Genomic DNA, 114,493 nt, shown 5'->3' on the forward strand with positions numbered 1-114,493 from the left:
GCGGGCGGTGTTGCCATGGTGCGGTAACCCGTACGTGGTGCCCAATGGTGAGCCCACCCGATGGGGTGCTGACAGCAAACATGGACCGTGCTCTCAGCTACTACTCAGGCATTCGTGACACTTTCGACTCACGGCGAGGAATCCCCGACACGTCTCATCTGTTGTGTAGGTGTCAGCACCGATGGGCACAGCAGAAGTTACCAGGGGCTGACAGGCGTGGGAAATGGCAAGGAACCGGGCAACCGGCGCGAGCGAGGGGACCGTGGGCAACGTGGACAAGAACATCGGCATGCGAACCGACGAGGTTGCCGAGGAGCGCGACCTGGTCGGCGTCTACCTGCACGAGATCTCCCGGACGCCACTGCTGGACGCCGCCAAGGAGGTCGATCTCTCCAAGGCGATCGAGGCCGGCCTCTACGCCGAGCACCTGCTCGGTGAGGAAGCCGTTCCCGCCGGTGTCGACCGGGCCGACCTGGAGTGGCTGGTCGTCGAGGGGGAGCGGGCGAAGGACCTCTTCATCCGCGCCAACCTCCGGCTGGTCGTGTCGATCGCCCGGCGCTACGTACGCTCCGGGATGCCCATGCTGGACCTGATCCAGGAGGGCAACACCGGCCTCGTCCGGGCGGTCGAGAAGTTCGACTACGAGCGTGGATACAAGTTCTCCACCTACGCCACCTGGTGGATTCGGCAGGCGATCAGCCGGGCGATCGCCCAGCAGGAGCGCACCGTCCGACTCCCGGTGCACCTGGTGGAGGACGTCAACCGGATGCGCAACGTGGCGCGGCAGCTGACCCGCGAGTTGGGCAGCGACCCGGAGCCGGAGCAGATCGCCGCCTCCCTCGGCGTCACCGTCGAGCGGGTGAACGAGTTGCGCCGCTGGTCGCAGGACACCGTTTCGTTGGACACCCCGGTGGGTGACGACGGTGACACGAACCTCGGCGACCTGGTCGCCGACAGTGACGCGCCGTCGCCCGAGGACATCGTGCTCAGCGGCCTGGAGCGGCAGCGCATCGAGGGGCTGCTCAACCACCTCGACGACCGGTCCGCCGGCATCATGCGGGCCCGCTACGGGCTGGAGGACGGCCGGGAGCACTCGCTCACCGAGGTCGCGTCCCGGTTCTCGCTGTCCCGCGAGCGGATCCGGCAGTTGGAGATCCAGGCCCTCGGCCGGCTCCGTGAGCTGGCCCGGGCAGAGGGGCTGCAGGCAGCCTGACCTGGTAGTAATGACGGCGAACGGCCGGCGTCCGATAGGGGGACGCCGGCCGTTCGCCGTTTGCCGAGCGTGGTCAGCGAACCCGACCGTAGCCCTGGATGGGCATCATGTTCATGCCGCGCTTGAGCACGTTGCGACCGGCGCTGGGCGCGTCGATCACCTGGCCGCCGCCCACGTAGAGGGCGACGTGCCCGAGCCCGCTGTAGAAGACCAGGTCGCCGGGGCTCAGGTCGCTTCGCCCGATGTGGGTGACCGCGCTCCACTGCATCCGGGTGTTGTGCGGCAGGGACTTCCCGGCCGCCCGCCAGGCCGCCGAGGTCAGCCCGGAACAGTCGTACCCGTTCGGCCCGTCGCCTGCCCACACGTACGGCTTGCCGATCGCGCCGAACGCGTAGCGCACCGCTGTGCCGGCGGCACCGGACACGGCGGGCACGTTCTTCGCCTCGTTCTTCGCCGCCGTGGGCTCGGGTCGCTCGGTGGCGGCCCCGTACGCCTGCCGGCGCAGCTCGTACAGCCTGGCCAGGTCCTGCTCGATCTGCTTCTTACCCGCGGCGAGCTGGCGAGCCTGCGCGGCCTGCCGGGCCAGCGTGGCGTCCAGGCTGGCCTTCTCGTCGAGCAGTCGCTGCTGACTGGCGGTGAAGCCGGAGATGCTCGCCTGCCGTTGGCGGGTCAACTGTTCGACGGTGCCGAGCCGGTCCAGCAGCGTGGCCGAACCCCCGGGACGCAGCAGCGCGTCAGCGGTGCGCAGGCTGCCGCTCTTGTACGCGGTGGAGGCGATCTTGGCGACGTCGGCCCGGCTCTGCTCGACCTGCTGTTCGAGCGGGCCGATGCGGGCCTGTAATCGGGCCACTGCGGCCTCGTTCGTCTTGATCTCCTCACGCAGCTTGTTGTACGACTCGACGACCCGCTCCAGCTCCGCCGAGGACGTCTCGATCCGGCGGGTCAGCTCGGCGGGGGACGGCTCGGCCTGGGCCACCGCCGTCGGGGCGATCAGCGCGGCGGACATGCCGACCAGCGCCACGGTGCGCAGCAGATTTCTCAGGGATGACAAGAGCGAAAGGCCCCTCTCCCACGGCCGCCGGGGCTGCTGATGCCCGCGACGACACCGGCCGGGGCCATCCGGGCGGACGGCACTGGGCCGGACCGGCTCGCCCAACCTAACCCGGGACGGATGTCACTCGCAGTTGAAGCAGTGGCGAAAGTTGGCGGAGTTGCCGGTCGTGGCCGGTGTGTTGGGTGGCGTCATCGTGGCTGATGACGACTCAGAAGGGGCAGATATAGCCCTTTCCGAGGGCCACTGACGGATATGCGACTTTCGTCGTTCCCGGCGCATGCCGCCGGTTTCCTGGTCGCCATAACCGATATAACCCGAAATGGATGCTGTTTCTCGGCGATGTCACCCGTCGGGGCGAGCTGTCGGGAGCCCGCAAATGCCCAGGTCGACTGGCAATGCCGAAACACAATGAAGTCCGGAGCCGGGAATCCCGTCGGCAGGTGGCGATGACTGTCACCGGCGGTCCACCCGGCCCACCGTCCCCTGCGGGAGGAACCGTGAATCGTGAAGGCGCAAAGACGCGACCGCCGCGAACGGTGCCGGGCGCCCGGTCGACCCTGCTGTACGCACGGCCCGGCATCATCGTGACCGTCGACCGGTTCACCGTCGGTCGCAACAGCTACCGGGTCGCCGACCTGACCCATCTGCGTACCACCCGAGGCCCGCACGACCGGATCGCCGTCCGTGCCGTCGTCCTCACCGCCAGCATGCTCGGCGGGGTGGGGGTGCTCCTCGGCTTCACCGGCGGTCTGCAACGTCTCACCGCCGAGGCGTACCTGATCCTCGGTGCGGTGTTCCTGCTCCCGGCCGCGCTCGCAGTGGTCGGTGACCGCTGGCGGCCGCCGCCCCACGAGCTGTGGGGGTGGTACCGGGGGACGGAGGTGCTGCTGTTCAGCGCCGACGACGAACGGCAGTTCGGCCAGGTCACCCGGTCGCTGCTGCGGGCCCGGGAGGTCAACCGCTACGGCGGCTGGGTCGATCCGCTCGCCGCGGCGGACCCGTGGCGGCCCAGCCGCTGACGCGCCCCGATCCGCCCAGATGATCCTCCGCCGGCTGACCAGTCTGGGCGGTGCGGACCCTTACGCCCCAGCAGGCCGTGTTTCGGCGCTTGACGCATCAGGCGTGAACTCACTGATCTTGAATATTGAAAACTGAAGATCCCCTCAGTATGTTGAGCGCGCCGCAGCGGCGGATCGATCAACACGGGGGCTGTTCATGGTCGTTCATGGTGGGCGTCGCACGCCCTTTTGGGGCATTCGTCGTCGTGGTTCCGCTCTGTTGGTCATGGCGCTCCTGCCGGCCTCGGTGCTCGTCCCACCTGCGGCTCCGGCCCGCGCGGCCGCGCCCACGCCCGCCGCTGCCTGCGTCGACGTCCAACCGGACGCCAAGAGCGCACGCGCGATGCTCGCCACCTGCGACCGGCAGGTGGAGATCCTGTCGGAGCGCACCGAATACGCGCAGACATTCCTCAACCCCGACGGATCGCTCACCCTGGAGCAGAGCATCGAGCCCGTACGGGTGCGCAAGGGCGACTCGTGGGTGCCGGTGGACACCGCCCTCAAGGCGACCCCGGAGGGGCTCACCCCCAGGGCGTCGGTGCTCCCGATGGTCTTCTCCCCAGGGGGCGAGAACGCACCGCTGGCTCGCCTGCGTGACGGTGCGCGCGAGTTGACGATGTCCTGGCCCGGTCGACTGCCCGCGCCGGTGCTCGACGGTTCCACCGCCGTCTACCGCAACGTGCTGCCCGAGGTCGACCTGCGCGTGACGGCCGGCGCTCTCGGCTTCTCCGAGGTGTTGGTGGTGCACACCCGCAAGGCGGCGGCCAACCCGAAGCTCCGGTCCCTGCGCTTCGGCCTGGCCGGCAAGGGGGTGACTGTCAGTCCGGCGGCCGGCGGTGGTCTGGCGGCCCGCGACGGGAGCGGCCGGGACGTCTTCAGTGCGCCCGCCCCGCTGATGTGGGACGCCACCGTCGCCGGCGCGGAGCCGGACCTCGCCGGCCAGGGCGCCCGATCGAGCGACGCACCCGCCGGCACCGCCGGGGTGACCCGGCGCGCGGTGATGCCGGTGACGGTCGGCCGCGACTCCCTGACCATCGTGCCGGACCGGGCGATGCTGGACGACCCGCGCACCAAGCTGCCCATCTACATCGACCCGTCGTGGACCGGGGGGATTGCCAGCAACGCCTGGACGTCGGTGTGGAGCAAGCACAAGTCCAGCTCGTTCTGGCAGAACACCACCGCCCTTCAGCGGGCGTCGACCTACGGCGCCGCCGGAGCGGGTCGGACCGAGGACTGCGACGGCTGCGCGGACCACATCATCCGATCCCTGTTCCGGATGAACACCAGCGCGGTCAAGGGCAAGATCATTAGCAAGGCGCAGTTCAGGATCGAGCAGCTCCACTCCTGGACCTGCAACCCGAAGTCCAACGCGAAGCTCTGGCTCACCGGGAAGATCTCATCCTCCACGACCTGGAACAACCAGCCGAGCTGGGACAGCAGCTACACCGCTCAGACGGCGGCCAACCGCAAGCTTGGCGGCGCACACGGCTGTCTGGGCAGCGGGACGATCGAGTTCGACGTCACCCGCATGGTCGACCGGGCGGCAAAGAGCGGCTGGGCGGACCTGACAGTCGGGCTGCGGGCGGTCGACGAGGGCACCAAGAACCAGTGGAAGCGGTTCAAGCACTCGACGCCGAAGCTGGCGATCACCTACAACACCAAGCCCAGCCCGCCGTCGGGACACAAGTCGGACGGTAAGCCGTGCGCCGTCGGCAGCTCCCGACCGTACGTGTTGAGCGCCACCCCGTACCTGTCCGTCAAGCAGGCCGACCCGGACAGCTCGCAGCAGTCCCTGACGACGTGGTTCTACTGGTGGCCGCTCGGCGGCTCGCGCAACGAGACCAACAAGATCTCCCAGGCGTCGGGCAACCCGTCCGCGGTGTCGAAGCAGATCCCGTCCGGCAGGTTGGTGGACGGCACCACCTACGTGTGGCAGGCGATCACGTCGGACGGCTCGGTCAACAGCGACTGGTCCGGCACCTGCGAGTTCACAGTGGACGCCACACCGCCGAAGGAACCCGGGGGCCTCAGCTCCACCACCTACAGCAACGACGGTACGCCGCGCGGCGGGGTCGGCGTGACGGGCGTGTTCACCGTGGCGCCGCCGACGCAGCGCGCGTACGAGGTGAAGGAGTACGCCTGGACCCTCGACTCGGGCGTGCTCACCGATGCGGTGAACGTGCCGGCCCAGTCGAATTTCGGTGCCTCGATCAGCGTCATTCCGTTGCACGACGGGGTGAACACCCTGCGCGTCTGGTCCCGGGACCACTCCGGTCGGTACTCGCTCGTCCCGGCGACCTACACGTTCAGCGTGCGGGCCGGGTCCGGTCCGGCCGCCCGTTGGACATTCGACGAGACCGGGAACACGGCTGTCGACGCCACCGGCCACGGCAACACTCTCACCCTGACGCCGTCGGGAACCCGGACGCCGGGTCGGGCCGGTGTCGGCACCGCGCTCAGCCTCAACGGCAGCACGACGGGTTCACTGACCGGAACGGTGATGACCCCGAACCCGGACACCGGCGCGGCCACCCCGGTCCGTACCGACGGAAGTTTCACCGTGGCTGCCTGGGTTCGGCTGCCGACCGTGCCGACCAGCGGCTACCAGGCCGTGCTCAGTGCCAACGGCACCCAGTCGCACGCCTACAGTCTGGGCTACTCCGGCGCGAGCCAGCGGTGGCGGTTCACCATGTCCGCCTCGGACACCATCAACACCACGCTGTACCACGTGCTGTCCAACTCGGCGGCCACCGCCGGCAAGTGGACTCACATCGCGGCGACCTACGACGGTGCCACGAAGAAGATGACTCTCTACGTGAACGGGGTGGCTCAGACCGCGACGACGACGCTGGTCGGCGGCTTCCACGCGACCGGCTCGATAACAGTCGGCAAGCGCAGGTGGGACGGCGCCGACGACGGGCTCTTCTCCGGTGCCGTCGATGACATCCGGGTCTACAACCTCGTCGAGACCGCGGCCAAGCTCGCCGCGTTGGCAGTGCCCCTGCAGCCGGCGGTCTCCTTCCCCAACGGCGCCGAGGTGACCGCCGGAGGGCAGCTCCGAGTCACCTTCAACGCCGGCGGCGACACCAACATCACGAAGTTCCGGTACAGCGTGGGCGACACCGCGCTGGGCAGCACGGCGAACGCGACAGCTGCCGGTGGGACCGCCACCGTCGACGTCGGCGTTGGTACCGTCACGGGAGAACGCCTGATCTACGTGGCGGCCCAGGACGACGGTGGCCGAACCGGCGCAATGACCCAGGCGTCGTTCACCGTCAAGGTGACGGCATTCGTCTACGGCACCGTCTACGACGACAACTGGCTGCCGCTGGCCGGTGCCACGGTGCGACTGGAACCAGGTGGCCCGCAGACGACCACCGGCCCCGAAGGGGCGTTCAACCTCGGCAACTTCGCGCCCGGGGCCTACACCCTCGTCGGGTCCTTCGGCGGCCGTTGCGGGCTGACCGGCACCAGCGGCCCGTGGGAGATCGACGGCCAGGGGCTCGGTGTCGACATCTTCATGCAGCGGTATCGCGACGACGAGGGGCACACCTGCGCCACCTCGGCGAAGCAGTTCATCGCCGCCGACACCGCGCTCGCGCTGACCGGTGACGACGCGGTCGGCGAGGTGGCTCTGCCCTTCGCGTTCCCGTTCTACGGCCACGCGTACCGCAGCGCCTGGGTGGACACCAACGGTCTCGTCTCCTTCACCGACCCGGGTGGATCCCACCCGTACACCGGTGGCGCGCTGCCCGCCCCGGCCGATCCGAACGGCCTGCTCGCCCCGTTCTGGGACGACCTGGTTGTCGACGCCTCGGCGAGCGTGCGTACGGGGACGGTGGGAACCGGCGCCGACGAACAGTTCGTCATCGAATGGCGAAACGTGCATCGCAAGTCGTCGACCGCGCAGCGGCTCTCCTTCCAGGTCCTGCTGGCCGCCGACGGCACCGTCACCACCAACTACGACCAGCTCGACAACGACGCTGAGCGTGGGGCCAACGCGGTGGTGGGGATGGAGGCACCCGGCGGCGACGACGGTCTGGTGTATTCGGCGGCGACTCCGGCACTGGCCACCGGTCAGGCGATCACCTTCGCGGTTCCGGTGACGGCCGAGCCGTTGGAGAAGCACGATCTCTCCGGCACCCTCGTCGACCCGGCGGGCAACCCGGTGGTCGGCGCGACCGTCACCCTCGACCCGACCGGTCTGGCCACCACCACCGGCGCCGGCGGGGCCTGGAGCTTCGCCGACGTGGTCGCCGACAGTTACACCATCTCGTCGTCGCAACACAACAGGTGTGGCCCGTCCGCGGAGAGCCAGGTCGACCTGACCGAGGACACGGTGCGGGCGCTGCAACTCGCCGTCGACTACGGCAGCCTCGGCTACAGCTGCGTCGTCGGCGCGTCCGGCTATGTCACCGCTGACACGCCGCTGACCCTGACCAACGGCACCGCGCAGGTGAACCTGCCGTTCCCCTTCACACTGCACGGCAAGACCTACACCACGGGCTGGGTGGACACGAACGGACTGATCAGCTTCGACGCCGCTCCGATCACGGTCATCAACCCCGACATGCCGCGGGTCGACGCGCCGAACTCCGTCATCGCCCCGTTCTGGGACGACCAGCTCGGTATCGGATCCGGCAGCGTGATCCGTACCAAGACCATCGGCACCGCGCCGAACCGCACCTACGTGGTCGAGTGGTCCAACATGTCGCTGCAGACGTTCACCGCGAGCTACAACGTCAGCTTCGAGGCGACGCTGCACGAGGACGGACGGATCGGCTTCCACTACGGCACTCTCACCAACATCGTCCAGAAGGGCTCGAGCGCCACCATCGGCATCGAGAGCGCCTCCGGCTCGGTCGCGGAGGTCTACTCCTTCATGGAGCCGGCGGCCGTCAGCAACGGGTCCATCACCTTCACCCCGGCGCCGCCGGGTTCGATCAGCGGCACCCTGACGACGGCCGGAACGGGGGAGCCGATCGCCGGCGCCACCGTCACCCTCGACCCGGGCGGGCGCACGACGGTCACCGCGGCCGACGGTGGTTACCAGTTCGCCAACGTGCCCATCGGCGAGCAGGTGGTGGCCGCGGTCGGCACCGACAACCGGTGCGTCGGGCAGTACGCCCGTCAGTTCGTCAACCATCCCGGTGGTGGCACCCAGGACCTCGATCTCTCGGTGATGTCCAACGGTGACGAGTTCGGCTACTCCTGCACCACCGGACCGGTCACCTTCATCCCGGGCGACGTGGTGGAGACGTGGCGCGGTGACGACAAGGTCTGGCAGAAGACCGCGCCCTTCCCGATCGCCCTCTACGGGGAGACGCACACCTCCGCCTGGATCAGCGCCAACGGCCTGATCAGTTTCAGCAGCCTCGACGGCATCGACACCGACAAGCCGATGCCAACCCCCCTGCCGTACGACGAGCCGGGCGGGACGATCGACAACGCCGTGTACGCGTTCTACGACGACTGGGGAGTCGACGCATCCAGCGCGATCGCCACGAAGGTCAGCGGCACGGCCCCCAACCGGCAGTGGGTGGTCGAATGGCGCAACGTGTACCGCTCCGGCAACAAGGCGTACCGCGCGTCGTTCGAGGTCATCTTCAACGAGAACGGTGACATCTCGCTGGCCTACGCGGACATCGACCCCGCTGACGCCCGGGAGCGCGGCGGTCAGGCGACCATCGGCATCGAGAACGCCGCCGGCAACACGGCCTTCCAGTACCTGCACCGGGAGGCCCGGCTCACCAGCGGCCAGGGCGTCACCTTCCGGCCCAGCCCACCCGGGCAGGGCACGGTGTCCGGCACGGTCAGCTGTCAGGGAACTCCGGTGGCCGGCGTGACAGTGGCGGTCGCCGGAAAGACCGCCGTCACCTCGGCGACGGGCAGCTACCAGGTCACGAGCGTCCCCAGCGGCTCGTACGCGGTGATCGCCACCAGCGCCACCGGTACCTGCAACGGTTCCTCGGTGCAGCACGCCACGGTGAGCGCCGGTGCCGATCGGGTCGTCAACTTCCCGACGGCGGCGACTCCGGCCGGCGCCGGCTACACCATCGCCGAACAACCGATCACCTACACCCCCGCGGACGGCACGGTCCTGTCCCTGAGCGGTGACGACCGGGACACCCGGGTCGACCTGCCCTTCCCCGTCACGCTGTACGGGCAGTCGGTCAGCTCGGCCTGGGTGGACACCAACGGGCTGGTCAGCTTCGCCAACCCGGAGGAGCCGTTCCCGTACCCCTATCCGATCCCGTCGGCGGGTAGCCCAGCAAGCGGCATCTACCCGTTCTGGCATGACTGGGTGGTCGACTCCTCGGCCAGCGTCCGGACCGCGCTGCGCGGTGCGGCACCCAACCGGCAGTTCGTCATCGAGTGGCGCAACGTGCACTCCTACGAGGACCCCAACAGTCGGGTCACCTTCCAGCTGATCTTCGACGAGGCAGGCGGATACAGCTTCGCGTACGCCGACCTCGACGGGACGTTCCTGGAGCGCGGTGGCGCGGCGACGATCGGCATCGAGGGTGCCGACGGCACAGCAGCTCTTCAGTACACACACCGGCAACCGGTACTCCGTGCCGGCCTTGGCCTACGGATCAACCCACCCGCTTCCTGACCACAGCCGGTTCCCGCAACTGCCGTAGCTCCTCGGACCCTTCCGGAGGTAACCCGGTGCAGTCGAGCCTGCCCACACACGGGCCCGTGTCGTCGTCCACAACCAGCCGAACCTGGGCATTCTTCGTGATGCTTCTGGTGGCGGCGCTAACTGCCACGACGTTGTTCGTCCCACCGGCTCGGGCAGCGGCACCGGAAACCTTCGCCGCCCCGAAGGCGGCGAAGGTCAAGGCGGTACCGGTGCGTAGCGCACCCGCCGGCAAGGCGCCGGCCACGGCGGCGGTGCCTGAGGCGTCCGCGCAACCGGCCCCCCGGTGGCCGTCGGCGGGCACCGCCGAGGTCGACCTGCCCGCGGCACCGGCGCAGGGCCGGATGGCCTCGCCAGCCCGAGCCGGCACGCTGCCGGTGCGGGTGAACCGTCCCGAGGCCACCGCGCGCGGTGCCAGCTCGGTGCCGAGCCGGGTCCGGGTCAGCGTGCTCGACCAGCGGGCCGCCGAGCAGGCCCGGATCCGCGGCGTCCTGATCCGGGTCGCCCGGGCCGACGGCGCCACCGGTCGGGGCACCGTCGAACTCGGCGTCGACTACCGGGCGTTCGCCACCGCGTACGGTGCCGACTGGGCGAGCAGACTTCGCCTGGTCTCCCTGCCCGCCTGTGCGCTCGGCAGCCCGGAGCGCCCGGAGTGCGCCGGCACAGTTCTGCCGACTCGCAACGACCTCGCCGCGCGGACAGCGACGGCCGCCGTGCCGGTCGAGCCTCGGCTGACCGAGAAGGGCGGCCTCGACCTGGCCGCGCAGGGAAGTCTGTTCGCCCTGACCGCAGGTCCCTCCGGTGCGGCCGGCGACTACGGTGCCACGAGTCTGTCCCCGTCGGCGACCTGGTCGGCAGGTAGCAGTTCCGGTGACTTCACCTGGTCGTACCCGATGCGCAACCCCCCGGGCCTGAACGGCCCGACGCCGGAGATGAAGCTGTCCTACTCCGCGCAGAGCGTCGACGGCCGGCACGCCGCCTCCAACAACCAGCCGTCCTGGGTGGGCGAGGGGTTCGAGTTCGTCCCCGGTGACTTCATCGAACGGCGCTACCGTTCCTGCGGTCAGGACATGGACGGCGACAGCAACAACAACGCCACCAAGACCGGTGACCTGTGCTGGGAGACCAACAACGCGACGCTGTCGTTGGGCGGCTCCGGCGGTGAGCTGATCTACAACGCCACCGACGGGTACTGGCACCCGCGCCGCGACGACGGCACCCGGGCCGAGCGCATCGTCGGTGGAACGTCGTACGGCAACGGTGACAACGACGGTGAGTACTGGAAGGTCACCACCACCAACGGCACCCAGTACTGGTTCGGTCGGCACAAGCTGGCCGGCTGGACCAGCGACAAGGCGGTGACCAACTCCACCTGGACGGTCCCGGTCTTCGGTAACGACCCCAACGAGCCCTGCCGGGGCTCCAGCTTCGCCGCCTCGGACTGCATGCAGGCGTGGCGGTGGAACCTCGACTACGTCGTCGATCCGCACGGCAACAGCATGTCGCTCTGGTACGCGAAGGAGTCCAACGGCTACGCCCGCAACAACAGCGCTGACGACGTCGCCTCCTACACCCGGGGCGGCTACCTGACCCGGATCGAGTACGGCACCGACAACCGCACCGAGGTCGGCGGTGTCCGCACCGATTCGCTCTACCGTGGCGTGGCCGCGCCGATGCGGGTGGAGTTCACCACGGCGGACCGCTGCCTGAACGACTGCTCCCAGCACGACGCCGCCCACTGGCCCGACACTCCCTGGGACCAGGAGTGCACCGGCGACTCCTGCCTGATCGGCGCGCCCACCTTCTGGTCGAAGAAGCGACTGTCGGCGGTGACCACCCAGGTCCGCGATGGCAGCGCCTACCGCAACGTGGAGCGATGGACGCTCACCCACACCTTCCCGGACCCCGGTGACGGCACCAGGGCGGGCCTGTTCCTGAAGAAGATCTCCCATCAGGGACTGGTCGGCACCACCACCTCAATACCGGACATCGAATTCACCGAGACGCAGCTCAGCAACCGGGTGGACACCATCGACCACTCGGCCGCGATGAACTGGATGCGTCTCGCGGCGATCCGCAGTGAGAGCGGTGGCACTGTGAACGTCACGTACTCCGATCCGGACTGCGTCATCGGATCCCGGATGCCCAGTGCCGCGCACAACAACACGTTGCGCTGCTACCCGGTCCGCTGGACACCGGAGGGGTACCCCAACCCGGTCACCGACTGGTTCCACAAGTACGTGGTGACCACCATCTACGAGATCGACCACACCGGTGGCGTACCACCGAACGGCAGCCCGCGAACCGCCTACAAGTACAGCTACCTCGGCGATCCGGCGTGGCACTACGCCGACGACGACGGACTGATCGGGAAGAAGGACAAGACCTGGTCGGTGTGGCGGGGCTACGAGAAGGTCGGTGTCACCGTCGGTGACCCGGGCGAGCAGACCTATGTCGAGACGAAGTACTTCCGCGGCATGCACGGCGACAAGCAGCCGTCCGGGACCCGCAACGTGCCGGTGACCGGAACGGGCGTGCCGACGGTGAACGACGAGGACGCCTACGCCGGCATGGAGCGGGAGAAGACCACGCACAACGGTCCCGGCGGCCCGGTGATCTCCCGGGAGGTCAGCGAGCCGTGGCAGTCCGCCGCCACCGCCTCCCGAACCATCAACGGCGACCTTGTCGAGGCACGATTCGTCGACGTCTCCGGGAAGCACAACCGGGTGACCCTGGACGCCGGACGCGGCGAGCGGGTCACCTCGCAGTACACCACCTTCGACGGCGACGGCCTGCCCACCCGGGTGGACGACCGGGGTGACACCGCCAAGACCGGCGACGAGCAGTGTGTGAAGACCGAGTACGCGAACAACACCACGAACTGGCTGATCGGTCAGCCGCACACCCGGTCCACCTACGCGGTCAGCTGCGCCGACGCCACCAACCCGACCACCCTCACCGCGGACAAGGTCATCTCGGTTGATCGGATCTCGTACGACGGCAACGCCCACGGAGTCGCGCCGACGCGGGGTGAGGTCAGCCGGAACGAGGAGATGTCGGCCTGGACCGCTGGCGTCCCGTCATTCGTGACGGTGTCCCGGGCGGCGTTCGACGCGTACGGCCGGGTCACCGAGACCTGGGACGCGATGGACTTCCGGTCCACCACCACCTACACCCCGGCGAGCGGTGGTCCGCTGACCAAGACGGTGGTGACCAACCCGCTCAGTCACACCACGACCAGCGAACAGGAGCCGGGGTGGGGGCTGGCCACCAGAATCACCGACGCGAACGGCAAGGTGACCCAACTCGCTTACGACGGACTCGGTCGTCTCACCGGCGTCTGGAAGCCGGGCCGGGACAAGGCGACGCAGTCGGCGAACACCAGCTACGAGTACCTGATCCGGGCCGATGCCCCGTCCGTGATCACGACCCGTGCGCTCAACCCCGCCGGTAACCAGGTCACCGCCTACGAGCTGTACGACGGGCTGTTGCGCAAACGACAGACCCAGGCGGCCTCGCCGTCTGGGGGGCGGCTGCTGACCGACACGTTCTACGACACCGCCGGCAGGGAGGCGACGTCGTACAGCGCCTACCACGCGTCGGGCACACCGGGCACCACCCTGGTCACCGCCACCGAGAAGGCGTTCGTGCCGAGTCAGATGCGCACCGAGTACGACGGCGCCGGCCGACCTACCGCATCGATCTTCCAGCCGTACGGTGTCGAGCGCTACCGCACCCGCACCTACTACGCCGGTGACCGCGTCGACGTCACCCCGCCGTCCGGCGGGACGGTCACCTCCAAGGTCGGCGACGCGTTGGGCCGCACCGTGGAGCTGCGGCAGTTCCACGGCGCCACGCCCACCGGCAGTTACGAGTCGACGTGGTACCGGTACGACGCCAAGGGTCAGTTGGACCGGGTGACCGACCCGGCCGGCAACCACTGGACGTTCGGGTACGACGCACGCGGTCGCCAGGTGAGTCGGAACGACCCGGACAAGGGCTCGACGACCATGACCTACGACAACGCCGACCGGGTCACCTCCAGCACCGACGCCCGCAGCAAGAAGCTCGTGCACGTCTACGACCCGCTGGGTCGTAAGCGGGCCACCTACGAGAACCAGGTCGGTGGGCCGCAGCGGGCGGCGTGGGTCTACGACACCCTCGCCAAGGGGCAGCTCTCCCAGAGCACGCGGATGGTCGGTTCCGCGCCGTACCAGGTGAAGATCACCGGTTACACGGACGCGTACCAACCCACCGGAACGCAAGTGATCATCCCCAGTTCGGAGACGGGGCTCGACGGCACCTACAACTTCGCCTACACCTACAACGTGGACGGCAGCGTCGCGTCCTCGGCCTACCCGCAGACCGGCGACCTTCCAATCGAGACGGTGTTCAACCACTACGACCCGGTCAACGGTCTGCCGAAGCAGATGACCACGCTCTACGGCGCGCAACCGCAGTCCAGCTACGTGGCGGACACGGACTACAACGCTCTCGGCAAGGTCGACCAGTACGAGATGTACACCGGCCTCTACTCGGAGACCGGGTCGCGGTTCTTCCGTTCCTTCTCCTACGAACTCGAGACCGGCCGGCTGACCGGTAGTCGCACTGATCGGGACTCGGTCGCGCCGCACACCATCACCGACGTCCGTTACAGCTACGACGAGGTCGGCAACATCAAGAAGATGTCCGACCTCGCCGCGGTCGGCGGGGCGGACAACCAGTGCTTCAGCCACGACTTCCGGGGGCAGTTGACTGAGGCGTGGACCCCGTCGAACGGCGACTGCGACGCGGCACCGACAGTGGCCACGCTGGGTGGCCCCGCGAAGTACTGGCTGAAGTGGGACATCGACCCGGCGGGGCGTCGCATGACGGAGATCGACCGTGCCGCGCCCTCCGGTGAGCGGACGACCAGCTACACGTACGGGTATCCGGCGGGCGGATCGTCGCTGCCGCACGCGCTGAACGGCACCAGCACCACTGTCAACGGTGTCGTCACCGAGACGGCCGCGTACACGTACGACGAGGCGGGCAACACCCTGACGCGGCCGACGCCGACCGCGGGAAAACAGACCCTGACCTGGGACCCGGAGGGGATGCTCGCCACCAGCACCGACAGCACCGGAACCACCAGCTACATCTACGACGCGGACGGCAACAGACTGATCCGCAAGGACCCGACCGGCAAGACGTTGTACCTCGCCGGCCAGGAGTTGCGGTACCGGAACTCCGACCAGAGCAAGACCTGCACCCGCTACTACACCTTCGCCGGCCAGGCGGTCGCCTCACGTACCACTGCCGGCCTGGTGTGGCTGGCGAGCGACCACCAGGGCACCGCCCAGGTCTCGGTGCGAGAGAGCGACCAGCAGGTCACCGTACGCCGGCAGACCCCCTACGGCACTCCGCGCGGCGGCCAACCGGCCTGGCCGAACAGCAAGGGTTTCGTGGGTGGGACGGTCGACAACACCGGCCTCGTCCACCTGGGCGCGCGCGAGTACGACCCGGTGATCGGCCGCTTCGTCAGCATCGACCCGGTGTTCAACGAGGACGCTCCGGAGCAGATGAACGGCTACGCCTATTCGGGCAACAGCCCCATCACCCACTCCGACCCGAGCGGACGGGAGCCCGGCGGCAGTTGGATGTACGTCGGCAGTGACCGGTGGACCAGCACCAAGGGTGGCTACCGCTACCACTTCCGTGCCGACTACTACCTGTTCTGCCGATATGGCGGGTCGCAGTGCCTGGGCGGGGTCGGCGGCACGGCGTACTGGATCCCGATGCAGTACGCCGGCCTGCCCGGCGTATGGCTGGTGGCCCGCGTGGTGGTGCACGTCTGGCGAGTGGCGCTCAACTTCTCCGGACCGGTGGCTGGCCCGGCCAGCAGCCCGAAACCCCGGGTGCAGATCCCGACGACGCCGGCCTGCCCGACAGTGCCGGTGCCGGCGAAGCCCGAGGGTGAGCTGGACGGCCCGACGTGCAAGTTCCGCGACTTCAAGTGCCTGTTCAGCGGCGGTGAGGGCGCCAAGAAGTGGTGGCGCGGTAACCGCGACTGGGTCACCGGCACCGTCGGAACGCTCGGCGTGGGTATCTGCATCGTCGCCACCGCCGGGGTCTGCGCGGTCGCCGGTGCCGTCGGCCTCGGGGTCGCCCTCGGCGGCCGGATGCTCGACGTCCAGTCCTCGAAGAGCGGTTGGACCCAGGACAACGTCGAACGGATGTTCACCGGTATGGCGATCGACTATGCCTCGTCCAAGATCCCAGGCGTGCGGCTGTTCAAGACAACCCGTTCCGGGGCGACAGTCCATGCTCCACGCAGCGCCCGCAACCCGACCCAGGACTACAGCCTGACCTGGCGGCAGCAGTTCAAACCGGGCGGCACCTGGGACGGCGGAGCGATGCTGGCGGGCGGAGGCCGCACTGCCGGACAACTCGGTTGGTGGGGGGTGTCGGCACCCGGCGGCATCGCACCCTGGCAACAGGACATTCCGTTCACCGATCCGCTGAAATGGTGAACCGCGGTCAGTAGCTGGCAACCGGTCGGGGTCGTGGCGGCCCCGACCGGGCTATCGTGAGTCCCTCGATGGGGAGGCGTGGATGGGAAAGCAGCGGGTCGGCGTTGGCGCGCGCGGCAGCGGCGCCGGGCGCGTCCGATTCAAGGTCGGCCTGATGGCCGCCGCCTTCTTGCTGGCAGGCGTCGCCCTGCTCGGCGGTTCGCTCGGTTATCGGTGGCACGTCTCGGCCGAGGCTGACCGGTTGCAGAGCGATGGCGTGCCGATCACTGCCACCATCTCTGACCGCTCCGGTGGCGGCGGCCGAGGCAGCGGCATCGACCGCATCGAGATCAACTATCTGTTCGACGGGGTGCAGTACGAGAAGTGGATCCCGTGCGCCGGTCTGACGGGTTGTCACAGCACGCCGGGGCCGCAGGTGACGATCCGGGTCGACCCCGCCGATCCGGAACTGTTCGTGGCCGAGAACGGCCACACGAACGGTTCGCTGTCGTTCCTGATGTCGTGGACGCTGATCCCGATCGGCGCGGTGCTGACCATCATCGGCGCCGGTCTGCTGTTCGTGGTGGTGAAGGACAAGGACAGCTGGGCCTGAGCCAGGTTCGGGGATCGCCGAGAGAGGACACACCAATGGCGCGAAAGACCAGGCAGGGCGGCTGGCGACCGCCAGCCGCCCGCAACCCCGCGGCGTTCGCCGTGTCTGTCGGCGGGGCGGTGCTGATCCTGGTGGGTCTGCTGACCGACGCGATCGCCCTGGCCGTCATCGGCGCTGCCCTGGCGGTGGCGGGGTGGCTGATCGCCCGGCGCGCCCGCTGACCGACGGTGCGTCAGTCGCCGACCGTCTGCGTCAGCTGGCGACCGTCTCCGGGGTGCGCTGCACCGGTCGGGCCAGCCACCCGCTGACCCGGCGCTCGGCGTAGAACGAGACGAACGGCACGGTGCCGGCCAGCATCACCAGGAGCATCCGCTTCAACGGCCAGTCGGCCCGCCGGCTCAGGTCGAACGCGGCCACCAGGTAGATCATGTAGAGGAAGCCGTGCGCCGGCCCCACCGTCTCCACGACGACCGGGTTGTCGAACGCGTACTTCAGCGGCATGCCGATCACGACCAGCAGGATCAGCACCACGCCCACGATCCAGGCGATCACGCGGTACCGGGTAAGGGCAGCGCCCACCTTTGTCCGTCCTTCCGAGCCCGGCTCAGCCGGGATAGTCACCGGGCCGGGCGCCCGGATTGGCGTTCAACCATGACAGGTAGTGGTTGTAGGCGGCCAGGTCGGTGTCCTCGCCGACGTCACCGGTGGCCGGCACCCGGGACACCCGCACCGGTCGGCGTACCGCCGGTCGGGACCCGGTGGTGACCGCCGGCGCCGGCTCGACGGCCGGGTCCGCGGGCGGTGCGTCGGCCTCCGCCATCCTGCGGCGGGCCAACTTCACCTCACGCCACCAGACGTAGACCACGAAACCGGCGAAGATCGGCCACTCGACCGCGTACCCCCAGCTCAGGCTGTTGCCGGCGGCGGCCCGGCTGATCTGCCACCAACCCAGCCCGAGGAAGCCCACGACCAGCACGACCATGGCCACGTGGCGCGCGATCCACGCCGGAGTCCAGAGCCGCCTCATGGCATCGAGGGTACCGGGGACGCCGCCGGTCTCCGACACCGTGTCGTAGTTGTCGCCTCGTCGGCGTGGTTTGGCATCACCACGCCTGGGCAATCGTCTAGACGCCAGCCCAAACGAGATCAAGGGGGGCGATCATGACCGGATCGGTACGTGAGGACGGCTTCGCGTCCAGTGATGGCGCGGATGTGAGCCCGGAGCAGCGGGTGCCCGAGTGGGGCGGCGATGAGCTGGCCGACCCGGCCGGCGCTCCCGGTCTCGACGGCGAGCTGCTCGGCATCGACCCGACGGAGCTGACCGACGAGGACCTGATCCGCGAGATGCACAGTCTGCACCGCACCCGCCTGGACACCCTGCGGCACGCTGCCGACTCCGCACTCGCCAACCACCTGCGACGCACGGCGGAGCTGGAGACCGAGTACCTGGCCCGCCACCCGGGTCGCGAGGTCGATCCCAGCCGCCTGCGGGACGCCTGATGCCGGCGCGCGCCGTACGCGGCATGTCCGCGCCACCCGAGGTGGTCTTCAGCACGGCCACCGACCCCGACCGTGCCTCGGCCTGGCTGCCGGAGCCACTGCGCGGCGACGGCAGCCCGGCCGCGGAAATCAACGGCGACGAGCTGCGTGCCCGGTGGGGCGACACCGACGACTGGTCCGCCGAGATCCGGGTCGAGCCGGCGGATTCCGGTGGCGCCCGGATCGAGCTGGACCTGGCCGACGGGTCGGGCGGGCCCGGGCCGGACCAACTGGCCGACCAGGCGCTCACCAACCTGGCACGCGAGGTCGCCGACAACCTCCAGGCCGGCTGAGCCGGCCACAGCGGGACGCCGCTCCCGCCACCACCACGACACGTGAGGAGATCGGGTGAGCGACACTGGCCTGCGACAGAAGGCGGCCCGGCTGCGCCGGGCGTACGCGCCGCACGAACACCGGCCGCTCGGCGGCTACCTGGTGGCGATGGGCGCCTACGCCGGGGTGACCGGTGCGCTCGCCGGCCTGGTCAAGGCGACCGGTCGGCCGGTGCCGGAACGCCCCGCGCCGTCCGACGTGGTGCTGCTCTCCATCGCCACGCACAAGCTGAGCCGGCTGCTGTCCAAGGACGCGGTGACGAGCCCGCTGCGGGCGCCGTTCACCCGCTATGACCGCCCGATCGGCAGCGGCGAGGTGATGGAACAGGTCCGCGACTCGGGCAGCCCGACCCGGCACGCCATCGGCGAGTTGCTGAGCTGCCCGTTCTGCCTGGCCGTGTGGGTGGCCACCGGGCTGACCGGTGGCCTGGTCCTCGCGCCCCGGCTCACCCGCCTGGTGGCCACCGCGCTGACCGCGGTCGCCGCGTCCGACTTCCTCCAGATGGCGTACGCGACGGCCCAGCAGGCCGCCGAGGGCGGGCACGACGACGACTGATCAGCACGCACGAGAAAGGGGGCCGGCGGAAATCGGCCCCCTTTCTCGTACCCCTCAGCGCTGCATGCCGGACCAACCGTGCGGCGACTCCGGCTCCCGTTCGTGCTCGTCCGCCCCGGTGATGATGTCCCGGTCCACCGCCGTGCGGTCGTGCTCGTTGGCGAAGTCCGGCTCGGGCGTGGTGTCAGTGCCCTTCGGCGGCTGACCCAGCGCCGGCACCTTCTCGTCGTGGTCCTCGTCGTGGTGCGTCATGTGGTGTCCCTTCTGCTGTCGCTCACGCGGCGGAGCTGGCACAGGCGCTCAGCCGATGGAACCACCCAGCAGGTCGCTGGCCTCGTCCACCGCGTACTCGCCCTCGGGCAGCGCGTCGATCCGGGCGAGCAGGTCCGGCGGGAGTTCGGCGGCCACCGCCTTGCGGTAGATGTCCGCCTGGGTGACCCGTTCCTGCCCCCGGTAGAGGTCGTCGAGCAGGTCGTCGAGGGCCCGGGTGTCCGGCTCGCCGGCCACTGATGCGTCGTCGGTCACGTCGATCAGCTACCCCGGGCGGAATCGGTCAAACGTCACGCCAGCGGGCCGGCCGTCGCCCCCGGACGGGTTCGAGGGGCAATCGACAGCGCCGCCCCCGGCCTTGTGGGCCGGGGGCGGCGCTGGTGTCGGTGTGCAGGTCGCCTCTCGGCGAGTGGCGCTACGCGGCTCCAGCCGGACGGTATTCCGCGAAGGCTATTTAGGTGAGGCCCGGGGACACTGGGCACACCGACACCCCAGTCAACGAGCCGACCCCCGCTCGTGTTCCGTGCGGCCCGGTGTCGGCGGTCACACCGTCGTCGGCACTGTGGCCCGCCGGGCCCGCACGGCCGAGGCGAGGTGGTCGAGCACCTCGGCGGTGTCGTCCCAGCCGAGGCAGGCGTCGGTGACCGACCGGCCGTACTCCAGCTGCCGGGTCGGGTCGAGCTCCTGTCGGCCGGGCAGCAGGAACGACTCCAGCATCACGCCGGTGATCCCACGCTGGCCGGCGGTGAGTTGCGCTGCCACGTCCGCGGCCACCAGCGGCTGGTTGCGGTGATCCTTGCCGCTGTTGGCGTGACTGGCGTCGATCACCAGCCGCTCCGGCAGGTCGGCGGCGCGGAGCAGATCGAGCGCCCCGGCGACCGACGCGGCGTCGTAGTTCGGCCGGCCGCCCCCGCCGCGCAGCACCAGGTGCCCGTCGGTGTTGCCCCGGGTGTGCATGATCGCCGGGGTGCCGGAGAAGTCGATGCCGGGGAAGACGTGCGGAACCCCGGCGGCGCGGATCGCGTCCACCGCCGTGCCGATGCTGCCGTCCGGGCGGTTCTTCATGCCGATCGGCATGGACAGACCGGAAGCCAGCTGCCGGTGCACCTGGCTCTCCACGGTACGGGCGCCGATAGCGCCCCAGGCCACCGTGTCCGCGATGTACTGCGGAGTGATCGGGTCGAGGAACTCGCAACCCACCGGCAGGCCGAGACGCAGCACGTCGAGCAGGAGCGCCCGCGCCAACCGCAGCCCGGTGTTGACGTCCCCGCTGCCGTCCAGCCCCGGGTCGTTGATCAGGCCCTTCCAGCCGACCGTGGAGCGTGGCTTCTCGAAGTAGACCCGCATGACAATCAGCAGGTCGTCGGCCAGCCGGTCGGCCGCCGTCCGCAGCCGCTGCGCGTAGTCGAGGGCGGCGGCCGGGTCATGCACCGAGCAGGGACCGACCACCACCAGCAGGCGGTCGTCCTCGCGGTCCAGCACGCGCCCCACCGCACGGCGGCCGTTCAGTACGGCCGACGCGAGCGGGGGATCAAGGGGTAACTCGTGGTGCAGCAGGGCGGGCGTGGTCAGCGGCACGACACGGTCGATCCGCTGATCGCTGACCCGATCGGTCTCCGGGGTCGTCACGGTGGGCATCCTTCCGCCGACCGTGCCCGGGGCCGGTGCCCGGGACGAGCCGGCTGCTCGTACGCAAAAGGGCAGGAACGACAGCTCCTGCCCAGCCGGCTCGGTCCGTGGTGACGTCAGTTCATGGTGAAGTCACCGGCGTGCGAGCCGGCTGCCTAAACCATCGATAGGAACGCGTCACCGGGCCAGCGTACCCGACCGGACGCGGTCACCCGGCCCGTCGTCCCAAGATGCGGAGCGAACATCGCGTGCCAGGGATGCGGTCGGGGTAACAGGGGTCCCATGACACACGAACAGAGCGATCAGGACCGGGTGGAGTCCCGGGCACACCACCTCCTGCCCGAGGAGACGGCGGTGGGCAGCGACGACCCGGAGGCGCAGGCGGAAGCCATCCTCACCGAGTCGGACATCCGCACGGCGGACCAGAACGCCGCCCCGGACACGGTGCTGGAACGTCGTACGTCGGATCAGACCGTTGTCGCTGTCGAACCGCCGGACTGAGCGGTCGCCCCGCGCGCCCGGCGCGACCCCCGGTAGGTCTGGTCGCGCAGCCAGGCCAGCGGACCTGCCAGCCGCAGTTCGGCTGGCAGGTTGCGCGTCGGGTCGAACGCGAGCGCCGCGTCCTGCTCGGCGCTGAGCTGGGCACCGAGGCTGACCTGCCCGACCAGCCGCCACGGCCCCACCGCCGACGCGACCGCGAGCACCAGGCGCGGGGTGTCCGTCCGCGTCGCGGCGGCCACCGTGGCCAGGCTGCGGCCCAGGTCGGCCGCGTCCGGGTCGGCCAACGCGGCCAGCCAGAGGCGTCGCCGACCTGCGCGGAACCACGTGATCGTGCTGTACGTGCCGGTGAAGCGGCGGCGGGGCAGCGGCAGGTTCCGCAGCACCGGGGCCGCGCCGCTGGAGCTGACCAACAGGTCGAACGGCCGGCCGTCGTCGCGGTGCAGGCGCACCGCGAGGCCCAGCACGTCCGGCCAACTGCCCGGCGTGGGTGTGCCCTTGGAGAGCCGGACGGTGGTCCGGTACCGGCCGGGGTCGTCGAGCAGAGCGACCCCGGTGGGGGGTCCCGGCGTACCCCAGATCACCGTCTCGCCGACGAACGAGCGACCGGCCGGATGCAGCAGCCGGCCGCGGCGCAGCCGGCCGAGTGCGGTGCTGGCGCGTTCGACGGCGGTGGCGGCCCGGGACGGGAGCGGGGTGACGGTCATTCCCCTCCGGTACCCCGCGCGGCCGCACCGATGCCGCCCGGGTCGGCTCGCCGACCGACAGCGCGTCACCTTTCCGCCCCCGAGATCAGATAGCGTCGGGGCATGCCCGACAGCGGTTACCCCTGGCCCATTCAGACGTCCCGACTGGACAACGGCCTGCGCGTGGTGGTGAGTGAGGATCGCACCGCGCCCGCCGTGGCCGTCAACCTCTGGTACGACGTCGGCTCCCGGCACGAGCCGGCCGGGCAGACCGGTTTCGCCCACCTCTTCGAGCACCTGATGTTCGAAGGCTCGGTGAACGTGGCGAAGACCGAGCACATGAAGCTGATCCAGGGCTCCGGCGGCTCACTCAACGCCACCACCAACCCGGACCGGACCAACTACTTCGAGACGGTCCCGGCCGAGCACCTGGAGCTGGCGCTCTGGTTGGAAGCCGACCGGATGGGCGGGCTGGTCCCCGCCCTCACCCAGGAGACGCTGGACAACCAGCGGGACGTGGTGAAGAACGAGCGCCGGCAGCGCTACGAGAACGTGCCGTACGGGGACGCCTGGTTGCGACTGCTGCCGATGCTCTACCCGCCGGGGCACCCCTACCACCACGCCACGATCGGCTCGATGGCCGACCTGAACGCCGCCGACCTCGCCACCTTCCAGGCGTTCCATCAGACCTACTACGCGCCGAACAACGCGGTGCTCACCGTGGTCGGCGACGCCACCGCCACCGACGTGTTCGCGCTCGCCGACAAGTACTTCGGCGCGCTGCCCGCCCGCGACGACATCCCGCCCGCACCGGACGGCCGCAGCGTCCCCGCCACCGGGCAGACGGCCGTCGAGTCGGTCAGCGCCGACGTGCCGGCGCCGCGGGTGTACATCGCCCACCGCAGCTACCCGTTCGGCAGCCCGGGGTACGACGTGATCACCGTGCTCGCCACGGTCCTCGGCAGCGGCCGGGGCAGCCGGCTCTACCAGCGCCTCGCCGACGGCGAGCGGATCGCGCAGCCGGACCTGGTCGGGGCGTACGGGGTGGACCTCGCGCACGGCCCGGCACCACTGATCGCCACCGCCACCGCCCGTCCCGGAGTGAGCGCCGAGCGGCTGGCCGAAGGGCTGGCCGAGGTCGTCGACGAGCTGGCCACCGTGCCGGTCACCGCCGCCGAACTGGACCGGGCCAAGGCGTTGCTCAGCACCGGCTGGTGGCGTCAGCTGTCCACCGTCGACGGCCGCGCCGACCTGCTCGGCCGGTACGCCACGCAGTTCGGTGACCCGGCCCGCGTCGCCGACCACCTGCCGGCGCTGCTCGCGGTCACCGCCGAGCAGATCGCCGAGGCCGCCGCCGACGTGCTCGCCACCGACCGGGTGACCTTGACCTACCTGCCCGAGGAGACCTCATGACGCTGATCGCCGACCGTCCCGGCCCGGGTGCCGCCCGCCCGTACCGGTTCCCGCCGGTGGTCCGCCGCGCCGTGGCCGGTGGTCAGGTCGTCGCCGCGCACCTGCCGGGGCAGAACCTCGCCGTGGCCCTGCTGCTGCTCGACGTGGGCGCGGGCCAGGAGCCGGTCGGCAAGGAGGGCCTGTCCGGTGTGCTGGCCAAGGCGTTGGAGGAGGGGACCGCGCAGCGGGACGCCGCCGCGTACGCCCTCGCCGTCGAAGGGCTCGGCACCGCCTTGTCGACCGGCCTGGACTGGGACTCGTTCCAGGCCAGCGTGGTGATCCCGGTGGACCGGCTGAACGCGGCAGTGGAGTTGCTGGCCGAGGCGGTCCGCACGCCCAGGCTGGACCCCGCCGACGTACGCCGGGTCCGCGACGACGAGGCGACAGCGCTCCGCATGGACTGGGCCAACCCCGGCCCGCGCGCCGACGCCGCGCTGCGGGCCGACCTGTTCGGCGCGCAGAACCGCTGGGGGCGGCCGATGCACGGCGACCCGGAGTCGGTCGCCGGGTTGGACGTGGAGGACGTCACTGTCTTCCACTCCGAGTGGTTCCTGCGCCCCGGCACCCTGATCGTCGCCGGTGACCTGGACCGGATCGACCTCGACGCGCTGGCCGCCGCGGCGTTCGCCGGCACCGGTGGTGGCCCCGCCGAGCGCGGCGGCCCCCTTGAGGTGCCGACGCACAACGGTCGGCGGATCATCCTGGTGGACCGACCCGGGTCGGTGCAGTCGACGCTGCGGCTGGGCCACCCGGCACCACACCGGGCGCACCCCGATCACGTGCCGATGACGCTCGCCGGCACGGTGCTCGGCGGTGCGTTCACGTCCCGGCTCAACCACCTGCTGCGTGAGGTCCGCGGCTACACCTACGGCATCCGGGCTGACTTCGCCGCGTCGCGCCGGTTCGGTCGGTTCGCGGTCAGCTCCGGGGTGCAGACGGCGGTCACCGCGCCGGCAGTGGTCGAGGCGGTGGGCGAGATCACCCGTACCCAGGCCAGCGGGGTGACCGAGGACGAGCTGGAGGTGGCCCGCTCGTGGCGGGCCGGGCAGCTCTCGGTCGAGTTGCAGAGCCCTCGGGCGATCGCCTCCGCGCTGACCACCCTGGTGGTGCACGACCTGCCGGACGACTACCACGCGCGGTTGCGGGAGGCGCTGCTCTCCGCCGACGTGGAGCAGGTCTCCGCGGCGGCGGCCACCCACCTGCACCCGGAGGCCCTGACCCTGGTCATCGAGGGCGACGCCGCAGCCATCCGCGACGACCTCCAGGCCACCGCCCTGGGCGACCTCCTCCCCTAACCCCACCCACCCCTGCTCCCGGCCTCCCGGCCCTCCGCTTCGTTGATCATGAAGTTGTTGCCACCTCCGACGGCGTGTCGCGGCAACAGCTTCATGGTCGACGGGGGTGAGGGTGGGGGTTGGGGGAGTGGGTGGGTGGGTGTGATGCGGGACCCGGGGGGTGGGAAAGGGGTCCCGGTTCCGGGGGTCGGGTCGGTAGCCTCGCGGGCATGAGGATCGGCATTGTGGGAGCCACCGGCCAGGTCGGTGGCGTGATGCGGCAGGTGCTGGCGGAGCGGGAGTTCCCGGCGGAGCAGGTGCGGTTGTTCGCCTCGGCGCGGTCAGCCGGGCGTACGCTGCCGTGGCGCGACGGCGAGGTGATCGTCGAGGACGCGGCCAGCGCCGACTACTCCGGGCTGGACATCGTGCTCTTCTCGGCCGGTAAGGGCACCGCCCGGGAGTTGGCCCCCCGGGTCGCCGAGGCCGGCGCCGTCGTGATCGACAACTCCTCGGCGTTCCGGATGGACCCGCAGGTGCCGCTGGTGGTCGCCGAGGTCAACCCGCACGCCGCCCTGGACCGGCCGAAGGGCATCATCGCCAACCCCAACTGCACCACGATGGCCGCGATGCCGGTGCTGCGCCCGCTGCACGCCGAAGCCGGCCTGGTCGGCCTGGTCGTGTCGACGTACCAGGCGGTCTCCGGTGCCGGGCTGGCCGGCGTCGCCGAGCTGGACGAGCAGGTCCGCAAGGTGGCCGAGCACGCCACCGGGCTGGCCTTCGACGGGTCGGCCGTGGAGTTCCCCGCGCCGCGTTCGTTCGCCCAGCCGATCGCCTTCAACGTGCTCCCGCTCGCCGGCTCGATCGTCGACGACGGCTCGTTCGAGACCGACGAGGAGCAGAAGCTCCGCAACGAGAGCCGCAAGATCCTGGAGATCCCCGACCTGAGGGTCTCCGGCACCTGCGTCCGGGTCCCCGTCTTCACCGGGCACTCGCTCCAGATCAACGCCCGGTTCGCCCGGCCGCTCACCCCGCAGCGCGCCCACGAGCTGCTGGCCGACGCGCCGGGGGTGGCGTTGACCGACGTCCCGACGCCGTTGCAGGCCGCCGGCCAGGACCCGACCTACGTGGGCCGGATCCGCGCCGACGAGACGGTGGAGCACGGGCTGGCCCTGTTCTGCTCCAACGACAACCTGCGCAAGGGCGCCGCGCTCAACGCGGTGCAGCTCGCCGAGCTGGTCGCCGCCGAGCGCCGCTGACCGGCACCGGTCGCCACACCACAGGCCCTCGACATCCAACAAGCACCGAGCCCTCGCCGCCCGTCGGCGAGGGCTCGCTGCCGTTCCGGGTGGTCGCACTGTCGGTGCGTGCGCTCGACCTCGGTCGCTCTGGACGAGGGCCAGCACCGGGTGGTCGCCCGCGAGGGCCGGCGGGTCGTGCTTGGATGGGTCGGAGACGATCGTCCAACCTGGAGGACACCATGCCCGACGACCGCACCCAGCAGGCGTTGACCGACCTGGTGGCCGGCCACTCGATGGGCGTGCTCGCCACCATCAAGCGGGACGGTCGCCCGCAGCTGTCCACGGTGCTCTACTCCTTCGACCGGGACGCCGGCCTGATCCGGGTCTCGGTCACCGACTCTCGGGCGAAGACCGCCAACCTGCGCCGCGACCCCCGGGCCAGCCTCCACGTCAGCAGTCAGGACGGCTGGGCGTACGCGGTGGTCGAGGGTCGCGCCGAGCTGACCCCGCCGTCCGCCGAGCTTGGCGACGACACGGTCGAGGAGTTGGTGGTGCTCTACCGGGCGCTGAGCGGCGAACACCCCGATTGGGACGAATACCGCCAGGCCATGGTCGACGAGGGGCGGATCGTGCTGCGGCTGCACGTGGAGCGGCTCTACGGGATGCCGCCGAGGGGCTGACCCCGACCGGTCAGCCCGGTTCGATCACGGTCACGCCGGGCCAACGCTGCGCCGGTCGGTGCCGGGCCAGCCGTCGCCGGGACAATGCCACACCCACCCGGGCCGGGTTGTGTCGCCACACCCCACGCAAGAGGTCCGCGAGGCCGTACGGCGCACAGACCTTCAGCCGGTCGGCCGAGTCCAGGCGGACGGCCACCGCTGTCGCGTACTCCGGCCAGGTGGCGACCGCCTCGGTGACATCGCGGTACGGGGTGATCGGTTCGCCGCCGAACTTCGCCGCGTACCAGGTGTGCACCGCCGCCTGGTTGCGCGCCTCCCACGGCGGTTGCGGCCACGCCGCCGTCAGCCGGGCGGTGGCCCGGTCGTCGTCCTCGCGGGTCAGCCGGGTCGGGTCGAAGAAGACCACGTCCACGTCCCGGACCGTCGCCGGGTCGAACCCGTGTCCGTACCGCTCGCCCCAGACCAGGTCGCGCAGGACGCCCGCGCCGATCCAGGCGTCCGGCAGCCCCGAGTCGCGCACCACTGTCAGCGCCCGGGTCAACCACCGGTTGCCGGCTACCAGCTCCCGCAGCTCCGACTCGTCCGCCGCCATCAGCCCACCGTAGGCGGCCACCCCGGGGTGCGCTGCCCCCGGGCGGGTCGGCGGGTGGCGGGTCCGAGGTGCGGCGTGTGCGGAAGCGCCGGTAGCCACCGGCGGCCGGGCGTTACCCGGTGCCGGACGGCGGGTAGACGGGCCGTGCCGACACCGAGAGGGGAGCACCATGACAACGGTCGGAGAGTTCATGACGACCCGGTTGGTGACGATGGACGGCAACGACACGCTCATCGCGGCCGCGCAGGAGATGCGTGACAGCGCGATCGGAGACGTGGTGGTGACCGACGGCGACAGTGTGGTCGGCATCGTCACGGACCGGGACATCACGGTCCGAGGTGTCGCGGAGAACATGGATCCGGGCTCGACCCGGTTGAATCAGATCACCACTCGCGACGTGATCACGGTGAGTCAGTACGACGATGCCGTGGCCGCCGCTGACCTGATGCGGACGTACGCCGTACGCCGGTTGCCGGTGATTGACGACGGACGCCTGGTTGGCCTGGTCTCGATGGGTGACCTCGCGGTCGAGCGTGAACCGCAGTCGGTCCTGGCCGACATCAGCGCCGACGACCCGAACAACTGACCGTCCGCCGCGGCAGACGCGCGCCGGCCCTCCCCCCACGGGGAGAGCCGGCGCGCGCTCTGTCCCCCACCCCTCCCCGCGTGATCAAGAAGTTTGCGTCACGACACGCCCACGGTGGTGACGCAAACCTCTTGATCACCGGAGCAAGGGGTGGGGGTCACCTGAATTGGGTGAGGTTGGGCGTGGGGGAGGGCGGGGACCCGTGCGGGGACGTGCAACGCCGGCCGTCCGCGCGACGCGAGCGCGGTGGGTGGGATCCCCGGCCCGGCAACTGGGAGGAGTGGACCCGATGGTGGACGCGACCACGAGGTTCTTCGAGGACCTGGACCGGCGGGGGTACGAACCCCTGCTGGCCAAGACCTCCGGGACGCTGCGGATCGACCTGCACGAGGGGGCGCAGACCCGGCACTGGCTGCTGAGGATCGATCACGGCCGGCTGAACGTCAGCCAGGAGGACCAGGAGGCCGACACGGTGATCGGCGCTAGCCCGATCCTCTTCGACGACATCGCCTCGGGGCGCGAGCACGGCCTGGCCGCGCTGCTGCGCGGCGACATGACGGCGTCGGGCGACCTTCGGCTGGTCGTACAGGTGGAGCGGATCTTCCCGGGGTCACCGGACGCGCGTGGGCCACGTCGACGTTTCGCCGGGGAGGTGCACTGATGGGGCAGAGCAACACGATCCGGATCCTGGACGGCAACACGTTCGTCGTCTGCGAGGACACCGGTGACATCGAGGCGACGCCGAGCGAGCCCACCGGGCTGTTCTCCATCGACACCCGGTTCCTGTCGACCTGGGTGCTGACCGTCAACGGTGAGCGACTCAACTCGCTCTCCTTCGACGACCTGCAGTATTTCGAGTCGCGCTTCTTCCTGGTCCCCGGGATGGCCACGCACTACGTGGACGCGAAGTTGTCGATCATCCGGGAGCGGGCGGTGGGCGGCAGCTTCCGGGAGCAACTGACCATTCTCAACCACGACGAGAAGCCGGTCGACCTGGAAGTCCGGATGGATGCGGCGTCGGACTTCGCCGACCTGTTCCAGGTCAAGGACGAGATCCTGAACAAGAAGGGCGAGATCTACACCGAGGTGGAGCCGGATCGGCTGCGGCTGGGCTACCGGCGGGGGAACTTCCGGCGGGAGACGGTGATCTCGTCGTCGATGTCGGCCCGGTACGACAGCAAGGGTTTCGCGTACACCGTGCACCTGGAGCCGAACGAGCAGTGGGAAGCCTCGATCGACGTCGAGACCAACGCGGTCGGGCCCACCGGCCGGGACCTTCGTCTGGGGCTGCGCAAGCATGGCACCGAGCGGCTCGCCCTCCAGCACGACCTGGAGCAGTGGATCGCCGACGCGCCCAAGGTCAACAGTGAGCACGGCCGGGTGGCCAGCACGTACCGGCGCAGCCTGATCGACCTGGCCGCGCTGCGTTTCCCGCCGTTGTCACTGGGCGGCGCCACCCTGCCGGCCGCCGGTCTGCCCTGGTTCATGACCATGTTCGGCCGGGACAGCATCCTCACCTGCCTGCAGACGCTGCCGTTCACCCCGCAGCTGTCGAAGACGACGCTACGCATCCTGGCGTCCCTGCAGGGCAGCCGGTTCGACGACTTCCGGGACGAGGACCCGGGGCGCATCCTGCACGAGATGCGCTACGGCGAAACCGCCGCCTTCGAGGAGCAGCCCCACTCGCCGTACTACGGCTCGGTGGACGCGACGCCGCTGTTCATCGTGCTGCTCGACGAGTACGAGCGGTGGAGCGGGGACGTCGAGCTGGTCAGGGAGCTGGAGCAGGAGTCCCGGGCGGCGCTGAGGTGGATCGACAACTACGCCGACCTCGTCGGCAACGGCTACATCTGGTACGAGCGCCGCAACACCGACACCGGCCTGGAGAACCAGTGCTGGAAGGACTCCTGGGACTCGATCTCCTACTCCGACGGCACGCTGCCGCCGTTCCCACGGGCCACCTGCGAGGTGCAGGGGTACGCGTACGACGCGAAGGTCAGGGCGGCCCGGTTGGCTCGCGCATTCTGGGGTGACCCGGAGTTCGCCGACCAGTTGGAGCGGGAGGCGGCGCAGCTCAAGGAGCGGTTCAACCGGGACTGGTGGGTGGACGACGGCGAGTACTACGCCCTGGCCCTGGACCCGGACGGCCGCCAGTGCGACATCCTCAGCTCCAACATCGGCCACCTGCTGTGGAGTGGGATCGTCGAGCCCGAGCGGGCGGAGAAGCTGGCCGCACACCTGGTCGGGCCGCGGCTGTTCTCCGGCTGGGGGGTGCGGACGCTCGCCGACGGGGAGGCGCGGTACAACCCCATCGGCTACCACAACGGCACGATCTGGCCGTTCGACAACTCGTTCATCGCCTGGGGTCTGCGCCGCTACGGCTTCGCCGAGGAGGCCGCGACCATCGCCAACGGCATCCTGGACGCCGCAACGTACTTCGACGGCCGGTTGCCGGAGGCGTTCGGCGGCTACCCGCGGGAGCTGACCAAGTTCCCGGTGGAGTACCCGACGGCGTGCAGCCCGCAGGCGTGGTCGACGGGCACCCCGCTGTTGTTGCTGCGCACCATGCTCGGTCTGGAGCCGCACGAGGGTCACCTGGCGGTCGAGCCACGGCTGCCGGTCGGGATGGGCCGCATCGAGGTGTTGGACATCCCGGGCCGGTGGGGTCGGGTGGACGCGTTCGCCCGGGGTCGACTGGACCTGAACGCCCTCACCGACTGACCGGATCGACCGCCGAGCCGGCGGTGGCGCGTACCACCCCGCGCCGCCGCCGGTTCGCCACCCAGCCGATCTCCAGCCGGTCAGGGTAGATTCTGCGAATGCCGGAGCTCGTGTACCCGCCCGTTATCGCCGCCGCCAAGACGCTGTTCCGGGTCCTCGACCTGAAGATCACCATCGAGGGCGCCCACCACGTACCACGCACTGGTGGGGCGGTGCTGGCCAGCAACCACGTGAGCTACCTCGACTTCATCTTCGCCGGCCTGGGAGCGAACCCCTCGGGTCGGCTGGTCCGGTTCATGGCGAAGCAGTCGGTCTTCGCCGACCGGATCGGCGGTCCGTTGATGCGTGGGATGAAGCACATCCCGGTCGACCGGCAGGCCGGCGCGGCTTCGTTCCGCGCCGCCGTGGACGCACTCAAGCGCGGCGAGGTCGTCGGCGTCTTCCCTGAGGCGACGATCAGCCGGTCGTTCACCGTCAAGGAGCTCAAGAGCGGCACGGTCCGGATGGCCCGCTCGGCGAAGGTGCCGGTGCTGCCGGTCGCTGTGTGGGGGACCCAGCGGCTCTGGACGAAGGGCCGCCCGCGCACGCTCACCCGCCGCCACACGCCGATCACCATCCTCGTCGGCGAGCCGATCCACCCGGCGGACTATCCGGACGTGAACGTGCTGGCCGCCGAACTGACCACCCGGCTCACCGCCCTGGTCGACAGGGCCCAGCGGGACTATCCGGAGAAGCCGGCCAGCCCGGAGGAAGCCTGGTGGCAGCCGGCGCACCTGGGCGGCACCGCGCCGACGCCGGAGGAGGCCGCCGCGCTGGACGCCGCCGCCGAAGAGCGCGCCCCCAGCGCCTGACGCCGGGTTGGCCGGATCGTTCCGCACCCGGTCAGAATGGTGTCTGCCGGTGTGCACGTCGTCGGACCAGTATCGAGGTCATGAGCAGAGCAGCACTCGTCGTGATCGACGTACAGGAATCCTTCCGTCAGCGCCCGATCTGGGCGTACGGCTCCAACCCCGACATGATCCGCCAGGTCGACCGGCTGGTGGCTGCCGCCCGGCAGCGCGGCGACCTGGTGGTCTGGGTCCTGCACTCGGAGCCCGGCACGGGCGGGTTGTTCGACCCCGCCCTCGGGTACGTGCGGCTGATCGACGGGCTGGTCCCCGCCGAGGGTGAGCCGACAATGGTCAAGACGGCGCACAACGCGTTCACCACCACGAACCTCCAGCAGTTGCTCACCCAGGCGGGCATCACCGACATCACCGTCTGCGGTATCCGCACCGAGCAGTGCGTGGAGACCACCACCCGGGTCGGCGCCGACCTCGGCTACCGGATGACCTTCGTCACCGACGCCACGCTGACCTTCCCCATCCCGCACCGGGACCTGCCGGAAACCGCCACCGTCGCGGAGATCCTCGCCGACCCGCGCACGCTGACCAACGAGGAGATCGTGACCCGCACCGAGTACGCGCTCGCCGGCCGCTTCGCGACCATCCGGACCGTGGACGACCTGGTCGGCGCGACAGTCGTCGGCAGCGAGGGCTGACGTCGTGACCCGGGTCGTCTTCCTGCTGGTCCCACAGCTGCACCTGCTGGACCTCGCCGGGCCGGCCCAGGTCTTCTCCAGTGCCGCCGACCTGGGGTACGACTACCAGCTGCACTACGTCGCGGAACGCGAACAGGTGCCGACAGTGCAGGGCGTACCGCTGGTCGCCGACACCCGGTGGCCCGAACTGGCCCCGGACGACCTGGTGATAGTGCCCGGGTGGCGGCCTGCGGCGCACGGGCCGCAGGGGCCGGTGTCCCCGGGCGACCTGCGGCGCCTCGCCGCGCACCACGCGGCCGGCGGCACGGTGGCCAGCGTCTGCGCCGGGGCGTACGCGCTCGGCCGGGCCGGGCTGCTCGACGGTCGCCGCTGCACCACGCACCACGAGGTGCAGGACGACCTGGCGCGCCGGCACCCGGCGGCCCAGGTCGTCCGCGACGTGCTGTACGTGGTGGACGACCGGGTGGTCACCTCGGCGGGCATCGCCAGCGGCATCGACGTGGCGCTGCACCTGGTGGCGACGCGGCACGGCCCGGCGACCGCCGCGAAGATCGCCCGCACGCTCGTCGTCTACGCCCGCCGCAACGGGCACGAGCCGCAGGCCAGCGCCCTGATGCGGCACCGCTCACACCTGTCCGACTCGGTGCACCGGGTGCAGGATCTCATCGACAGTCGGTACGCCGAGCCGCTGCCGCTGGCCGAGTTGGCCGCCGCCGGCGGCGTTGCCGAACGAACGCTGACCCGGCTGTTCCGGGCGAGCACCGGCCTCACCCCGCTGGGCTATCAGCAGCTGCTCCGGGTCGAACGCGCCGAGCACCTGATCGGGCACGGCAGCACCGTGGAGGCCGCCGCGCGGGCCGTCGGCTTCACCGATGCCCGGATGCTGCGCCGCCTGCGATCCCGCCCCACGAGGTCGGCTCCGGTCTTGACCGGTAGTAGTCGTCCCGGGAGTGGAACTCCACCGGCAACGAGCCGGGCAGCGTGATCCGGGTGTCGCCGGCGAGCAGACCCGGGCCGGCCCGCAGCAGCAGCACGTCGCGTTCCTGGGCCGAGAGGTCGACCAGCTGCGGACGGTTGAGCCGGAACAGGGCCACCGCCCGGCGAACCTGACGGGCCAGGGCCACGACCTCGGCGGCGGCTCCGCTGAGCGCCAACGCCGGTTGCTGGATGGTGCGCAGCGCGTCGCACACGATCAGCAGTTGCAGCGGCGCGTCAGGGGTGGTCGCCGACAACTCCAACCGGGACGGCCACTGCCAACGGATCTGCCCGCTCATCAGGCCGTTGAGCCGAGCGGGCGGCCGGGCGCGGTGCGTGCCGTCGGCGACGAGCGACAGCTGCGAGCCGCTGCCCACCCAGCAGATCCGCTGGTCGGTGACGGTCACCTCGACCGGCTCGGGAAGCTCCCAGCGGCGTCGCGCCTCGCTCGGCCCGAGCAGGTAGCCCGCGACCAGCAGCCGATGTCGCCCGAGCAATCGTTCACCGGGCCTCGGTCGCAGGTGGTAACGGCGGTCCAGGGTCGGGCCCACGTCGTCGTCCGGGGCGTCGAACCGGTGGGGACCGATGAAGAACGGGGACGCATCGGAGTGCATCGTCACGACCTTCCGGTCAGCTGGCTGTGAAGAGAAGCCTCGCGGACCGGAGCGCCCCTGTCATGACGCCTGTTAGGGGGTCGGCCGGTCGTGTGTCGCCTGTGACCGGTAGATGCCGATCTCCTCCGGGCGGACGAGACCGTCCTCGATCGCACGGGCGAGTAGTGCCGCCTTTGTGGCGGCTGGCCGCCCCGCCCGGGTGTACTTGATGCGCGCACGGTCGACGTACTGCTTCACGGTGTGCTCGCTGATCTGCATCCGCCGAGCCACCGACGCCTTGGACATCGACTGGAACCAGAGCAGCAGCGCCTCACGCTCCTTGTCGGACAGCATCGGCCGGTCCGGTCGCGGGTCGCCGACCATCGCGCCGGCCAGCGCCGGCGGCACGTACGGGCGGTCGCTCGCGGCGGCCAGCACCGTCTCCACGCAGTGTTCCCGGCCCTCGTGCTTGGCCAGGAACGCCACCGCCCCGGCGTCCAGCGCGGCCAGCATCGTCTGCGGGTCGGTGTGCTCCGAATAGACCACCACCCGCCGCCCGGCGGCGCTCAGCTCGGCCAACTTGTCCAACGCCATCCGCCCGTGCAACCGCAGGTCGAGCAGGACGACGGCGGCGTGCGGGGCGGCCCGCAGCACCTCGTCCGGGTCGTCGCCGGTGGCGAGCACCGTGAGGCGCGGCTCGGTGGCGAGCCAGGCGCGGACTCCCTCGACCACCACCGGGTGGTCGTCGACGATCGCCACCCCGACCGGCTGATCGCCGCTCACCGCCGCCATCGGGTCTGCGCCCATCTGATGTTCCCGTCCCGTTCGTAGAGGTACTGCACCGGCCCGTCGTCGCGCTCACCGGGCGGTGGGCCGGTCGCCTCCGGGCCTTCCCGGTCCGGCGTGACCAGGCTGACCACCACCTCGTCCGGGCCGGAGACCACTGTCAGCCGCGCCCATTCCCCGGCGTCAGCGAGGGTGCCGGTGAGCGGGTCGGCCAGCCGGCGGCGGACCTCCACCGGCAGCGGCGGTGGGGTGCCGATGGTGACCAGGTCGATCGGCAGGCCGCTGCGTTCCGCCAGGTCGGCGGCGGCGCGCAACTCGTGCAGCAACGGGTCGGGCACATCGTCGGACTCGGCGATCAGCCGGCGTAGCCGGGCGGCGGCCAGCATGCACCGGCGCTGCACCTCCGGGTCGCCCGGGTCGGCCTGCCCGGCGGCGAGGTCACCGAGGACCCGCCCGGCCGCCGAGCTGACCAGGGTGAGCCGGTCGCGGCGTTCCTGGCGGCCACGCTCGGCGGCATCCCGCTCGGCGGCCATCGCGTGACCGGCGGCCGAGACGCCGGCCCGCTCCCGAGCCAGGCCGACGATGACGGCGCTGCCCACGAAGACCGCCACCGGCAGCGAGAACGTGCCGTAGACGTACATCACGTAGCGGGCCACGTCGGCAGGGTCGGCGCCGTGCCCCAGCACGGCCACCAGGGCGATCAGGGCGTGCGTGCTCAGCAGCGCGATCAGCCCCACCACGCGCTGGCCCCACACCGCCAGCACGAAGAACCAGCCGAGCGTGCCCCACACCCAGTTGGCGGCCGTGAACAACTGCCGATCCCCGGCCGCGGCGAAGACGGCCGCGTCGACGACCAGCAGCAACACGGCCAGCGGCCACGGCGGCAGCGGCGAGCCCAGCAGCAGCCGTACCCCGGCGACCGCGCCGGTCACGGCGACCAGTATCCAGGCGCCGAGCACCACTGCTGGCGCGGCGAACTCCGCGCGGGCGGCCAGCACCGCCGGCAGCGCGATCGCGACGTGCCAGGCCAGTGCGATGACGACGGCGGCGATCCGGGCGCCCCGGTCGGAGGCGTGCGCGACGGCGGCCGGCGCGGCGAGCGCCTCGGGGGAGACCGGCTCCCGGGGCGTCGGAACGCCGGCCCAGATCGGTGCCTCGGGAGCGTCGGTGAGGTGCGCAGGGGCGTTCAGGTCAGCCGACACCGGGCCACTCCAGTCGAATCCGGGTGCCCATCCCGACCGCCGAGTGCACCTCGGCACGCCCACCGACGGTGGCCATCCGGCCGCGGATGGACTCGCGCAGCCCGTACCGGTGCGGTGGGACGGTGGCCAGGTCGAAGCCGGGACCGTCGTCGGCGACCTCGACCACGACGCCGATCGCGTCGCGGACCAGACGCAGCGTGGCCTCGGCGCCGGGGGCGTGGCGGACCACGTTGGACAGCGCCGCGTAGGCGCTCTCGCTGATCGCGTCGGCCACCCCGACCGGGACGGCGCAGGACGTCAGGTCCAGCCGTACCGCGAGCTCGGGCAGCCGTTCGACCACCGACCGCAACCGTCCGTCGAGCGGGACCGGGCCGTCGCCGGCCACCGGGCCGACGTCGCTGAGCGAGACGAGGGTACGCAGGTCGGCCGCGCACCGGTCCCGGAAGACGGTCGAGGGACCGGCCACCGCGCCCAGCCCCACCATGGTCAACGTTCCCAGCACGGTGTCGTGCAGGTCGCGGTTCTGCTGGCGTTCGGCCTCGCGGGCGGCGCGGGCGACCAACGCCTCCCGGGTCAGCCGCTGGTGTTCGGCGAAGGCGCGGTCCGCCCGGCCGATGCGTCGCCGCATGACCCCCGCCATCATCGCCGTGCAGGCGGTCTGCGCCAGCAGCGTGGCCGCGTGCGCCCGCGCCTCGGTGGGGTTGCCGGCCGCCTGCGCGCCGGTCACGTAGGTGACGATCACGAGCAGCCCAGCGGGGATCGACCAGCGCGCCAGGGCGGTGGCCTGTGTGTTGATCACTGTGGTGCTGGCCAGCACGGCGATCCAACTGCCCTCGCCGGGCAACACCTCGGGTGCCACCAGCACAGGCATGAGGAGGCAGGCCGACGCGGTGACCGCGACGTCACCGGCGACGAGAGCGGGACCGATGCCGTGGCGCAACGCGCGGTGGGCGTACCAGAGGGACCAGCCGGTCAGCACGCCGACAGCGGGCAGCAGCACCGCCTGCTCGACCGGCGGGGTCTGCACGGACACGGCCACCGCAGCGCCGAACAGCCCGCAGGTCAGCCGCAGCAACGCCGGCAACGTGGTGAAGATGAGGCCCAGGGCCCCGCCGGCCGGATTGTCCAACGTGGGCGGCGGCACGGCTGGAGTGGCAACGGCCGGCATCGGGAAGTGCCCTTCCGACAACGACCCGGTCCGGGTCCACACGAAGCAGATAGACATTGGACAATAGCATGTCGGCTGACATCTGATGACCCCTAGTGCACGGAGTGTCGCTAATGTGTCACTCTGTGCCCGCGCGGCTGGGGGTGGTCGCACGGGTGCCGCGACCGGTCGGAACCGAGCACACCTGCCGTCCGTCTCATCCTCGGGTGAAAGGATGGTGAGCCGGATGCGCTCGTCCCGGACGGTACTGGCGGTGGCACTGCTCGGCATGGCACTGAGCGGCTGCGGTGGCACGGAGAACGGGCCGGGCGAGGCTGCCGAGCCCGCCCCGGCCCAGATCGTCGACAAGTGGACCTCCTGCGCCAAGGATGCCCCCCGAGCCGGCGAGACAATCACGTTGCCGGGCACGCAGACGTCACCACCAGCCTCGAAAGAACCGACGACCGGTCGGATCGACCCCACGTTCACCCCGGTAGCGGCCGTGATCTGCGGGCGGGAGACCCGGCCGGGCCGCCGGGGCGGCCAGCAGCAGATGGCCACCGAGCGGCGCGCCGAGGAGATCGCACCACTGCTCGCCGCGCTGCGCCTGCCCAGCGAGCCGACCGGCGGGAAGGTCGCCTGCACCCTCGACATGGTCGTCCCGCCGTGGCTGGCCCTGGTGGACGACCGGGGGCGTTGGCTGCGCCCCCAGATCCCGACCGACGCCTGCGGCAAGCCGCGCCGCGAGGTCATCGCGGCCCTGGCCGGGCCGCAGTGGAGCACTGTGGACACCCGTACCATCGGGCAGGTCGAATCCGCGGCGGCCGAGGCCGCCGGATGCGCCCAGCAGTGGACGGACATGGTGTGGGTGGAAACCAGGAGCCGTCGCCCCGGGCCGGCCGGGCCGGTCACCCGACCGGCCGCCGGGCCGCTGCGCCTCTGCGTCTACCAGGTGCCCGAGTCGCTCCAGGAGGGCGAAAAGCCGGCCGGCGATTTCGTGTACGGCGGGCCACTGCCAACCGAGCGCCAGGCGGGTGTGCTCCGGGCGCTGAACAACCGCCGGGCGGTGGTCGACTGCGCCACCCCGGCGACCCGCTTCGCGGTGCTGCGACCGCTCGACGGGGAACGCCCCGACTGGTACGTGGAACTCGACGGCTGCCGACGGTTCCTCGTCACGCCACCGATCGGTGCAGCCCAGCTCGGCCAGGGCGACGACACGCTGGTCAACCTGCTCGGACCGGTCTGAGCCGTCCCGGCTGATCCGCACCACCGTCGGTACGCCCTGTCGGGGCGCGTGACCCCTGGTCGCTACTTCGACAGGGCCCGCTCCAGCTCGCTCTTCGACATCGACGAGCGGCCCTTGATGCCGCGTTGCTTCGCCTCGTTGTACAACTGCTCCTTGGTGCGACCCTGAGCGCCGCTGTGGGAGCGCTTACCGCCACGGTGCCCGGACGACACGTCGTTGCGGGAGGATCGGCTCGCCGTGCGGGATTCACCCGAGCGGGCCCGTTCCTTGTTGACAGTGCGCGCCGCGATCTCCTTCGCCCGGCCGGAGGAGGCACCGCGCTTCTGCGCGCTCTCCTTGATGTGTTCGTACTGTCGTTCTCTCTTCGGGCTCGATCCTGCTGGCATCGGTGCCTCCCACCTCCGCTGTCGGGTGCGGTCGAGGCCCGGCTGGCGCGCCGCCGAGCTGCGATCGGTCGGGGCCTCGTGCGCACGCTTTTCGCACACGATGCCCCGTCGCCCCGAGGGTCAAACGAGTGTGGCGGCACCTGCCGACACCATCCGCTGGCGCGGGTACCTCACCAGGTCTCCGGGCGGCTGGGATCGCCGACCGGCCGGTACCCGCCGAGGATCGTCAAGCCCTCCGCCTCGGTGTAGCCGTCCCCCCACCCCTTGCGGAACGCCTCCACGACGAACGGCTCGACGGTCATCTCCAACACGTCACTGCCCTGCCGGCGGGCCCGGTAGGGGCCGACGGTGAGATCCCCGGCCCGGGCCCCGCCGGCCGGGGCGGGTTGCGCCCGAACGGTCAGCCAGCGACCGGATGCGTCACCGACCACGAGAGCGCCCTCGACGAACGTCCCCCGCGCCGAGCGGCCGAACGTGACCGAGCATTCGAGCAGCCGTCCGCCGGGTGGCACCGACTCCAGGCGGAACGGCACCACACAACGGTGGGCGCCATCGAACCGGACCCGGCCCGCCGTGCCCGTCGCCTCGTCCCGGGTGGGCGCGTACGTGTCCAGTTGGGCCCAGAGCCCGTCGACGGGTTGCCAGCGAACGAACCACAACTGCCGGTCACCGGACGGGTCGAACCAGGCGACACCCGGGCGGTCACCGACTCGTACATCGGAGCGTGGCTGCGGTCGTCCCGCCGACGACAACGTCTGCTGAAGCTCGTCCAGCAACACTTCGGTGCGGGCCAACACGAACCGGGCCTGCCCACTGCGGCCCCGGAACTCGACGCTCTCGATGCCGCGCCCGGCACGCCACGTCGCGTACTCCGCACCGCTCACCAGGGCGCCGGGCGAGAAGTGCACGGTCGCGGGATCGGCACCCACCTCCTCCGGCCGTACGGTCGCAGCGCCTCGTGCCTCCGGCAACATCAGTGCCGAGGCCGGCACGATCGGGTCGTCGGTGGTCCGGCCGCCCGGGAGCACCAGAACCACCGAGGTGAGAGCAGCGCACGCCGCCGCCACGCCGCCGGCGATCAGTGCCCGTCGCCGCAGCCTCAACCGCCGGCCGCGAATCCGGGCGTGCTGCACGAATGGTGTCGGGTCGACATCGCCACCGGCACGATGCTTCAGCGTGCTGGCGAGCTGCTCATCGAGGTCGCTGAACATCAGAACTCTCCTGCCCGTGCGGGGGATGCCGCAGCCTGTCGTTGACGCAGCGCCGTCAGCGCCCGCTTCGCGTGGGTGCGTACCGTCCCGGTCGAACAGTCGAGAATCTCCGCGATCGACGCGTCATCAAGATCCTCGTAGTAGCGCAGGACGATCACCGTGCGCTGACGCGCCGGCAGCGCACAGACCAACCGCCACAGCGCGTCGCGCTCAGCGACCCCGGCCGCCTCGTCCACGTCACCGGCCTGATCGAGTACGGCGGCGACGGTGATCTCCCGGCTGCTGCGCCGACGCCACCAGGATCTGTGGGCGTTGACCAGCATCCGGCGGACGTAGGCGTCAGGACGATCCGTCCGGCCGATCCGCCCCCACCTCGCGTACGCCTGGGCCAGGACCTCCTGCACCAGGTCCTCGGCCCGGTACTCGTCACCGGTCAGCAACCGGGCGAGCCGCACCAGGGCCGACGTGCGGGTGAACGCGTACTCCTCGAACGTCACGCCCTATTAACGCCGTGGACCGGTCAACCCGTAGACACCTGCCGGGCACCGAACCTGAGGTGCGGCGGCGGTCGGCTCAGGGCGGGGATCCTCCCGTCGGTACCGCTTGCCCACCGCGCTTCCCGTATACGTCGTCCTATCTCCGCCCTCGGAGAAAATCTATGCTCGAAACGCTAGACATCCTTGCCGGTCCCGACTAACGTTCCTGAGGTCGAAGACGGAGTAAACAAAGACGCTGACGTTGCCGCCCCCCACGAGGGCGAAGGAGTCGGGACAGGGAACGTGCAAGTCCTGCTCAGCTCGGCGGCAGACATTTGCCGTAGTTCGGTAGTACGTGTGTGACAGCGGGTGAGGCCGACGCTTGTTCAGGGCTTCACCCGAGGCAAGGAGAGTTCGTCGTATGTGTCGGGGCCATGAAGTCGCGTGGGGCTCGGGCACTGACGAGACAGCACGGAGTAAGGCAGAGGAATCAGAGGCAAGGGAGGGCATTACACCGTTGGATCGCCCGCTACCAGTTGCATCTGTGGGCTGGGCGCGGACACCGCAGTTTCCCTCGAACGAGAGGTGGTCTCCGGTCACGCTTATGCGATCCTCGCACCCGAAGCCGTCCCTGACGGCCGGTGCGGACAAGACAAGCCGACGTTCTGTCGGTAGATGGTGTTCCTGACCCACAACCCTTGGGCCCCGGTGCTTCCGAGCACCGGGGCCCTCGTGATGGAGGTTTCATGGCTCAACCCGACGACATGCTCGACGATGAGGACTACCCCGCCTACACGATGGGCCGTGCCGCCGAGATCATCGGCTGCTCGCAGGACTTCCTACGCCGACTGGGCGACGCGAAACTGATCAACCCGCAGCGCTCCAGTGGCGGGCATCGCCGCTACTCTCGCTACCAAATACGCCTCGCCGCGCGCGCCCGCGAGATGTGCGACCAGGGCACCGACATCGCCTCGGCCTGTCGGATCATTATTCTTGAGGACCAACTCGAAGAGGCCCTTCGACGCAACGAGCGCCACCAGCAGGGCTGAGCACACCCGTCCGTGCTGGCCTGCAGCAAGGTGAAGCCGAACGCCATACGGTCCCTCCCCTCAGGGCAGGGACCGTCTGTCGTCTGTAGAAGGGCTTCGTGGGGAGCGGAAGCCCCTTGACCTGCGGCGAGGTAGGTGCGCCCGGCAGGATTCGAACCTGCGGCCTTGGGATTAGAAGTCCCCTGCTCTATCCGCTGAGCTACGGGCGCGTGTGGCGTGGATGTCGCGCCCAGAGGGTACCGCCGTCCCACTGCCCGACGGCGGAAAGGGTGCCCGCGTCCACGTTGCCGAGCAGAGTCTCACGTCCGCCGCGGAGCGGGCATCCGGGTTACCGCGGACCGGCCCGGCCCCGGACCGTACCTTTGGCTGGTGTTGCTGGATTCCGACGCCGAGAGCGACGTCGCCTACGAGCTGTGCCAGGTCGTCGGTCGCGCCATCCTGCCGTACCGGTCATCGGGCGGTTTCGGTACCGCGTTCTTCTTTCGCAGCGGCGACGACCCGGTGGGGGAGTCGTTGTTGACGGCGGCCGACCTGGTGGGCGCTTCCGGGGGTGAGTTGGGCCTGCGGTCGAGCGTCACCGAACCGGCGGGGGTGGCCCCGAAGGTCGTGTCCGAGGCGGAGATCGTGCCTGGTTGGGCCCGCTTCGGGGGCGACGGGGTGGCGGTGTTGCCGACCGCCGGCCTGCACCGGTACGCCGGTGACGGCGGCTGGCGGTGGCGCGTCCAGCCGGTGCCGGCGGGGATCGCCGCCGGGCCCGAGGTGGTCGCCCGCCTCGGCGCCGACGCCGGTTCCGCTTTCGTGCTGGCCCATGGGGTACGCGAAGACGGGTCGCGCCCGCTGGAGGTCGCGATCGAGCGGGTGGTCCGCGACGGGGACGCCGTGCTGATCACCACGGAGCTGCCGCCGGGGTACGTCGGGGCGCCGGTCTTCATCGTCCAGGCCGGCGACACCGGCGACGTCGCACCGTACTGCCTGGGTCTGGTCCTGCCTGGCGTCGGCGCGCACCCGGTGGCGACCTTCGACCGGATCCGTGCCGTCCTCCCGGCGACGCCCGGCGACGTCTGAGCCGGGACGCCGTCCGGCGATGTCGGACTGCCCCCGTTGTCCGGTGACGTCTGAGCGGCGACGCCATCCCGGCCTGTCAACTGCCGGGCGTTGTCGCCGTCGCCGCGTCGGCTGTCGGTGAACTGGTCGGGTCAGCGTCGGCCGGGGCGGTGGGGCCGGCGGCGAGGAACGCCTCGGCCCAGCGGCCCACCTCGTCGAAGACCTTCTTCCGTACGGCGGGGCCGGAGAGCGTGAGGTCGTGCAGCCCGCCGTCGAAGCGGGCCAGTGTGACGTGGCGACCGAGGCGGGGCGCGTAACGGACCATGTGGTCGACGTCCAGTACGGCGTCGGCCATTGTCGCGTTGGCGTGCCACTTGGTGCCCCGGAAGGACCGGGTCGAACAGGCCAGCAGCACCGGCACCTGGATGTCCAGCCCGGCACGGAGTCGACGCTGCCCGGTGCGGATCGCGTTCAGCCAGCCGGCCCGGACCGGGAACCCGGCCAGCGGCTTCCACGCCAGGTCGTAGGTCCACTCGCCGCGGTGGTCGGAGTGGATGCTCTCGCCGTACACCGTGCCCAGCCCGAACGGCAGGATGCGGTGCGGCGCTCTGCGGCCCAGCCGGGACGCGGCGGCCGCGAGGGGTCGACGGATCGCCCAGGGGGCGTTGAGGTCGAAGAAGGGGCTGTTGAGCACCAGGCCGTCGACGATGCCGGTGTCGCGGCGGGAGTCCGCCCACAACGAGATGATCAGGCCGCCGGTGGAGTGGCCCATCGCCAGCAGGGTCTCGTGCCCGTCGTCCTTGCGGATGATCTCAGCGGCGGCATCCAGCTCGGGGAAGTAGTCGCTGATGTCGTGGCAGAAGTTCGGGGTCTGGCCCGGGAGCAGACTGCGACCGTATTTGCGCAGGTCGAGGGCGTAGAAGTCCCACCCTCGCTCGGCGAAGAAGTCGGCCAGGTGGGTCTGGAAGAAGTAGTCGACGAAGCCGTGCACGTAGAGCACGGCCCGCCCGGTGGGGCGTTCGGCCCGCCTCCGGACCAGCGTCGCGACAACGGGGCCTTCGTCGTCGGCGCCCAGGTCGATCGTCTGCCGCTCGTACGGCGGCCCCAACACGTCCGGTTCCACGAACGCGACGCTACGCCGCCGACCTACCCAGCGGTAGCCCACGCCCGCTCGGTCCGCCCGCCCGGCGGGTTCGTCCCCGCGATCTTGCACTTTCTGTCCCGACATACAGGGGACATAGCCGCTATTCGGGCGATGAAAGTGCAAGATCGCGGGGGTGAGGCGTGGGTCAGGCCGTTTCCGCGTCGGCGCGGGGGGCCTCGTCGTCGGACTCGGCCTGCGGCTGGGGGAGGTCGCGCAGGTGCTTGTTGTGCCGGGGCTCCTGGCGGGTCTTGGCGTCGTTGAGACGACGGCGCAGGTCGTCGCGGACGTCGTTGAGGGCGGCGTGCAGGTCCTCCTCCGCGGAGGTGGTGACGATCTTCTGCCGGCCGGCGATCCAGCACTCGAGCGTGACCTTCTGCCCGCGTGCCTCCCGGTCCTTCACCGACACCTCCAGCTCGGTGGCGTCGGCGTGGAAGCTGGCGAGCCGGGCGTCGAGGGTGGCGAACTGCTCGGCGATCCAGTTCCGGTCGCCCTGCGAGAACCCGGCGCCCACCCGCAGGCACTCAGCCACGGTGGCCGGGTTCGCCACGGCGCTCATCGCCGCGCCTCGGAAGCGTTCGCGGAACCGATGGTAGTGATCGTCATGGCGCTGACCTCTCGTCGACGTGCAACTGTCGGTGGTGCGTTGATCAAGTCCTTACCCAGTTCGAGCGGCCCGGGAAACCGTTGACGGCGGGTCGGGCGGGTCGGGCGTACCACACCCGGGCGTGATCAGGGCGTTGTCCACAGGTGGGTTCGTCATCCACAGGCCGGCGGTGGGCGGTGGCGGTGGGCGGCCTCGGTGTCGAGGCTCGGTGGCGAGTCGACTCGCGCTGGCAGGCCCCGATCCCCCTGGAGGGACGATGTTCGACACTTACGTGACAATCGTCGGCAACGTGCTGACCACGCCCGAGTGGCGGCGTACGACCCAGAGCAACACCCTGGTGGCCAACTTCAAGGTCGCCTCCACCGCCCGCCGGCTCGACCGGGACAGTGGCCGGTGGGTGGACGGCAATTCGCTCCGCGTCCGCGTCAACTGTTGGCGCAAGCTCGCCGAGGGGGTGGCGGCCTCTGTCATGGTCGGCGATCCGGTGGTGGTCTGCGGGCGGCTCTACACCCGCGACTGGACCGACGACGCCGGCAACCACCGCACGCTCTACGAGTTGGAGGCGGTCGCCGTCGGCCACGATCTGTCCCGCGGCCGGGCCCGGTTCCTGCGCAACCGGCCGAGCGTGACGACCAGCACCGTGGAGGACGCGGAGGCCGACAGCCGGGTGCACGGCGAGCCCACCGAGCCGGTGCCGGCCGGGCAGGCCCCCGCGCTGCCCGACGACCGGCCGCTGGACGACGACTTCGAGCTGCCCGACTACGCCGAGCTGCGCACCAGCCCGTTCGGAGGCAGTCCGTTCGGCACCAGCCCGTTCGACAGCGACCCGGAGGACGATTCCCCGAGCGGCGGGCAGGTCGAGCAGGTCGACGCCGCACTGGGCATCGACGAGCTGACAGCTCCGTCCGAGGCGAACGACGACAACGCCGACGGTGACCTGGACCTCGAGTTGGGGGCGGTGCCCGACGAGGGGCAGCCCGAGCCGACGCAACCCGGTCGCGGGCGGCGCGGTCGGGGCCGGATCCCGCAGCCGGCCTGACCGATCCGGGCGGCACGAACGGGGGCGGGGTGGCGGCGCCTGCAGCGTCGTCACCCCGCGTGACGGGCGTCGGCGGGGTGGCCCGACTGTTCGCTCCAGGGGTTCTCGTCGCGGCTGCGGCACCGTGTGTTGGGCTGATTCCCGGGGTGCTCGTCTAGGCTGGCCGGCCGGAGGTGGTGCGGGTGCGACGGACAGCGCCGATGGCGAACGCGGTGGGGCTGCTGGCCGGTTACGCGCTGGACAGGCTGCTCGGCGACCCCCGCCGGTGGCACCCGGTGGCCGGCTTCGGGCAGGCCGCCGGGGCGCTGGAGCGCCGCCTCTACCGCCCGGACCGAACGGCGGGTACGGCCTTCACCGCGCTGGCCGTCGGAGGGCCGGTGCTGCTCGGAGCGGCCGCCGCGGCGGCTACCCGGCACCGGCCGGTGACCCGGGCGGTGCTCGTGGCGGCCGGCACGTGGAGCGTGCTGGGCGGCCGCACGTTACGGCACGAGGCGACTGTCATGGGTCGGACGCTGCGTGACGGCGACCTGCCCGCTGCCCGGCGACGCCTCGGCAACCTCTGCGGGCGGGACCCGTCGACGCTTGGCGAGTCGGAGCTGGCCCGTGCCACAGTCGAGTCGGTCGCCGAGAACACCTCCGACGCGGTCGTCGCTCCGCTGCTCTGGGGTGCGGTCGCCGGCCTTCCCGGGCTGCTGGGCTACCGCGCGGCGAACACCCTCGACGCGATGGTCGGGCACCGGTCGGCGCGCTACGCGCGGTTCGGCACCCCGGCCGCTCGGCTGGACGACGCGCTCAACCTCGTACCGTCCCGGCTGACCGGGCTGCTCACCGTCGCCGTCGCGCCGGTCGCGCACGGGGACCGGCAGCGCGCCTGGCAGGTGTGGCTGCGCGACCGCAACGACCACCCGAGCCCCAACGCCGGCCAGTGCGAGGCGGCGATGGCCGGTGCGCTCGGGGTCCGCCTCGGCGGCCGCAACGTCTACTTCGGGCGCTCCGAGGTGCGGCCGTTCCTCGGCGACGGTCCCCGCCCGGAGGCGCGGCACCTCAAGCGGGCCGCCCGGATCTCCGGCGCGGTGGGGCTGGCCGCGGTGGGGCTGGCCGCCGCGTACCCGGTGACCCTCGGCCGGCTGATCGGCGCCGTGGGCCGGCGCGGGTTGACCGCCGTGACCGGCGGGCGCGTGCGGGCCGGCGGGACCGGGCTGGCAGCCGGGGTCGGCACGCGCGGACTGGTCGGGCGGCGTGGGTTGGCCGTCGGGGCCGGAGGGCGCGGGCGGGCCGGCGGAGTGGACGCGGGTGTCGGGGTGCGGCGGGGGAACGGGCGGTGAGTGGCGGGCTGCTGGTGGCCGGCACGACGTCCGACGCGGGCAAGAGCGTGCTCACCGCCGGCATCTGTCGCTGGCTGCACCGCCAGGGCGTGAAGGTGGCGCCGTACAAGGCGCAGAACATGTCGAACAACTCGGCCGTGGTCGTCGGGCCGGACGGGCGCGGCGGCGAGATCGGGCGCGCCCAGGCCATGCAGGCTGCCGCGTGTGGGCTCGCACCCGACCTGCGGTTCAACCCGGTGCTGCTCAAGCCGGGCAGTGACCTGGCCAGTCAGGTGGTGCTGCTGGGCGAGGCGGTCGACACGATCACCGCCGGCACCTTCCGGCAGTTGCGTCCCCGGCTCGCCGAGACCGCGTACGGCGCGCTCGCCGAGCTGCGCGAGACGTACGACGTGGTGATCTGCGAGGGCGCCGGCAGCCCGGCCGAGATCAACCTGCGGGCCGGTGACTACGTCAACATGGGGCTGGCCCGGCACGCCAACCTGCCCACCATCGTCGTCGGCGACATCGACCGGGGCGGAGTGTTCGCCTCGATGTTCGGCACCGTGGCCCTCCTCGACCCGGCCGACCAGGCGCTGATCGCCGGCTTCGTGATCAACAAGTTCCGGGGTGACCGGGGGCTGCTCCAGCCGGGTCTGGACATGCTGCGTCAGGTCACCGGCCGCCCCACGTACGGGGTGCTGCCCTGGGCACTGGACCTGTGGCTCGACGCGGAGGACTCTCTCGCCTACGGTCGCGTACTCGGGCGCCCCGCAGCCCCGCACGGCACCGAATGGCTGGACGTGGCCGTCGTCCGCCTGCCCCGGGTCAGCAATGCCACCGACGTGGAGGCGCTCGCCACCGAGCCGGGTGTCCGGGTCCGCCTCACCATCGAACCGGCCGAGCTGGCCGCCGCCGACCTGGTCGTCCTGCCCGGCTCCAAGTCCACCGTCGCCGACCTCGCCTGGCTGCGCGAGACCGGTCTCGCCGACGCGGTGGCCACCCATGTGGCGGCCGGCAAACCTCTGCTCGGCCTCTGCGGCGGCTTCCAGATGCTCGGCCGCGCCATCCATGACCCGGTGGAGAGTCGGCAGGGCAGCGTGCCGGGGCTCGGTCTGCTGCCCATCGAGATCACCTTCGATCCGCGCAAGACCGTGCGGCAGTCGGTGGGCACCGGCCACGGTGGCCTTCCGGTGCACGGCTACGAGATCCACCACGGGTACGTGTCCCAGGCCGACCCCAGCCTGCCCCCGCTGCTGACCGGCGACGACGGTGTCGGAGAGGGGGCCGTGCTCGGCGCGGTGCACGGCACGCACTGGCACGGGGCGTTCGAGTCCGACGGCTTCCGCCGGTGGTTCCTCACCGAGGCGGCTCGCCTGGCCGGCCGCAGCGGGTTCCGGGTCGCACCGGCCACCAGCTTCGCCGCCGCCCGGGAACGCTCGCTTGATCTGCTCGGCGACCTGGTCGAGGAACACCTGGACACCGATGCCCTCTGGCGGCTCATCGAAGCCGGCCCACCCGCCGGCCTCCCCTTCATCCCACCCGGCGCGCCACCCTCCTGACTGGCACACCGTCCCCTTGGGACTGTGCAGGCGGGGGACCGCCCATGATCGTGCTCGATCGGTGTTCTAGGGGCCTCGTCCGCGCGAGGAGGGGCCTGTTTCCTGGATCGAGCGTGATCGTGAGCCGGCTGCCCGCCCGCCCGAGGTGGGCGCAGGGTGGTGGGACTCAGGGGCGGATGTCGGCGGGGCGGTCGGTGGTGGGCAGGCCGGCGGCGAGCCACGCGTCCACACCGCCGATCATGTCGGTGGCCCGGCGCAGCCCGAGGGTCTGCAGACTGGCGGCGGCCAGGCTGGAGCTGTAGCCCTGCCGGCACACCAGCACGATCTCCCGGTCGTACCCGGTGGCCTCCGGGATCCGCCAGGCGCTGGCCGGATCGAGGCGCCACTCCAGTACGGTCCGGTCGATGACGACCGCGCCCGGCAGGTCGCCCTGTTCGCGGCGTTGCAGGTCGGTACGGGTGTCGACCAGCAACGCGCCGCCGCGGACCGCCTCGACGGTCTGCTGCGGAGTCAGTCGGTGCAGCCCGGCGCGGGCCTGTTCGAGCAGGGCGTCTATGCCGGGGCTCATCACGTCTCGGAGCACCACCCGATCATCCCGATTCGGTGGCACCCCGGGCGGCGAACGGGCCGCCCGTCACCCGTCGTCGCCCCAATTCCCCCGGACGTGACGGTGGCCGGCCAGGGCGACCAGCCGGACGGGTCACGGTGGCCCACCCTGGCCCCTCGGCCAGCATGATCGACGTGGCCGGGGAACCGACAGCGTGGGTTCCTCGGCAGGGACACCGTGACCGCACCGAACCGGAGTCGATCACGATGCCCGCCGGTGGTGGCGGCATACTTCGGTCATGCACCACACGAGGTCGTGCTGAACCCGGAGACTGCCGGGCCGACCGTGGCGGTCGTCGAGGCGTACGCCGAACTGGCTCGTCGGGTGCTCGCGGGCCCGGCGCGGTTGGGGCGGACCCGGCTGGTCGCCGTCGACGGGCCGAGCGGCGCGGGCAAGAGCCGGTTCGCCGCGCAGCTCGCGGATGCCCTGGCGCTGCCGCTCGGCGACCGACCGCCGGTGGTGCACACCGACGACCTGCTCGATGGTTGGGACGACCAGGTCACCTTCTGGCCCCGGCTCGACGACTGGGTGCTCGCCCCGCTGCGCGCCGGGCAGCCGGGTGCCTACCGGCGGTACAGCTGGGTCCGGCACCGTTTCCTGCCCCGGCCGGTGCCGGTGCCGGCGGCTCCGGTGCTGCTGGTCGAGGGGGTCAGCGCCGCCCGCGCGGTCGTCCGGCCGGAGCTGACGCTGGCCGTGTTCGTCACCGCACCCGCGTCGCTGCGGCTGGCACGCGCGGTCGCCCGGGACGGTCCGGAGATCCTGCCCGAGCTGCGCCGCTGGCACGACGGTGAGCGGGCGCACTTCGCCGTCGACGAGACCGCGACCCACGCCGACCTGGTGGTCGACGGCGCGCCCGGCCTGCCGTACGACGCGGACCGGTACTACGTGCGGCTGCGCTGAGCGGGCATGGACGTTGGCCACCGACTACGGCACGATGCGGGAAGCTACGGCGAACGGGGAGCCACCATGACGGCAGCGGACGCGCCAGCGCGGCGTCGGATCACCCTCACCGGCATCAGCTCACGGGCCTGGGAGCATCCCGCCGACCGGGGTGCCCTGGTCGCGCTGCGGGAGCTGCGCGGTTTCGACGACGTGGTGCGGTCGTTCTTCGGCATGTGGAACGAGCGGGGTTTCCGGCTGTCCGTGCTGGCCTCTGGCATCCGGGTCGACCACCGGCAGTACCCGGCGGTGTGGCAGCGCTACACCGAGGCCGCGGCGGCGCTCGACGTGGCCGAGCTGCCCGAGCTGTACGTGACCCAGTCGCCCTGGTTGGGCGCCGAGGCGGTCGGGCTGGAGCGGCCGTTCATCGTGCTCAACTCCGCGTGCGTGCAACAACTCGACGAGGACGAGCTGCGCTGTCTGCTCGGCCACGAGTTGGGGCACGTGGGCAGCGGGCACGCGGTCTACAAGACCATGCTCATGATCCTCACCCGCTGGGCTGCCAATCTGAGCTGGTTGCCGGTCGGCGCGATCGCGCTGCGGGCCATCATCGCGGCGATGCTGGAGTGGTGGCGCAAGGCGGAGCTGTCCGCCGACCGGGCGGGTCTGCTCGCCGGGCAGGACCCGGCCGCCGCGTTGCGGCTGTTGATGAAGCTGGCCGGTGGCGGTGACCTGTCCCAGGTCGACACCACCGCCTTCCTGGAGCAGGCCGCCGAGTACGCCGGCGGCGGCGACCTGCGCGACAGCCTGCACAAGATCCGGATGACCGCGTGGAGCACCCACCCGGTGCCGGTGGCGCGGGCGGCGCAGCTGCGCCAGTGGATCGACTCCGGGGCGTACGGGCGGGTGCTGGCCGGGGACTACCCACGCCGTGAGGACGACAGCTCGACCAGCGTCACGGAGGAGATCAAGGCGGCTGCCGAGTCGTACCGGGAGGAGTTCAGCAGGTCCAGCGACCCGCTGGTCGGGTTGCTGCGCCGGCTCGGCGACGGTGCGAGCGACGTCGGCGAGTGGGTGGGCGGCACCGCCGGTCGGGCCCGTTCCTGGATGGACGCGGCCACCGAGGCGGCGGGCCGCGCCCACCGCGCCGGGCGGGCCGCCCCCGGCGCGCGGGCCGGCGCCGGCTCCACGGACAGCGGTGACGGTACGGGCTCCGCCGGCACGCCCAGGTAAGGCCGGCATACGATGCCGGTCATGACCTCACCGATCATGTCCGAGTCCGAGGTGCGAGCCGCCGTCGAGCGGGAGATGCCCGGCGTCCGGGCCGACCTGGAGCGCCTCGTCCGCATCCCCGGCATCGCCTTCGAGGGCTTCGACCACTCGCACGTGGAACGCTCCGCCGAGGCGGTGGCCGAGCTGCTGCGCGGTTGCGGCCTGGACGTCGAGATCGTGCGATCCGGCGGCCAGCCGGCGGTGATCGGCCGTCGGGCCGCGCCGCCCGGAGCGCCCACCGTGCTGCTCTACGCCCACCACGACGTCCAGCCGGTCGGCGACCTGTCGCTGTGGGAGTCCGACCCGTTCGAGCCGGTGGAGCGGGACGGCCGGCTCTACGCCCGGGGCGCGGCCGACGACAAGGCCGGCATCATGGCGCACGTCGCGGCGCTGCGCGCGTACGGTGACGCGCTGCCGGTCGGCGTGGTCCTGTTCATCGAGGGCGAGGAGGAGTACGGCTCCGACTCGCTGGAGCAGTTGCTGGTCGAGCACCGCGACAAGCTCGCCTCCGACGTCATCGTGATCGCCGACTCCGGTAACTGGGACATCGGCGTACCGGCGTTGACCACCTCGCTGAGGGGCATCGTCAACTGCTTCGTCGAGGTGCGCACCCTCGACCAGGCGGTGCACAGCGGCATGTTCGGCGGCGCCGTGCCGGACGCGCTCACCGCGCTGGTCCGGTTGTTGGCGACGCTGCACGACGACGCCGGTGACGTGGCGGTGGAAGGGCTGGTCGGCCGGGAGGGCGCCACCGTCGACTACCCGGAGGACCGGATCCGGGCCGAGGCGGGGCTGGCCGACGGCGTGGGGTTCATCGGCACCGGCCGGATCACCGACCGGCTCTGGACCAAGCCGGCGCTGGCCATCCTCGGTGTCGACGCGCCGTCCACGGGCGAGGCGCCGAACGCCCTGGTCCCGTCCGCGAAGGCGAAGCTCAGCATCCGGCTCGCCCCGGGCGACGACAGCAAGCGGGCGTACGCGGCGGTGCGCGCGCACCTGGAGCGGCACGCGCCGTGGGGTGCGCAGGTGACCGTCACCTTCGAGCACGACGGTGACCCGTGCGTGATCGACGCGTCCGGGCCGATGTTCGACGCCGCCCGGTCGGCTTTCCGGGCCGCCTGGGACGGCACCGACCCGGTGGACATCGGCGTCGGCGGCTCGATTCCGTTCATCGCCACCTTCCAGGAGATGTTCCCGAAGGCGGCGATCCTGGTGACCGGTGTGGAGGACCCGCACGCCCGTGCGCACGGCCCGAACGAGAGCCTGCACCTGGGGGAGTTCGCCCGGGTGTGCCTCGCCGAGGCGCTCCTGCTGGGCAAGGTGGCGGCAGCGGGCGGGTAGGCCTCCGGCACGGCGCGGGAACTTTGGGTCTGATCTGGGGGTTTACGGCGTGTCGGCCCGCTGTCTGTTATAGCCTTTCGTACATGAGTACGAACGAGGTGATGGCCCGGTTGGGGGCCGCTGTCAGCGCGCTGGGAGATGTCGACGTCTCCGCGTGGTCCGAGGACACGCTCAACGAACAGCTCGGTGAGCTTTCCGCCGCACTGGTCGCCCTCGACTCGGTGCTCTCCCGCGTGGCCGGCGAGGTCCGGGCCCGGGGGCTACGCATCGAGGAGCCCGTCTCGGCCTAGGGCTGCCCGCCCGTCGTCCGCGTGAGCGGGCGGCACCCTGCCGACACCGCCCGGGCACGGCAATGCCCGGGCGGTGTCGGAGGTGCCTGGCAGGATGAGCTGCGTGCGGTTCCTCGATCTGGCAGCCACCTCCGCCGCCGTCGGTGCCACCAGCGGCCGACGCGCCAAGGTGGAGCTGCTCGCTGACGCGCTGCGCCGACTGGATCCCGACGAGGTCGAGCCCGGCGCCGGCTATCTCGCCGGTGAGCTGCGCCAACGGCAGACCGGGGTTGGCTACGCGAGCCTGCGTGACCTGCCGCCCCCGGCCGCCGAGCCGACGTTGACGGTGGCCGCCGTGGACGCCGCCATCGCGCAGATCGCCGCCGTGCACGGCTCGGGCTCGCAGGCTCGACGTCGGGCGCTGCTCGGCGCCCTCTACGCGGCGGCGACGGCCGACGAGCAGCGCCTGCTCACCGGTCTGTTCAGCGGCGAGCTCCGTCAGGGCGCCCAGGCCGGGCTCCTCGCGGACGCGGTGGCCCGGGCCGCCGAGGTGCCGGTGGCAGCGGTCCGTCGGGCGCTGCTGCTCGCCGGTGATCTGCGGGCCGTGGCGGTGGCCGCGCTGGCCGGCGGGGCCGCCGAGCTGGCTGGGTTCGGTCTGCGGGTCGGCCGACCGCTGGCGCCGATGCTCGCGCAGAGCGCCCCCTCGGTCGACGAAGCGCTCGCCGCGACCGGCACGCCGGCGGTGGTCGACGTGAAGCTCGACGGCATCCGCATCCAGGTGCACCGCTCCGGCACCGACATCGCGGTGTTCACCCGCAGCCTCGACGAGATCACCACCCGGGTGCCCGAGGTGGTCGCCGCGGTCCGCGCCCTGCCCGGCCGGGAGATGGTCCTCGACGGCGAAGCGATCGGCCTCGACGAGACCGGCCGCCCGCTGCCGTTCCAACAGACGTCGAGCCGGGCCGCCCGGCGCACCACCCCCAGCACCACCGGGCGCACCCCGGTCGCCCCGGCGGTGCTCGCGGCGGCTGCCAGCACGGGTGCGACGGTGCTCACCCCGTACTTCTTCGACCTGCTGCACCTCGACGGCGAGGATCTGATCGACCTCCCCGGCAGGGAGCGGTGGGCCGCCCTCGCCGGTGCTGTGGATTCGTCGCTGCTGGTCGGCCGCATGGAGGTCGACGATCCGGAGCAGGCCGCCAGCGCGTTCGCCGCAGCGCTCGACGCCGGCCAGGAGGGCGTGGTGGTGAAGGCCCCGGACGCCCCCTACGACGCCGGCCGGCGCGGTTCCGCCTGGGTCAAGGTGAAACCGCGACACACGCTCGACCTGGTGGTCCTCGCCGTCGAGTGGGGCAGCGGCCGACGCAAGGGCTGGCTGTCCAACCTGCATCTGGGTGCGCGTGACGCGCGCACCGGCGACTTCGTCATGCTCGGCAAGACGTTCAAGGGGCTCACCGACGAGCTGCTGCGCTGGCAGACCGAGCGGTTCCTCGACCTCGCTGTCGAGCGCGGCGACTGGGTCGTCCGGGTCCGGCCCGAGCAGGTGGTGGAGATCGCCTTCGACGGGGTGCAGACGAGTTCGCGCTATCCCGGCGGGATGGCGCTGCGGTTCGCCCGGGTGGTGCGTTACCGCGACGACAAGTCCGCCGCCGAGGCGGACACCATCGACGCGGTCCGCGCCATCCACGCCGGCCGGGTGAGCGGCTGACGGGGAGTGCTCAGGCGGACGCGGTCGGCGCAGGCTCGGCGGCCCGGTCCAGGGGAGCCTCGGTGACGCCGATGCCGGCGGCCCGGCGGGCCTCACGACGGGCCACCCAGCCGTAGCCGAACAGGGCCATCACCGCGAACAGCCACCACTGCACGACGTAGCCGAAGTTCTGCCAGTTGTTGGCGTGCCCCACCGGCACCGCCTTGAACACCGGGTCGGCTGCCGGGGTCTGCTCGTCGAGCAGCAGGTAGGCGCCGTAGACCGGGTAGGGAAGCTCGCCGGCCAGCCGTGACACCCCGATCCGCCGGATCTCCAGCAGCCCGTCACGTCGGGCCACCGCGCCGGCGCCGCTCTCGGTCTCGTGCACCCGTCCGACCACCGTCACGTCGCCGGTCGGCGCGGCCGGCACCGACGGCTGGGCGGTCGCCCCACCGGCTGCCGGCGGGATCCAGCCCCGGTCCACCAGCAGCGCCGTGCCGTCGGTGAGCACCAGCGGGGTGAGCACCTCGAAGCCGACGCGGCTGTCCACCGTGCGGCCGCGGACCAGCACGGTGTTCGCGGGGTCGTACCGGCCGGTGACGGTGACCCGGGTCCAGACCTTGTCCTCGGCGGGGGCCGGACCCACCGTCCCGGGGCCGCCGCTGGGGGCGCGCAGCGCGTCGGCGAGCGGCGCGGGGACCATCCGCTGGCCCGCGTCGATCCGCTCGTTGACCTCGGTGCGCCCCCGGTAGCGGTCCAGCTGCCAGTTGCCCAGGAACACCATGACGGCGGCGGCGACCAGGGTCAGCGCGAGAGCGCCCAGCCAGCGTGGGCTCAGCAGGAACCGGTACACGGCACCGAGGCTACTCGTATGACCGGCGCCACTGACCTGGACCGGGCCGGACCGGGCCGGGATCGTCGTCCGGGGCCCCTGCCAGGGCCGGACCGTCCGCCCCGGTTGGCGGTGCTCGCGCCTGCGGCCGGGCGGGTATCGTCACGCCGACGGATCGGCCCCGGTCGTCCCGTCGCGTACCCGCCGCCGCTCGCGAGGAGTCGATGATGACCGTCGTGCCGCGCCTGGTGCTCAGCGCGCCGTCCTCTGGGCACGGTAAGAACGCGCTGGCGATCGGGCTGCTCGCCGCCCTGGCCGAGCGCGGGGTCGACGTCGCCGGGTTCAAGCTCGGGCCGGATCACGTCGACGCCGCCTACCTCGGTCTCGCCTCCGGTCGGCCGGGCCGGGTGATCGACCCCCGGCTGGTCGGCGTCGATCGGCTCGCCCCGCTGGTGGCGCACGGCGCCACCGGTGCCGGGCTCGCCGTGGTGCAGGGCAGCATGGGGTTGTACGACTCGGTCGGTGGCCGTCCCGAGCAGGAGTCCACCGCCGCCGCGGCCGCCGCGCTGCGCAGCCCGGTGGTGCTCGTTGTCGACGTGGCCGCGATGGGTCAGTCGGTGGCCGCCCTGGTGCACGGGTTCCGCTCGTACGACGAGCAGTTGTGGCTCGGCGGGGTGATCCTCAACCGGGTGGCGTCGTCGCGGCACGAGGGGATGCTGCGCGAGGCGTTGGACGACGTGGGGGTGCCGGTCTACGGCGCGCTGCGCCGCCAGGACCTGCCGGCGGTGCTGCCGTCGCGGCGGCACGGCGTGGCCCCGGTGGTAGAGGGTTCGGCCGACGCCGTCCGTGCGGTCCGCCGGCTGGGCGAGGCCGTCGCCGCCACCGTCGACCTGGAACGGCTGCTCGGGCTGGCCCGCTCCGCCCCGCCGCTGCCGGCGCCGGCCTGGTCTCCCGAGGAGGCCATCGGCGCGTTCACACCCCCGGCGAACCGTCCGCTGGTGGCGGTGGCCGGTGGGCCCGGCGGCAGCTTCAGCCACCCGGAGACGGCGGAGTTGCTCCGGGCCGCCGGCGCCGAGGTCGTCGTCCTGGACCCGCTGCGCGACGAGGCGCTGCCGGTCGGCACCCGCGCGTTGGTCGTCGGCGGCGCGCTGCCCGAGGCGTACGCCGGGCAGTTGTCGGCCAACCGGCGGCTCTGCATCGCGGTGGCCGAGTTGGCGCGGACCGGCCGTCCGGTGATCGCCGAGGGCGCCGGGCTGCTGTGGCTGGCCCGGGAGTTGGACGGGCTGCCGATGTGCGGTGTCCTGGACGCGGTCGGCGTCAGCCGGGACGGGGTGGTGGCCGGCTACCGGGAGGCGACCGCCCAGACCGACAGTGTGGTCGCCGCCAGCGGCACGGTGCTGGTCGGGCACAAGGCGCACCGTGCGGTGCTCACCCCGCGCGCCGGTCAGCGCCCGGCCTGGAGCTGGGAGGGCGGTGCGCCGGAGGGCTTCGTCTGGCGTAACGTGCACGCCTCGCAGCTCACCGTGCACTGGGCCAGTCATCCGGCGACGGCCACCCGGCTGGTCGCCGCGGCGGCGGCCGACCCGACGGGCGAGGTGGTAGCCGCGCAGTCCGGCGGGGTGCCGGTGTGATCGGTCAGGTGGCGGTGCGCCGATTCCCGGCGTTGACCGTCTCCACCCCGCGTACCGAGGTGCGTCAGCTCACGGCGGCCGACGCGGCGGCGGCCGGGGAGATCTTCGCCGACAAGCTGACCCGGCGTTGGCTGCCGCTGCCCGACGACTCCGGCCCGATCGACGGGTTGGCCTGGTGCACCGATCTGGCCCGGCAGCGGCGCGACAGCGGGGAGGGCGACCACTACGCGGTGGTGCGGCGCGAGGACGACCAGGTGGTGGGCTCGCTGTGGACCCGGCGTACCGACTGGGGCGCCCGCCTCACCGAGATCTCCTACGCGATGGCGGCACCCGCGCGGGGCTTCGGCTTCGCCGCCGAGGCGGTCGACGCGGTGGCCATCGCGCTGATCCTGGAGCACGGCTTCCAACGGGTCGAGCTGCGGGTGGCGCCCGGCAACCTGGCCTCGCGCCGGGTCGCCGAGAAGGCCGGGTTCAGCTACGAGGGTCTGCTGCGTAACGCCGGGTTCGTCAGCGGCGGCCGGGTGGATCTGGAGCTGTGGTCGTTCGTCGCAGCCGACCTGCGCTGAGTCACCGTTGACCTGCGCTGACCCGCGCTGACCCGCGTGCCGGTCAGCCGACGATGGCGTCGGACGGTGGGGTGAACTGGCGGGTCGGGCTGCCCTTCAGGCCGTCGCGCAGGGTCTCCGAGACCGCCTTGATGGGGATCTGGGACTGCCCGTCACCGACCGCGTTGAACGGATTGTCCGGGTCGGAGATGAAGCTCGCCGCCGCCAACTCCGGGGTGTAGCCCACGAACCAGGCCGACCTGGTGCTGTCGGTCGTACCCGTCTTGCCGGCCACCGGGCGTCCGACGGTGCCCCGCACGCTGTCGGCGGTGGACCAGCCGCCGCAGCTGCCGCGCGCCGGGGTGTCGCCGGTGGGGCAGCGGGCCGCGTCGGTGGCTGCCCGCGCGGCGTCCGCGCTGACGACCTGCCGGCACCGTGGCTTGGCCACTTCGCGGTGCAGGCCGCCCGGGGTGGCGTACGTGGCTGGCGTGCCGTCCCGGTTCATGATCGCTTGCACCGGGATGGCCTCGCAGTAGCGGCCGTCGGCGGCGATGGCGGCGTAGGCGTTCGCCATCTCCAGTGGGGTGGCGTCGGAGACGCCCAGGGTGAACGCGCCCCACTTCTTCGCCTTGGCCGGGGATGCCTGTTCCCGGTCGACGTCGGTGCGCCAGCGCAGCCCGAGCTGTTCGGCCAACCGGACCGCCCGGTCCGCGCCGACCTTCTCCTCCAGCCACACGAAGTACGTGTTGACCGATTTGCCGAAGCCGGACCACATGGTCTGCTGACCGGTCATGGCCCCGCTGGCGTTGGAGGGGGCCCAGCCGTCGTACACGGACGACTTGTAGCGGTAGGGCGCGTTGAACGAGGTGGAGAGGGTCATCCCCGAGTCCAGCGCGGCCAACATCGGGAACATCTTGAACGTCGACCCGGCCTGGTAGCCGGCCAGGTCACCGCCGCCGAGCAGCGGCGCGACCGTGTTCGGGTAGTTGGCCTTCACCTTCGGCCCGGCCTCGGGGTTGGAGCTCTGCGGATTCTCGGCCAGGTCCAGCGAGTACGTCCGGTTGACCGCCATCGCCTTCACCCGCCCGGTGCCCGGCTCGGAGACCACGATGCCGTTGGCGAACGGGCTGCCGGTGGCGTCCTTGGCGCCGACGCTCTTCTCCGCCGCCTCCTGGATCTTCGGGTCGAGGCTGAGCACGATCCGGTAGCCGCCCCGCCGCAGGTTGTCCATCCGTTCCAGCCGGTTCGCGCCGAACGCGGGCTGCGCGCTCCACCAGTTCTTCAGGTAGTCGCAGGCGAAGCCCCAGCTGTTGTACTTCTCCGTCACCGCGGCGCAGTCGTGCGGTGGGGTGGTCAGCTTGAGCCGGATCGGCTCGGACTTGGCGGCGGCGGCCGAGTCGGGGGAGAGGTAGCCGAGTTGGCTCATCCGGTCCAGCACGTAGTTGCGCCGGCCGGTGGCCTCCTTCTGGTCGGAGTCGGCCGGGTCGTACTCGGACGGGGACTTCACCAGTCCGGCGAGGGTGGCGGCCTCGACCGGGGTGAGGTCCTTGGGCGTCTTGGAGAAGAAGATCTCGCTGGCCGCGTAGATGCCGTACGCGCGGTGCCCGAAGTACGCCGAGTTCAGGTAGCGCTCCATGATCTGTTCCTTGCTCAGCTCCTTCTCCAGGTCCAGCGCCATCCGCATCTCCTTGACCTTGCGCAGGCTGGTCTGCTGGGTGGCTTCCTGGACCTGCTTGGGCGTGGTCGCGCTGTCCCGCAGGGCCATCCGGACGTACTGCATGGTCAGCGTCGAGGCGCCCTGGGAGCCGCCGGAGCGGGCGTTGGAGACGAAGGCCCGGGCCACGCCCTTCGGGTCGACGCCGTGGTGCTGGTAGAAGCGGGAGTCCTCGGCCGCGACGATCGCCTGCTGGATGTTCGGCGACATGTCCGACAGCTTGGTGTACTGCCGGTACTCCTCGTAGAACATGGTCAGCACGGTCTTGCCGTCGGGGGCGTAGAGGTACGAGGTCTCGGCGGGCAGGGCGGTCTTCAGCACCCGGGTCTTCTGGTCCACGGCGTGCGCGGTGGCCTTCGCGCCGAGCCCGGTGAGGGCGACCAGTGGGTACGCGGCGGCGGCGATCACGATTCCGGCGATCAGCCCGGCACGCAGGAGAGGGACGAGACGACCAGCGGCGGCAAGGGGTCGATTGCTCACCTGGTCAAGTTATGACATTTCCGATTCGTACATGAGAAGAACTCTTAAACCGGCGAGTGGTGACGCGGCTTACGTCGAGATCGGCTGTCCCACCGGCCACCTTCCCGGCAGGATCGCGGACATGTCTGATCAGCCGAGCACGCTCGCCCCACCTACCGGGTTCGAGCCGGACCTCGGGCACCACGGCGACGCGGAGGCCACCGCCGGCCTGATCGACCTCGCCGTCAATGTCCGTCGGGCCCGGCCTCCCGCCTGGCTCGCCGACCCGATCGCCGCGACCCTCACCGACCTGGCCCGCTATCCGGACCCGGCGCCGGCCCGCGCGGCGGTCGCCGCCCGACACCACCGTCACCCGAACGAGGTGCTGCTCACCGCCGGGGCCGCCGAAGGCTTCGTGCTGATCGCCCAGGCGCTGCGCGGCGTCCGCCGCCCGGTGGTGGTGCACCCGCAGTTCACCGAGCCGGAGGCCGCGTTGCGGGCCGCCGGACACCAGGTCGAGCGGGTGCTGCTCGACGCCGCCGACGACTTCCGGCTCGACCCGTCCCGGGTGCCCGCCGACGCCGACCTCGTGATGATCGGCAACCCGACGAACCCGACCTCGGTGCTGCACTCCGCCGGGACGGTGGCCGCGCTGGCCCGCCCCGGCCGGGTGCTGGTGGTCGACGAGGCGTTCGCCGACACCACCACCGCCCCCGGGCACCCCGGCGAGCCGGAGTCGCTGGCCGAACGCCGCGACCTGCCCGGGTTGCTCGTGGTGCGCAGCCTCACCAAGACGTGGGGTCTGGCCGGCCTCCGGATCGGCTACCTGCTCGGCGAAGCGGAACTGCTGTCCCGCCTGGCCGCCGTCCAGCCGCTCTGGGCCGTCTCCACGCCCGCGCTGGCGGCCGCGTCGGCCTGCGCCAGCGTCGTCGCGGTCCAGGCCGAACGCGCCATCGCCGCCGACCTCGCCGCCGACCGCGACCACCTGGTCGCGCGACTGGCCGACCTGCCCGGTGTACGCGTCGTCGGCCGTCCCGCCAGCGCCTTCGTGCTGCTGCACCTGCCGGGCGCCACCCGGATCCGGGCGGCCCTGCGCGAGCGCGGCTGGGCGGTGCGCCGGGGCGACACGTTCCCCGGCCTCGGCCCGGACTGGCTGCGGGTGGCGGTACGTGACCGAAACACCACCGACGCGTTCATCGACGTGCTGCGCGAGACCATGGAGGCATGATGCTGGAGACCACGATCGCGGCGATCCGTCCGGCGGACGAGGCGGCCATGGCCGCCGCCCGGGAGCTGCACGGACGACTGACCAAGCCGGTGGGCTCGCTGGGCGCGCTGGAGGAGCTTTCGGTACGCCTCGCCGGTCTGGCCGGGGCGTGCCCACCGCCGCTGCCCGAGCCGGCCGCGGTGGCGATCTTCGCCGGCGACCACGGGGTGCACGCCCAGGGGGTCAGCCCCTGGCCGCAGGAGGTCACCGCGCAGATGATCGGCAACTTCCTGGCCGGCGGTGCGGTGGTCAACGCGTTCGCCCGGCAGGCTGGTGCCTCGGTCACCGTCGTCGACGTCGGCGTGGCCACCCCGCTGGCCACCGACCCGGCCGCCGCGCCGGCCGGTTCCGACCCGGCGGTGCTCGACCCAGCGGTCACCGGTCCGGCAGTGCTCGACCCGGCAGTGCCCCGGCTGGTCGTCGCGTCGGTCCGCCGGGGCACCAGCGATTTCACTGTGACCACCGCGCTGACCCGGGACGAGGCGCTGGCGGCGGTACAGACCGGCATCCGCATCGCCGACGAGCTGATCGACGCCGGTGCCGGCATCCTGCTCACCGGAGACATGGGCATCGGCAACACCACCCCGGCCGCCGCGCTGATCGCCGCGTTCACCGGCGTCGACGCGCTCGACGCCACCGGTCGGGGCACCGGCGTCGACGACCCGACGTACGCCCACAAGGTGGCGGTGGTGCGGGCCGCGCTGGCCCGGCACACCCCCGACCCGGCCGACCCGCTGGGGGTGCTGGCCGCCGTCGGTGGCCTGGAGCACGCCGCCCTGGCCGGGCTGATCCTGGGTGCCGCGGCGCGCCGCACGCCGGTGCTGCTGGACGGCGTGATCGGGGTCTCGGCCGCCCTCGCCGCCGCCGCGTTCGCCCCGGCTGCGGTCTGCGCGATGGTCGCCGGCCACCGCTCGGCCGAGCCCGGTGCCACAGTGGCGCTGCGCCACCTCGGGCTCGACCCGCTGATCGACCTGGGGCTGCGCCTCGGCGAGGGCACCGGCGCGCTGCTGGCGCTGCCAGTGGTCACCGGCGCGGTCCGGGTGCTGCACGAGGTGGCCACCTTCGACTCCGCCGGGGTGGCCGAGAAGTGACAGCGCGCGACCAACGAGCCGTCCGCCCCGGCGGTGCGGCATGACCGCCAACCCGTACCCGCTCGGGCTGCGCCTGCACGGGCGACGGGTGGTGGTGGTGGGCGGCGGCACGGTCGCCACCCGGCGGGTGCCCGCGCTAATGGACGCCGGTGCGGACGTCCTGCTGGTGGCCCCGGAACTGACCCCGGCGCTGCGCGCCCAGGTCGACGCGGGGCGACTGCACTGGGTGCCGCGCCGGTTCGAACCGGAGGACCTGGACGGCGCCTGGCTGGTCCAGGTCGCCATCGACGACCCGATGGCGGCGGCCTCGGTGAGCGCCGTCGCCGCCGAGCGGCGGATCTTCTGCGTCCGGGCCGACGACCGCACGGCCGCCACCGCCTGGACCCCGGCGGTGACCCGGCACGGCCCGGTCACCGTGGCGGTGCTCGGCGGCGGCGACCCCCGACGGGCGATGACCGTCCGTGACGCGATCCGCGACCTGCTCGCGGTCCGCCTGGGATCGGACGGGACCGCTTCGACGCGGGGCCGGCCCGGCTCTTCGGCCGGTGCGACAGGTGGGACCGACGTGGTCGGCGCGGGCGGTGCGGGCAGTGCGGGCAGTGCGGGCGGTGCGGGCGGTGGGCGGCGGGCCGGGCGGGTGGCGCTGGTCGGGGCGGGGCCTGGTGATCCCGAGCTGATCACGGTCAAGGGCTGGCGGCTGCTCACCGAGGCGGACGTGGTGGTCGCCGACCGCCTGGTGCCCGGCCTGCTCCTGGACGAGCTGCGCCCGGACGTCGAGCTGGTGGACGCCTCGAAGATCCCCTACGGCCCGTCCCGGGCCCAGGAGGAGATCAACCAGATCCTGGTCGACCGGGCCCTGGCCGGCGCCGTCGTGGTCCGGCTCAAGGGCGGCGACCCGTACGTCTTCGGGCGCGGTGGTGAGGAGTTGCTGGCCTGCGCGGCGGCCGGTGTGCCGGTGACAGTGGTCCCCGGGGTGACCAGTTCGATCGCCGCCCCGGCGGCGGCCGGGATTCCGGTCACCCATCGGGGGGTGGCGCACGAGTTCACAGTGGTCTCCGGGCACCTGGCACCCGACTCGCCGGCCTCGCTGGTGCGCTGGGACGCCCTCGCCGGTCTGCACGGCACCCTGGTGATCCTGATGGGGCTGAAGAACCTCGCCGCCATCACTGCCACCCTGATCGCCCACGGTCGGCCGCCGCAGACGCCGGCCGCCGTCGTCCAGGAAGCCACCACCGGCACCCAACGCGTCCTGCGGTCCACGCTGGGCGAGGTGGCCGCCGACCTGCTCGCCGCCGACCTGCGCCCGCCCGCCGTCGTCGTGGTGGGAGACGTGGTGGGCACGCTCGACGGCTGAGGGTCCGTTCCGACCGCGCCGACGACACCGGTCGGGCGTGCCAGGGTGCTCACGGACGAGATCTTGGACAGTTTCCGTCACGTGCTGACGGAAACTGTCCAAGATTGCCAGCGATGGCCGGTGCGGCGAGGGTCAGGACAGCGGGCCGGCGACGTGGCGGTGCCGGCACAGACGACGGGCCGGAGCAGCGCTGCTCCGGCCCGTCGTGGTCTGTCGGTCGACTACTGCTTGAGCATGTTGTCCAGCAGCAGGGCACAGCGGATCAGCCCGAGGTGGCTGTACGCCTGCGGGTGGTTGCCCAGGCCGCGCTCGGCCAGCGGGTCGTACTGCTCGGGGAGCAGGCCGGTCGGGCCGGCGGTCAGCACCATCTGCGCGAACAGCTCCTCGGCGTCGGTGCGCCGACCGGTGCGCAGGTACGCCTCGATCAGCCACGCCGTGCAGATGTGGAAACCGCCCTCGCGGCCGGGCAGGCCGTCGTCCCAGTGGTAGCGGTAGACGACCGGGCCGCTGCGCAGGTCCGCCTCGATCCGCAGGACTGTGGACAGGAAGCGCGGGTCGTCGCCCGGGAGCAGGCCGGAGAGGCCGATCCAGAGCGACGAGGCGTCCATGTCCTCGTCCCCGTACGCGACGCTGTACGCCTCGACGTCGGAGTGCCAGCCGTGCTCCAGCACGTTGGCGCCGATCCGGTCCCGCAGGTCCTTCCACTCGGGCCGGTCCTCGCCGCCGTGCTGGCGCATCACGTGCAGCGCCCGGTCGACCGTCATCCAGCACATCACCTTGGAGAACACGTGGTGCCGGGGTGGCAGCCGGGCCTCCCAGATGCCGTGATCGGGCTCGTGCCAGCGGCGGCGGACCGCCTCGACCATGTTCTCCAGGACCCGCCACTCGTCGTCGCGGACCGAGCCGCGGGCGTCGGCGACGGCCGCGATCAGGTCGGCGATCGGGCCGAAGACGTCCAGCTGCAACTGGTGGTTGGCGAGGTTGCCGACCCGGACCGGCCGGGAGCCGGCGTACCCGGGCAGCGTGTCGATGACCGCCTCGGCGCCCAGCTCGTAACCGTCGATGGTGTAGAGCGGGTGCAGCCGCTCCGGGTGCCCGCCGGTGCGCTCGATGCAGCCGTCCACCCAGCGCAGCAGCGCCTCGGCCTCCTCGACGGAGCCCAGGTCGACCAGGGCGCGGGCGGTCAGCGCGGCGTCGCGCAGCCAGCAGTAGCGGTAGTCCCAGTTGCGGACGCCGCCCAGCTCCTCGGGGAGCGAGGTGGTCGCCGCGGCCAGGATCGAGCCGGTGGCCTCGTGGCAGAGCCCGCGCAGGGTGAGGGCGCTGCGCGCGACCAGGTCACGAGCGGTGGACGGCAGCCGCAGCGAGGCCACCCAGTCCTTCCACGGCTGCTCGGCGGCGGCCTGACGCTCGTGGATCGGCACCCGGTGATGTTCCAGGCTGTGCGTGCCGAAGCGCAGCTCCAGCACGACCTGTCCGCCGGCCGCGGAGAGGTCGACGATCGCCTTGGCGGTCTCGTACCCGCCGTCGTTGCCGACCTCCCACTGCACGCCGGGGGAGTAGAGCGCGACCGGCTCGTTGGAGCCGAGCACCAGCAGGCCGTCGCCGAGTGGCTGCAACTGCACGGCCACCTGGCCGAACTCCGGCCGCGGTGCGAACTCCACCCGGGCCTTGCCGCCGCCGGTCAGCACCCGGACCAGGGTCGAGTCACCGGTGACGACCGCCGGGCCGTCCGGGGTGGTTTCCCGGGCCGGCTTGTCCAACCAGTCGGTGACGGTGAGCCCGGACCAGCGGGTCTCCACTGTCATCGTGCCGGAGCGGTAGCGCTGACCCAGCGGGATGCCGCCGCGTTCCGGGACGATGCTGAAGTGGCCGGCCGGGCTGCCACCGACCAGATCGGCGAAGATCGCCGCCGAGTCCGGCTTGGGGTGGCAGAGCCAGCTCACCTTGGCCTCGGGGGTGAGCAACGCGACGGTACGACCGTTGGCCAGCATGGAGTGCCGCTCGATCGGCACCGCCCGCTCGCCGAACAGCCAGTGCCGGCGGGTCTCCAGCAGCAGCGCGAGTGCCCGCGCGGCCTCCAGCGGGTCGGCCACCCGGTAGCCGGCCTGGGTGTCACCGGGGCCGATCTTGATACCGAGGTCGGGGCCGTGCAGGTTGCCGAACGCGTTCTCGTCGGTGATGTCGTCGCCGATGAACAGCACCGCGCTGGCGGCGAGCTGGGTCCGGAGCTGGTCGACAGCGGTGCCCTTGTGGGTGGCCACCACGGAGAGCTCGATGACCTCCTTGCCCTGGGTCACCGTGACGCCGTCGAACGTGGCCGGACCGTTGAGCACCGCCTCGATGGCCGAGGCCGCGACCTGCGGGTCGATTCCCCGGGTGTGCATGGCGACGCTGGCCGGTTTGCGTTCCAGCCGGATGCCCGGGTGCTCGGCGGCGATCTCGCGCAGCGCGTTGCGGACCTGGGTGCGGACGGCGACCAGCTCGGGCGAGAGCCGCTCGACGAAGCCGATGTCGAACTCGGAGCCGTGGCTGCCGACGAGGTGCACCTCGCTGGGCAGCCGGGAGAGGGCGGCCAGGTCGCGCAGCGCCCGACCGGAGACCACCGCGACGGTGGTCTGCGGCAGCGCGGCGAGTGCGCGGACCGCGGCCACCGACTCGGGCAGCGGGACGGCCGTGCTCGGATCCTCCACGATCGGCGCGAGCGTGCCGTCGTAGTCGCAGGCGACCAGGAGCTGGGGGACCCGGGCGATCCGGCCGATGGCGGCGCGCAGCTCAGGGTCCATGACCCCGGTGGCGATTGCCGCCCCATCGTTGACGGACGTGTTCACTCGGCCTCCGCCTCGGGAACTCCGAGCTCCGAGAGGAAAGACTTGGCCCAGTGGCCCACGTCGTGGGTACGCAGGTGACGTTGCATTGTCCGCATCCGGCGGCGTGCCTCGGTTTTCTCCACGTGCACGGCCCGGAGGAGGGCGTCCTTGACCGCGTCCGGGTCGTGCGGGTTACACAAAAATGCCTGGCGAAGCTCGGTGGCGGCACCGGCGAACTCACTGAGTACGAGCGCTCCACCCTGGTCGGCACGTGATGCTACGTATTCCTTCGCCACGAGGTTCATTCCGTCTCGCAGCGGGGTCACCATCATCACGTCGGCAGCAACGTACATCGCCGCCAGCTCACTGCGACTGTACGACTGATGGAGGTAATGGACCGCCGGCACGCCGACCCGACCGAACTCGCCGTTGATCCGGCCGACCTCGCGCTCCACCTTGACCCGTAGTGCCTGGTAGTGCTCCACGCGCTCGCGGCTGGGCGTGGCGACCTGAACCATGACCGCGTCGGGAACTGTCAACTTTCCGTCAGCCAGCAGTTCCCGGAAGGCCTTGAGCCGCAACTCGATGCCCTTGGTGTAGTCCAGTCGGTCCACGCCCAGGATTATCGTCTTCGGGTCGCCCAGCTCGGCGCGGATCTGCTTGGCCCGGGCCTGGATCGCCGGGTCGGCGGCCATCCGCTCCATTTCCTGGGTGTCGATCGAGATGGGGAAGGCGCCGGCCTTCACCTGCCGACCGTCAACCTGGATCATCTGCCCCTCGTAGCGCAGCCCGAGCAGGTGCCGGGCCAACCGGACGAAGTTCTGCGCGGCCAGCCGCTGCTGGAAACCGACCAGGTCGGCGCCGAGCAGGCCGCGCAGGATCTCGGTGCGGAACGGCATCTGCATGAACAGCTCGATCGGCGGGAACGGGATGTGCAGGAAGAACCCGATCCGCAGGTCCGGGCGCAGCTCACGGAGCATCGCCGGGACCAACTGGAGCTGGTAGTCCTGCACCCAGACCGTCGCGCCCTCGGCCGCCACGTCGGCCGCGGCCTCCGCGAACCGGGCGTTGACCAGGCGGTACGCCTCGCGCCACCGGCGCTTGTAGGCCGGTGTCTCCACCGCGTCGTGGTAGAGCGGCCAGATCGTCGCGTTGGACTGGCCCTCGTAGTAGCGCTCCAGCTCCTCGGCGCTGAGCGGGACCGGGTGCAGCCGGATCCCCTCCAGGTCGAACGGCTCGGGGGCCGCGCCGGTGCCACCGGCCCAGCCGACCCAGGTGCCCTTGTGTTCGGCGAGGACGGGGTGCAGCGCGGTGACCAGCCCGCCAGGGCTACGTCGCCACTGCCGGCCCTCGGGTGTGCTCACCTCGTCGACCGGCAGACGGTTCGCCACTACGACAAAGGAGCTACGGACGGTCACGATCGGCCACCTCCGGGTACTGACGGGTCCACCGCGATGAGCGTACTGAGCGTAGCTGCGGCGTCTTGTGCCTAGTGCCGGAGTCTCCTACCCGCCTCCGTCTGACCGAACCCTGAAGGTGATCTTCTCGACAGCCGCCCTGGTCAGAGGTCGATGATCGGCCATTCCTTGGGCAGCACCTCGCCGAGCAGCTCCCGCCGATCCGTCATGATCGGTACGAGAGGGTGCGCAGCGGCGTCCATCGCCAACTGGGCCAGGTCCATCCGGCCGTTCATCCGGCGCGACCAACCGGCGAGATAGCTGCACATTTCCGGTTCGACGGGGGTGACCTGCACCTGCGGTAGCGCGCCGAGCAGTTCGAGCATCTCCCACTGCTCGGCCGTGGCCCGCTCATGGGCGCCTGCGAGGCACAGTGCGGGCACAAGAACATCCCTGTTGTAGTCGGCGGCCTCCGCGATCCTCTTTCCGACATCCCTGGCGCCGGATGAGTAGGAGAGGAGCGCGGTCGTGTCCAGCGCCAACCCGAACGCGATCACCGGCGTGCCTTCGCCCGCGCCGCGAGGACCTCTGCCTGTAGCCGGGCGGCCTGCTCACGAAGTTCGGGGGTGATGCGTGCCTTGAGCTGCTCCATCTCCGCATGAGCTTCGGCTACGTCCTCGTCGGTGATGACGAAACCGGCGCGCGCGAGCACCTCCCGCGTTTTTTCGCCGGCCATCTGGCGGCGCACGGCTCGGGCTACGAAGGCGGAGACGTTGGGCTCGGTGGCCAACCGGTCGGCCACGTCGTCGGGCACGCTGATGGCGATCTTCTTGGTCATACGGGAACGCTAATTGGTAATACCGCTGTCGGCAAAGAGGCTCACCCGCGTACTCCTAGGGCGGGGTGATGTGGGCGAAGCGCGTCGTACCTGTCAGGATTGACGATGGCGTGCGCGCGGCCGGCTCCCGGCCGGCGGCGGCGGGCGGTCCTCGCAGCCCGCGCCGCGCCGCCGATCAGCGACAGCAACCGACGGAGGTAGCCCGCACCGTGGCCCAGTACATCTACGTCCTGGAAAAGGCGCGCAAGGCGCACGGCGACAAGGTCGTGCTCGACAACGTCACGTTGAGCTTCCTGCCGGGGGCCAAGATCGGTGTGCTCGGCCCCAACGGCGCCGGTAAGTCCAGCCTCCTCAAGATCATGGCAGGGCTGGACAAGCCGAGCAACGGCGAGGCCCGGCTGATGCCCGGCTACACCGTCGGCATGCTCGCCCAGGAGCCCCCGCTCAACGAGGCCAAGACCGTGCTCGGCAACGTCGAGGAGGCGGTCGCCGAGACCAAGGCCAAGCTGGAGCGGTTCAACAAGATCGCCGAGCAGATGGCGACCGACTACTCCGACGAGCTGATGGAGGAGATGGGCAAGCTCCAGGAGGAGCTTGATCACCTCGACGCCTGGGACATCGACTCCAAGCTCGAACTGGCCATGGACGCGCTGCGCTGCCCGCCGCCGGACGCCGACGTGACCCAGCTCTCCGGCGGTGAGCGTCGCCGGGTCGCGCTCTGCAAGCTGCTGCTGGAGGCGCCCGACCTGCTGCTGCTCGACGAGCCCACCAACCACCTGGACGCGGAGAGCGTCTCCTGGCTGGAGCAGCACCTGGCGAAGTACGCCGGCACCGTCATGGCGATCACCCACGACCGGTACTTCCTCGACAACGTGGCCGGCTGGATCCTGGAGCTGGACCGCGGCCGGGCCATCGGGTACGAGGGCAACTACTCCACCTACCTGGAGAAGAAGGCCGCCCGACTGGCCGTCGAGGGTCGCCGCGACGCCAAGATGAAGAAGCGCCTCACCGAGGAGCTGGACTGGGTCCGCTCCAACGCCAAGGCCCGGCAGACCAAGTCCAAGGCCCGCCTGGACCGCTACGACGAGATGGCCAGCGAGGCGGAGAAGACCCGCAAGCTGGACTTCGAGGAGATCCAGATCCCGCCGGGCCCGCGCCTGGGCAGCACGGTGATCGAGGCGAACAACCTCAGCAAGGGCTTCGGTGACCGGCTGCTGATCGACAACCTGTCGTTCTCGCTGCCCCGCAACGGCATCGTCGGCATCATCGGCCCGAACGGCGTCGGCAAGACCACCCTGTTCAAGACCATCGTCGGGCTGGAGCAGCCGACCGGCGGGTCGGTCCGGGTCGGCGAGACGGTCTCCCTGTCGTACGTCGACCAGAACCGGGAGGGCCTCAACGGCGACAAGACCGTCTGGGAGGTCGTCTCCGACGGACTGGACTACCTGATGGTGGGCAAGGTCGAGATGCCGTCGCGGGCGTACATCGCCGCGTTCGGCTTCAAGGGCCCGGACCAGCAGAAGCCGACCAAGGTGCTCTCCGGCGGCGAGCGCAACCGGCTGAACCTGGCGCTGACCCTGAAGATCGGCGGCAACGTCATCCTGCTCGACGAGCCGACCAACGACCTGGACGTGGAGACGCTCTCCAGCCTGGAGAACGCCCTGCTGGAGTTCCCCGGCTGCGCCGTGGTCATCTCCCACGACCGGATGTTCCTGGACCGCGTCGCCACGCACATCCTGGCCTGGGAGGGCGACGACCAGGACCCGGCGAAGTGGTTCTGGTTCGAGGGCAACTTCGAGGCGTACGAGAAGAACAAGATCGACCGCCTCGGCGCGGAGGCCGCCCGGCCGCACCGGGTGACCTACCGCAAGCTGACCCGCGACTGACCGGCGCAGACGGTGTCTGATCGCTTCGTCTACCACTGCACCCTGCGCTGGTCCGACCTGGACGCGTACGGCCACGTCAACAACTCGCGTTTCCTCACCCTGTACGAGGAGGCGCGGGTCGCGTTGATGTTCGCCGGCGGGCGGGCCTGGGGTGTCGGCTCGTTCGCCGACGGGGTGGTGATCCGCCGTCACGAGGTCGACTACCTGCGCCCGGTCGACTACGCGCTCGGCCGGGCAACCGCGGAGGCGGCGCCCACCGTACGGATCGAGCTGTGGGTGGAGGAGATCCGGGCCTCCCGGTTCACCGTCGCCTACGAGCTGTACGACGGCGACGTGCTGGCCAGCCGGGCCCGGTCCGTGCTGGTGCCGTTCGACCTGACCCGTCAGGTGCCCCGGCGGATCACCACCGAGGAACGGGACTTCCTACTCACGTACGCACCGCAGGGCGGTGTGGGGTGACCCGGCCGGGCACCGCTGGGCCGGGCCGGGTGGCGGCGTCGACGCACGGTGTCGCCGGGGTGGCCGACGCGGGCGCCTTCCTGGCCCGACTGGTCCGCCTGGACCCGGCCGCGCCGGTCCGGCTGCGGCCGGCCGGCGCACCCGGCCGGGTCGCGCTGTGGGCCCGGCTGCCGTGGCAGGTTCTGGTGGTCCGCACCGTTGCCGGCGGGCCGGCCGACGGTGCCGCTGAGGACGTCACGGTGGCCGCCGCGGAGCTGCTCGCCGAGCTGGAGCGCGGCGGTACGGCCCTGCCGGCCCGGCGGGACGCCCAGTGGCGGTGGCCGCTGCCGCTGGCGCGGAGCCAGCAGGTGGAGGCGCTGCCCGTCGCCGAGCTGCGACGGATCGCGGACGCGGCGGCGGGCACCCTGCGGACGGCGAGCGAGCAGGGTGTCGCCGGCCGGGCTGTGGGCCAGCGGGCGCTGCGCGACGCGTTGCTCGACCACGTGGCGGTGCTGATCACCCCGGACGGGACGCCCGCCGCGCCGGTCGAGGTGCCGCAGCGGCTGGTGCAGGGGGTGGTCCGGATGGGCTTCCTCGGCGCCGCCGACGGCTCGTCGGCCGGCGAGGGCGGGGGCACCGTTCAGGTGCGGGTGGCCGGTCGTTGGGTCGGCCTGGTGGGACCGCACGGAGCGGCGTGGTTGCAGAAGGCCACGGATCTTGCCGTGACGCCCCTGAGCGCTCGTCCGAACGGATGACCCCGGTTCATTCTTCTGGTCAGGGGCGGTCGTTGGGGGGGTGCTTCAACCCGGCTGTCCGGGTACCGTCCATCCTCGGATCCAACGCACCGTAGGCGACTGGATCCGCTGGGGAGTGAGGTGCGCGAGCGATGCCGTGGTGGTCATGGCGCCCCGGTCCCGCCGACGGCGGCGATCCGGAAACCCGAAGCGGGATCACAGTCGACAGTGCGGTCCGGATTGGTCCGCCCAGCCCTCGCCAGCCGGGGGACGACTGCCCGTCCAACGAGCGGCCAGTGCTGACCGAGATGCCCGCCACCGTCGAGCCGGTGAGCCTGCGCCGGGTCTGTGACGCACTCGATCTACTGGACGTGCGCTACCTGGCCGACGGCGACGGCAACCTGCTGGCGATGTGGGAGCGGCACGCGGTGCTGGTCACCCTGGAAGGCCCCGAGGACGAGATCCTCGTCATGCGGGCCCGTCCGCACGCCACGGTCCCGCCGGACTGGGCCGACCGGGCGTACCGGGTGGTCAACGAGTGGAACCACACCCGCCGGTTCTGCAAGGCGTACATCGGTGACCCGACCGAGCGCGGTCAGTTGCCGATCTACGCGGAGCTTCAGGTCCCGCTCGGTGCCGGCACCCACGACGCGCTGTTGGTCGAGATGCTCGACTGTGGCGCGGCGGTCGCCACCAGCTTCGTGGACTGGCTGCACGACGAGGGCGCGCTGCTCTGACGGTGTGGCGGGCCGGGCGGGTCAGACGCCGTGGGCGGGGTCGTCCTCGACGTTGACCATGAAGTACGCGGCCCGCTCCAGGTAGTCCCAGAGGGTGCCGGCGATCTCCGGCTCAAGGTCGAGTCGATCCACGGCCCGGCGCATGTTCCGCAGCCAGGCGTCCCGTTCGGCCGCGCCGATCCGGAACGGCGCGTGCCGCATCCGCAGCCGCGGGTGCCCGCGCTGGGCGGAGTAGGTGTTCGGCCCGCCCCAGTACTGCATCAGGAACAGGGTCATCCGGTCCGCGGCCGGGCCCAGGTCCTCCTCCGGGTACATGGGGCGCAGCAGGGGATCGGTGGCGATACCGGCGTAGAACTCGTCGACCAGCCTGCGGAAGGTGGGTTCGCCGCCGACCGCCTCGAAGAGGGTCATCGACGCACCGGGACGGTCGGATTCGCCTGCGGAAGTCACAGTTCCATCCTGCCAGGTGCGCCCCGGGCCGACCCGACCCGCACGGCGTGCGTCGGATCACGCCGGGTCGACGCCCCCCGATGTCGGGCGTCCGACCCGCTCGTGTCGACCTCGGCGCGACGGGTCAGGTGACGGCGTGCCGGCGGTGTCCGTCACCGGCGTGCGGGTCGGCGGTGGCGCCTCCCGGCGAGCGGTCACCGGGAGGGCCGTCGGGTCCGACGGCCGGCGGCTCGACGTTGGCCTTCGCAGCGGCGGTGATCGCGTCGTCCACCGTCTGCCGGTCCGGCCAGCGCAGCGTGGCCACCGCCATGAGCACCACCCCGGCCGCGCTCCACACCCCGACCACGATCGGGATCGGGAACCGGTCGGCGAGCACCCCGGTGACCAGCACCGCGAAACCCTGGATGACCTGCACACCGGTGGCCATCACGCCGAAGGCGCGGGCCCGGAACCCGTCCGGCAGCGCCTGGACGAACAACCCGTTGGCCATCGGCATCATGCCGGCGACCGCGAACCCGCAGAGCGCGGCGAGCAGCGCGACCATCAACGGCGGGGGGTCGAGGAGGGCCGGCACGAGCATCAGGGGGGCGAGCACCGCGAGCGGCCGCATCAGCTTCAGTCGGCGGGCCGGCCCGAACAGGCGACTCACCAGCAACCCGCCGAGGATGAAGCCGATCGGGTTCGCCATCATGATCGCTGCCTGGGCGGTGCCCGCACTGACGGCGCCGCGACTCTCGTCGTTGGCCCAGGCCGCGGCCAGCCCTTCGGGAACGATCGAGAAGAGCATCGCGCTGAACACCAGCACCGCGATGGCCCGCAGCACCGGTGTGCCGAACACGATGCCGAACCCCTGGCGGGTCTCGCGCAGCAGGTGACTGCGGTGCGCCGGGTTCATCACCGCCGGGCGGTCGCGCACGCCCAGGCGTACCAGCAGCGCCGAGAGGCCGAACGTGGCCGCGTTGAACAGCAGCGCCACCTCCGGGGTGATCGCGGCGAGAGCGGCGCCGAAGGCGTACCCCACCACCTGGGCGGCCTGCCCGACGCTGCTGTTCAGCGACAGACCCAGCACCAGTCGGTCCCCGGTGAGCAACTGCGGGATCAGCGCGGACTTCGCCGCCTGGCTCGGTGGGTTGGCCAAGGTGGCGGCGAAGATGAGCACCAGCACCGCCTGGTACGGCAGGCTCGGAATGGCGATGAGCAGCATCAGCGCCATCCGGATGAGGTCGCATGCCACCATCACCCGCCGGTACGGGTACCGCTCCGCGAGTGCGGCGAGCACCGGACCACCGAGCAGCCAGGGCAGGAAGCTGACGGCGAAGGCGGCCGCGGAGAGCGCGACGGACCGGGTCTGCTGGAAGACGAGCAGGGTGACGGCGGCCTTCGCTACATAGTCGCCGACCCAGGAGAGCGCGCTGGCCACGAACACAGCCCGGAACTCGCGCTGGGAGAACACTTCGCGAAATGTGGCCGGGCCTTCCGCGGAAGGTCGCTCGTTAGGCACCGTCGCCTCCATCGGCCCCGGCTTGGCCGCTCGTGGCAGCACGGCCGGAAGCTCTCGTCAGATCTACGGATCAGCGAGGATGTGATCACGCTTTGGTGGGAACGCGTGTTCCGGATTCTGCCCGATCGTCTGACAACTAGCTAGGTCGAACGGGTCGTTCGTCGCCTCCCCGACTGAACGAACGGACGATACCCGAGGGGCCGGCCGGCTCGCGACCCCTGAATCGCAGGACGATGTCGCCGGGTCAGGTGGCGCCGCCCTGACCAGTCTCACCGTCGGACAGCGGGCGGGTCGAGAGACCGGGATAGATGCGGGCCGCCGCGATCTGCGCGGTGATCCCCGAGTTCTCCAGGGCCTCCGCGAGCCGCCGACGCAACTCCCGACCCACAGCGAACTGCCCGTCCGCGGTCGTCTTCACCACTGTGCGGATCACCGCGCCGTCCACCGTCACCTGTTCGACCCCCAGCACCTCGGGTGCCTCCACGATCTCCGGCGACAGCTCCGGGTCCATCGCGACCGAGGCGGCAGCGGTCCGCAGCACCGCGGTGGCCTCCTCGGTGCTGTTGAAGCCGATCGGCAGGTCCACCACCACGAGGGCCCAGCCCTGGCTCTTGTTGCCCACCCGGATGATCTCGCCGTTGCGGATGTACCAGAGCACGCCCCGGCCGTCGCGCACCGTGGTGACCCGCAGGCCGACCGACTCGACCACACCCATCGCCTCGCCCAGGTCGACGTTGTCGCCCACGCCGTACTGGTCCTCGATCAGCATGAAGAGGCCGGCTATCAGGTCCTTCACCAGACTCTGCGCACCGAAGCCCAGCGCGACGCCGGCGATCCCCGCGCTGGCCAGCAGCGGAGCCAGGTCGAAGCTGAACTCGCGAAGGATCATCAGCAGCGCGATGCCGAAGACGAACGCGGTGGTCAGGCTGCGCAGCACCGACCCGATCGCCTCGGCCCGCTGCCGTCGTCGCTCGGGGACGAACTCGGCCGGGTCGGCCGCGGCGGTGGGCACCCGCTCGCGCAGCGGCCGCAGCATCGTCGGCACCGCGCCGTCGGTGGTCGTCCGCACCAACCGGTTGATCGTCCGGTGCAGCGCCCACCGGGCCACCATCGCCAGCGCCAGGATCAGCAGCACCCGAAGCGGTTTGAGCAGGATCCAGTAGCTGCCCTCGGCGAACCAGCCGGACCCGGTGATCCGGTAGATCCACTCGCAGGAGGTGCTGCCCTGGCAGCTCACCGAGACGGCGTCGGACAGGGCTAGGGGCGTCACGCTGGCGGCACTCACCCTGTCTTCGTACCGTAAGGAGACCGGGCGTCCGCCGCCGACCCACCGGCCGGTGATTCCACCGGCAGGCTTGCCTGCCGGTCGTTGCTCACCCTCTCGCGGGCAACTCGGCGCGCAGCCGTTCGTACTCGGCGTGACTGCCGATCGCCGCCCGGTGTTCGGGGTGCGCGACGTAGTGCCCGATGGCAGAGGCGAGGAATCCCGGATCGACGACGTCCGTCCGCAACGCCCGCCGGCTGCGCGGGATGCCGCGCCCCCGAACCAGTTCGGGTTCCGTGATCCGCATCGCCAGCCACGGACGACTGTCGGTCGCCGGGGGAACCTGCGGCGCCAGCATTGCCTCCCACGGCACGGTGAGCGAGCCCAGCGGCCAGGTCTGCCGTACCCCGGACGGATGCAGGCGTACCCCGTGACCCCGCCACGCCCGCGTGATCACCAACGCGGCCAGGAGCAACCAGAGAAGATTGAAAACCAGGTCGAACGTCGACAGAGTGCCCTCGCTGGTCGAGCGGATCAGCGCGCCGAGGCAGAGCGACGCGGGCCCGAGGTAGCCCAGGGCGAAGAACACCATCCAGGCCGGACCAGGGGTGGCGAAGGCGGGAACCTGCGGCCGCACCACGAAGTAGGCCGGACGGACCCCCATGAGGAACACCGACAGGACCAGCGCCGCCAGGGACAGCAACAGCAGGACGCGGGTCCCCACGGTGGAACCCGGGGCGGCGGCGTTCACGCAGGCAAGGACAAGCCCGAGCGCCAGGACGACGTGCCGGTGGCGCACGGTGGCGGCGGAAAGTCTGTCGATCATGCCCGTGACCATAGGTGTCGATGGCCACTGCCGCAGCTACCCGACCCGGCAGGGGTGATCCGCTTACCAGAAGAGAGATTAGTACGTGCAATCCGGGGTCCGATCAGGGACTATTGGCGCAACGGACGTCGGTGATCGGCCCGGCGTCGACCGTGTGGGCCGTTGTGCCCGGCCCCGGTCGGCGGCGGTCCCCAGCAGCCGCTGAACCGGGAGGGTGAGCGCGATGCCTGACATACGACCCACGGTGGGCTCCGGCGCGTTGGTCCTCAACGCCACCTACGAGCCGCTGTGTGTCGTGTCGGTGCGTCGCGCCGCGATCCTCGTCCTCTCCGCCAAGGCGGTCTGCGTCGCCGATGGTGACGGCATCCTGCACAGCGCCCGGGACGCGCTCCCGGTGCCGTCGGTGGTCCGGCTGACGCGCTTCGTCCGGGTGCCGTACCGAACGCATGTCGGGCTGTCCCGGCGGGCGATCTTCGCCCGGGACGGGTGGCGGTGCGCCTACTGCCGGGGCCCGGCCGAGACCATCGACCACGTCTTCCCGCGCAGCCGGGGCGGCCGGCACGCCTGGGAGAACGTCGTCGCCGCGTGCGCCAGGTGCAACCACACCAAGGGCGACAAGACCCCGGCCGAGATGGGGTGGCGGTTACACGCGTTGCCGGCCGCCCCGAAGGGCACCGCCTGGCGGGTCCTCGGGCACCGCGCCCCCGACCCCCGCTGGGCCGACTGGTTGGACCTGCGGGAGCCCGAGGCCGCCGCCTGACGTCGAGGGGCGTGGTCAGGCTCCGGACTGCGGGTGGGGTGCCCGGCGGGTCGCGCGTTCGTGGCGGTCGACAGCCCGGCGGTGCGCGACCGCGAGCAGCCGGTCGATCTCGGGCAGCAGGTGCGGGCCGGGCATGACGACGCTGGCGAACCCGTACAGGGCGTAGCCCGGGTGCGGCGCGAGGGTGTCCAGCCGGGCGAAGTCGAACTCGTGCCGGTGCTCCTCGAACTCCTTGGGCGGGAAGCCGAACAGCCGCTCGAACTCGGCCCGGCCGAGGTCCAGGTTGAGGCGGAAGACGCCGGGGCGGTCGAGCTGTGCGGCCTCGTCGAAGCCGGGCACGTCGTGCTCGACGATGGTGGCGAACGGCTGGCGGCGGTCCGGGCCCACGTGGAAGAACCGGTCGCCCCACGCCGCCTCGGGTGATCCGTTCTCCTCGCTCGCCACCACCTGCTCGACGTCGGGCAGTGCGAGGATCCGATCGGCGAGCACCGCCGCGTCGACACCGGTCGGGATGTGCAGGACCAGGTCGGCGTGGTCGATCGTGGCCTGATCCAGCGGGAAGTAGCGGTAGTCGTGCGTCCGCCGCTCGGCCGGCGCGATGTCGGCCGCCGGCAGGTACCGGGGCAGGCCGGCCTGCTGCTGGAGCCTGCCCTCGTAGGTCGAACCGGCGGGCGCTCCGATGCCGAGCGCCGGGCTCGCGCCGAGGCTGCCGGCGATCACCGCGTACCGGTCACCCAGCAGCGCCGCGACGATCGCACCGGCGCCGGCCCAGGTCAGCTGCCTGTCGGCGAGCATCATCGTGCTCTGGTGGCGTTGCAGGTGCGCGTTGTGCGCGAAGACCACTGTGGGTCCGCGATGGGCCTCGACGGCCCGGATCGCGAGCAGGTTCTCGGCCATGAGCGCGTCCCGGACCGCGGCCAGGCGGTTGAAACGTTCCTCCTGCGCCACCGAGGTGGCGGCTGCGGCGTGGTAGCGCAGCAACTCCACTGCGGCCGTGGCGTGCACTAACGCCGCCGACCAGCCCTCGGACCTGGCCGGTGCCCGCAGGTACAGCTCGGTCAGCAGGTCGTCGGCGATCACCCGCAGACGCTGCGCGTCCGCCGAACGCCCGACCGACCGGCCCGGCTCCCAGATCGCGGCCGGGTCACTCCACCGCGCCTCGTCCCCGATCAGGTCGTCGATCTCGGCGGACCGGTCCACGCCCAGGAAGTGGCAGACCTGGCGGAGGTGGTGGCGTGGGCTCGGCGCGCTGTCCAGCTCGACCGGGGCGTCGAAGCCGTGGAACGTCAATCGCTCCGCGTCCGGCCGTCCGGCGTTCCACTCCCGCATCCGCAGCAGCAGGTCGCGGTTGGCCGGGTACGCGCCGAACCCGTGGCTGAACCCTTCGGCGAGCGCACGGTCGAGCGTCACGTCGGCGACGCCCCGCACGAACTCGTCGGCGATCAGCCCGGCCGCCCGGTCGCTCTCCAGGGCGATCGAGCGGTATCCGTGCTCCGCCAGCGACAGGAAGGCCTCGTTGCGCAGCTGCAGGAAGGCGGATTCACCGTGCGTCGGTTCACCGAGCGCGAGAAGGTCCGGGGATGCCGCCAGCAGGTCGAGAAAAGATGCCATTCCATGAACCGTATCGTTGAACCAGCGTTTGAGACCTACGAGCGGCGGAGCGCGGTGACAGCCACAAAACCCTCAAACCCGGGTGTACGCCGACCGGTGGATCTCGCGCGTGCGCACGGCCTCTCCGCGCAGGCCGTGCGCAACTACGAACGCGACGGCGTCCTGCCGCCGGCCCAGCGCACCCCGAACGGCTACCGTCGCTTCACCGAGCTGCACGCCAAGGCCCTGAGCGCCTACCTCGCGTTGATCGTGGGCCACGGCTATCCGGCCAGCGGCGAGATCATGCGGGCCGTCAACCGGGGTGAGATCGACACGGCGCTGCGCGTCGTCGACCAGGGTCATGCCCTGCTCCAGCGCGATCGGGAAACCCTGGACGCGGTCGAGGCGGCGGTGGCGACGCTCACCGGGGCGCCGCCGCAGCCGCAGAGTCGCAGAGCCGTGCCGATCAGCGTGCTGGCCCACCGGCTCGGTGTACGACCGGCCACGCTACGCAAGTGGGAGCGGGCCGGGATTCTGCGGCCGGTGCGTGACCCGGCGACCGGCTACCGCGTCTACTCGGCTGACGACGTCCGCGACGCCGAACTGGCCCACCTGCTGCGCCGGGGCGGGTACCGGCTCGACCACATCGCCGACGTGCTGCGTCGGGTGCGCGACGCGGGCGGCGCGGAACCGCTCGCCGCGTCGCTGGGTCAGTGGCGGCAGCGGCTCACCGAGCGGGGCCGGGCCATGCTCACCGCTGCCGCCCGGCTCGCCGACTACCTCGACGCTGCTCAGCCGCCGGAACGCGCCTTGACCAGCGAGGCGAAGACCACCACGTTGTCCGCGTAGCCGGTCTCGCCGCCGACCCACTGCCCGCCACAGGTGATCAGTCGCAGGCTCGGGCGGCTGAAGTCCCCGTACACCTCGTCCACCGGCAGCCGGCCCTTGTCGAACTTCTCCACCGAGTTGACCTCGAAGACCGCCACCCGCTGATCGGTGCGGGTGACCTCGATCTCGTCACCGGAGCGCAGCTCGCGGAGTTTGTGGAAGACCGCCGGGCCGCTGGTGGTGTCGACGTGCCCGACGATCACGGCGGGACCGTACTGGCCCGGGGTGGGCCCCTGGTCGTACCACCCGGCCTCCTGGGCGCGGCCCGCGTCCGGCACGGCGATCGTGCCGTCCGGGGCGATGCCCACGGCGTGCACCGGCGCCCGCACGCCGATCTCCTCGATGGCGAGGCTGGTCGGCTGGCTGGCCGGCAGCACCGGGAACTTCTTCGGCGGCGGTCGCAGGCCGGCGCTGAGCCGGTCCGGCAGCAGGCTCATCCCGGTCACCTGCTCGACGCCGAGCATCGCCACGATCAGCACCATCAGCGCGCCGATGGCCAGCACCGGCAACCCGGGGCTCGTAGCGAAACGGTGTCGGACCGACGGCGGCCCGGCCGGACGCCGTGGCGGCAGCGGGCGGGCGGCCGGATCGATGGTGGCGACACTTGCCGACACCGCCTGCCCGGCGACCCGGCGCAGCCGCCCGGAGACGCGCGCCACCAGCCGGCCGGACGCGCGCAGCGCCGGCCCGGCCCGGAGGCGGGCGCGGCGGTCCCGCCGCGCACGCGCGGATCTGCGGGTCATTGGTGATCCGGCTCAGGAGCCGGCTCCCGATCGACGCCGGCCGCCGGCCATCCCGAGCCCGATCGCGGTGGCCACCAACGCGACGCCACCGAGCACCAGCAACGAGCCGGTGCCGCGACCGCCGGCCATACCGCCGCCACCGGTCGCCGGCCCCTTGCTGGGCGAGGCCATGTTCAGCACTGTCAGCGTGGTCGACGAGGTCTGGCCGTTTTCGCAGCGCAGGTCGACCGGGTAGTCACCGGCCGGCTTGTCACGCGGAATGGTCACCTGTCCGGTCAGGAAACCCCTGTCCGGTTTGAGCATCACGTTCCCGAACGCGTCGGAGTGCACATTGGACTGGCGGTTGTTGTTGTCGTTGTCGCAGCTTGCCTTGATGCTGACCCGGCTACCGGCCTGGGCGCTGTTCGGTGTCACCTCGACGAAGACGTTCTCGCCGGCCCGAGCCGGTGCGACCGACAACAGGACGAACGCCCCGACCAGCCCCACCAGTGTCAGTAGCGACGAGAGCGCGCGGTTGATCGTGCGGATTCCCTGCATGATTTCCCCCCAACCGGCGACGACCGCCGGAACCCTCCCCTGGGCACGCGCGCTGCTTTCCCGTTGGCGCAGGCGCAAACCCGCAGGCGGGCGAGGTGCGGGGGGTCAGCGGGGGCGGGGTGCGGGGTTCGGGCTGGCAAGGGGGGTCACGGGCTGCCAGTTCAGCGGGGAGGAAAGGACCATCGTGCTCGACGGTTGGCCGTACGGGGCGAGACGGTCGATGACCCCCTCGAACGCGCCGATCGAGCCGGCCGCCACCTTCAGCACGCTGCACGCGTCCCCGGTGATCCGGTGGATCTCCAGGATCTCCGGCCAGCCGGCCACCGCCGGGTCGTGCAGGATGCACCGCGTTCCGTAACAGGACATCCGGATCAACGCGACCACTGTTCGGCCGGCGCGGGTCAGGTCGACATGGGCGTGGTAGCCGGTGATGACCCCGGACTCCTCCAGCCGGCGGACCCGCTCCGCTACCGACGGCGGCGACAGGTGCACCCGCCGGGACAACTCGCTGAAGGAGAGCCGCGCGTCGGCCTGCAACTCGCGCAGCAGCGCCCAGTCCATGTCGTCCACGCTCAGACCTTACTTTCGTGAACCGACTTCGCCTAGTTGCCTTTGGTTTGCCAGGAGAAGGCGGCGAGAGCCGTTGATTCGGCATTCCGCAGGCCGATCCGACCGCGAGATCATGGCGTCGCCTAGTCCGGGGGAGGGAGACGAGATGGTGGATCAGACGGAGCGGCGGGCGACGAACCGCCGTGCCACGGTGCAGCCGGTGACCCCCGGGCAGCGTGCCGCGCAGGCGGAGCGGACCGGTGGCGAGCCGACGTTGGAGTTCGCCGACATGGTGCCGTACGACGCGTACGTGCAGGCCAGCGCCCTGCACAAGATGCAGCACCCGCTCAGCGACGACCCCGGCGAAATGTCCTTCCTGATGGTCAGCCAGATCATGGAGCTGTACTTCGGGCTGACCTGCCACGAGTTGCGGGAGACCCAGCGGCTGATCCGCGTCGACCAGGTCTGGGAGGCGTTGGCCCCGCTGGGCCGAGCCAAGCTGCACCTTGAGGGGCTCAACGCCGCCTGGCAGGGCCTGCGCTGGATGAGCCCGGCCGACTTCAACCGGTTCCGCAACCTGCTCGGCGAAGCCTCCGGCTTCCAGTCGGCGATGTACCGGCAGCTGGAGTTCCTGCTCGGGTTGCGCGACCCGACGCTGATCCGCCCGTTCCGCCGGCAGGCCGAGGTGCACGCCGCGCTGAGCGCCGCGCTGGCCACCCCCAGCCTCTGGGACGACGTGCTCGCCCTGCTCGCCCGCCGCGGCTTCGACCTCCCCGCCGACCTGCTCGACCGGGACGTGGCCGTCGAGCACGACCCGCAGCCCTCGGTCGAGGCGGCCTGGGTGCGGATCTACGACGACGCCGGCCCGGACAACCACCTGCGGCTGCTCGGTGAGGCGCTGAGCGCGGTCGCCGAGGAGTTCGGCGACTGGCGCTGGAATCACGTCAAGGCGGTGCAGCGGACAATGGGCGCCAAGGTCGGCAGCGGAGGCTCCGCCGGCCTGGCGTGGTTGCAACGCAGCATGGCCCGGGTGGTCTTCCCGGAGCTGTGGTCGGCCCGCACCGCGATGTGACCGGAGAGCGAGACATGCACACCTCAGAACAAGAAGCGCATCGCCGCGACGAGGCCGACCCCGGCCACCGGCACCTGTTCCACGTGCCGCCGGCCGACGGGGGCGAGCACCCCGAGTCGGCGTACCTGGCCGGCAACTCACTCGGCCTGCAACCTCGGGCCACCCGCGACGAACTCCTGGCCGACCTGGACGCGTGGGGGCGGCTCGGCGTGGAGGGGCACCTGGAGGCGGAGCGCGCCTGGCTGCCGTACCACGAGTTGTTGACCGGGCCGGCCGCCCGACTGGTCGGCGCCCGCCCGGCGGAGGCCGTGGTGATGAACTCGCTCACCGTCAACCTGCACCTGCTGATGGTCAGTTTCTACCGCCCGGCCGGCGCGCGCACCCGCATCGTTATCGAGGACGCGGCCTTCCCCTCGGACAGCTACGCGGTGCGCAGCCAGGCCCGGTTCCACGGCCTGGACCCGGACGACACAGTGGTCCGGTTGCGTCCGCGCGACGGTGAGGACGCCCTGCGCACCGAGGATGTGACCGACTACCTGGCCGCCGAGGGTGACCGGGTGGCGCTGGTGCTGCTCGGCGGCGTCAACTACCTCACCGGCGAGCTGCTGGACATCCCGGCGATCACCGCTGCCGGCCGGGCCGCCGGCGCGGTGGTCGGTTGGGACCTGGCCCACGCCGTCGGGAACGTGCCGCTGGCCCTGCACGACTGGGATGTCGACTTCGCCGCGTGGTGCTCCTACAAGTACCTGAACTCCGGCCCGGGTGCCCTGGCCGGTGTCTTCGTGCACGAGCGGCACCTCGGCGACGACAGCCTGCCCCGTTTCGAGGGGTGGTGGAGCACCGCGGCGGCGACCCGGTTCGAGATGACGCCGGTGTCCCGGCCACCGGCCACAGTGGAGGCCTGGCAGATCTCCAACCCGCCGATCTTCGCGATGGGTCCGGTGCGTACCTCGCTGGAGCTGTTCGACACGGTGGGGATGACCGCGCTGCGCGCGCGCAGCCAGCGCCTCACCGGCTGGCTGGAGTCGTTGCTCGACCAGGTGACCGTCGGCCGGCCGCTGCGGGTGGTCACCCCGCGCGACCCGGCCCGCCGGGGCTGCCAGCTCTCCGTGCGCATCGGTTCCGGCAGCGCCGCCGAGCTGACCAAACGCCTCCGGTACGAACACGGGGTCATCGCCGACGCCCGCGAACCTGACGTCGTCCGGTTCGCCCCGGTGCCGCTGTACTCCACGTACCTGGACTGTTGGCGGGCCGCGTCCGCGCTGGCCGCGACGGTCGGACGGGTGAACCCATGACCGCGCGGCGCGACGAGATCGCGATCATCGGTGCCGGCCTGGCCGGCTGTCTGGCGGCCTGCTTCCTGGCCCGGCGGGGCTACCCGGTGGCCCTCTACGAGCGTCGCTCCGACCCGCGCGCCGGCGTCGCCGAGCGCGGCCGCTCGATCAACCTGGCGCTCTCCGAGCGCGGCCTGGACGCGTTGCGCCGGATCGGGCTGGCCGAGCAGGTGATGACCGACGCGCTGCCGATGCGCGGCCGGATGATCCACCCGGTCGAGGGTGAGCAGCAGTTCCAGTCGTACAGCGCGGCCGGCGACCGGGCGATCAACTCGATCAGCCGGGGTGCGCTGAACAACGCCCTGCTGGACGAGGCCGCCGCGCTGCCCGGGGTACGGGTCGTCTTCGACCACCGCCTCGTCGGGCTCGACCCGACCGACGGCGCGCTGAGCTTCGAGACCCCGCAGGGCCCGGTCGCGGCGAAGGCGTCGGTCGTGCTGGGTGCCGACGGCGCCGGCTCCGCGGTGCGCGGGCAACTGCTGGCGTACGGGCTGCTCGACGAGAGCGTGGACTTCCTCGACTACGGCTACAAGGAGCTGACGATCCCGCCGCTGGGCGGGGACTTCGCCCTGGAGGAGGACGCGCTGCACATCTGGCCGCGCGGCACCTCGATGATGATCGCCCTGCCGAACCCGGACCGCTCCTTCACCTGCACGCTGTTCTGGCCCAACGACGGTGCCGGCAGCTTCGCCTCGCTGACCAGCCCGGCGGAGATCGAACGGCACTTCACCGAGCACTATCCGGACGTGGTCCCGCTGGCCCCGAACCTGGTCGACGACTACCAGCACAACCCGGTGGGCGTGCTCGGCACGGTGCGCTGCACCCCCTGGCAGGTCAGCGGCACTGTCGGCCTGCTCGGCGACGCGGCGCACGCCATCGTGCCGTTCTACGGCCAGGGCGCCAACTGCGCGTTCGAGGACGTGGTGGAGCTGGACCGCTGCCTGGACGAGTGCGCCGACGACTGGTTGGCGGCGTTGCCGCTGTTCCAGCGGCGCCGGCAGGAGAACGCCGAGGCCATCGCGACGATGGCGCTCACCAACTTCGTGGAGATGCGGGACAAGGTCGCCTCCCCGGTCTTCCAGGCCCGGAGGCGGGTGGAGCACGCACTGGAACGGGCCCTGCCCGGCCGGTACGTTTCCCAGTACGAGCTGGTGTCGTTCTCCACCACCCCGTACGCCGAGGTGCGCCGCCGGGTGCGCCGACAGCACCGGGTGCTCGGGGCGGTCGTCGGCGGGGCCGCGCTGCTGCTGGTCGGCGCGATCGGTGCGGCACTGAGCCGAGGGAGGCGCGCATGACCGGCACCTGGGATCCGCGACTGATGGCCGGCCACGCGCCGAGTGGCCCGCACCGGTTGCGCAACTTCGTCGCCGGTGAGTTCGTCGACGGCGCGACGACGTTCGCCAAGGCCAGCCCGGTCACCGGGGAGCAGGTCTTCGAGGTCGACGAGGCATCGGAGTCCACCGTGGACGACGCGGTGGCCGCCGCTCGGGCCGCGCTGCGCGGGCCGTGGGGTCGGATGGGGGAGCGGGAGCGCGCCGAGGTGCTGCGCCGCGTCGCCGACGAGTTGGAGCGCCGCTTCGACGACCTGGTCACCGCCGAGGTCGCCGACACCGGCAAGTCCATCGCCCAGGCCCGTACGTTGGACATTCCGCGCGGTGCGGCGAACTTCCGGGCGTTCGCGGAGATCGTGGCGACCGCACCCACCGAGTCGTTCACCACTGTCACCCCGACCGGCGGCCGGGCGCTCAACTACGCGCTGCGCAAGCCGGTCGGTGTGGTAGCTGTCATCGTGCCGTGGAACCTGCCGCTGCTGCTGCTCACCTGGAAGGTGGCTCCGGCGCTGGCCTGCGGCAACGCGGTGGTGGTCAAGCCCAGCGAGGAGACTCCCGCCTCGGCGACGCTGCTCGCCGAGGTGATGGCGGCGGCCGGGGTGCCGGCCGGGGTGTTCAACCTGGTGCACGGCTTCGGGCCGGGTTCGGCCGGTGAACATCTCACCCGCCACCCGGGGGTCGACGCGATCACCTTCACCGGCGAGTCGGCCACCGGCGGCGCGATCATGCGGGCCGCCGCCGACGGGGTGAAGGCGGTCAGCTTCGAGTTGGGCGGCAAGAACGCCGGCCTGGTCTTCGCCGACGCCGACCTGGACGCCGCGGTCGCCGGCTCGGTGCGGTCCAGCTTCACCAACGGCGGGCAGGTGTGCCTCTGCACCGAACGCATCTACGTGCAGCGCCCGGTCTTCGAGGAGTTCACCGCCCGGCTGGCCATGCGGGCCGGTGAGCTGGCGTACGGCTGGCCGACCGACGAGGCCACCGCCACCATGCCGCTGATCTCCCACCAGCACCGCGCGAAGGTGCTCGGCGCGTACGAGCTGGCCCGCGCCGAGGGCGCCGAGGTGCTCACCGGCGGCGGCACGCCCACCTTCGGCGACGCCCGCGACGGCGGGTCGTACGTGCAGCCGACGGTGCTCACCGGGCTCGCCCCGGACGCCCGTACCAACCGGGAGGAGATCTTCGGCCCGGTGGTGCACGTGGCGCCGTTCGACACCGAGGACGAGGCGTACGCCCTCGCCAACGGCACCGAGTACGGTCTGGCGGCGACCGTGTGGACCCGGGACGTGGGCGTGGCGCACCGGGCCGGCGCCCGGCTCGACGCCGGCATCGTCTGGGTGAACACCTGGTTCCTGCGGGATCTGCGCACCCCGTTCGGTGGGGTGAAGGCGTCCGGGATCGGTCGTGAGGGCGGCGTGCACTCGCTGAACTTCTACTCCGAACTCACCAACGTCTGCGTGGACCTGTCGTGAGCCGTACCGAGGGAGCGGGCATGGAAGCTGACATCGAGGCCGCCAACCGGGAGTTGGCCGACGCCCGCAGCACCGGCAAGCCGTGCGCGCCGTTGCGGGGCCGGCTGCTGCCGGAGGGCGACGTGGAGTCCGCGTACCGGGTGCAGCAGCTCCAGGCGCGGGCCTGGCAGGGTCGCGGCGAACGCCGGGTCGGCGCGAAGATCGGGTTGACCTCCCGGGCGGTGCAGGAGACCTTCGGGGTGTTCCAGCCGGACTTCGGCATGCTGACCGACGCGATGGCGGTCGGCGACGGGGTCGAGGTGCCCATCGACCGGCTGCTCCAGCCCCGCGTCGAGGCGGAGATCGCCTTCGTGCTCGACAAGGATCTCCCGAACCCGCAGCTCACCACAGTCGACCTGATCCGCGCGGTCGACCACGTGCTGCCGGCGATCGAGATCGTCGACTCACGGATCGCCGCCTGGGACATCTCCATCGTGGACACCGTCGCCGACAACGCCTCCAGCGGGCTCTTCGTGCTCGGCACCACGCCGCGCCGGCTCGCCGACGTCGACCTGCGGCTGTGCGGAATGGTGCTGGAGCACGCCGGTGAGCCGGTCTCCGTCGGTGCGGGCGCGGCCTGCCTGGGCAACCCACTGCACGCCCTGCAGTGGCTGGCCGGCACCCTCGCCCGGGCCGGCGACCCGCTGCGCGCCGGTGACGTGGTGCTCTCCGGGGCGCTCGGTCCGATGGTGCCGGTCACCCCGGGCGCCGCGTACGAGGCCCGCATCTCCGGGCTCGGCTCGGTGCGTACCTCTTTCAGCAGGGAGGGTTCGGCATGAGCGTCGGTGTGGCGGTGCTCGGTTCCGGCAACATCGGGACCGACCTGATGATCAAAGTGTTGTGGTTGAGCGACAGCCTGCGGATGGTGGCGATGGCCGGCATCGACCCGGCCTCCGATGGTCTGGCGCGGGCCCGCCGGCTCGGCGTGGCCACCACCTCCGACGGTGTGGACGGGCTGGTCGCGATGCCCGAGTTCGCCGACGTCGAGCTGGTCTTCGACGCCACCTCCGCCGGCGCGCACCGACGTCACGACGAGGTGCTGCGCGCGCACGGCCGCACTGTGGTCGACCTGACCCCGGCCGCGCTCGGCCCGTACGTGGTGCCGCCGGTCAACCTCGACGAGCACCTGCACGAGCCGAACGTCAACATGGTGACCTGCGGCGGGCAGGCCACAGTGCCGATCGTCGCCGCCGTCCGTCGTGTCACGCCGGTGGCGTACGGCGAGATCGTCGCGTCGATCGCGTCGAAGTCCGCGGGGCCGGGCACCCGCGCCAACATCGACGAGTTCACCGAGACCACGGCCCGGGCCATCGAGGTGGTCGGCGGGGCCGAACGGGGCAAGGCGATCATCGTGCTGAACCCGGCGGACCCGCCGCTGCTGATGCGTGACACCGTCTACTGCCTCTGCCCGGACGCCGACGCCGACACCGGTGCCATCGCGGCCTCGGTGGCGGACATGGTGGCGACGGTGCAGGAGTACGTGCCCGGTTACCGGCTCAAGCAGGACGTGCAGTTCGACCGGGTCGAGACGTACGTGCCGACGCTCGGGCGGCAGATCACCGCGTTGCAGGTGTCGGTCTTCCTGGAGGTCTCCGGTGCCGGGCACTACCTGCCCGCGTACGCCGGCAACCTGGACATCATGACCTCCGCCGCGCTGCGTACGGCGGAGCGGCTGGTCGCCCTGCGGTCGACGGGAGCGGTGGCATGACCGACCTGTACATCCAGGACGTGACGCTGCGCGACGGCATGCACGCCATCGCCCACCGGTACACGGTCGACCAGGTACGGACGATCGCCGCCGCGCTGGACGCCGCCGGGGTGGCCGCCATCGAGGTGGCGCACGGTGACGGGCTCGCCGGTTCCAGCGTCAACTACGGTCACGGCGCGGCCAGCGACGCCGAGTGGATCTCCGCAGCCGCCGAGGTGCTGACCACCGCGAAACTGACCACCCTGCTGCTGCCGGGCATCGGCACCATCGCCGACCTGAAGGCGGCGAAGGCGCTCGGGGTAACCAGCGTGCGGGTCGCCACCCACTGCACCGAGGCGGACATCTCCGCCCAGCACATCTCCTGGGCCCGCGAGAACGGCATGGACGTGGCCGGGTTCCTGATGATGTCGCACATGAACGACGCGGCCGGGCTGGCCGGTCAGGCCAAGCTGATGGAGTCGTACGGCGCGCACTGCGTCTACGTCACCGACTCCGGCGGGCGGCTGCTGATGTCCGACGTGGCGCAGCGAGTCGACGCGTACCGGCAGGTCCTCGCCCCGGACACGCAGATCGGCATCCACGCCCACCACAACCTGTCGCTCGGGGTGGCCAACAGCGTGCTCGCCGTCGAGCACGGGCGGGTCACCGGGTCCGCGCCGGTCGGCCCCGACGCGGCGCACGGCCGGACCGTCCGGGTCGACGCCTCGCTCGCCGGCATGGGCGCGGGCGCCGGAAACGCCCCGCTGGAGGTCTTCGTCGCGGTCGCCGAGCTGCACGGCTGGAAGCACGGCTGCGACGTGTTCGCGCTGATGGACGCGGCCGACGACATCGTCCGCCCGCTGCAGGACCGGCCGGTCCAGGTGGACCGGGAAACGCTCTCCCTGGGGTACGCGGGGGTCTACTCCAGCTTCCTGCGGCACGCCGAACGGGCGTCGGCGAAGTACGGCGTGGACGTCCGGTCGATCCTGGTCGAGCTGGGCCGCCGCCGGATGGTCGGCGGTCAGGAGGACATGATCGTCGACGTCGCACTCGACCTGGCCGGCAAGGAGTCGGCGGTGAGCGAGCCGGGTTTGCGAGCCCCGCAGCCGCGAACGGAAGGTGGCGCAGCATGATCGGACCGGACATCGCCGGGATCGCCGAGAAGTTGGGTACGGCGGCCGACACGGCCACCCCGATCCCGCAGCTCGCCGCCGAGACCGGCCTCGACGTGGACACCGCGTACGCCGTGCAGGCCGCGCTGCTGCACCGCCGGCTGAACGCCGGTGAACGGTTGGTCGGGTTGAAGATGGGGCTGACCAGCAGGGCGAAGATGGCCCAGGTCGGTGTGGACGAGGTGATCTGGGGGCGGCTCACCAACGCGATGCGGGTGCCCGACGGCGGCGCCGTGGACCCGGCCGCGTACATCCATCCCCGCGTCGAGCCGGAGGTGGCGTTCCTGCTGGACCGGCTGCCCGAGCCGGGCGAACCGGTCGGCGACTTCGCCACGGCGGTCCGCGCTGTCGCCCCGGCCATCGAGTTGATCGACTCCCGGTACGCGGACTTCCGCTTCTCCCTGCCGGACGTGATCGCTGACAACACCTCTGCCGCCGCCTTCGTGATCGGGCCGTGGTCGCCGGTGCCGGCGGGGCTGGACAACCTCGGCGTGCTGCTGGAGGTCGACGGGCGGGTGGCGCAGGTCGGCTCGACGGCGGCGATCCTCGGTGACCCGCGTCGGGCGCTCGACGAGGGCATCCGGCTGGCGGGCGGGCACGGGGTGCGGCTGGAGTCGGGGTGGGTCTTCCTGGCCGGTGCCGCGACCGCCGCGGTGCCGTTGCGTCCCGGTGCCCATGTCCGCGCGGTCGTCGAGAAGCTCGGCACGGCGTCGCTCCGGGCGTCGTCGTGACCGCCCGGGTCGTCGCCGGGAAGGCTGTTCCTCGGGGGGCGTTTCCGCACGTCAAGGTGGCGGGTGGGTTCGTCTTCGTCTCCGGTACGTCGTCCCGGCGGCCGGACAACAGCTTCGCGGGCGTCGAGGTGGACGAGTTCGGCACCACGAACCTCGACATCCGGGTGCAGACGCGGGCCGTGATCGAGAACATCGGCGATCTGCTGCGCTCGGTCGGCGCGGACCTCACCGACCTCGTCCAGGTGACGACGTACCTGGTCAACATGAATGACTTCGGTGGTTACAACGAGGTGTGGGCGGAGTTCTTCGACGCCTCCGGACCGACCCGTACCACGGTGGCGGTGCACCAGCTGCCGCACCCGCACCTGCTGATCGAAATCCAGGCCGTGGCCCTTCTTCCCTCGGGAGGTCAGTCGTGAGTGAGATCGCCGAGCCGTTCAGCTTTCCGGGCTGGATCGCCGACAACCAGCACCTGTTGAAGCCCCCGGTGGGCAACAAGGAGATGTTCCCCGGCGGGGACGACTTCATCGTGATGGTGGTGGGCGGGCCGAATCAGCGCACCGACTTCCACGTGGACCCGTACGAGGAGTTCTTCTACCAGGTCAAGGGCAACATGCACATCAACCTGGTCACTCCCGAGGGGCCGCGTACGGTGCACGTGCGCGAGGGTCAGATGTGGATGCTGCCGCGCAACACCCCGCACTCCCCGCAGCGGCCCGAGGCCGGCTCGATCGGCGTGGTCGTCGAGCGGGTCCGCGAGGAGGGCACGCTGGAGACGTTCCAGTGGTACTGCCCCGAGTGCGGGCACAAGGTGCACGAGGTGGAGTTGCAGGTCCGCGACATCGCCGCCGACCTGCCGCCGGTGTTCCAGGCGTTCTACGCCGACGAGGCGGCGCGCACCTGCGCCAACTGCGGCACCCTGCACCCGGGTAAGGGCTGATGCCCGCAGCCGTTGTCGACGTGCACACGCACGTCGTACCGAAGGGGTGGCCGGACCTCGGCGCGGCGTGCGGCGGGTCCGGCTGGCCGTGGTTGCGGGTGGACTCCGAGCGCGCCGCCATGATCATGGTGGGGGAGACGGAGTTCCGCCCGGTCGGCGCGGAGTGCTGGGACGCCTCGACGCGACTGGCCGACATGGACGCCGACGGGGTGGCCGTGCAGGTGGTCTCGCCGACCCCGGTCTTCTTCAGCTACGACCGCCCGGCCGACCAGGCGGTCAAGGTCGCCCGGATCTTCAACGACCTGACCCTGGAGGTCACCGCGGCCGGCGGTGACCGGCTGGTGCCGTTCTGCCAGGTGCCGTTGCAGGACCCGGACGCCGCCTGCGCCGAGCTGGACCGCAGCCTCGCCGCCGGGCACGTGGGCGTGGAGATCGGCAACCACGTCGGCGACCGCGACCTGGACGACGCCGGTGTGGTCACCTTCCTGCAGCACTGCGCCGAGGTGGGCGCACCCGTCTTCGTCCACCCGTGGGACATGCCGGGCGGACCGCGACTGGACCGCTGGATGGCCCGGTGGCTCACCGGGATGCCCGCCGAGACGCACCTGTCGGTGCTGGCGATGATCCTCGGCGGGGTCTTCGACCGGGTGCCGCAGACGCTGCGGATCTGCTTCGCGCACGGTGGTGGCAGCTTCCCGTTCTGGCTGGGTCGCGCCGACAACGCCTGGCACCGCCGCGGCGACCTGGTCCGGGGCGCGTCCGCCGCCCCGCCCAGCAGTTACGTCGACCGGTTCAGCGTCGACTCGGTGGTCTTCACGCCGCCCGCGCTGCGGCTGTTAGTGGACACCATGGGGGAGGACCGGGTGCTGATCGGCAGCGACTACCCGTACCCGCTTGGCGAACGGCCGGCCGGCGCGGTTGTCGACGCGGCCGACTTCCTCACCGACGCCCAGCGCGACAAGCTCCGATCCGCCAACGCCCTGCGTTTCCTGCACGGCTGACCAACCCGGGCCGTCCGGTTGGTCCGATTCCGGACGGCAGCGCGTGTCGGCTGCGCGAAGGGCCGACGGGCGGCAGGATGGCGGGATGGCCGAACCGCACGACCTGACCGCGTTGGAGCAGGCCGCCGCCATCGCGCGCGGCGAGCTGTCCAGCGTCGACCTGGTCGAGCACTGCCTGAGCCGGGTGGCGGCGCTCGGCGACACGGTGGGCGCGTTCGTCACCGTCACCCCGGATCTCGCCCGGCAGGCCGCACGGGCCGCCGACGCGGTGCCGACCGGGGAGCGCGGCCCGCTGCACGGCGTACCGACCGCGATCAAGGACCTCACCCTCACCGCCGGGGTGCGCACCACCTTCGGCTCGGCGGCGTTCGCCGATTTCGTCCCGCCGGTCGACGCCGACGTGGTCCGGTTCATCAAGGCCGCCGGTCTGGTCAGCCTGGGCAAGACGACCACCTCCGAGCTGGGCTGTTCGCTCTACTCGGAGGGCCGGGTCGCGCCACCGGCCCGCAACCCGTGGCAGCTGGCGTACACCGCGGGTGGGTCCAGTGGCGGCGCGGCGGCGGCGGTCGCGGCCGGGCTGGTCCCGGTCGCCCAGGGGTCCGACGGCGGCGGGTCGCTACGCATCCCGGCGTCGCTCTGTGGCCTGGTCGGCTACAAGCCCAGTCGGGGCCTCGTCTCCGGCGGGCCGGTCGGCTCCGGCGCGTTCGGCCTGCCCATCAGCGGTCCGCTCGGGCGGACGGTCACCGACGTCGCCGCGCTGCTCGACGTCATGGCCGTCCCGGTCCCCGGCGAGCCCTACCTGCCGCCGGTCGCGCCGCCCGGCGGCTACCTGGCCGTCGCGCGCCGGGCCGAGCCCGGTCCGCTGCGGATCGGCCGGTTCACCACGCCGATGCTCGCCGACGAGCCGGTGCACCCCGACTGCGTCGCCGCCGTGGACCGGGCCACCACGTTGCTCACGGCGGCCGGCCACGAGGTGGTCGAGGTGCCGCCGCCGCTCGGGCCGGCGGCGTGGCCGCTGTTCGAGATCCTCTGGTACGTGCTGGCGCTCGCCCCGGTGCCGCCGCAGCGGGAGGCGGAGCTGCTGCCGTTGACCCGGCTGCTGCGGGCCCGGGGCGCCGAGCTCTCCGCCGGCACCCTGGCCGCCACCCTCGGGGAGTTGCAGGCGCAGGTCCGCCTGGGCACCCGTCGCACCGCTGGCTGCGACCTGCTCCTCTGCCCCACCCTGGCCACCCCGCAGGCGCCGGTCGGCTGGTTCAGCGCCGACGCGGACCCAGCCGCCGACTTCGACCGGCAACGCCGGTTCTCGCCCTACTGCGCCATCTTCAACGTCACCGGCGATCCCTCCGTCTCCCTGCCGCTGGGCAGCACCACCGACGGACTGCCCGTCGGGGTGCTGCTCACCGGCCGGTACGGCGACGACGCGCGGCTTATCGCTACCGCTGCGCAACTGGAGAACTCCAGTGACGGATGGGATCGGCACCCCGCAATCTGGCGGGCCGTCGACTCCGCTAACGTGAATGGCGACGGAGTCGGGCGGTCGGCAGCGTGATCGTCCATCCGACCCGGTTTTTCAAGGTCGTCCTTCTTCCGCCTGGGGGCGTTGGGATTGTCTGTTACCGAGACGTTGCTGGTCTTCGTCGGCATCCCGTTGGCAGCGGTGCTGGTCATCGCCGGCCTGTCGTACGCCGGTAGCCGTGGGGGTGCCACCGGCGGTGGCGGTCACGCCAAGCGCTACCGGCCGGGCCGGCCCTTCGACTTCACTCCGGTCTGGTTCCTGGGCCGCCCGGAGCAGCTGGCCGACTCGGCCGGCACCGCGCTGACGGCGGGGGCGCAGGCGCCCGCGCTGACCAGCCACAAGCTTGAGAAGGCCAGCGTCGAGGCGCCGGCCGGTGGAACCGGAGGCGCAAGTGACCGTTGGTGAGAAGCAGGCCGGGTCGGAAAATCCGCCCGAGGTGCTGGACGGGCCGTTCTCGACCCGCCAGTTGCTGCGCATCGACGAGGCGTTGCGCCTGGCCGACAAGGGCACCGGCCTGGTGTTCTCGGTCTTCGTCGGCGGTCTCGACGAGCCGATCCGCGAGCACGCCCAGCGGCTGCACCGTCAGCTCGCCGAGCCCGACAAGTCGGTGCTGATCGCCGTGTCGCCCAACCAGCGGCAGTTGGAGATCGTCACCGGGCGGTACGCCCGCAAGCGCATCCCCGACACGTACGCCAAGCTGGCCGCACTCTCCATGGTCGGCGCGTTCAGCGGCGGCGACCTGGCCGGCGGCATCATCAACGGCCTCGACCAGCTCGCCAGCCACGCCGGCAAGGGCTGAGCTACACAGACGACGAAGCCCGGCCCCGCGTGCAGCGGGCCGGGCTTCGGTCTGTCCGGGTGTTTGTCTCAGCGCGGCCAGGCAGACGGGTCCAGCTTCATCGGCCACGGCTCGTCCACGTTCACTGGGTCGTTCGGACCCAGGGTGCCCAACAGCTCATAGTGCTCGCCCTCGCCGAGCCGGTAGCGGTAGACCACCGGGCCGAAGTTGCCCCGTTCCACCCGCCAGTAGTGTGCGATACCAGCCTCGGCGTAGAGGGCGGGCTTGGTGAACCGATCGTGGCGACGACTTCCTGTCGACTCGACTTCCAGGACGAGACCGATGTCCGCCGGCTCGGCCCACATCCGCTCGCGCGGTGCGTCTGGCCGCAACACCGTCAGGTCAGGGAGGAGATTGCCGCCCGGGACCCGTACCCCGATCTCCCGGATCACCCGCCAACCTGTGGGCGCGGCCAGGCGGATCGCCATCCGGATGTCGTCCGCCAGCTCATGGTGCTCGGGACCGGCTGGAGGTGTTACGTGCAGGCTCCCGTCGACGATCTCGTAGCGGTTCCCGTCCTCAGGCAGGTGGAACAGGTCCTGCTCACGCCACGCGCGCGCAGGGGGTCGCCACTCGTAGGTCGGCTGTGCCATCGCGTTCACCTCCTCTCGCAACCATAATGGCCCGGGCCGGCGTCGGTTCGCACCCACGCCGGCCCGGGCCACGTACTCGATGCTCAGGCGCTCTGCGCGTCCTTCGCGCGGGCCTTCAACGCCCGCACCACACCGTCGCGACCCTCGGCCACCAGCCGACGCAGCGGGGCGGGGTGCCCGTCGCCGGCCAGCCACGCGTCGGTGGCCGCCACCGTGTCGTCCGCCACCAGGTAGGTGGGGTACGCCAGCTGGGCGAACTCCTGCGCCGGCTCGCTGTCCCGGGTGGCCCACACCTGCCCGACCGCCGCGAAGTACCGCTCGCGGTACGGGGTGACCAGCTCCACCTGCGTCGGGTGGGCGAAGCCCTGCAACAGCGCCCGGTGCCGCCAGTTGGGCAGCGCGTCCGGGCCGGTGAGCAGGGCCCACACGGCGGCCTTGTTCTCCGCCGTCGGGATCAACGCGTGCGCGTACGCGGCCTCCCGCTCACCACTGGCCGTACGGTCGCCGCTCAGCTCCGCCTCGATCTCGGCGGCGCCGGCGGCACCGTTGGCCACCAGCGCGGCGAGGACCGACCAGCGCAGCTCGGTGTCGACGGTCAGCCCGGCCGGCACGCCGGTGCCGTCCAACCAACCCCGCAGCGTCGCCAGGTCCTCCTCGGAGCGGACCGCCGAGGTGAACGCGCGGGCCCAGGCCAACTGGAACCCGCTGCCGGGCTCGGCGGCGGCGAGCGCGTCGCGGGCGGTACGGGCCAGGTCGGCCCAGCCGGTGGGCGCCCAGGCCGGGTCGGCGTACAGGGTGAGCGCGGTGGTCGCCTGCCGCAGGGTGGCGGTGACCAGGTTGATGTCGGTCTCCGCGGGCAGCCCGCTCAGCGTCAGCGCCACGTAGTCGCGGGCGGACAGTTCGGCGTCGCGGATCATGTCCCACGCGGCGGTCCAGCAGAGCGCGCGGGCCAGCGACGAGTCGAAGCCACCGATGTGCTGCACCACTGTCGCCATCGAGCGCTCGTCGAGGCGCAGCTTGGTGTAGCTGAGGTCGTCGTCGTTGAGCAGCAGCACGTCGGCCGCCCGGACACCGCGCAGCGGGGCGAGATCCGTGTGCTCGCCGGTCACGTCCACCTCGTACCGCTCCCGACGGACCAGCCGCCCGTCGGTCAGGTCGTACAGGCCCACGCCGATCCGGTGCGTACGCAGCGTCGGGTACGCCGCCGGCGCCTCCTGTCGCACCAGCACCTGCTCGTACGTGCCGTCCGCCCCGATGGTCACCTCCGGTCGCAGCGTGTTGACCTGCGCGGTCTCCAACCACTGCGCGGCGAACTTGCGCAGCTCCCGGCCGGATGCGGCCTCCAGTTCGGTGAGCAGGTCGTCGAAGGTGGCGTTGCCCCAGGCGTGCTTGCCGAAGTAGGCCCGCAGCCCGGCCACGAACGGCTCCTCACCCACGTAGGCGACAAGCTGCTTGAGCACGCTCGCGCCCTTGGCGTAGGTGATGCCGTCGAAGTTGACCTCCACGGCCTCCATGTCCGGCATCTCGGTGTAGACCGGGTGGGTGGAGGAGAGCTGGTCCTGCCGGTAGCCCCAGTTCTTCCGGATGGACAGGAAGGTCGTCCACGCCTCGGTGAACCGGGTCGCGTTGGTGTTGCACCAGTGGCTGGCCCACTCGGCGAACGACTCGTTGAGCCACAGGTCGTTCCACCAGCGCATGGTGACCAGGTCACCGAACCACATGTGGGCCAGTTCGTGCAGGATCGTGTTGGCCCGCTGCTCGTACTCGAAGTCGGTGACCTGCGAGCGGAACAGGTAGTGCGACTCGGCGTGCGTCACGCAGCCGAAGTTCTCCATCGCGCCGGCGTTGAAGTCGGGCACCCAGAGCTGGTCGTACTTCGGCAGCGGGTAGCGCACCCCGAACTTCTCGTGGAAGAAGTCGAAGCCCTGCTTGGTGATCAGGAACAGGTCGTCGGAGTCCAGGTACCGCGCCATCGACGCCCGGCAGAACACCCCCAGGTCGATGCCGTCGTGGGCGTCGCGCACCTCGTGGTACGGCCCGGCGCACATCGCCGTGATGTAGGTGCTCATCCGGGGCGACTCGGCGAAGTGCAGCGTCTTGAGCGCCTCACCCGCCGGCTCCTCGCGCTGCACGGGCATGTTGGACACCGCCCGCCAGTGCGCCGGCACGGTGACGTGCCAGGTGTAGACGCTCTTCAGGTCGGGCTGGTCGAAGCAGGCGTACACCCGCTGCGCGTCGGCCGTCTCGAACTGGCTGTACAGGTACGTCTCCCCGTCCACCGGGTCGACCGTCCGGTGCAGGCCCTGACCGCTGTTGGAGTAACCGAAGTCGGCCTCGACCACCAGGACGTTGTCGCTGTCCAAACCGGACAGTGTCAGGCCCTTCTCGGCGGACCAGTCGGAGAGGTCGACGGGCGTGCCGTTCAGCGTCGCGGACCGCACCGACTCGGCGGCCAACTCGATGAACGTGCTCGCCCCCGGTTCGGAGCAGCGGAACCGAACCTCGGTCGTCGAGGAGAACGTGCGACCGTCGGCCGCCAGCACGGCGGTGGACAGGTCCAGACTGATGTCGTACCCCGTCACGTTGAGCAGGCGTGCCCGCTCGGTCGCCTCGACCTGCGTCAGGTTGCGCACTCCCGGCACTGTTCGTCTCCATCCCACGTGTCGCCGTACGCCCGGCGGCGCCCGTTCGCCTACCGCTCGTGACGGCCGGCCCGATTCGAGTCTTCCATGTACGGGCAGCCCGCGGTGGCCGAGGTCACGCTCTCATTCGGGTGCCGGTCGATGTGCTGCGGGGTGAAGATTCTTCTGAGACGCCGACTCCCGGCGCCACCCGTTGTGAAGGGATCTCACCGTGACCGAACGTGTCACCGCCGACATGTGGTTCGACCCGGCCTGCCCGTGGGCATGGATCACCTCACGCTGGCTGCTCGAGGTCGAGCAGGTCCGGGATGTGGATATCCGGTTCCACGTGATGAGCCTCGCCGTGCTCAACGACGGCCGCGAGGAACTGCCCGAGGAGTACAAGGAGTTCCTGAAGACGGCGTGGGGCCCGGTGCGGCTCTGCATCGCCGCCGAGCAGCGCCACGGCAACGAGGTGCTGCGCCCGCTCTACACCGCGCTCGGCACCCGGATCCACCTGCAGAAGCAGGAGCGGAACACCGAGCTGTACGTGGCCGCGCTCACCGACGCCGGCCTGGACCCGGCGCTGGCCGCGGCCGCCGACAGCACCGACTACGACGAGGCGCTGCGGGCCAGCCACGAGGCGGGCATGCGCCCGGTCGGACAGGACGTGGGCACTCCGGTCGTGCACGCGCCCGGCCCGGACGGCGCTCCTGTCGCGTTCTTCGGCCCGGTGATCACCCCGGCTCCGAAGGGGGAGGCCGCCGGCCGGCTCTGGGACGGCGTGCTGCTGGTCGCCGGCACCCCGGGCTTCTACGAGCTCAAGCGCACCCGGGAGCAGGACCCGATCTTCGACTGAGCGACGGCCACCGCGCCCCCGTCCGTGCCGCTTCAGCTGCGTGGACGGGGGCGTTTCGGGTCGGGTGCCGAGGTCGGCGGGCGGTCGTGGCGTCACCGGGAGGCGGGCGGCGTCGTTTCCCTCGGTGTCCGCCGCAGCGACCCGTAGGGCCGCACGCCGCAGCTCGTGGAGGCATTCCCGATGGCCAAGCACCGCGCGTCCGGTGACGAACAGTCGACCCGGCAGGGGGTGATCGAACCTCCCGGCGCGGACTACTGGTCCGTCGACGACTCCCGCTGGCCGACGGTCCGCCCGGATCTTCCCGCCCATCTGGTGGATCTGCTCGCGCCGCCCATCGTGGTGGGCGTGGCGCGGGTCCCGGTGACCTCCCGGCTCACCCCGCCCGCGGTGGTCGACCCGCTCCCGTCGCCCGCCGACGCCGTGCCGGCGGACGTGCCGGCGCTGGTGCCGTCGGGGGCGGCACCGGCCGAACCCGCGCCCCCGCCGCCGGCTCCGCCGCGTCCGGTGCCGACGCCGCCGCTGAACCCGAGGCCCGTTCCGACGCCGCCCCCGGACCGTCCCGTGCCGGGGCCGCCCACGTCGCCCCGCCGCTCCGTGAACACCGGGCCGATCGGGAGCGGTCGACGCGGCAACGGTGGGCCGGTGAGCGCGGGTCGACACCGCCGGGGCACGTCCGACCGCGCCGGCTGACCGACAGGGCGCTTTCATCTGGTGGACGCCCTGCGGGTCCCCGTCGGCGGCGACACCGTCGCCGGTAGCGTCAGTGGGTATGACGGTCGTGCATCCGATCACCCGGGCCTGGGTCACCACTGGCGGCACCGGCGCGCAGAACTACGACGAGTTCGCCGACGACGCGGAGATCACCGCGATCATCGAGTCGAACCCGCACAGTGCTCTCGGCATCGAAATGCCGCATCGCGCCCCGCAGAGCCTGGGCAAGTCGTTCCTCGACGCGCTGCCGGACGCGGTGTCCCGCCTCGCCGAAGCCAAGGCCGACGGCAGTTACACCCCCGCCGAGCAGGTGGTGGTGCTCTACCGGATCAGCGCGCCCGGCGAGGAGCCGGCGTACGGGATGTTCGCGATGGTGGACACCGACCAGATCTCCACCCGGGCGGACGAGCCGGGCCTGGTCATCCGCAACGAGGACGTCTTCATCGCCAAGGTCCGCGAGCGGGTGGCGCTGGCCGACGCGCTGGGCCACCTGCTCTCACCCGTACTCCTGCTGCAGACCGGGCGTGGCGATGAGCTGCACGCGGCGCTCGCGGCGGCGACCGACGCGGCCGGTGCGCCCGCCGCGACGGACACCGACCAGGCGGGGCGCACGCACGCGATCTGGCTGCTCGGCCCCGGCCCGGAGCAGACCACGTTGACAGCGCTCGCCGGTGGCGGCGACCTGGTCGTCGCGGACGGCAACCACCGCAGCCTGGCCGCCCAGACCGGAGGGCTGCCGCGCTTCCTGGCCGTGGTCACCACTCCCGCGTCGGTGGCCATCCAGCCGTACAACCGGCTGGTCAGCGAGCTGACCACCACCCCCGCCGAGCTGCTCGACCGGCTGCGGGCCGCGGGCGCCGAGGTCGAGCCGATCGACGGCCCGGTCGAGGTCCCGGCGACCGGCGGCACCGTGCACCTCCGCCTCGACGGCCAGGGGTACGCGGTGCGCCTGCCCGCCACGGCCTCCGCCCGCCTGGAGAACCTGGACCACGCCCTGGTCGAGCGTCTGGTGCTGCGCGACGCGCTCGGTCTGGACCCGGGCGACAAGCGGATCACCTACGTTGGCGGTGACTACCCGGCGAGCTGGCTCACCGGTGAGGTGGACGCCGGGCGGGCCGAGTTGGCCATCCTGATCGCCCCGGTGACCGTGGCGGATTTCGTCGCCGTCAACCTGGCCAGGGAGAAGATGCCCCGCAAGAGCACCTGGTTCACCCCGAAGGCGCGCGGCGGTCTGGTCGTCGCCGAGCTGCCGCGATGAGCGCCGTCCGCACGACCGTGTGACGAACCCGCGCCCGGGGACGCCCCTGTGACGTCCCCGGGCGCGGCCTGACAGACTTCCCGGTATGCGCGTCTACCTGGGATCCGATCACGCCGGTTTCGAGTTGAAGGTGCACCTGGCCAACCACCTGGCCATGCAGGGGTACGACGTGGTCGACGTCGGCCCGCACGCCTACGACCCGGACGACGACTACCCCACGTTCTGCCTGCACACCGGCGACCAGGTGGTGGCCGACGAGACGGGCCTCGGAGTGGTCATCGGTGGCTCCGGCAACGGTGAGCAGATCGCCGCGAACAAGATCGCCGGCGTCCGCGCCGCGCTGGCCTGGAGCGTCGAGACCGCTCAGCTGGCCCGCCAGCACAACGACGCGAACGTGGTCGCCGTCGGTGCCCGCCAGCACACGCTGGACGAGGCGACCGCCATCGTCGAGGCGTTCCTGAACACGCCGTTCTCCGGCAACGAGCGGCACGCTCGCCGGATCGCCCAGGTGGCCGAGTACGAGCAGACCCGCAAGCTGCCCGACCTGCCCTGACGGGCGGCGCTCAGCGCGGCGAGCGGGGCAGCTCCTCGCGGGGCACCCAGTTGCGGCGGACCACCACCACGCGGGCCTCCGCCTCGGCCAGGTCGTCGTCGTTGGGGCGGGCCGCATCCCGGGCCCGTAGCGCGGCGCTCAGCCCCACCTGGGACGAGCCGGAACCGACCAACCCGCGCAGCCCCCGCTCGCCGTCGCGCTCGTCGCCGCCCGCGCCCCTGCGTCGTGCGGGCGGGTCGTCACCGTCGTGCACGCCCGCGGTGCTGGCGGCCGGGCCGTCGGCACCCGGTCGGGCCGTCTCGGAGTCGGCGGGGTGGCGCAGCCGTCGCCGTCGTCGGTCGCTGTCACCCATCAGCCGACCGTACCCTGCCCGGTGTGATCCGGCACCGTCGTGGGCTGCGCGTCCCGGCCGGGGTCGGCGACCGATTTGCCGGCTGGCTACCCTCGAATCCAGGCGGTGTCGTTGCCGTCGGTCAGGGGGAGGACGAGATGGCAGACCAGACGCAGCCGTGGGCGGAGCGGACCGTGGAGGTGCCACCGCAGGCCGGCGTCGGGGTGCCGCCGCAGCGCGACGGGTTCCGTCGGGGGGTCGCCCCGGTGGGTCAGCCGCGCACCCCGCGGACGGAGCCGTTCCCGGTGGTCGCCGAGGAGCCGACCGGCACGGGCTGGCCCGACGGGCCGGTGCCACGCCGCTCGCTGAGCTCGCGAATGGCGCAACTGCGGCGCGGCGGTGAGTGGAGCGCGGCGGCCGGCCTCTTCGCGTTCGTGTGTTGGGGGATCTGGGCGCTGTCCGGCCAGGGTGACCTGAGCGGCCCGCTGCTGGTGTTGGTGCTCAGCCTGCTGGTGGCGGTCGGCCTGTTCGCCCTGTCCCGGCTGGTCGGCAGGGTGGTGCTGGAACGGCAGCTGGGCCGGGTCCGGCGCAGCGCCCGGGGTGCCCACCTGGCGACGGCGGTTTTTCTCGCCGGCCTGGGGGTGGCGTGGCTCCAGCAGACCGAGTGGGTCGTCTCGGCCTGGAACTGGATCTCCTCGAACTGATCCGGAGCGTGCACGGGCGGGCCGGTCGATGCCCGCCCACCCGTGCACCCGGTCGTCTCCCCACCAGGCAAGGTCGCTGCTTACCCGGCCGGTAGCGGTTCATCCGTGGCCGGCCGCTCCGACCGGTACCTCCTTCGAGGGCTCGGGTGCCCGCGATGGTGCAGCGGTCAGTGGGTGCCGCCGTGCCCCTCGGCGTCGGCTCGGGGCGACGCGACCCGGGCGGCCGGGTCCTCGACGCCGGGCTCGCCGCCGTCCGGGGCGACCGCGCCGTCGTAGTTGTAGAGCGGTCGACCATCGTCGTGCTGCTTGGTGGTCCTGATGTAGCGGTGCATCAGGCCGTCGATCTTCACCTCGACGAGTGCCTCGTCGCCGGTCTCGTGCGTGCTGCCGTCTCGGGGGCCGCCCACCAGGTGGGCTGTGATGTTGGTGTCCATGCAGGGCCCCTACCCGCCAGGCATCTGGCGGAAACGGGTGAAATCCGCCCAGCGGGTGCCGCGCCCAATGAGTGGACGCGGCACCCGCTGAGGGATCAGCCGGCGGATTCCGCGGCGGCGTAGTCGCGGGCCACCCGGACCATCTCCACCAGTCCGCCGGCGTACTCCTGGGATTCGCCGTGCGCCTCGTCGAACGGCGGCTGGAAGCCGACGCCCTCCCACTGGTTGGTCGCCGGGTTCCACCGGTCGTTGCCGACCTCGAAGTCCCAGGCGAAGATGCCCAGCTCGTAGTAGAGCTGGTCGGCCGAGTTGCCGGCGGCGGAGTAGAGCACGTCGGCGACCGGTCCGGTCTGCGACGGCCAGGTCACGGTGCCGCGCTCCTGTGCGATGGCGCCGACGATCCGCCGGGCGCTGTTGAGGAACAGCGTCGACTCGTCGATCGACGGCCGGGGCAGGGTGATCCGCCCATCGGCCCGGTACGCCCCGGGCGGCCACATGAAGTACCCGCCGTAGGAGTGCACGTTCATCGCGAACTTGATGTTCGGGTGGTCCTTGGCGAGCGCGATCACGTTGCTGCTCTCCGCCTCGGACAGCTCGGCGGTGCCCGCGTAGTTGCCGGACAGGCAGTTCGCGCTGGCGCCCACGTAGCCGTCGAAGTACGACCCGACGGTGTAGTTGCGGTTGATGTCGACGCCCCACGAGGTGCGGTTCTTCGGGTCGCGGGCCGCCCCGGTGCAGTGGTTGACCAGGTTCTTGCGCTGGAAGTTGAAGTCGTTGAACGAGTAGTTCGCGCCGTCCGGGTTGACCGTCGGGATGACGAAGATGTCGACCTGTTCCAGCAGTTCACGGGTGGCCGGGTCGGTGCGGGCGTTGGCCAGCATCCGCTCGGCGAACTCCAGCGTCACCAGTGGGGTGGCCCACTCGCGGGCGTGTTCCTGGGAGTACGCGAGCACCCCGACCCGGGAGCCGTCCCGGTGTACGCCGAGGCGCAGCGCCTGCACCGTCCACGGCCGGGCGGGCACCTCGGTGCCCTGGAGGCCGTCGTCGAGTCGGGTGGGGCCGGCGACGGGCATCGGCAGCCCGGCCGAGCCGTCCTCGACGGTGGCCCGGAACCGCTCCGGTTGGCGGGCGTTGATCGCCGCCGCCACCTCGTCGGTGGTGCTCACCGTCTTGCCAGCGGTGTCGGTGGCCAGCGAGACGGTGAGGACGCGGTCGCGGTAGTTGACGGTCAGCGGTCGGTTCGCCCGGCCCGGGTCGACCGTCCGCACCTGTACGCCGTTCATGTTCTGGTCGCCGAAGCGGACCGACTCGACCACCACGGCGGCCACCGCCGGGTCGCCCAGGTAGCCGGCGGCGTTGCGTCGGTATCCCTGGGTCCTGTTCGGCAGGTCGATCACGTCGACGAGGTCCCGGTACTGGCGGGCCAGGCGCTTGATCCGCGCCTGGATGTCGATCGGCGTGAGGTACGCGTCGATGAAGTCCTTCTGGTAGCCGGCCGGCAGCGGGGGCGGGGAGACGTTCGGCCAGAGCGCCGGCGTGACCACCCGGCTGACCCCGCCGAGGCTGGAGGTGGCGGTCAACTGGACCGGCCGGTTCGGCACCGGCTGGGGAAGGTTGTAGTGGTACTGGTACTCGCCCGAGTCCTCGAACCGGTACAGCGGGAACGACCCGGTGGCGCCGTCCGCCGTCCGCCAGCTGACCGTGATCTCCACGTCCGGGTCGTCGGTGGCGGTGGTGGCCACCTGGGCCTGCAGGAAGGTCTGCCCTCCGATGGTCCACCAGTACGCCTGCTGCACCTGGAGGGTGTCCACGGCAGTGGCGGCGGCGGTGGACCGCTGGCCGGCGGCCGGCGTACGCAGGCCGGCGGCGGTGCGGGCCTGAGCCGCGCGGACGCTGTCGGCGTAGTTCCGGGTGCCGTCTCCGGCACGCTGCACGACCTGCACGGCGGTCGCGCCCTGCGCGGTCAGTTCGGCGAGCTGCGTACCGGTGAGCACCAGGTCGGCGAGGATCCGCCCGTCGCGGGCGCGGGGTCGGTTGGCCAGGTCCGCGCCGGCGGCGACGAGCCGGTCCAGTTGGGCCTGATCGCGGAGCTGGACCCGGACCAGGGCGGTCTCGGTGGCGGTCAGGGTGATCGGGCTGGCCGGGGCAGCGGGTGCCGCCGCTGCCGAACCGGGATGGGACAGCACCGCGCTGATCAGGATCGCTGTGGTGGCGGCAGCTGTCCACCGTCGTCGGACGATCATGTGCCCTCCTGTGACGGACGTAGATGTGCGTGGTCCTTACACCAGTGCACAGATCGACAACTGTCAAGAGACGGGGTGGCGCGGACCCGCCGGGGCGAAGCTCACGGAACGTGGTCGCGATCAATCAATTAGGTCAGATGTCCTGCTTGTTCTCGCAAGTTGTGACGGCTCTTTACAGTGCCGCTACTCGATCTCTAATGTCTGGCCCACTATCCGGGCTTGATCACGGGGGTTGCTGATGCCTGGTTGGTTTTCGCCTGCGCCTGTTGCCGCGTTCGCCTCTCTCATCCAGCGGGCCAGTCGCCGCCGTGCCGGCCGCCGCTCGGGCATCGCGGCCGTCGTCGTGACCGCCCTGGTGGCGAACCTGCTGGTCGCGCCGGTGCCCGCCGCCCAGGCCGCGGCGCACCGACCACCCACGCCCAAGGCGGTGTCAACGGTTCCGGTCACCGCTGTGCAGGCCCGCCCGGCCGGCAAGGCCGCCGAGCCGGCGCCGGCGAGCGCCAAGCCGGCGGCGGTCTGGCCGGCGGCGGGTGCGGCAGTGGTCGACCTGTCGACCGCGGCGACGGGGGAGAAGGTCCGGGCCGGCGGTTCATCGGTACGGCTGGCCGCCCCCGCCACCACGAACCGCTCGGCGACGGCGGGACCGCGCAGGGTACGGGTCGAGATCCATGACCGGGCCACCACGGACCGCGCCGGGGTCCGCGGTGCCCTCTTCTCGGTCAACCGGGCGGACGGCGCGACCGCAGCGGGCCCGGTCGACGTCACAGTGGACTACCGCTCGTTCGCGAGCGCGTACGGCGCCGACTGGGCGAGCCGGCTGCGGCTGGTGGCGCTGCCGGAGTGCGCGCTGCGTACCCCAGCGAAGAAGCAGTGCGCGGGTACGCCGCTGCCCTCCCGAAACGATCCCGCCGCGAAGACGGTCACCGCGACGGTTCAGGTGAGCGCGGCCACCAGTCTGGTCGCGGCGGCGGCAGCCGCGTCCGGGCCCGCCGGTGACTACTCGGCCACCCCGTTGCAGCCGTCGTCGACCTGGTCAGCTGGCGGACACTCGGGCGCCTTCACCTGGTCGTACCCGATGCGGGTGCCGCCGGCCCCCGGTGGGCCCGCCCCGCAGTTGGAGTTGAGCTACTCGTCCCAGTCCGTCGACGGTCGCCACGCGGCGTCCAACAACCAGCCGTCCTGGGTGGGCGAGGGCTTCGAGGCCGGGTTCGGGGGTTACATCGAGCGGCGCTACCGGTCCTGCGCGGAGGACATGGACGGCACCGCCAACAACGAGCTGGAGACCGGTGACCAGTGCTGGGAAACCAACAACGCCACGCTGTCGCTCAGCGGCCATTCCGGTGAGCTGATCTACAACTCGTCGGAAGACCGTTGGCACCTGCGCAACGACGACGGCTCCCGGATCGAGCGCAAGACCGGCGCGGTCAACGGCGACAACGACGGCGAGTACTGGGTGGTCACCACCACCGACGGCAAGCAGTACTGGTTCGGCGCCCACCGTCTGCCCGGCTGGACGTCCGGCAACCCGGTGACCAACTCGACGTGGACGATGCCGGTGTTCGGCAACGAGACGGGGGAGCCCTGCCACGCCACCAGGTACGCCGATTCGGACTGCACGCAGGCCTGGCGCTGGAACCTCGACTACGTCGTCGACCTGCACGGCAACTCGATGTCGTACTGGTACGTGAAGGAGACCAACAAGTACGGTCGCAACCGGGACGCCGACGACGCCGCCAGCTACGACCGGGGCGGCTGGCTGGACCGGATCGACTACGGCACCCGGCGCGACGACGGCGTGGAGTCGGTGCTCAACACGCCGGCCCCACTGCGGGTCGAGCTCACCGAGGCGGACCGCTGCCTGAGCAGCTGCACCACCCACGACGAGGTGCGCTGGCCGGACACCCCCTGGGACAGCGAGTGCACCGGGAGCTCCTGCGAGGACACCTTCTCTCCGACGTTCTGGACGACCAAGCGGCTCGCCTCGGTGACCACCCAGGTGCGCAACGGCACCGGCTACCGCAACGTGGAGCGGTGGACATTCGGCCACACCTTCCCGGACCCCGGTGACGGCACCCGGGCCGGTCTGTGGCTGGACAAGATCTCCCACACCGGTCTGGCCGGTGCCACCAGCACCGTGCCCGACATCGAGTTCACCCCGGTCCAACTCTCCAACCGGGTGGACACGATCGACTTCGCCGCGGCGATGAACTGGATGCGGATCGCGAAGATCCGCACCGAGTCGGGCGGCACCACGAGCGTCACCTACTCGGCACCCGACTGCGTCGCCGGTCAGACGCCGACACCCCACACGAACACCCGACGGTGCTACCCGGTCATCTGGATGCCGGAGGGCTACCAGAAACCGGTGACCGACTGGTTCCACAAGTACGTGGTGACGACCGTCTACGAGAACGACAACACCGGCGGGGCGCCGCCGCAGGGCAGCCCTCGCGTCGCCTACAAGTACGACTACTACGACGGCGCGGCCTGGCACTACAACGACGACGACGGGCTCGTCGACCCGAAGCACAAGACCTGGTCCGACTTCCGTGGCTACGGCCGGGTCGGGGTCACCGTCGGCGACACGGGCGAACAGTCGTACACGGAGACCCGCTACTTCCGGGGCATGAACGGCGACCGCGCCGCGCCGACCGGCGGCACCAGGTCGGTCACCATCGACGGGATCGCCGACGAGGACTGGTACGCCGGTACGCCTCGGGAGACCAGGACGTTCAACGGGCCGACCGGCCCGGTGGTGTCCCGGCAGACCAGTGATCCGTGGGCGTCCGCGGCGACCGCCAGCCGGACGATCAACGGGGACACCGTCAGCGCCCGGATTCTCCGGGTGGGCACCACCCGCGCGTACACCACGCTCGACGCCGGCCGTGGTGAGCGTGTCACCCGGACGACCACCAGCTACGACGCGTACGGGATGGCCGTCAGCGTCGATGACTTCGGCGACGACAAGGTCGCCGGAGACGAGCAGTGCACCAAGACGGACTACACGCCGCGCAACACCACGAACTGGCTGATGGACCGGGTCCACCGGGTTCAGCGCTACGCGGTGAAGTGCGCCGACGCCGCCACCCCCGGATCGTTGACCGAGGACGACGTCATCGGTGAGACCCGGACCTGGTACGACGGCAACGCCTTCGAGGAGGCGGCCACCAGGGGCCTGACCACCCGCACCGAGGAGATGGAGGCCTGGAACGCGGGCGCGCCGACCTTCACCACGGTGAACCAGGCCGGGTACGACGCGCAGGGCCGGATGACCTCGTCACGGGACGCGCTGAGCTACGAGACGAAGACCGCCTACACCCCGGCCAGCGGGGGCCCGGTGACGTCGACCGCGGTGACCAATCCGCTCCAGCACGTGCTGACCACCACGATCGAACCGGCCTGGGGCACGGCGACGTCGGTGGTGGACGCGAACGGCAAACGCACCGACGTGACGTACGACGGTCTGGGCCGGCTCACTGCCGTGTGGCTGCCGGGTAGGACGAAGGGCACCGACACCGCCGACCTGACCTACGGGTACCACGTCCGTAACGACGCCGCCACCGTGGTCTCCGCCTCGAAACTGAACGCGAAGGGCGACTACGTCACGGCGTACACCTTCTACGACGGGCTGCTGCGCAACCGGCAGACCCAGGCGCCGTCGCCCTCCGGCGGTCGCCTGCTCACCGACGTGTTCTACGACACCGCCGGTCGACAGGTGAAGACCTTCGCGCCGTACCACGCAGCCGGTGCGCCGGGCACCACCCTGGTCACGGCGACCGAGCGGGCCTTCGTCCCCACCCAGGACCTGACCGTGTACGACGGTGCCGGGCGGGTCACCGCGACGGTCTTCCAGCCCTACGACGTCGAGAAGTGGAGGTCCAGCACCTACTACGCCGGCGACCGCACCGACGTCACCCCGCTGGCGGGCGGCACCGCCACCTCGACCGTCACCGACGCCCGGGGCCGCACCGTGCAGTTGCGGCAGTACCGGGGGACCGTGCCGACACCGGGCACCGCCGGCAGTTGGGACGCCAGCACCTACACCTTCAACCGCAAGGGTCAGCTGACGAGCTTCGCCGACCCGGCGGGCAACGACTGGACGTACACCTACGACATCCGCGGCCGGCAGAAGACGGTGGACGATCCCGACGCGGGCGTCACCAGCCTCACGTACGACAACGCCGGTCGCACCGCCACCACCACCGACGGTCGAGGGAAGAAACTCGCGTACCTGTACGACCCGCTGAACCGTAAGCGCGCCGTCTACGACGACCAGGTCGGTGGGACCATGCGGGCCCAGTGGGTGTACGACACCCTCGCCAAGGGCCAGCTCACCCAGAGCACCCGGTTCGTGGGGTCGAGCTCGTACCAGGTCAAGACGACCGGTTACACGGACGCCTACCAGCCCACCGGCATCTCCGTTGTCATCCCCGCCTCGGAAACCGGCATCGCCGGCACCTACACCTTCGCCAGCAGCTGGAACCGGGACGGCTCGTTGGCGTCGAGTACCTTCCCGTCCACCAACAGCGGCCTCCCCGCGGAGACCCTGACGTACGGCTACAACGACCTCGGGCTGCCCACCACAGTCGACACGATCTACGGAACGAGCAACCAGTCGTACGTCGAGGGCACCGACTACAACGCGCTCGGCCAGGTGGACCAGTACCGCTTCTGGACCGGCAGCGGCGGACGCGTCTGGCAGGCGTTCACCCGCGAACTGGAGACCGGTCGGCTGACCGGGATCCGCACCGACCGCGACACGGTGGCGCCGAACATCGTCGCCGACGTGCGCTACACGTACGACCCCACGGGCAACATCGTCAAGACCCAGGACGTCACGCCCGATCCGGTCGATGACACGCAGTGCTTCGGCTACGACCAGCTGCGCCGACTCACCGAGGCGTGGACCCCGGCCAGTGGGGATTGCGGCACCGCGCCGTCCGTCGCCGGCCTGGGCGGCCCGGCGAAGTACTGGCACAGTTGGACGTTCGACAACGTCGGCAACCGGCGTACCCACACCGAGCACACCAGTACCGGGAACGCGACCACCGACTACGCCTACCCGGCGGCGCGCAGTCCGCAACCGCATGCCCTCTCCGCCACCACCGGCGCCCGTACCGGCTCCTACACGTACGACAAGAGCGGCAACACCCTCACCCGACCCACCGACTCCTCGGGCACGCAGACCCTGACCTGGGACGTCGAGGGTCGCCTGCAGACCTCCGCCGACAGCACCGGGGCGACCAGCTTCGTCTACGACGCGGACGGCAAGCGGCTCATCCGCCGCGACCCGACCGGTAGCACCCTCTACCTCCCGGGTCAGGAGATCCGCTACACCAAGAGCACCGCCTCCACCGCGTGCACCCGCTACTACGCCCACGCGGGCGCCACCATCGCCTCCCGCACCACCGCCGGCCTGAGCTGGCTCAGCAATGACAACCACGGGACTGCCCAGGTCAGCGTCAACGACACGTCGCAGCAGGCGAGCATCCGGCGGCAACTGCCGTACGGGAAGGACCGTGGCACCGGTGTCGCCTGGCCCAACAGCAAGGGCTTCGTGGGCGGCACCATCGACAACACCGGCCTGACCCACCTCGGGGCACGGGAGTACGACCCCACGATCGGACGGTTCGTCAGCGTCGACCCGCTGCAGGACCTGAGCGATCCGCAGCAGTGGCACGGCTACGCCTACTCCAACAACAACCCCACCACCTTCAGCGACCCCAGCGGCCTCATCCCCGCCGACTGTGCCGAGATCGTGGGCGGCTGCCCCGACTACCAGGTCGGCAACGAGAAGGCCAACCGCAAGAACAGCAAGAAGAAGACCTGCTGGCCCATCAAGTGCAGCAGCGTCATGAAGCAGAAGAACCCGAACATCCTGGGTCACGTCATCCTCGTACCGCCGACCATCGACCTGGACCGGTTCACCGAGCTCTGGGCCGACTCCCAGGCGGAAGTGCTCGGCATGGCCGCCGGCTGGGACCCCAGTCAGGTCCTGCACCAGGAGTTCCAACTGGCGATGCAGGTCTGCGGGGAGATCGACGACGAGGCATGCCACAAGTGGATTCAGGACGTCCTGTGGCCTGGCTACTGGGCGACCATGATGCCCCTGCCCGACGACGACGGAGTCGCCCTGCCGGTCGGCATGACGGCCCTGGGACGCGCGGCGCTGCCCCCCGGTGCCCAGCTACCGACGCAGACCGGCCTCAAGCCGGTGTGGCAGCAGGGCGGCCCGTGCAGCTTCGCCGGCACGACCGAAGTCCTGATGGCGGACGGCAGCACGAAGCCGATCAAGGACATTAAGGTCGGTGACGAGGTGCTGGCGACCGACCCGGTCACCGGTGAGCAGGGGCCGCGGACGGTTGGTCACCTGTGGGTCCACGAGGACGACATGGTGGCGCTGTCGGTCGACGGCAAGGTCCTGGCGACGACCGAGGACCATCCGTTCTGGAACGCCACCGACAGGCAGTGGCAGCCGGCCGCCGAGCTCGACCGTGGCGACGTTCTGCGCACCGCTACCGGCGAGGGCGTGGCCGTCGACGGCCCGGCCCTCGAATGGGTGGGACGAGGCCAGGCCTACAACCTGACCGTCGCGGATCTTCACACGTACTATGTGCTCGCCGGCAAAACCCCGGTGCTCGTCCACAACACTGGCTGCGCCCCGGACCTCGGCCCGAAATGGAAGCCGCGTCCCGAGACCGAAATTCCCTGCAGCACTGGTTGCGAGCGCGTCGCTGCGCAGGTTCAGAAAAAGATCGGTGGTGAGATCGTGACCATCAGGCATGGAAACTTTTTCCTCGGCAAGTATCGGGGCCAGGATACCGGATGGTATACCCACACCGTAGTTGTCAAGGACGGCCGAGTCTTCGACGCGTTCAGCGGCAGAAATGGCGTCCCGATCAATGAGTACAAGGGCTTGTGGGAATACAATGACACGATCCAGTTCGGATTCTGAGGTGCGGGCTGTGGAACTGCAACGCACTCTAGAGCTACTTCGGAGGCGCCCCGGGATGCTTGGCGTTGACGGGTCGTTCGGGCAGACCGCCGCGTTTCTCGAAGGCGTGAACGTCGGGCAGCAGGGCGGCCTTCTCCAGGGGTTTCGGGAGTGGCTGGTGGTCCAGGTCGGCGACGGCGCCAATCTCACCTGGCGCGCGTTGGTAGTGCGCCTCGCCAACGGAGAGAGCGGCAGCGGCGGGTCAGAGGGCCCGTCCGCGGATGATGAGCGGCGGATCACTAGGGTTCTCTTTGATCAGCTGGACCAGTTTCTGGCCGCCCGTGAATCGACAGACGGGCTGTTGAAGATCTACGACAACTATCTGAAGTGGCTTCGACGTCAGGATTGGTACACGCCGAACAGTCCGAGCTACCTCGACTAGTCGGAACTGGCGCGCCGTAGGGCCGGGTAGTGAACGAGCCCCACCGTCGGTCTTCGTGGCCAGTTCGATCGGCGACTGCTCAACCTGGGGCCGCGGTGGGCTCGTCCTCGCCGCGGCCCGCGGGAGTCGCTCCGGCACGCTGGGCCGGCTCGTGCCGGTCGATATCCTCCCCGTCCGGTGCTCCGTTGATCCGTTGACAACTGCGCGAGTTTCGGAGCAACCCTCCGAGCCGGACCCCGCGTGACTAACTCGAAACGGGGATCGGAGGCCTGAATGAGCGACCGCGACGAGGCGTTCGCCGAGTACTTCGCGGCACGGTCCGGGGCCATGCGCGGCACCGCGTACCTGCTGTGCGGCGACTGGCACCGGGCCGAAGACCTGGTCCAGACCACGTTCGTCAAGCTCTACCGGGTCTGGAACCGGATCTCCCGGCACGAGGTGCTCGACAGCTACGTGCGTCAGATCCTGGTCCGGACCTTCCTCGACGAGCGCCGCCGCGGTTGGTGGCTTCGGGAACGGGTGGGCGGCGAGGACACCGAGCAGGTGGCCCCGTCCGACTCGCCGGAGAGCCGGCTGGTGTTGCTCCAGGCGCTGGCCCGGGTGGCACCGCGGCAGCGGACCGTGCTGGTCCTGCGGTACTGGGAGGACCTGTCGATCGAGGATGTCGCGGCGCTGCTGGAGTGTTCTCCAGGGACGGTGAAGAGCCAGGCGGCACGCGGGCTCGACACGTTGCGCGGCCTCCTGGCACCCACCTACAGCGGGATCGAGATGGGGGAGCGATGAACGAGGAACAGTTCCGCGAGGGGCTGCGTAGCGAGATGGCGGGCATCACCCCGCCACCACCATTGAGTACGACTGCCGCGCTCGGCGCGGCACGACGGGCGCACGTCCGCCGGCGCGTGGTGTGGGCGTCGCTCGGCTCGGCGGCCGTCGTGCTGGCGGTCAGTGGCTTCGCGGCCGTCGCCACTCCGGACGGTCACGTCTACGAGCCGGCGGGCGGTGGGCCGCTGGTTGCTCCGGCCACCAAGGAGCCGTGGCCGACCGGGCCGAACGGGCAACCGCAGGAGGACCGGACCGCGCGGGCCGGCTCCAAGTACGACCAGGGAGCGCACCTGCTCAGCGAGGCTGTCGCTGTCGTACCCGCCGGTTTCACCACGCCCGACGACCCATCTGGTCAGTCCGCCGAGCAGCGGACGCTGCGGACCCACCAGGCGCAGTTCGAGGCCAGGGTGGACGGCGCCGACGTGTGGAGCTACTCCACTTCGGTGGCCGTCGCGCAGGGCCGCAGCACCGGGCGCGTTGTGGTCGAGGTGTACGACGCCGGCAATCCGATGCCGACCGAGCCGTGCGACCTGGCCCAGACGTTCTGGGGCATGCGGGGCGAGTGCCAGGTCGAGACCGTCGGCGCGGCGCGGGTCGGCGTGGTGGTCCGACCGGGCAGCGACGACCGGCTGGACCAGTGGTCGGCGTACCGGCATCCGGACGGCGTGGTGGTGTTCGTGGCGCAGGGCGTACGGCTTGACGAGAGCCGGCCCGCGTTGACGGAGCTGCCGTTCTCCGTACCGCAGTTGGCGGCGCTCGCCGTCGACGAGAGGTTCCACCTGAAGTGACACGGCAACTCGGTTTTGCCGAGTGGGTCCAGGTGCCGAGATCCATCGGTTCACCTGGGCCCTGCTGTGTCTCAGGGCCGCCGCGCCGGTGACCTGCGCGTCCTTCTCAGCGGCGTGCCGTAAGGGGGACGAGGACGAGCAGGGCGAGGCCGAGCATGGTGGCGCCGACGGCCCACCACCAGAAGAACCCCGAGAAGACCGAGGCGACCAGGAGCCCCACGCCGAGACCGGCCAGCAGGCCAAGTGCGAACAACACCCGTGGCGGTAGGGCGAGGTGCGGCAGGCGTCGCACCACCAGCACCTCCAGCCAGGTGCCGCCGGCCGCCAGCAGCGCTGCGCCGACCCCGTCCACGGCGGACAGCCCGTGACCCTCGCTGATGGGTACGAGAACGCTGCCCTCGTCACCGGCCGGGACGAAGAGGACCAGCACACCGACGACGATGAGCAGAGCGGCAGTGAAGACCTGCCTGCGTGGGGCGCCCGCACCAACGGATGACATCGCTATAGTCTCGGCCGTCCACCATCGTCTGCACAGGCGCCGCATAGGCGAACATCGAACGTCTGGCGCCCCGGCTGGCGCTGTCGGCCGCGCGCAGCAGTCGAAGCTGCGCGGCTGATCTGCTCGTTGCCGTCCCGGCCAGCTGGAGGGGCCATCTCAATGTCCCTGGGAACGTTGTTCAACGACTTCGTCAGGGGCGTGGCGGAGCAACTGGCCGGGTACGGCTTCGAACAGGGGAAGGGCCGCGT

At 71.5% G+C, this 114,493-nt stretch carries 102 protein-coding genes, 1 tRNA gene and 1 pseudogene; 65 read left to right on the top strand and 39 right to left on the bottom strand.

Going from position 1 to position 114,493, the window contains the following annotated elements; translation table 11 throughout:
- Positions 1 to 223: 223 nt before the first annotated feature.
- Positions 224 to 1,213, top strand: coding sequence for an RNA polymerase sigma factor RpoD/SigA (locus KBX26_RS18650; protein WP_030333318.1), 990 nt, complete (start codon positions 224 to 226; stop codon positions 1,211 to 1,213).
- Positions 1,214 to 1,286: 73 nt separating this feature from the next.
- On the opposite strand, the gene KBX26_RS18655 is transcribed toward KBX26_RS18650, so the two are convergent.
- Positions 1,287 to 2,264, bottom strand: coding sequence for a C40 family peptidase (locus KBX26_RS18655; protein WP_030333320.1), 978 nt, complete (start codon positions 2,262 to 2,264; stop codon positions 1,287 to 1,289).
- A 500-nt stretch (positions 2,265 to 2,764) separates the two neighbouring features.
- Between KBX26_RS18655 and KBX26_RS18660 the strand changes: the two genes are divergently transcribed.
- From KBX26_RS18660 to KBX26_RS18680, 5 genes are all read left to right on the top strand, one after another.
- Positions 2,765 to 3,286 (top strand): DUF6232 family protein, encoded by a 522-nt coding sequence (locus KBX26_RS18660; protein WP_030333322.1) that lies wholly within the window; start codon positions 2,765 to 2,767, stop codon positions 3,284 to 3,286.
- 265 nt (positions 3,287 to 3,551) lie between these two features.
- A complete protein-coding gene (locus tag KBX26_RS18665) occupies positions 3,552 to 9,941 on the top strand; it encodes a carboxypeptidase regulatory-like domain-containing protein (RefSeq protein ID WP_247680807.1) in 6,390 nt (2,129 codons plus the stop codon).
- 128 nt (positions 9,942 to 10,069) lie between these two features.
- Positions 10,070 to 16,480, top strand: a complete 6,411-nt coding sequence (locus KBX26_RS18670; protein WP_247680812.1) for an RHS repeat-associated core domain-containing protein — start codon at positions 10,070 to 10,072, stop codon at positions 16,478 to 16,480.
- A gap of 82 nt (positions 16,481 to 16,562) precedes the next feature.
- Entirely contained in the window at positions 16,563 to 17,072 is a 510-nt protein-coding gene (locus KBX26_RS18675; protein WP_030333328.1) for a DUF3592 domain-containing protein, read from the top strand.
- 35 nt (positions 17,073 to 17,107) lie between these two features.
- The gene (locus tag KBX26_RS18680) at positions 17,108 to 17,293 is read left to right on the top strand and encodes a hypothetical protein (protein WP_030333329.1); all 186 of its coding nucleotides are present in this window, start codon (positions 17,108 to 17,110) and stop codon (positions 17,291 to 17,293) included.
- A 31-nt stretch (positions 17,294 to 17,324) separates the two neighbouring features.
- On the opposite strand, the gene KBX26_RS18685 is transcribed toward KBX26_RS18680, so the two are convergent.
- Both KBX26_RS18685 and KBX26_RS18690 read right to left on the bottom strand, forming a co-directional pair.
- The gene (locus KBX26_RS18685) at positions 17,325 to 17,651 is read right to left on the bottom strand and encodes a DUF3817 domain-containing protein (protein ID WP_030333332.1); all 327 of its coding nucleotides are present in this window, start codon (positions 17,649 to 17,651) and stop codon (positions 17,325 to 17,327) included.
- Between the two features lie 25 nt (positions 17,652 to 17,676).
- Positions 17,677 to 18,099, bottom strand: coding sequence for a hypothetical protein (locus KBX26_RS18690; protein WP_210865994.1), 423 nt, complete (start codon positions 18,097 to 18,099; stop codon positions 17,677 to 17,679).
- A 131-nt stretch (positions 18,100 to 18,230) separates the two neighbouring features.
- On the opposite strand from KBX26_RS18690, the gene KBX26_RS18695 reads away from it, so the two are divergent.
- The 3 genes from KBX26_RS18695 to KBX26_RS18705 are packed head-to-tail and all read left to right on the top strand — an operon-like array spanning position 18,231 to position 19,499.
- Positions 18,231 to 18,572 (top strand): DUF6158 family protein, encoded by a 342-nt coding sequence (locus KBX26_RS18695; RefSeq protein WP_030333336.1) that lies wholly within the window; start codon positions 18,231 to 18,233, stop codon positions 18,570 to 18,572.
- Positions 18,572 to 18,904 (top strand): hypothetical protein, encoded by a 333-nt coding sequence (locus KBX26_RS18700; protein WP_030333338.1) that lies wholly within the window; start codon positions 18,572 to 18,574, stop codon positions 18,902 to 18,904. Before KBX26_RS18695 ends, KBX26_RS18700 begins: the two co-directional genes overlap by 1 nt.
- A gap of 55 nt (positions 18,905 to 18,959) precedes the next feature.
- Positions 18,960 to 19,499, top strand: coding sequence for a DUF1360 domain-containing protein (locus tag KBX26_RS18705; protein WP_030333340.1), 540 nt, complete (start codon positions 18,960 to 18,962; stop codon positions 19,497 to 19,499).
- 54 nt (positions 19,500 to 19,553) lie between these two features.
- On the opposite strand, the gene KBX26_RS18710 is transcribed toward KBX26_RS18705, so the two are convergent.
- The 3 genes from KBX26_RS18710 to KBX26_RS18720 form a co-directional block, all read right to left on the bottom strand.
- A complete protein-coding gene (locus tag KBX26_RS18710; RefSeq protein WP_030333341.1) occupies positions 19,554 to 19,751 on the bottom strand; it encodes a hypothetical protein in 198 nt (65 codons plus the stop codon).
- A gap of 48 nt (positions 19,752 to 19,799) precedes the next feature.
- A complete protein-coding gene (locus tag KBX26_RS18715) occupies positions 19,800 to 20,033 on the bottom strand; it encodes a hypothetical protein (RefSeq protein ID WP_247680815.1) in 234 nt (77 codons plus the stop codon).
- A gap of 279 nt (positions 20,034 to 20,312) precedes the next feature.
- Complete coding sequence (locus KBX26_RS18720; protein ID WP_030333345.1) at positions 20,313 to 21,407, bottom strand: 3-deoxy-7-phosphoheptulonate synthase; 1,095 nt, start codon at positions 21,405 to 21,407, stop codon at positions 20,313 to 20,315.
- Between the two features lie 273 nt (positions 21,408 to 21,680).
- Here KBX26_RS18720 and KBX26_RS18725 point away from each other — a divergent pair, with 273 nt between their 5' ends.
- On the top strand, positions 21,681 to 21,899 hold the full coding sequence (locus KBX26_RS18725) for a hypothetical protein (protein WP_030333347.1): 219 nt from the start codon (positions 21,681 to 21,683) through the stop codon (positions 21,897 to 21,899).
- Here KBX26_RS18725 and KBX26_RS18730 read toward each other — a convergent pair.
- The gene (locus KBX26_RS18730) at positions 21,866 to 22,603 is read right to left on the bottom strand and encodes a hypothetical protein (protein WP_030333349.1); all 738 of its coding nucleotides are present in this window, start codon (positions 22,601 to 22,603) and stop codon (positions 21,866 to 21,868) included. The genes KBX26_RS18725 and KBX26_RS18730 overlap by 34 nt on opposite strands.
- Positions 22,604 to 22,705: 102 nt before the next feature.
- Here KBX26_RS18730 and KBX26_RS18735 point away from each other — a divergent pair, with 102 nt between their 5' ends.
- From KBX26_RS18735 to KBX26_RS18750, 4 genes are all read left to right on the top strand, one after another.
- A complete protein-coding gene (locus KBX26_RS18735; protein WP_030333351.1) occupies positions 22,706 to 23,995 on the top strand; it encodes a pitrilysin family protein in 1,290 nt (429 codons plus the stop codon).
- Complete coding sequence (locus KBX26_RS18740) at positions 23,992 to 25,329, top strand: pitrilysin family protein (RefSeq protein ID WP_210865995.1); 1,338 nt, start codon at positions 23,992 to 23,994, stop codon at positions 25,327 to 25,329. The genes KBX26_RS18735 and KBX26_RS18740 overlap by 4 nt, the downstream gene beginning before the upstream one ends.
- A 209-nt stretch (positions 25,330 to 25,538) precedes the next feature.
- On the top strand, positions 25,539 to 26,564 hold the full coding sequence (locus KBX26_RS18745) for an aspartate-semialdehyde dehydrogenase (RefSeq protein ID WP_030333356.1): 1,026 nt from the start codon (positions 25,539 to 25,541) through the stop codon (positions 26,562 to 26,564).
- Between the two features lie 221 nt (positions 26,565 to 26,785).
- A complete protein-coding gene (locus tag KBX26_RS18750; RefSeq protein ID WP_030333358.1) occupies positions 26,786 to 27,226 on the top strand; it encodes a PPOX class F420-dependent oxidoreductase in 441 nt (146 codons plus the stop codon).
- 10 nt (positions 27,227 to 27,236) lie between these two features.
- Here KBX26_RS18750 and KBX26_RS18755 read toward each other — a convergent pair whose 3' ends face one another.
- Positions 27,237 to 27,818: a nucleotidyltransferase family protein gene (locus tag KBX26_RS18755; RefSeq protein WP_030333360.1), complete on the bottom strand. Its 582-nt coding sequence runs from the start codon at positions 27,816 to 27,818 to the stop codon at positions 27,237 to 27,239.
- 169 nt (positions 27,819 to 27,987) lie between these two features.
- Between KBX26_RS18755 and KBX26_RS18760 the strand changes: the two genes are divergently transcribed.
- The 6 genes from KBX26_RS18760 (at position 27,988) to KBX26_RS18785 (ending at position 33,650) form a co-directional block, all read left to right on the top strand.
- A complete protein-coding gene (locus KBX26_RS18760; RefSeq protein WP_030333361.1) occupies positions 27,988 to 28,404 on the top strand; it encodes a CBS domain-containing protein in 417 nt (138 codons plus the stop codon).
- A 289-nt stretch (positions 28,405 to 28,693) separates the two neighbouring features.
- Positions 28,694 to 29,065, top strand: a complete 372-nt coding sequence (locus KBX26_RS18765; protein ID WP_210858850.1) for an SCP2 sterol-binding domain-containing protein — start codon at positions 28,694 to 28,696, stop codon at positions 29,063 to 29,065.
- On the top strand, positions 29,065 to 31,125 hold the full coding sequence (locus KBX26_RS18770) for an amylo-alpha-1,6-glucosidase (protein ID WP_210865996.1): 2,061 nt from the start codon (positions 29,065 to 29,067) through the stop codon (positions 31,123 to 31,125). Before KBX26_RS18765 ends, KBX26_RS18770 begins: the two co-directional genes overlap by 1 nt.
- A 98-nt stretch (positions 31,126 to 31,223) precedes the next feature.
- Positions 31,224 to 31,976 (top strand): 1-acyl-sn-glycerol-3-phosphate acyltransferase, encoded by a 753-nt coding sequence (locus tag KBX26_RS18775; RefSeq protein WP_210865997.1) that lies wholly within the window; start codon positions 31,224 to 31,226, stop codon positions 31,974 to 31,976.
- Between the two features lie 80 nt (positions 31,977 to 32,056).
- Positions 32,057 to 32,665, top strand: a complete 609-nt coding sequence (locus tag KBX26_RS18780) for an isochorismatase family protein (protein ID WP_210865998.1) — start codon at positions 32,057 to 32,059, stop codon at positions 32,663 to 32,665.
- 4 nt (positions 32,666 to 32,669) lie between these two features.
- Positions 32,670 to 33,650 (top strand): GlxA family transcriptional regulator, encoded by a 981-nt coding sequence (locus tag KBX26_RS18785; RefSeq protein ID WP_210865999.1) that lies wholly within the window; start codon positions 32,670 to 32,672, stop codon positions 33,648 to 33,650.
- On the opposite strand, the gene KBX26_RS18790 is transcribed toward KBX26_RS18785, so the two are convergent.
- The 4 genes from KBX26_RS18790 to KBX26_RS18805 all read right to left on the bottom strand — a co-directional run bounded on the left by KBX26_RS18790 (position 33,532) and on the right by KBX26_RS18805 (position 37,389).
- Positions 33,532 to 34,254 carry a hypothetical protein gene (locus KBX26_RS18790; protein ID WP_210866000.1) on the bottom strand — a complete coding sequence of 241 codons (723 nt, stop codon included), beginning with the start codon at positions 34,252 to 34,254 and terminating at the stop codon, positions 33,532 to 33,534. The genes KBX26_RS18785 and KBX26_RS18790 overlap by 119 nt on opposite strands.
- A 72-nt stretch (positions 34,255 to 34,326) precedes the next feature.
- Positions 34,327 to 35,040 (bottom strand): response regulator transcription factor, encoded by a 714-nt coding sequence (locus tag KBX26_RS18795; protein WP_210866001.1) that lies wholly within the window; start codon positions 35,038 to 35,040, stop codon positions 34,327 to 34,329.
- A complete protein-coding gene (locus KBX26_RS18800; RefSeq protein WP_307857856.1) occupies positions 35,013 to 36,167 on the bottom strand; it encodes a hypothetical protein in 1,155 nt (384 codons plus the stop codon). The genes KBX26_RS18795 and KBX26_RS18800 overlap by 28 nt, the downstream gene beginning before the upstream one ends.
- A gap of 43 nt (positions 36,168 to 36,210) precedes the next feature.
- Positions 36,211 to 37,389, bottom strand: a complete 1,179-nt coding sequence (locus tag KBX26_RS18805) for a sensor histidine kinase (RefSeq protein WP_210866041.1) — start codon at positions 37,387 to 37,389, stop codon at positions 36,211 to 36,213.
- 226 nt (positions 37,390 to 37,615) lie between these two features.
- Here KBX26_RS18805 and KBX26_RS18810 point away from each other — a divergent pair, with 226 nt between their 5' ends.
- Entirely contained in the window at positions 37,616 to 38,614 is a 999-nt protein-coding gene (locus KBX26_RS18810; protein ID WP_210866003.1) for a hypothetical protein, read from the top strand.
- A gap of 62 nt (positions 38,615 to 38,676) precedes the next feature.
- On the opposite strand, the gene KBX26_RS18815 is transcribed toward KBX26_RS18810, so the two are convergent.
- The 3 genes from KBX26_RS18815 to KBX26_RS18825 form a co-directional block, all read right to left on the bottom strand.
- Positions 38,677 to 39,000: a plasmid stabilization protein gene (locus tag KBX26_RS18815; RefSeq protein ID WP_210859168.1), complete on the bottom strand. Its 324-nt coding sequence runs from the start codon at positions 38,998 to 39,000 to the stop codon at positions 38,677 to 38,679.
- Positions 39,001 to 39,170: 170 nt separating this feature from the next.
- Positions 39,171 to 40,211, bottom strand: coding sequence for a hypothetical protein (locus KBX26_RS18820; protein ID WP_210866004.1), 1,041 nt, complete (start codon positions 40,209 to 40,211; stop codon positions 39,171 to 39,173).
- Entirely contained in the window at positions 40,211 to 40,708 is a 498-nt protein-coding gene (locus KBX26_RS18825; RefSeq protein ID WP_210866005.1) for a SigE family RNA polymerase sigma factor, read from the bottom strand. Before KBX26_RS18825 ends, KBX26_RS18820 begins: the two co-directional genes overlap by 1 nt.
- A 725-nt stretch (positions 40,709 to 41,433) precedes the next feature.
- Between KBX26_RS18825 and KBX26_RS18830 the strand changes: the two genes are divergently transcribed.
- On the top strand, positions 41,434 to 41,736 hold the full coding sequence (locus tag KBX26_RS18830) for a MerR family transcriptional regulator (RefSeq protein WP_210866006.1): 303 nt from the start codon (positions 41,434 to 41,436) through the stop codon (positions 41,734 to 41,736).
- Between the two features lie 136 nt (positions 41,737 to 41,872).
- Here KBX26_RS18830 and KBX26_RS18835 read toward each other — a convergent pair.
- Positions 41,873 to 41,945: transfer RNA gene (locus KBX26_RS18835), tRNA-Arg, on the bottom strand.
- A gap of 160 nt (positions 41,946 to 42,105) precedes the next feature.
- On the opposite strand from KBX26_RS18835, the gene KBX26_RS18840 reads away from it, so the two are divergent.
- Positions 42,106 to 42,801 carry a hypothetical protein gene (locus KBX26_RS18840; RefSeq protein WP_210866007.1) on the top strand — a complete coding sequence of 232 codons (696 nt, stop codon included), beginning with the start codon at positions 42,106 to 42,108 and terminating at the stop codon, positions 42,799 to 42,801.
- A gap of 76 nt (positions 42,802 to 42,877) precedes the next feature.
- On the opposite strand, the gene KBX26_RS18845 is transcribed toward KBX26_RS18840, so the two are convergent.
- Both KBX26_RS18845 and KBX26_RS18850 read right to left on the bottom strand, forming a co-directional pair.
- Entirely contained in the window at positions 42,878 to 43,903 is a 1,026-nt protein-coding gene (locus KBX26_RS18845) for an alpha/beta hydrolase (protein WP_030333413.1), read from the bottom strand.
- A gap of 166 nt (positions 43,904 to 44,069) precedes the next feature.
- The gene (locus KBX26_RS18850) at positions 44,070 to 44,480 is read right to left on the bottom strand and encodes an HPF/RaiA family ribosome-associated protein (RefSeq protein WP_030333415.1); all 411 of its coding nucleotides are present in this window, start codon (positions 44,478 to 44,480) and stop codon (positions 44,070 to 44,072) included.
- Positions 44,481 to 44,784: 304 nt separating this feature from the next.
- Here KBX26_RS18850 and KBX26_RS18855 point away from each other — a divergent pair, with 304 nt between their 5' ends.
- The 3 genes and pseudogenes from KBX26_RS18855 (at position 44,785) to KBX26_RS18865 (ending at position 48,430) form a co-directional block, all read left to right on the top strand.
- Positions 44,785 to 45,567, top strand: a complete 783-nt coding sequence (locus KBX26_RS18855) for a single-stranded DNA-binding protein (RefSeq protein WP_210866008.1) — start codon at positions 44,785 to 44,787, stop codon at positions 45,565 to 45,567.
- A 200-nt stretch (positions 45,568 to 45,767) separates the two neighbouring features.
- Positions 45,768 to 46,751: pseudogene (locus tag KBX26_RS18860) on the top strand (cobalamin biosynthesis protein); the annotation flags it as partial.
- A 137-nt stretch (positions 46,752 to 46,888) separates the two neighbouring features.
- Positions 46,889 to 48,430, top strand: a complete 1,542-nt coding sequence (locus tag KBX26_RS18865; RefSeq protein WP_210866009.1) for a cobyric acid synthase — start codon at positions 46,889 to 46,891, stop codon at positions 48,428 to 48,430.
- Positions 48,431 to 48,596: 166 nt separating this feature from the next.
- Here the strand turns inward: KBX26_RS18865 and KBX26_RS18870 are convergent, their stop codons facing one another.
- Positions 48,597 to 48,998 (bottom strand): rhodanese-like domain-containing protein, encoded by a 402-nt coding sequence (locus tag KBX26_RS18870; RefSeq protein ID WP_088949799.1) that lies wholly within the window; start codon positions 48,996 to 48,998, stop codon positions 48,597 to 48,599.
- Positions 48,999 to 49,322: 324 nt separating this feature from the next.
- Here KBX26_RS18870 and KBX26_RS18875 point away from each other — a divergent pair, with 324 nt between their 5' ends.
- The 5 genes from KBX26_RS18875 (at position 49,323) to KBX26_RS18895 (ending at position 54,506) form a co-directional block, all read left to right on the top strand.
- A complete protein-coding gene (locus KBX26_RS18875; protein WP_210866043.1) occupies positions 49,323 to 49,937 on the top strand; it encodes a hypothetical protein in 615 nt (204 codons plus the stop codon).
- A 66-nt stretch (positions 49,938 to 50,003) separates the two neighbouring features.
- Positions 50,004 to 51,149, top strand: a complete 1,146-nt coding sequence (locus KBX26_RS18880) for a M48 family metallopeptidase (protein WP_210866010.1) — start codon at positions 50,004 to 50,006, stop codon at positions 51,147 to 51,149.
- A gap of 36 nt (positions 51,150 to 51,185) precedes the next feature.
- Positions 51,186 to 52,529, top strand: a complete 1,344-nt coding sequence (locus tag KBX26_RS18885) for a dipeptidase (protein WP_030333427.1) — start codon at positions 51,186 to 51,188, stop codon at positions 52,527 to 52,529.
- Between the two features lie 83 nt (positions 52,530 to 52,612).
- Positions 52,613 to 52,819 (top strand): hypothetical protein, encoded by a 207-nt coding sequence (locus KBX26_RS18890; RefSeq protein WP_030333429.1) that lies wholly within the window; start codon positions 52,613 to 52,615, stop codon positions 52,817 to 52,819.
- A gap of 94 nt (positions 52,820 to 52,913) precedes the next feature.
- A complete protein-coding gene (locus KBX26_RS18895; RefSeq protein WP_247680809.1) occupies positions 52,914 to 54,506 on the top strand; it encodes an ATP-dependent DNA ligase in 1,593 nt (530 codons plus the stop codon).
- A 10-nt stretch (positions 54,507 to 54,516) separates the two neighbouring features.
- Here the strand turns inward: KBX26_RS18895 and KBX26_RS18900 are convergent, their stop codons facing one another.
- Complete coding sequence (locus tag KBX26_RS18900) at positions 54,517 to 55,338, bottom strand: SURF1 family protein (protein WP_210866012.1); 822 nt, start codon at positions 55,336 to 55,338, stop codon at positions 54,517 to 54,519.
- A 206-nt stretch (positions 55,339 to 55,544) separates the two neighbouring features.
- Here KBX26_RS18900 and KBX26_RS18905 point away from each other — a divergent pair, with 206 nt between their 5' ends.
- Both KBX26_RS18905 and KBX26_RS18910 read left to right on the top strand, forming a co-directional pair.
- Positions 55,545 to 56,948 (top strand): cobyrinate a,c-diamide synthase, encoded by a 1,404-nt coding sequence (locus KBX26_RS18905; protein ID WP_210866013.1) that lies wholly within the window; start codon positions 55,545 to 55,547, stop codon positions 56,946 to 56,948.
- On the top strand, positions 56,945 to 57,514 hold the full coding sequence (locus KBX26_RS18910) for a GNAT family N-acetyltransferase (protein ID WP_210866014.1): 570 nt from the start codon (positions 56,945 to 56,947) through the stop codon (positions 57,512 to 57,514). The genes KBX26_RS18905 and KBX26_RS18910 overlap by 4 nt, the downstream gene beginning before the upstream one ends.
- 43 nt (positions 57,515 to 57,557) lie before the next feature.
- On the opposite strand, the gene KBX26_RS18915 is transcribed toward KBX26_RS18910, so the two are convergent.
- Positions 57,558 to 59,687 carry a transglycosylase domain-containing protein gene (locus KBX26_RS18915; RefSeq protein WP_210866015.1) on the bottom strand — a complete coding sequence of 710 codons (2,130 nt, stop codon included), beginning with the start codon at positions 59,685 to 59,687 and terminating at the stop codon, positions 57,558 to 57,560.
- Between the two features lie 121 nt (positions 59,688 to 59,808).
- Here KBX26_RS18915 and cobC point away from each other — a divergent pair, with 121 nt between their 5' ends.
- Genes cobC through cobA form a run of 3 tightly spaced genes read left to right on the top strand, consistent with a single transcriptional unit; the run spans position 59,809 to position 63,378 of the window.
- Positions 59,809 to 60,894, top strand: a complete 1,086-nt coding sequence (gene cobC, locus KBX26_RS18920; RefSeq protein ID WP_210866016.1) for an Rv2231c family pyridoxal phosphate-dependent protein CobC — start codon at positions 59,809 to 59,811, stop codon at positions 60,892 to 60,894.
- On the top strand, positions 60,894 to 62,024 hold the full coding sequence (gene cobT, locus KBX26_RS18925) for a nicotinate-nucleotide--dimethylbenzimidazole phosphoribosyltransferase (protein WP_030333444.1): 1,131 nt from the start codon (positions 60,894 to 60,896) through the stop codon (positions 62,022 to 62,024). The genes cobC and cobT overlap by 1 nt, the downstream gene beginning before the upstream one ends.
- A gap of 40 nt (positions 62,025 to 62,064) precedes the next feature.
- Entirely contained in the window at positions 62,065 to 63,378 is a 1,314-nt protein-coding gene (gene cobA, locus KBX26_RS18930; protein ID WP_210866017.1) for a uroporphyrinogen-III C-methyltransferase, read from the top strand.
- Between the two features lie 221 nt (positions 63,379 to 63,599).
- Here cobA and otsB read toward each other — a convergent pair whose 3' ends face one another.
- From otsB to KBX26_RS18950, 4 genes are all read right to left on the bottom strand, one after another.
- Entirely contained in the window at positions 63,600 to 66,161 is a 2,562-nt protein-coding gene (otsB, locus tag KBX26_RS18935; RefSeq protein ID WP_051708603.1) for a trehalose-phosphatase, read from the bottom strand.
- Positions 66,162 to 66,202: 41 nt separating this feature from the next.
- Positions 66,203 to 67,603, bottom strand: a complete 1,401-nt coding sequence (locus tag KBX26_RS18940) for a trehalose-6-phosphate synthase (protein ID WP_030333449.1) — start codon at positions 67,601 to 67,603, stop codon at positions 66,203 to 66,205.
- 143 nt (positions 67,604 to 67,746) lie between these two features.
- On the bottom strand, positions 67,747 to 68,139 hold the full coding sequence (locus KBX26_RS18945) for a hypothetical protein (RefSeq protein WP_210866018.1): 393 nt from the start codon (positions 68,137 to 68,139) through the stop codon (positions 67,747 to 67,749).
- Complete coding sequence (locus KBX26_RS18950) at positions 68,136 to 68,420, bottom strand: hypothetical protein (RefSeq protein WP_156057614.1); 285 nt, start codon at positions 68,418 to 68,420, stop codon at positions 68,136 to 68,138. The genes KBX26_RS18945 and KBX26_RS18950 overlap by 4 nt, the downstream gene beginning before the upstream one ends.
- A gap of 209 nt (positions 68,421 to 68,629) precedes the next feature.
- Here KBX26_RS18950 and ettA point away from each other — a divergent pair, with 209 nt between their 5' ends.
- From ettA to KBX26_RS18970, 4 genes are all read left to right on the top strand, one after another.
- Entirely contained in the window at positions 68,630 to 70,306 is a 1,677-nt protein-coding gene (gene ettA, locus KBX26_RS18955; protein ID WP_030333455.1) for an energy-dependent translational throttle protein EttA, read from the top strand.
- Between the two features lie 12 nt (positions 70,307 to 70,318).
- Positions 70,319 to 70,765 (top strand): thioesterase family protein, encoded by a 447-nt coding sequence (locus KBX26_RS18960; RefSeq protein WP_030333456.1) that lies wholly within the window; start codon positions 70,319 to 70,321, stop codon positions 70,763 to 70,765.
- Entirely contained in the window at positions 70,762 to 71,499 is a 738-nt protein-coding gene (locus KBX26_RS18965; RefSeq protein WP_210866019.1) for a hypothetical protein, read from the top strand. The genes KBX26_RS18960 and KBX26_RS18965 overlap by 4 nt, the downstream gene beginning before the upstream one ends.
- 131 nt (positions 71,500 to 71,630) lie before the next feature.
- Positions 71,631 to 72,215 (top strand): YbjN domain-containing protein, encoded by a 585-nt coding sequence (locus KBX26_RS18970; protein WP_030333460.1) that lies wholly within the window; start codon positions 71,631 to 71,633, stop codon positions 72,213 to 72,215.
- A gap of 21 nt (positions 72,216 to 72,236) precedes the next feature.
- Here the strand turns inward: KBX26_RS18970 and KBX26_RS18975 are convergent, their stop codons facing one another.
- The 4 genes from KBX26_RS18975 to KBX26_RS18990 form a co-directional block, all read right to left on the bottom strand.
- Positions 72,237 to 72,626 (bottom strand): globin, encoded by a 390-nt coding sequence (locus KBX26_RS18975; RefSeq protein ID WP_081883881.1) that lies wholly within the window; start codon positions 72,624 to 72,626, stop codon positions 72,237 to 72,239.
- A 163-nt stretch (positions 72,627 to 72,789) separates the two neighbouring features.
- Positions 72,790 to 74,178, bottom strand: coding sequence for an MFS transporter (locus KBX26_RS18980; RefSeq protein ID WP_051708604.1), 1,389 nt, complete (start codon positions 74,176 to 74,178; stop codon positions 72,790 to 72,792).
- A gap of 232 nt (positions 74,179 to 74,410) precedes the next feature.
- The gene (locus KBX26_RS18985; protein WP_245233667.1) at positions 74,411 to 75,421 is read right to left on the bottom strand and encodes a mechanosensitive ion channel family protein; all 1,011 of its coding nucleotides are present in this window, start codon (positions 75,419 to 75,421) and stop codon (positions 74,411 to 74,413) included.
- Positions 75,422 to 75,539: 118 nt separating this feature from the next.
- Positions 75,540 to 76,256: a hypothetical protein gene (locus KBX26_RS18990; RefSeq protein ID WP_156057617.1), complete on the bottom strand. Its 717-nt coding sequence runs from the start codon at positions 76,254 to 76,256 to the stop codon at positions 75,540 to 75,542.
- A gap of 223 nt (positions 76,257 to 76,479) precedes the next feature.
- Between KBX26_RS18990 and KBX26_RS18995 the strand changes: the two genes are divergently transcribed.
- Positions 76,480 to 77,016, top strand: a complete 537-nt coding sequence (locus KBX26_RS18995) for an HNH endonuclease (RefSeq protein ID WP_030333470.1) — start codon at positions 76,480 to 76,482, stop codon at positions 77,014 to 77,016.
- Between the two features lie 15 nt (positions 77,017 to 77,031).
- On the opposite strand, the gene KBX26_RS19000 is transcribed toward KBX26_RS18995, so the two are convergent.
- Complete coding sequence (locus KBX26_RS19000) at positions 77,032 to 78,627, bottom strand: DUF6194 family protein (protein ID WP_210866020.1); 1,596 nt, start codon at positions 78,625 to 78,627, stop codon at positions 77,032 to 77,034.
- A 96-nt stretch (positions 78,628 to 78,723) separates the two neighbouring features.
- Between KBX26_RS19000 and KBX26_RS19005 the strand changes: the two genes are divergently transcribed.
- Positions 78,724 to 79,455 (top strand): TioE family transcriptional regulator, encoded by a 732-nt coding sequence (locus KBX26_RS19005; RefSeq protein WP_307857854.1) that lies wholly within the window; start codon positions 78,724 to 78,726, stop codon positions 79,453 to 79,455.
- On the opposite strand, the gene KBX26_RS19010 is transcribed toward KBX26_RS19005, so the two are convergent.
- The 3 genes from KBX26_RS19010 to KBX26_RS19020 all read right to left on the bottom strand — a co-directional run bounded on the left by KBX26_RS19010 (position 79,398) and on the right by KBX26_RS19020 (position 81,344).
- Entirely contained in the window at positions 79,398 to 80,174 is a 777-nt protein-coding gene (locus tag KBX26_RS19010; RefSeq protein WP_247680828.1) for a class F sortase, read from the bottom strand. The genes KBX26_RS19005 and KBX26_RS19010 overlap by 58 nt on opposite strands.
- 75 nt (positions 80,175 to 80,249) lie before the next feature.
- A complete protein-coding gene (locus tag KBX26_RS19015) occupies positions 80,250 to 80,774 on the bottom strand; it encodes a hypothetical protein (protein WP_210866023.1) in 525 nt (174 codons plus the stop codon).
- Between the two features lie 105 nt (positions 80,775 to 80,879).
- On the bottom strand, positions 80,880 to 81,344 hold the full coding sequence (locus KBX26_RS19020) for an Lrp/AsnC family transcriptional regulator (RefSeq protein ID WP_030333480.1): 465 nt from the start codon (positions 81,342 to 81,344) through the stop codon (positions 80,880 to 80,882).
- A gap of 148 nt (positions 81,345 to 81,492) precedes the next feature.
- On the opposite strand from KBX26_RS19020, the gene KBX26_RS19025 reads away from it, so the two are divergent.
- The 14 genes from KBX26_RS19025 to KBX26_RS19090 all read left to right on the top strand — a co-directional run bounded on the left by KBX26_RS19025 (position 81,493) and on the right by KBX26_RS19090 (position 94,414).
- Entirely contained in the window at positions 81,493 to 82,395 is a 903-nt protein-coding gene (locus tag KBX26_RS19025) for a tryptophan 2,3-dioxygenase (protein WP_210861402.1), read from the top strand.
- A 14-nt stretch (positions 82,396 to 82,409) separates the two neighbouring features.
- Positions 82,410 to 83,690: a kynureninase gene (kynU, locus tag KBX26_RS19030; protein WP_210866024.1), complete on the top strand. Its 1,281-nt coding sequence runs from the start codon at positions 82,410 to 82,412 to the stop codon at positions 83,688 to 83,690.
- Positions 83,687 to 85,024, top strand: coding sequence for an NAD(P)/FAD-dependent oxidoreductase (locus KBX26_RS19035; RefSeq protein WP_210866025.1), 1,338 nt, complete (start codon positions 83,687 to 83,689; stop codon positions 85,022 to 85,024). The genes kynU and KBX26_RS19035 overlap by 4 nt, the downstream gene beginning before the upstream one ends.
- Before the next feature lie 23 nt (positions 85,025 to 85,047).
- Positions 85,048 to 86,529, top strand: coding sequence for a 2-hydroxymuconic semialdehyde dehydrogenase (locus KBX26_RS19040; RefSeq protein ID WP_210866044.1), 1,482 nt, complete (start codon positions 85,048 to 85,050; stop codon positions 86,527 to 86,529).
- 20 nt (positions 86,530 to 86,549) lie between these two features.
- Positions 86,550 to 87,347: a 2-keto-4-pentenoate hydratase gene (locus KBX26_RS19045; protein ID WP_030333489.1), complete on the top strand. Its 798-nt coding sequence runs from the start codon at positions 86,550 to 86,552 to the stop codon at positions 87,345 to 87,347.
- The gene (locus KBX26_RS19050; protein ID WP_210866026.1) at positions 87,344 to 88,276 is read left to right on the top strand and encodes an acetaldehyde dehydrogenase (acetylating); all 933 of its coding nucleotides are present in this window, start codon (positions 87,344 to 87,346) and stop codon (positions 88,274 to 88,276) included. Before KBX26_RS19045 ends, KBX26_RS19050 begins: the two co-directional genes overlap by 4 nt.
- Positions 88,273 to 89,388 carry a 4-hydroxy-2-oxovalerate aldolase gene (gene dmpG / locus KBX26_RS19055; protein WP_210866027.1) on the top strand — a complete coding sequence of 372 codons (1,116 nt, stop codon included), beginning with the start codon at positions 88,273 to 88,275 and terminating at the stop codon, positions 89,386 to 89,388. The genes KBX26_RS19050 and dmpG overlap by 4 nt, the downstream gene beginning before the upstream one ends.
- Positions 89,385 to 90,158 carry a 2-keto-4-pentenoate hydratase gene (locus tag KBX26_RS19060; protein ID WP_030333495.1) on the top strand — a complete coding sequence of 258 codons (774 nt, stop codon included), beginning with the start codon at positions 89,385 to 89,387 and terminating at the stop codon, positions 90,156 to 90,158. The genes dmpG and KBX26_RS19060 overlap by 4 nt, the downstream gene beginning before the upstream one ends.
- Positions 90,155 to 90,577 carry a RidA family protein gene (locus tag KBX26_RS19065; protein WP_030333497.1) on the top strand — a complete coding sequence of 141 codons (423 nt, stop codon included), beginning with the start codon at positions 90,155 to 90,157 and terminating at the stop codon, positions 90,575 to 90,577. The genes KBX26_RS19060 and KBX26_RS19065 overlap by 4 nt, the downstream gene beginning before the upstream one ends.
- Positions 90,574 to 91,098, top strand: coding sequence for a 3-hydroxyanthranilate 3,4-dioxygenase (locus tag KBX26_RS19070; RefSeq protein WP_030333499.1), 525 nt, complete (start codon positions 90,574 to 90,576; stop codon positions 91,096 to 91,098). The genes KBX26_RS19065 and KBX26_RS19070 overlap by 4 nt, the downstream gene beginning before the upstream one ends.
- On the top strand, positions 91,098 to 92,099 hold the full coding sequence (locus KBX26_RS19075; RefSeq protein ID WP_030333501.1) for an amidohydrolase family protein: 1,002 nt from the start codon (positions 91,098 to 91,100) through the stop codon (positions 92,097 to 92,099). The genes KBX26_RS19070 and KBX26_RS19075 overlap by 1 nt, the downstream gene beginning before the upstream one ends.
- A gap of 85 nt (positions 92,100 to 92,184) precedes the next feature.
- Positions 92,185 to 93,648 carry an amidase gene (locus tag KBX26_RS19080; protein WP_210866028.1) on the top strand — a complete coding sequence of 488 codons (1,464 nt, stop codon included), beginning with the start codon at positions 92,185 to 92,187 and terminating at the stop codon, positions 93,646 to 93,648.
- 75 nt (positions 93,649 to 93,723) lie between these two features.
- On the top strand, positions 93,724 to 94,020 hold the full coding sequence (locus tag KBX26_RS19085; RefSeq protein WP_030333505.1) for a hypothetical protein: 297 nt from the start codon (positions 93,724 to 93,726) through the stop codon (positions 94,018 to 94,020).
- A complete protein-coding gene (locus KBX26_RS19090; protein WP_030333506.1) occupies positions 94,007 to 94,414 on the top strand; it encodes a DUF5130 family protein in 408 nt (135 codons plus the stop codon). The genes KBX26_RS19085 and KBX26_RS19090 overlap by 14 nt, the downstream gene beginning before the upstream one ends.
- A 68-nt stretch (positions 94,415 to 94,482) precedes the next feature.
- Here KBX26_RS19090 and KBX26_RS19095 read toward each other — a convergent pair whose 3' ends face one another.
- Both KBX26_RS19095 and pepN read right to left on the bottom strand, forming a co-directional pair.
- Positions 94,483 to 95,046, bottom strand: coding sequence for a Uma2 family endonuclease (locus KBX26_RS19095; RefSeq protein WP_210866029.1), 564 nt, complete (start codon positions 95,044 to 95,046; stop codon positions 94,483 to 94,485).
- Positions 95,047 to 95,129: 83 nt separating this feature from the next.
- Positions 95,130 to 97,679 carry an aminopeptidase N gene (gene pepN / locus KBX26_RS19100; RefSeq protein ID WP_030333511.1) on the bottom strand — a complete coding sequence of 850 codons (2,550 nt, stop codon included), beginning with the start codon at positions 97,677 to 97,679 and terminating at the stop codon, positions 95,130 to 95,132.
- A gap of 220 nt (positions 97,680 to 97,899) precedes the next feature.
- Here pepN and KBX26_RS19105 point away from each other — a divergent pair, with 220 nt between their 5' ends.
- The 4 genes from KBX26_RS19105 (at position 97,900) to KBX26_RS19120 (ending at position 101,048) form a co-directional block, all read left to right on the top strand.
- Entirely contained in the window at positions 97,900 to 98,526 is a 627-nt protein-coding gene (locus KBX26_RS19105) for a DsbA family protein (RefSeq protein WP_210861360.1), read from the top strand.
- A 180-nt stretch (positions 98,527 to 98,706) separates the two neighbouring features.
- On the top strand, positions 98,707 to 99,216 hold the full coding sequence (locus KBX26_RS19110; RefSeq protein ID WP_051708588.1) for a hypothetical protein: 510 nt from the start codon (positions 98,707 to 98,709) through the stop codon (positions 99,214 to 99,216).
- Positions 99,217 to 99,295: 79 nt separating this feature from the next.
- Positions 99,296 to 100,495 (top strand): DUF1015 family protein, encoded by a 1,200-nt coding sequence (locus KBX26_RS19115; protein WP_210866030.1) that lies wholly within the window; start codon positions 99,296 to 99,298, stop codon positions 100,493 to 100,495.
- An 85-nt stretch (positions 100,496 to 100,580) separates the two neighbouring features.
- The gene (locus KBX26_RS19120; RefSeq protein WP_030333518.1) at positions 100,581 to 101,048 is read left to right on the top strand and encodes a ribose-5-phosphate isomerase; all 468 of its coding nucleotides are present in this window, start codon (positions 100,581 to 100,583) and stop codon (positions 101,046 to 101,048) included.
- Between the two features lie 10 nt (positions 101,049 to 101,058).
- Here KBX26_RS19120 and KBX26_RS19125 read toward each other — a convergent pair whose 3' ends face one another.
- Entirely contained in the window at positions 101,059 to 101,400 is a 342-nt protein-coding gene (locus KBX26_RS19125) for a hypothetical protein (RefSeq protein WP_210866031.1), read from the bottom strand.
- 137 nt (positions 101,401 to 101,537) lie between these two features.
- Between KBX26_RS19125 and KBX26_RS19130 the strand changes: the two genes are divergently transcribed.
- On the top strand, positions 101,538 to 102,083 hold the full coding sequence (locus tag KBX26_RS19130) for a hypothetical protein (RefSeq protein WP_210866032.1): 546 nt from the start codon (positions 101,538 to 101,540) through the stop codon (positions 102,081 to 102,083).
- A 167-nt stretch (positions 102,084 to 102,250) separates the two neighbouring features.
- Here KBX26_RS19130 and KBX26_RS19135 read toward each other — a convergent pair whose 3' ends face one another.
- Entirely contained in the window at positions 102,251 to 102,517 is a 267-nt protein-coding gene (locus KBX26_RS19135; protein WP_210866033.1) for a hypothetical protein, read from the bottom strand.
- Between the two features lie 95 nt (positions 102,518 to 102,612).
- Positions 102,613 to 104,760 carry a M14 family zinc carboxypeptidase gene (locus KBX26_RS19140; RefSeq protein ID WP_210866034.1) on the bottom strand — a complete coding sequence of 716 codons (2,148 nt, stop codon included), beginning with the start codon at positions 104,758 to 104,760 and terminating at the stop codon, positions 102,613 to 102,615.
- Between the two features lie 352 nt (positions 104,761 to 105,112).
- Here KBX26_RS19140 and KBX26_RS19145 point away from each other — a divergent pair, with 352 nt between their 5' ends.
- The 4 genes from KBX26_RS19145 (at position 105,113) to KBX26_RS19160 (ending at position 113,746) form a co-directional block, all read left to right on the top strand.
- Positions 105,113 to 111,715 (top strand): polymorphic toxin-type HINT domain-containing protein, encoded by a 6,603-nt coding sequence (locus KBX26_RS19145; protein WP_374224313.1) that lies wholly within the window; start codon positions 105,113 to 105,115, stop codon positions 111,713 to 111,715.
- 10 nt (positions 111,716 to 111,725) lie between these two features.
- Positions 111,726 to 112,136, top strand: a complete 411-nt coding sequence (locus KBX26_RS19150) for a hypothetical protein (RefSeq protein WP_167337308.1) — start codon at positions 111,726 to 111,728, stop codon at positions 112,134 to 112,136.
- A gap of 273 nt (positions 112,137 to 112,409) precedes the next feature.
- Positions 112,410 to 112,919 (top strand): SigE family RNA polymerase sigma factor, encoded by a 510-nt coding sequence (locus KBX26_RS19155; protein ID WP_030333531.1) that lies wholly within the window; start codon positions 112,410 to 112,412, stop codon positions 112,917 to 112,919.
- On the top strand, positions 112,916 to 113,746 hold the full coding sequence (locus KBX26_RS19160) for a hypothetical protein (RefSeq protein WP_030333532.1): 831 nt from the start codon (positions 112,916 to 112,918) through the stop codon (positions 113,744 to 113,746). Before KBX26_RS19155 ends, KBX26_RS19160 begins: the two co-directional genes overlap by 4 nt.
- Before the next feature lie 106 nt (positions 113,747 to 113,852).
- Here the strand turns inward: KBX26_RS19160 and KBX26_RS19165 are convergent, their stop codons facing one another.
- Positions 113,853 to 114,245, bottom strand: coding sequence for a hypothetical protein (locus KBX26_RS19165; RefSeq protein ID WP_030333533.1), 393 nt, complete (start codon positions 114,243 to 114,245; stop codon positions 113,853 to 113,855).
- Positions 114,246 to 114,493: the final 248 nt, after the last annotated feature.

It is taken from the genome of Micromonospora sp. C97 (assembly GCF_018070385.1).
GTDB lineage: Bacteria > Actinomycetota > Actinomycetes > Mycobacteriales > Micromonosporaceae > Micromonospora > Micromonospora parva.

Excerpts from the sequence above, each read along its gene's own strand:
- KBX26_RS18650 (WP_030333318.1), top strand. The coding sequence starts at position 224 with ATGGCAAGGAACCGGGCAACCGGCGCGAGCGAGGGGACCGTGGGCAAC.
- KBX26_RS18665 (WP_247680807.1), top strand. The coding sequence starts at position 3,552 with ATGGCGCTCCTGCCGGCCTCGGTGCTCGTCCCACCTGCGGCTCCGGCC.
- KBX26_RS18670 (WP_247680812.1), top strand. The coding sequence starts at position 10,070 with ATGCTTCTGGTGGCGGCGCTAACTGCCACGACGTTGTTCGTCCCACCG.
- KBX26_RS18675 (WP_030333328.1), top strand. The coding sequence starts at position 16,563 with ATGGGAAAGCAGCGGGTCGGCGTTGGCGCGCGCGGCAGCGGCGCCGGG.
- KBX26_RS18680 (WP_030333329.1), top strand. The coding sequence starts at position 17,108 with ATGGCGCGAAAGACCAGGCAGGGCGGCTGGCGACCGCCAGCCGCCCGC.
- KBX26_RS18690 (WP_210865994.1), bottom strand. The coding sequence starts at position 18,099 with ATGAGGCGGCTCTGGACTCCGGCGTGGATCGCGCGCCACGTGGCCATG.
- KBX26_RS18700 (WP_030333338.1), top strand. The coding sequence starts at position 18,572 with ATGCCGGCGCGCGCCGTACGCGGCATGTCCGCGCCACCCGAGGTGGTC.
- KBX26_RS18710 (WP_030333341.1), bottom strand. The coding sequence starts at position 19,751 with ATGACGCACCACGACGAGGACCACGACGAGAAGGTGCCGGCGCTGGGT.
- KBX26_RS18720 (WP_030333345.1), bottom strand. The coding sequence starts at position 21,407 with ATGCCCACCGTGACGACCCCGGAGACCGATCGGGTCAGCGATCAGCGG.
- KBX26_RS18725 (WP_030333347.1), top strand. The coding sequence starts at position 21,681 with ATGACACACGAACAGAGCGATCAGGACCGGGTGGAGTCCCGGGCACAC.
- KBX26_RS18730 (WP_030333349.1), bottom strand. The coding sequence starts at position 22,603 with ATGACCGTCACCCCGCTCCCGTCCCGGGCCGCCACCGCCGTCGAACGC.
- KBX26_RS18735 (WP_030333351.1), top strand. The coding sequence starts at position 22,706 with ATGCCCGACAGCGGTTACCCCTGGCCCATTCAGACGTCCCGACTGGAC.
- KBX26_RS18740 (WP_210865995.1), top strand. The coding sequence starts at position 23,992 with ATGACGCTGATCGCCGACCGTCCCGGCCCGGGTGCCGCCCGCCCGTAC.
- KBX26_RS18745 (WP_030333356.1), top strand. The coding sequence starts at position 25,539 with ATGAGGATCGGCATTGTGGGAGCCACCGGCCAGGTCGGTGGCGTGATG.
- KBX26_RS18750 (WP_030333358.1), top strand. The coding sequence starts at position 26,786 with ATGCCCGACGACCGCACCCAGCAGGCGTTGACCGACCTGGTGGCCGGC.
- KBX26_RS18755 (WP_030333360.1), bottom strand. The coding sequence starts at position 27,818 with ATGGCGGCGGACGAGTCGGAGCTGCGGGAGCTGGTAGCCGGCAACCGG.
- KBX26_RS18760 (WP_030333361.1), top strand. The coding sequence starts at position 27,988 with ATGACAACGGTCGGAGAGTTCATGACGACCCGGTTGGTGACGATGGAC.
- KBX26_RS18765 (WP_210858850.1), top strand. The coding sequence starts at position 28,694 with ATGGTGGACGCGACCACGAGGTTCTTCGAGGACCTGGACCGGCGGGGG.
- KBX26_RS18770 (WP_210865996.1), top strand. The coding sequence starts at position 29,065 with ATGGGGCAGAGCAACACGATCCGGATCCTGGACGGCAACACGTTCGTC.
- KBX26_RS18775 (WP_210865997.1), top strand. The coding sequence starts at position 31,224 with ATGCCGGAGCTCGTGTACCCGCCCGTTATCGCCGCCGCCAAGACGCTG.
- KBX26_RS18780 (WP_210865998.1), top strand. The coding sequence starts at position 32,057 with ATGAGCAGAGCAGCACTCGTCGTGATCGACGTACAGGAATCCTTCCGT.
- KBX26_RS18790 (WP_210866000.1), bottom strand. The coding sequence starts at position 34,254 with ATGCACTCCGATGCGTCCCCGTTCTTCATCGGTCCCCACCGGTTCGAC.
- KBX26_RS18795 (WP_210866001.1), bottom strand. The coding sequence starts at position 35,040 with ATGGGCGCAGACCCGATGGCGGCGGTGAGCGGCGATCAGCCGGTCGGG.
- KBX26_RS18805 (WP_210866041.1), bottom strand. The coding sequence starts at position 37,389 with ATGCCGGCCGTTGCCACTCCAGCCGTGCCGCCGCCCACGTTGGACAAT.
- KBX26_RS18810 (WP_210866003.1), top strand. The coding sequence starts at position 37,616 with ATGCGCTCGTCCCGGACGGTACTGGCGGTGGCACTGCTCGGCATGGCA.
- KBX26_RS18815 (WP_210859168.1), bottom strand. The coding sequence starts at position 39,000 with ATGCCAGCAGGATCGAGCCCGAAGAGAGAACGACAGTACGAACACATC.
- KBX26_RS18820 (WP_210866004.1), bottom strand. The coding sequence starts at position 40,211 with ATGTTCAGCGACCTCGATGAGCAGCTCGCCAGCACGCTGAAGCATCGT.
- KBX26_RS18830 (WP_210866006.1), top strand. The coding sequence starts at position 41,434 with ATGGCTCAACCCGACGACATGCTCGACGATGAGGACTACCCCGCCTAC.
- KBX26_RS18850 (WP_030333415.1), bottom strand. The coding sequence starts at position 44,480 with ATGAGCGCCGTGGCGAACCCGGCCACCGTGGCTGAGTGCCTGCGGGTG.
- KBX26_RS18855 (WP_210866008.1), top strand. The coding sequence starts at position 44,785 with ATGTTCGACACTTACGTGACAATCGTCGGCAACGTGCTGACCACGCCC.
- KBX26_RS18870 (WP_088949799.1), bottom strand. The coding sequence starts at position 48,998 with ATGAGCCCCGGCATAGACGCCCTGCTCGAACAGGCCCGCGCCGGGCTG.
- KBX26_RS18880 (WP_210866010.1), top strand. The coding sequence starts at position 50,004 with ATGACGGCAGCGGACGCGCCAGCGCGGCGTCGGATCACCCTCACCGGC.
- KBX26_RS18885 (WP_030333427.1), top strand. The coding sequence starts at position 51,186 with ATGTCCGAGTCCGAGGTGCGAGCCGCCGTCGAGCGGGAGATGCCCGGC.
- KBX26_RS18890 (WP_030333429.1), top strand. The coding sequence starts at position 52,613 with ATGAGTACGAACGAGGTGATGGCCCGGTTGGGGGCCGCTGTCAGCGCG.
- KBX26_RS18895 (WP_247680809.1), top strand. The coding sequence starts at position 52,914 with ATGAGCTGCGTGCGGTTCCTCGATCTGGCAGCCACCTCCGCCGCCGTC.
- KBX26_RS18905 (WP_210866013.1), top strand. The coding sequence starts at position 55,545 with ATGACCGTCGTGCCGCGCCTGGTGCTCAGCGCGCCGTCCTCTGGGCAC.
- cobC (WP_210866016.1), top strand. The coding sequence starts at position 59,809 with ATGTCTGATCAGCCGAGCACGCTCGCCCCACCTACCGGGTTCGAGCCG.
- cobT (WP_030333444.1), top strand. The coding sequence starts at position 60,894 with ATGCTGGAGACCACGATCGCGGCGATCCGTCCGGCGGACGAGGCGGCC.
- cobA (WP_210866017.1), top strand. The coding sequence starts at position 62,065 with ATGACCGCCAACCCGTACCCGCTCGGGCTGCGCCTGCACGGGCGACGG.
- otsB (WP_051708603.1), bottom strand. The coding sequence starts at position 66,161 with ATGGACCCTGAGCTGCGCGCCGCCATCGGCCGGATCGCCCGGGTCCCC.
- KBX26_RS18950 (WP_156057614.1), bottom strand. The coding sequence starts at position 68,420 with ATGACCAAGAAGATCGCCATCAGCGTGCCCGACGACGTGGCCGACCGG.
- KBX26_RS18970 (WP_030333460.1), top strand. The coding sequence starts at position 71,631 with ATGCCGTGGTGGTCATGGCGCCCCGGTCCCGCCGACGGCGGCGATCCG.
- KBX26_RS18975 (WP_081883881.1), bottom strand. The coding sequence starts at position 72,626 with ATGACCCTCTTCGAGGCGGTCGGCGGCGAACCCACCTTCCGCAGGCTG.
- KBX26_RS18980 (WP_051708604.1), bottom strand. The coding sequence starts at position 74,178 with ATGGAGGCGACGGTGCCTAACGAGCGACCTTCCGCGGAAGGCCCGGCC.
- KBX26_RS18990 (WP_156057617.1), bottom strand. The coding sequence starts at position 76,256 with ATGATCGACAGACTTTCCGCCGCCACCGTGCGCCACCGGCACGTCGTC.
- KBX26_RS18995 (WP_030333470.1), top strand. The coding sequence starts at position 76,480 with ATGCCTGACATACGACCCACGGTGGGCTCCGGCGCGTTGGTCCTCAAC.
- KBX26_RS19000 (WP_210866020.1), bottom strand. The coding sequence starts at position 78,627 with ATGGCATCTTTTCTCGACCTGCTGGCGGCATCCCCGGACCTTCTCGCG.
- KBX26_RS19015 (WP_210866023.1), bottom strand. The coding sequence starts at position 80,774 with ATGCAGGGAATCCGCACGATCAACCGCGCGCTCTCGTCGCTACTGACA.
- kynU (WP_210866024.1), top strand. The coding sequence starts at position 82,410 with ATGCACACCTCAGAACAAGAAGCGCATCGCCGCGACGAGGCCGACCCC.
- KBX26_RS19035 (WP_210866025.1), top strand. The coding sequence starts at position 83,687 with ATGACCGCGCGGCGCGACGAGATCGCGATCATCGGTGCCGGCCTGGCC.
- KBX26_RS19040 (WP_210866044.1), top strand. The coding sequence starts at position 85,048 with ATGGCCGGCCACGCGCCGAGTGGCCCGCACCGGTTGCGCAACTTCGTC.
- KBX26_RS19045 (WP_030333489.1), top strand. The coding sequence starts at position 86,550 with ATGGAAGCTGACATCGAGGCCGCCAACCGGGAGTTGGCCGACGCCCGC.
- KBX26_RS19050 (WP_210866026.1), top strand. The coding sequence starts at position 87,344 with ATGAGCGTCGGTGTGGCGGTGCTCGGTTCCGGCAACATCGGGACCGAC.
- dmpG (WP_210866027.1), top strand. The coding sequence starts at position 88,273 with ATGACCGACCTGTACATCCAGGACGTGACGCTGCGCGACGGCATGCAC.
- KBX26_RS19060 (WP_030333495.1), top strand. The coding sequence starts at position 89,385 with ATGATCGGACCGGACATCGCCGGGATCGCCGAGAAGTTGGGTACGGCG.
- KBX26_RS19075 (WP_030333501.1), top strand. The coding sequence starts at position 91,098 with ATGCCCGCAGCCGTTGTCGACGTGCACACGCACGTCGTACCGAAGGGG.
- KBX26_RS19080 (WP_210866028.1), top strand. The coding sequence starts at position 92,185 with ATGGCCGAACCGCACGACCTGACCGCGTTGGAGCAGGCCGCCGCCATC.
- KBX26_RS19095 (WP_210866029.1), bottom strand. The coding sequence starts at position 95,046 with ATGGCACAGCCGACCTACGAGTGGCGACCCCCTGCGCGCGCGTGGCGT.
- KBX26_RS19110 (WP_051708588.1), top strand. The coding sequence starts at position 98,707 with ATGGCCAAGCACCGCGCGTCCGGTGACGAACAGTCGACCCGGCAGGGG.
- KBX26_RS19115 (WP_210866030.1), top strand. The coding sequence starts at position 99,296 with ATGACGGTCGTGCATCCGATCACCCGGGCCTGGGTCACCACTGGCGGC.
- KBX26_RS19120 (WP_030333518.1), top strand. The coding sequence starts at position 100,581 with ATGCGCGTCTACCTGGGATCCGATCACGCCGGTTTCGAGTTGAAGGTG.
- KBX26_RS19125 (WP_210866031.1), bottom strand. The coding sequence starts at position 101,400 with ATGGGTGACAGCGACCGACGACGGCGACGGCTGCGCCACCCCGCCGAC.
- KBX26_RS19130 (WP_210866032.1), top strand. The coding sequence starts at position 101,538 with ATGGCAGACCAGACGCAGCCGTGGGCGGAGCGGACCGTGGAGGTGCCA.
- KBX26_RS19135 (WP_210866033.1), bottom strand. The coding sequence starts at position 102,517 with ATGGACACCAACATCACAGCCCACCTGGTGGGCGGCCCCCGAGACGGC.
- KBX26_RS19140 (WP_210866034.1), bottom strand. The coding sequence starts at position 104,760 with ATGATCGTCCGACGACGGTGGACAGCTGCCGCCACCACAGCGATCCTG.
- KBX26_RS19155 (WP_030333531.1), top strand. The coding sequence starts at position 112,410 with ATGAGCGACCGCGACGAGGCGTTCGCCGAGTACTTCGCGGCACGGTCC.
- KBX26_RS19160 (WP_030333532.1), top strand. The coding sequence starts at position 112,916 with ATGAACGAGGAACAGTTCCGCGAGGGGCTGCGTAGCGAGATGGCGGGC.
- KBX26_RS19165 (WP_030333533.1), bottom strand. The coding sequence starts at position 114,245 with ATGTCATCCGTTGGTGCGGGCGCCCCACGCAGGCAGGTCTTCACTGCC.